Below are 115,343 nucleotides of genomic sequence, written 5' to 3' on the forward strand. Positions count from 1 at the left end.
CGTGAATGTGGCGAACCCGATCAAGGTGTCGACGAGGGAGGTTCCGGTCACGATCACGAACGATCAGGTGCTGGAGCAGGCGGATCTTGCCTATGATGTGGTAGGCAAAAAAACGGCGGTGATCAGTTTCAAGATCCGGACGAAGGATGATTATAAGGTAAAGGCGTCGGATTTCAACGCCTATGCGGATTTATCGGAAATGTATGATGTGACGGGGGCGATCCCGATCCGAGTGGAAGTGGTGAACAATGAGGAACTGCTGGAGTCCACGCCGGTTGTGAAGTCCCCGGAGGTCATCAAGATCACGACCGAGGCGCTGCAGACCAAGGCATTTACGCTGAAAGCGTATCCGCAGGGCGAGGCGGCAGACGGTTACGAGGCGGGTGAGGTGACAATGGTGCCATCTCAGGTGACGGTCAAAGGACCAACCTCCCTGATCGGACAGATCAGCAGCGTGGGTATCCGTTTTAATATTGACGGTGCTGTGGCGGATGTCGGTGGAACAGCAACACCGGAGTATTTTGACGCCAATGGAAATGTGCTGTCAGATTTGGGAGATTCTGTCAAGACGGTTGGCGGAGATGTCTCTTATACGATGCAGATCCTGAAAGTAAAAGAAGTACCGCTTGATTTTGACGTCAGCGGCGAGGTGGCGGATGGATACCGCTATACGGGTCCGAAGACGGATATCAAGTCGGTGTCTGTGGCAGGACTCAAGACCGATCTGGCTTCGGTCAGCACGATCACGATTCAGGGACCGTCCCTCAATGTGCAGGGCGCGACAAAGGATGTGGAGTGCGAGATCGATCTGGATGATTACCTGCCGTCCGGGCTTACGATCGTGGGACTGGACAGCACGACAATCAACGTGACACTGCAGGTGGAGAAGCTGACGGAGAAAACCTTTACGGTCAAACCGGAGGATGTGACTCTAAACGGAAAGAACAGCAGCTACAGCTATACCGTCGAGGATACGAAGATGGAAGTCAAGGTACAGGGACTCGAGGAGGATTTAAGCAGTCTGTCGGCGTCGAAGATGAATATCCGGGTCGATGTATCAGGCATGGGACTGGGCGAGCACACGGCAACGGCGCAGCTCCAGCTGGGGGACGCGTATAAGATGCTGTCGGCACCGGCTGTGACGGTGCGGGTCAGCGAGCATGGAAGCTCCAGCGCCCAGACGACGGAAAGCACCGAGAGTGACCATGGAGACACGGACAGCCAGAGCAGTTCCAACCGGGAGAGCGGGGCAAGCTCGGCAAAAGAAAATGTGGATGCAGAGAGCGGCAATGCGGCATAAAGCATAGTACGTCGTCCACAAATGAGGAGAAAGAAGTTAAAATAATGGTAAAAGCAAAAATCAAATTAAAAAACCCGACCGGTCTGCATTTGAGACCGGCGGGAATCCTGTGTAATGAGGCGGTAAAATTCGATTGTTCCGTCCAGTTCCAGTTCCGTGGCACCGTGTCCAATGCAAAGAGTGTCCTGAGCGTGCTTGGGGCGTGCATCAAGAGCGGTGATGAGATCGAGTTTATCTGTGATGGAAAAGACGAGGAGGAAGCTCTGTCAGCGATGCTGAAAATCGTTGATGACGGGCTGGGCGAGTAGAAAAAAAACGGTGCGGTAAAAGACTGTGTACAGACGTACGGATAGGATGGAACTATGATCGTTTATTTGGTTTGCTATGCGGCTTCGCTGCTTCTGGCGCTCAGCCGCCATTATCTTTTATCCGGCGCAGGGCTTCTGGCGGCGGCGGTGTATCTGTATGCGTCAGACTATATCCGGAGTGGAAATCTTCTGCATCTGCGGGGGATTTTCGCTCTTTCCTTTGTAGGTGGACAGGGACTGGCGTGTATGAAGCTTAGTTATTTAAGTCAGGCATGGAGTGCGGGAACGTGGCTGGGACTTCTGGCGGCGTTTGCGGGCTTTTATCTGGCTTTTTATTATCTGGAAGCATTTTCCGGCGAAGCGTCCGTCCGTGTGGGCGGTCATTCCGGCGCGGTGCAGCGCCGGGGGCTGGAATCCTATGCCGGAACTGTTTTTTTCTGCGCGGTGGCGCTGGCGGCGGTATCGGCAGGCTGCTTCGCGATTGAGGCGGTCTATATGGGCTATATTCCGCTGCTGCTCCATGGAGTTCCGCATGCCTATTCCTATTTCCATGTGACCGGGCTTCATTATCTGACGGTGTCCTGTGTGCTGGTTCCGGCGCTCTCTGTGATCTATTTTTGCATCGAGGGCGGTCGCAGCCGGGGACGGCTGGTGTGTATGCTTCTGGCAGATGCAGCGGCGGTGGCGATTCCGCTTCTGTGCGTGTCGCGCTCCCAGCTTCTGTTTGCGGTACTGCTGGCATTGATTACCTACATGCAGATGGAACACCAGCTGAATCCGATCTACGTTGTTTTTGCGCTGGCGGGGCTGATTGTGCTCTACATTCTGCTGACGATCGCGCGCAGCCATGATACTGCCTACCTGAATACGGTTTTTGAGATGAAACGGCACCTGCCGATTTTTGTGACGCAGCCGTATATTTATGTTGCAAACAATTACGATAATTTCGACTGTCTGGTCAAGGGACTTGTGAAGCACAGCTGGGGCATGAAAATGCTGGCACCGTTCTGGACGCTGACGGGACTCAAGTTTCTGGTTCCGACGTTGACGGCATTTCCATATTATGTGACGAAGGAAGAACTGACGACGCTGACGATGTTTTATGATGCGTACTACGATTTCGGCGTAATTGGCGTGTTCGTCTTTTCTGCCCTGTTAGGAGCGGCGGCGTATCTGCTGATGCGGATGATGCGCCAGGTGCAGAATCCGATTACCTATCTTCTGTACGCACAGTTTGCACTTTACATGCTGTTATCGTTTTTCACAACCTGGTTCAGCAATCCGTCCACATGGTTTTATTTCGCGGTGACAGCGGTTGTGGCGTTTTTGGTATCACATAAGATTGCAGGGCGGTAAAAATATATGGATTAAGATATAAAAATGAAATAAAATCTGCTATAATAACAAAAAGACGACAATTCAGCAAGTTAAAGTGCTGCTTGTATGCAGATTGAATTGCCGCATTGATCAATTTTATAGAAAAGAGGGCAAGCCAATGATTTCAGAAAAAATGATACCGCTTATGAAAAATAACTCCGCCATCCGTATGATGTTCGAAGAGGGCAATAAGCTGGCGGCGAAATATGGACGTGAGAATGTATTTGATTTCAGCCTTGGAAACCCGAGCGTACCGGCTCCGGCAGAGGTAAATCAGGCGATTCAGGATATCGTAAAGGAAGAAGATTCCCTGTTTGTACACGGATATATGTCCAACGCAGGCTATGAAGATGTGCGCGAGACGATCGCACAGTCGTTAAACCGCCGGTTCGGCACCTCCTTTCACGCAGGCAACATTCTGATGACGGTCGGTGCGGCAAGTGGCCTGAATGTCATTTTAAAGACCCTGTTAAATCCAGGAGAGCAGGTCATTACCTTTGCACCGTACTTTGTAGAGTATGGTTCCTATGTCCGCAACTATGACGGCGAGCTGGTGGTTGTATCTCCGAATACGGTGGATTTCCAGCCGAATCTCGTTGAATTTGAGGAAAAGATCAACGAAAAAACCAAGGCGGTCATCATCAACACCCCGAACAACCCGACCGGCGTTATTTATTCCGAGGAAACACTGCAGAAGATTGCAGCAATTCTGGAAAAGAAACAGAAGGAATTTGGTACATCGATCGTGCTTCTGTCCGATGAGCCGTATCGTGAGCTGGCTTACGACGGCGCGGTTGTACCGTATGTGACAAAATATTACCGCAATACAGTGGTTTGCTACTCTTACAGTAAGTCTCTGTCCCTTCCGGGCGAGCGTATCGGTTATCTGGTAATCCCGTCTGAGATGGATGAGAGCGCAAACGTATTCCAGGCGGCAACGATTGCGAACCGTGTTCTGGGCTGTGTCAATGCGCCATCCCTGATGCAGAGAGTCATCAAGCGCTGCGTAGATGCGAATGTGAATCTGGAAGCTTACGACCGCAACCGTAACCTGCTTTACAACGGATTGAAAGAGTGCGGATTTTCCTGCATCAAGCCGGAGGGCGCGTTCTACCTGTTTGTGAAATCTCCAGTGGAGAATGAGAAGGAATTCTGTGAGGTATGCAAACAGTACAATGTACTGGTAGTACCGGGAAGTTCATTCGCTTGCCCAGGTTATGTGCGCATTGCATACTGCGTATCATATGGACAGATCGAGAGATCGCTTCCGGCATTCAGAAAGATTGCGGAACACTATAATCTGGTATAGCGAAATTGTATCATCGTCTTGGAAAGGAAAAGGATGAGATGAAACGATGTTTTAGAATGATTCTGAATATTGTGATTCCGCTCCTTGGTTTATGTCTGGTCATCTTTTTAGGTCCCAGACTTCTGCATTTTTTCATGCCGTTTGTGGTCGGATGGATTCTGGCACTTTTAGCAAATCCGCTGGTGCGGTTTCTGGAACGGCGCGTGAAGCTGGTGCGGCGCCACGGCTCGATGCTGATCATTATTGCGGCGCTGGCGATTGTGATCGGTCTTTTTTACGGGGCGGGTCTTCTGGTTTACCGGGAAATGGGAAGTTTTCTGGCGGATGCACCGGAAATATATCAGAGTGTGATCGCTGAGATCGAGAATGCATTGCAGAATGGGCGCAAGCTTGCAGAATATTTTCCGCAGAATTTACAACCGCCGCTGCTGGCATTTTCGGATAATCTGGATGGTCTGTTTGGAAAACTGGTATCGCGGGCGGCGGAACCGACCGTGCAGATCGCCGGACATGTGGCGAAGAGTATTCCGAATCTTCTGGTAAATATGGTCATTACTATCCTGTCTTCGTATCTGTTTCTGGCGGACCGGGAGTCCATCATGCTCTGGCTGAAGGGGCATCTTCCGGCATTTATATTCCGCTATATCGAGTATATGAAACGGGACGCAAAGGGAGTGATTGGAGGATATTTTCTGGCACAATTCCGTATCATGTGTGTGGTGGCGCTGATTCTTGCGGCAGGATTTTTGGTGCTGGGTGTCCGCTACGGTGTCCTGTTGGCATTTTTGACGGCGATTCTGGATTTTCTGCCAATCTTTGGAACGGGAACGGTGCTGTTTCCATGGGCGGTTGTGAAGCTGTTCGCGGGGGAGTATGCGTATGCGACCGGGCTTATCCTGCTCTACATCCTGACGCAGGTCGTCCGCCAGATTATCCAGCCGAAGATCGTCGGGGAGTCGATGGGATTGCCGCCTCTGATGACCCTGTTTCTTTTGTATCTGGGATTTAAGCTGCGCGGGCTGACAGGCATGATTCTGGCGGTGCCGGTGGGGCTTGTCTTTATCAATTTTTATAAATATGGGGCGTTTGATTCGATGATCCGGAATTTCAGGATGCTGATGGAGGCGATTCAGAAATTCCGGAGGGAAGAATAGGGAGGTTTCCTTATTATATAGTAAAATTTTCTTTGTAATTTAATCTGGATAAATTATGCGGCGTATCGCGATATTTTTTCTTATATGCCCGGAGGAACGCAGCATAATTGCGGAATCCGGATTGATAGCAGGCTTCTGTGACGGGGGTGCCCCGGCGCAGGAGCTCGTTTGCGTTTTGGAGGCGTTTTTCGGTCAGGTATTCGGTAATGGTGTAGCCGGTTTCCTGGCGGAAGAGACGCATCATGTGGTATTTGCTTATGTAAAAGCGGGCGGCGAGCTGGTCGATCGTATGGTCTTCTTCCGGGTGTTCAGAGAGGTAGCGCATGAGTTCCAGGATTTTTTCGCCGGAAGGGGAGGTCGGAACGTATTCCCGATGGTTTTCGGAGGCGGCGCGATCAAGATGTACCATAAATTCCAGGAATAATAAACGCAGAAGAAGCTCGGATCCATAACTGCTGCCACCAAGGGATTCAAAGTTAGCATTGTCTGTGCCATTGTCATTTGTACCACCTGCCTGATAGGCATTTTCCAGTCTTGACAGCGCCTCTAAGAGCGGCGTCATGGTAAGGGAACCGAGGCGCAGAACATCGGACTGCTGTTCTCTGGCAAGCTGGAAACAGAGGTCGAGCGCACAGTCAGCACAGGAGAATGCATCCAGGCATTCCGGCGACAGGTAGAGGATGATGCGCTCATATCGGCTTTTGTATGGCACGACCGGCTTGTGCAGGCAGTGCGCGCCGACGAGGACGATGTCGAGCGGACGGAGGTGGTAGGAACGGCCTTCCACGATGTAGTCTGCTTCGCCATTTAACAGGATCAGGACTTTGTGGAAATCATGATAGTGGTAGGCAACCGGTGTATCCATCTGCCCACGCAGGTGGAAGAGGCGGAATTCGTGGTTGAGGTAGCCGCGTTTTTCGTAGGCGGGGGATTCGTGGGTGGTATTTTCTGACATAAGGGGACTCCTTTTTTGAGTGTATTGCAGGTTGATTGTTGCGGGAAATTATATCTTGTATAAATGCATTGAGTTTGTTGTTTTCCTCTGAGATAAATATGTTTTGAAACACAGATATTTCATTTCTTAGTTCATATTATATAGCATTATATGCAATATTTAAAGCATGATTCTTCTATTAAAAGCTGCTATATTTTCTTAAAATTGAAATTAAAGAAAGCATAGATGGAATATTATGAAAATGCAGACATATTCAAAATATAAATGGATATGCATGATAAAGTGATTTCGAGAACGGAAGTAGAATAGAAATCATTGATGAAAGGTAACTGTTCAGTAGGTCTGCGCATTTACTGCGCTGACCGTACGAAAACATGGGTCAGCAGGCAAAAATCCCATTGCCGTAGGCAATTTTAATGGATTTTTGCGCGTGACTGTGAAGGTACTGAACAGTTACGATGAAAGATTTTTATGGTATTGATTAAAAGGGGCAGGAGGTATCGCGATGAAACAGGTTGTGCTTGAAAAATATCACTGTATGGGAAATGATTACCTGGTGTTTGATCCAAATAAGAATGATTTGGAATTGAATGCGGAGAATATCAAGAAGATGTGCAGCCGTCATTTTGGCATCGGCGCGGATGGCATTCTGGCGGGCCCATATCTGGGGGAGAATGATTTTTATGTACGCATCTACAACGCGGACGGCAGCGAGGCGGAGAAGAGCGGCAACGGCATGGGTATTTTTGCAAAATATCTGCGGGACGCGGGATATGTGCAGAAAACGACGATCTCCTGGAAAACGCTGGGAGGCGAGGAGACAGTCTTTTATCTCAACGAGGATGCGACCCGTGTGAAAATTTCGATGGGACATCCGACGTTCTGGAGCGATGAGATTCCGGTGACCGGCGAGCGGCGGGAGATGGTAAACCAGACGATGGTATTTGGAAAGATTCCGTATGTCACGACTTGTCTTTCAATGGGAAATCCGCACTGTGTTATCTGGATGAATGAGATTTCGAAGGAAATGGTGTGCCGGATCGGCGAGCATTCGGAAACATCCGAATATTTCCCGGAAAAGGTCAATACGCAGATTTTAAATGTCCTTGACCGGACGAATATCCAGATCGAGATCTATGAGAGAGGCGTTGGATATACGCTGGCGTCCGGAAGCTGCGCCTGCGCGGCGGCGAGTGCGGCATACCGCCTGGGACTTGCCGATCCGCATATGTACGTCCATATGCCGGGTGGCACGCTGGAAGTGGAAATCAAGGAGGACGGCATGGTTTACATGGTCGGCGAGGTCGGCTATGTGGGACATATCCAGTTGGGAAATGAATTGAGCGAACAGCTGCGGATTAAATAAAAAAGTATTTGACAGAAAAATATCGGACTGCTATATTTTATTTATAAAAATTGTGAAAAGAATGACAGGGGCATTCTCACACAGCAAAACGATCATAAACGTATGCTTGAAATTTTTGGGGCTGTATAGGCAGGAAAATTTTGGGCGTATATGAAAAGAGGGCGAGGGGGCTGACTGGAAACAGAGACAGCTGCCTCGTTTTTTATAGGAGGAAATGGCGATGGGAGAGAATACGAACCGATCCGAACCTTTTTTTGATGAAGATGTTGATTTGGTAAAGCTGCAGTTTACCGATATTTTTGGACAGTGCAAAATGGTCCAGATGACGCGGAGGCAGGCGGAAAAAGCGATGAAAGAGGGGTATGCAATCAACCGGTTTGCGCTCGGCGGCTTACAGAAAGCTGGGATCGAGGGCGCGGCGGCGCCGGAGTATCTGACGGACCAGAGCGAGAGTGTGGAATTGTACTTGAAGCCGGATGCATCAACGTATCAGGTTCTTCCGTGGGATTCCGGGCAGGAAAATGTAGCGCGCGTGATCTGCCAGGTCTGCAATGCGGATGGGACGCCGTCCTGGACGGATTCGCGTCATATTTTACAGGAAACGGTAAAACGTGCCGAGAAGATGGGACTGGACTTTGATTTTGATTTCCAGTGTGAGTTTTATCTGTTTCACACGGATGATGATGGGAGACCGACGACGGTGACGCATGAGGTTGCCGGGTATTATGACGCGGGACCGATCGATTTGGCAGAGGGCGTCCGCCGGGACATGGTTCTGAGCCTGGAGGAAGCAGGATTTGCGGTCGAGAGCACGCATCATGGTCTGACTGCCGGACAGCACAGCTTCGTCCTTCCGGCGCGCCGGGGCATTGAGGCAGCAGATTATTTACAGACGTTCAAGGCGGCGGTCAAACGGATTGCGAAACGCCATGGTCTGCATGCGACTTTTATGCCGAAGCCAAACATGAGCGGCGACGGATCGGGGCTTCATGTGGGCGTGTCGATCTCTTCCAGACGGGGCGCCGAGGCGATGGCGCAGGCGAAGCAGTTTGCGGCAGGCGTGCTTAAAAATCTGAGCGATATGATGATTTTCACGAATCCGACCGTCAATTCATACAAACGTCTGGCGGCAGAGCGGAGCACGGTGTTCCAGCCGGAGTTCCCGGCGGCTGTGTGGGAAAAAGGAAGTGAAAAGGCAGTTCATGTGAAGGAAGACCGGAACGGACGTATTTCCGTGGAAGTGCAGTTCCCGGATCCGTCTGCGAATCCGTATCTGGCGCTGACGGCGATCCTGGCAGCAGGACTGGAAGGAATCGAGAAGGCGCTGGTGCTGGATGAAGAAGCGGGCGATGAGAATGCGCCGCGGTTCCCGGAGACATTGGGGATATTGCTCCAGAAGCTGGATCAGAATGAATTTGCACACCGTGTATTTGGGGAAAAGTTCTGCCGGATGTACGGCGAGGGCAAGAAAGAGGAGTGGGAACGCTTCTGTGCCTATGTGACGGATTGGGAAACAGCGGAATATCTGTATCGTTGTTAGGGGGTACGAAATCGCAGTGAGGTGAGACCACGTGGGAAACATCATAGTAGCATTTTCGAAGCCGCAGGACGGACGAAATATTAGAAATATACTCGTAAAACATGGAATACAGGTCACAGCCTCCTGCACATCGGGCGCGCAGGTTTTAGCGTTAACTGATGATTTGCGAAGCGGGATTGTGGTGAGCGGCTACCGGTTTGGTGATATGACCTGCCGGCAGCTTGCCGACCAGCTGCCGCCGGGATTTGATTTGCTTCTCATTGCTTCCCCAAGCCGGTGGAGCGGCGAAGCGATGGGAAAGATTGTCTGCCTGCCGGCGCCGTTTAAAATGGGAGATTTAGTTTCAACGGTCCGCATGATTGAGCAGACGCAGGCGGAAAAAAGACGGCGGATGCGTCGCCAGCCGCCGCAGAAGCGCAGGGAAGAGGATCAGAAAGCGATCGACACCGCAAAGGCGATTTTGATGGAGAGGAACCGGATGACGGAGCCAGAAGCGCATAAATATCTGCAGAAATGCAGCATGGACAGCCAGGTCAGCCTTATTGAGGCGGCACAAATGGTAATCAGTCTTTACAAAATGGCGTAAGATCCTTTACAATAGGATCAAAAAGGCAGAAGGAGCAGCAAAAACGATGAAATTTACAAAAATGCAGGGACTGGGCAATGATTATGTCTATGTCAACTGTTTTGAAGAAACGGTAAACGATCCGGAGAAGCTGGCGATTGCCGTCAGTGACCGCCATTTTGGAATTGGTTCCGACGGATTGATTCTGATTACCCCATCCGAGGTGGCAGACTGCCGCATGGATATGTACAATCTGGACGGTTCCCGAGGCGCGATGTGCGGCAACGGCATCCGCTGTGTGGGAAAATATGCGTATGACCACCATATTGTGGACAAGCCGCAGATTTTTGTTGAGACATTGTCCGGGATTAAATATCTGGATATGAAGGTCGAAAATGGCAAAGTAACGGCGGTCACCGTCGATATGGGCGAGCCGGAGCAGACTTCCGAGCTTCCGGAGAAGATCGAGGTAGATGGAACGGGGTACGAATTTACCGGAATTTCCATGGGAAATCCGCACGCCGTTCTGTTTATGGATGAGATTGATTCCCTGGAACTGGAGACGATCGGACCGAAATTCGAGTTCCATAAGCGTTTCCCGGATCGTACCAACACCGAGTTTGTCAAGGTCATTGACCGCACACACGTAAAAATGCGTGTCTGGGAGCGCGGATCCGGCGAAACGATGGCATGTGGAACGGGTGCCTGCGCGGTTGCCGTTGCATCTATTCTGGCAGGACATACGGAGGATGAGGTTGAGGTCGAGCTGTTGGGCGGCTGCCTGCAGATCCGCTGGGACCGCGAGAAAAACCGCGTGTTCATGACTGGACCGGCGGTGGAAGTGTTTAGCGGGGAGTATGAGGAATAATTAAACAGGAAACTTTGGGACTTCTTTCACATATGGTAGTAGTACAACGATATGTGAGAGGAGTCTTTTCTTTTGGAAGAAAAAAAGAAAGTGATGATAGATGCCGGGCACGGCGGAACGAAAGATCCGGGAGCAGTATTTGAGGATCGGATGGAAAAGGACGATACCCTGCGTCTGGCGTTGGCAGTAGGGCGGATTCTCGAGGAAAATGGGGTGAATGCCGTCTATACGCGGACGACGGACGTCTATGACACGCCTTACCAGAAAGCAGAGATGGGGAATGAGGCGGAGGCGGACTATTTTGTTTCCCTGCACCGCAATGCGGCGAGTGAGCCGGGAAAAGGTTCGGGCGTCATGACGCTGGTGTACAAGACAGGCAGGGAATCAGAACAGCTGGCGGATTCAATCCAGAGAGAGCTGGCGCGCACCGGATATGTGGATCTCGGCGTGATCGAGCGCCCGGATTTGATTGTGCTGCGGAAAACGCAGATGCCGGCGGTTCTGGTTGAAGTCGGATTTATCGACAATCCGGAGGATAACAAGCGGTTTGACGCGCAGTTTGACGAAATTGCGGCGGCGGTTGCATCTGGGATTCTAAATGTAATCGATGACGACATGGATCGCCGTCCGGTGGAAGAGAGCGACTATTATTACCAGATCCAGACGGGGGCGTACCGCATCCGATCGCTGGCAGAGCAGCAGTTAGAAGAACTGCGCCGTATGGGATTCCCTGCATTTCTGGTGTACGATGGGACGTATTTCAAGCTTCGGGTCGGTGCGTTTAAAAATCTCGACAACGCTGTGCGGATGGAACGGGAACTGCGGAAGGCGGGATTTCCGACGGTGCTTTTGTATGAGAGGGAGGTGAAGTAGGGGAGAAAAGCTGAAAAACAGGCACTATCTGAAAATAAGAATAGAATGACTTATTTGATTGATTTTTGCTGTGCTTTTTGTAAAAATGAATGGAAAAAATCCCCTCATTATGGTATGCTGAAGATAGAAAGCAATATGCATTTTCTTGTAGATAAAGGGAGGGGTTTGGTATGTCAGAGAAGAAAAAAATTATCATCACGATTGCGAGGCAGTATGGAAGCGGCGGTGCGGATACGGGCAAAAAGTTGGCGGAAGATCTGGGGATCAGTTTTTATGATAAGAACATTCTCCGTATGAACTCAGATGAGAGCGGTATCAAAGAGAGCTATTTCCATCTGGCAGACGAGAAGGCGGGCAACCGGCTTTTATACAAGATTATCAATACATTGACACCGGAAAAGGGCGCACCGTCGTTCGGTTCCGATCTCATTTCAGCCGACAATCTGTTTCGCTTCCAGTCGGAAGTGATCCGGAAGCTGGCGGCGGAGGAATCCTGCGTCATCATCGGCCGCTGCGCGGATTATGTGCTGGACGGCACCGAGGGACTGATTCGCGTGTTCCTCTACGCGGATATCAAGGTGCGCGAGGAGCGCGTGCGTGAGCGGAATCTCTACGCGGACAAAGATGTCCTCAAAAATATCCACCGGATCGACCGGGAACGCCGCGATTATAATCGTTATTATGCAGGGCGCGACTGGGAGAAGCCGGAGAATTACGATCTTTTGATCAATACGACGCAGATTGGTGTGGACGGGGCAGTTCAGTTGATTAAGGATTATTTAAAAATGAGGGGGCTTTTGTAAGGGAAAAAGAATGACTTCCACTTGCAATTCAATATAGTATCGTGTAAAATGGCACATGCAGCCGGGCGAATACGAGAGTGTTTGGACGGCTGTATGTGCTGTTTTGCTATTATTACAAGTAAGGGGAAAATATGAAATATCAAAATGATATTGACAAAATGAATACGAACCGGAATTTATTTCTGATGTCGCTGCCGATTTTCGTGGAGCTGTTATTGCAGCTTTTGGTCGGAAACGTCGATCAGATGATGGTAAGCCGGGTGTCGCAGCCCTCGGTGGCGGCGATTGTTAATGCGAACCAGATCATGAACCTGGTGATTATCGTGCTGAGCATGGCATCGACGGCGGTTACTGTGATTTTGTCCCAGTATCTGGGCGCGCAGGATGAAAAAAATGCATCCCGGACCTGCATGGTCTCGATCGTGCTGATCGGCGGCGTCAGTCTTGCGGCAACGATTCTGGTTTTTGCCGGGCACACGCCGCTTTACCGGGCGATCCATGTGCCGGAGGAGGTTTTTGATGAGGCGTCGCTGTATCTGCTGATTGTCGGTGCATTTATTCTGGTGCAGGGACTTTATCTGACTTTCTCAGCGATGATCCGCGCATTTGCCATGGTAAAGGAAGTCATGATTATATCAGTTATCATGAATGCCATGAATATTGTGGGAAATGCGATTTTAATCAACGGCTGGTTCGGAATGCCGCAGCTTGGGGCGGTCGGGGCGGCGATCTCGACAGATATCAGTAAGTTAGTTGGTTTGGCATTGATGATCGGAATGTTTTTCAAGAGCCGCCGCGTCAAAATGGGAATGAGTTATCTGCGTCCATTTCCGGTGCAGATTTTAAAAAATCTCTGCCTATTGGCAATTCCGACAGGGGTCGAAAGTTTTTCATATAATCTCTCCCAGATGATGATTCTGGGAATTGTTAATTCCTTTGGCACGCTGGTTACTGTAACTAAGGGATATTGTACGATTTTTGCCAATATTGATTATGTCTATGCGATGGCGATCGCGACGGCAACCCAGATTGTGCTGGGCTACCTGATCGGAGCGCGCCGTCTGAATGATATACAGAAACGAGTGAATGCGACACTGAAGGTTGCGATTGCGGCATGTGTCGGTATGGCGGTGCTGATGTGCCTGGGAGGCAAATACATTTTCCTGATTTTCACAGACAACCCGGAGATCATTGCGCTTGGACGGAGGATTCTGGTGATTGAGATTGTGCTGGAGATCGGGCGCGCGGTCAACATTGTTATGACCAAATGCCTGATTGCGGTCGGCGATGTCCTGACCCCGACCACGGTCGGAATCACCTTCCAGTGGGTCGTAGCTGCCGCCGGCTCCTGGTTGCTCGGCAGCAAGCTCGGCTGGGGGCTGGAAGGCGTCTGGATTGCAATGGCAGCTGATGAATGCGTGCGCGGACTCATTTACGCGGTGCATTTTAAGAAAGAACGTTGGAAGAAGAATTTTAAGGGCGTGAAGACGGAAGCAGAGTTGGGAGAGGCGTAGAAGATAAGCGAAGAAAGAAAGTGTGAGAAAAAATGAAAGAAACAGGATGGAAGAAGACGGCAGGGAATGGTTCTGATGGAAAAAGAACGGAAGGAAAGAAATCGTTTGGCCGGGGGGAGAAAACAACTGGATTTTCCAAGAATAGTGCAAAAGTGGGAGTCAATGGGGAAAAACAGGGAAAAGCTGCTCGTAAAGTGTCTGGAGTTGAGGATAAATGGGGCACACATGGGGACAGGAAACGAAATGTAGGGGAAAAAGACGGTCAGAAAACGGTTCGTGGTGGACAGCGTGGAAAAACAAAATGTCCGATTTACCGTGAGTGCGGTGGCTGTCAGTATCTCCATTTAACCTATGATCAGCAGTTAAAAGAAAAACAGAAGCGCATGGAAGAACTGCTGGGCGGTGTCTGTCCGGTTCGTCCGATCATTGGAATGGAAGAGCCGTATCATTACCGCAATAAAGTTCATGCGGTATTTGGATTGGATCGGAAAAATAATCCAATTTCTGGCATTTACAAAGAGGGGACACATCGGATTCTTCCGGTGGATTCCTGTCTGATTGAGGATCAGAAAGCAGACGAGATCATCGTGACGATCCGGAGTATGCTTCGTTCGTTCAAGATCCGTGTTTTTGATGAGGACACCGGATACGGTCTGCTGCGTCATGTATTGATTCGCCGCGGCTTCACAACCGGCGAGATTCTGGTCGTTTTGGTGACAGCATCCCCGGTATTCCCGTCGAAGAACAATTTCGTCAAGGCGCTTCGTGAAAAGCACCCGGAAATTACTACGATTGTCCAGAATATCAACGGCAGAAGCACCAGTATGGTACTGGGGGACAAAGAACATGTACTGTATGGAAAAGGATATATCGAAGATGAACTCTGCGGACTCCGGTTCCGTATTTCGTCCCGTTCCTTCTATCAGATTAACTCAGTTCAGACTGAGAAGCTGTACGGCAAGGCGATGGAACTGGCAGGACTTACAGGCAAGGAGACGGTACTGGATGCTTATTGCGGCATCGGTACCATCGGACTTATCGCCAGCAAGCACGCAGGCAAGGTGATCGGTGTAGAGTTGAATCAGGATGCAGTGCAGGATGCGGTGCAGAATGCGAAGAAGAATGGCATCAACAATGCACAGTTCTTCTGCAATGATGCAGGCCGGTTCATGTCTCATATGGCAGCCAGAGGCGAGAGTGCAGATGTGGTATTTATGGACCCGCCGAGAAGCGGAAGTACCGAGGAATTTATCGATTCGGTAGCACTTATGCAGCCGAAACGGGTGGTATACATCTCCTGCGGTCCGGATACATTGGCACGCGATTTGAAAGTATTCGCAAAGCATGGTTATCGGGCGAAAGAAGCATGGCCGGTGGATTTGTTTGGGTGGACGGGGCATGTGGAGACGGTAGTACTGCTTTCCCACAAAAAGCCAGACGGACATATCAACGTAAAAGTTGAGTTTGGCGAGGGTGAGGGAAAAGTTCCGCTTGATAATATCGCTAAAAGAGCCGAAGAATATAAGCCCAAAGAACGAGTGACCTACAAAATGATAAAGGAGTACATAGAAGCTAAATATGGCTTCAAGGTACATACCGCATATATCGCAGAGGTAAAGAGAGATTTAGGCTTGCCGATGTACGATGCTCCTAATGCGGTAGAAGAATTGAAACAGCCGAGGAAGCATCCGACAGCGGAGAAAGTGGAAGCGATAAAGGATGCGTTGAAGCATTTTGAAGTGATTTAATGAGGATAGGCGTATCATTAGAAATAGTGGTACGCTTATTTTTGTACCTTTTTGCAGATTTGTCCTTTCCCCTGCTTTCCAATATAATGAAGCTAAAGAAGTGGAGGTGTGCTTATGAGAGAGAAATTTAATCATCTGTATTTGGATAGCCACGAAAGAAAACTTTTGATACATAGCCTTGTAGAGTTAAAAAATCAACTTATTCAGCAAGGCAGATATACAGATTGTATTGACGAGCTTATTTTTAAGGTCATAAATGCACCGACCAAGAGAATGAAAATTGAATATGTCTAAGGCAGATTACAAAGCCGCTTATTCTTATTGATTTTAAGAGTAGGCGGCTTTTTTGCGTTCTCTGGTACTGTTTACATAGCCACCTTGACAAAGTGGCTAAATCTATGTGAAAGGAGGACGCATCTATGTCAAATTGCAAAGTAATTGCTCTGACTAACCAGAAAGGTGGTGTCGGAAAAACAACCACAGCGGTCAATCTGGGTGTAAGTCTGGTGCAGCAGGGTAAAAAAGTCCTGCTGATTGATGCCGATGCACAGGCAAATCTTACGATGGCTCTGGGTTATAACAGACCAGACGATATTCCCATAACGCTCTCTACTGTGATGCAGAACATCATAGACGATAAAACGCTTGATGTTTCACAGGGTATTATCCACCACAGCGAGGGCTTTGACCTGCTTCCGTCAAACATTGAGCTGTCGGGCTTTGAGGTAAGGCTAATCAATGCAATGAGCCGTGAGCGTGTGCTGAAAACCTATGTCAATGAGGTTAAAAAGAATTACGACTATGTGCTTATTGACTGTATGCCGAGCTTAGGTATGATAACCATCAATGCTCTGGCGGCGGCTGACAGCGTGATTATCCCGACACAGCCCCACTATCTCTCGGCTAAAGGTCTGGAGCTTTTACTTCGCTCCGTATCAATGGTCAAGCGGCAAATCAATCCAAAGCTGCGGATAGACGGCATCTTAATGACTATGGTAATGCCCCGTACCAACATTTCTAAGGAGATTACGGCAACGGTCAAAAGTGCATACGGTCAGAAAATCAAGGTATTTGATACCGAGATACCTCATTCTATCCGTGCGGTGGAAGCTACCGCAGAAGGCAAAAGTATTTTTGCTTACGACAAAAGCGGCAAGGTTGCCGCAGCCTATGAGCAGTTAGGAAAGGAGGTGGCAGAGATTGGCAAGAAGCAGAGAAACCAAAATCGAGCTGACCGCATACGATGACCTTTTTCAGACGGACGAAAGCCGTGAGGAAGCAAAGCTAAGCAAGATACGGGATATTCCCATATCGGAGATTGACGAGTTTCCAGACCACCCGTTCAAGGTTTTGATGGACGAAGATATGGAACAACTTGTTGAGAGTATCAAGCGAAACGGTGTAATGACCCCTGCGACAGTTCGCTTAAAAGAGGACGGACGGTATGAGCTTATCAGTGGTCACAGGCGAAAAAAGGCTTGTGAACTTGCAGGACTTGAAACGCTGAAATGCGAGGTCAAAGAGCTTACCCGTGATGAAGCCATTATTGTTATGGTGGAAAGTAATCTCCAACGCTCTGTTATTTTGCCGAGTGAGAAAGCGTTTGCGTATAAAATGCGGTTGGAAGCTATGAAACGACAGGCAGGCAGACCCCCAAAAGAAAATGCGTCGCCATTGGCGACTAATTTATCAAAAGGGCGTTCTGATGAGGAATTAGGAGAACTTGTTGGAGAAAGCAAAGACCAGATACGCCGCTATATCCGTCTAACGGAGCTTGTTCCCGAAATCCTGCAAATGGTAGATGAAAGGCAGATTGCTTTTCGTCCTGCGGTTGAGGTTTCTTATCTGACCGAGGAACAGCAATACACCCTGCTTGAAGCAATGGAGTACAACGATGCTACCCCGTCATTGGCACAGGCTATCAAAATGAAGAAGTATAACCAAGATGGCAAGCTCACTTCCGAGGTTATCCAGTCCATTATGGAGGAGGAAAAGCCCAACCAGAAGGAAAAACCTGCTTTCCGTGACGAGAGGATAACCAAGCTCATTCCAAAGACTGTTCCCAGAGGGCAGGAAACGGATTTTGTTGTCAAGGCGTTGGAGTTTTATAACCGACACTTGCAGCGGAACAAGGCTCACGAGAGATAGCCACACACCGAGGGCGAGGTCTGCCCATTTGAGTGGATAGCCATTATTTTGGATTCCCCCTCTCCACACCTCACCCCCTAACTACTGCCAGTAACTATCCGAGAAAAGAAATACTTTAAGCTGTCCATAACGGGCAGCTTTTTTCGGTCAGTAAGGCAAAATATTCAATCCAAATTACAGGAGGTAACTATGAAAATCCCTAAATTGTTCAAAAAGGCTGCGGCTTTTGTAATGGCTGCGGTCACGGCATTATCCATAATGCCTGCGACGGCGTTTGCTGCGGGTGACATCGGGACGATTTCCTTTTCCCACACCTATGACAGCAACGGTAATGCGATGAGGTACAATTCCAGTGCGAATATCGGCGGCTATACCGCAGGCGGAACGGGAAATTACAAGTACCGTATGTTTGTGGACGGAGAGAATGCGTTTTGTATTCAGCCGGGAGTACCGCTGAAAACAGGAAACACCTTGAAAAAGGCTTCCTCTGATACTTGGAACGCCCTTTCAGCCAATCAGAAAAAGGCGGTTGGGCTTGCCCTGCTCTATGGGTATCAGGGCAACCGAAATAATCTGTCGGGAAGTGATGATGAAAAATGGCTTGCCACGCAGACCCTCGTATGGGAGTTTGTCACAGGCTGCCGTGAAGCCACAGGCTCATATAACCAGACGAGCACCACTGTTTACAGCCTGCACTTCGGTTCAAATTATGCCAACAGCGGAGCAAGGGCAGTGTATGACCAGATTGTTGCAATGCTGCGTGAGCATAACACCATTCCGAGCTTTATGTCGGGCGGTAAGAATGACATCACAAAGGAGCTTGCCTACAAGGACGGAAAGTATAGCATCACATTGACAGACAGCAACGGCGTCCTTTCTGATTACAGCTTTTCAAGCTCTGACAGCAGTGTGAGTGTATCGAAGTCTGGAAATAAGCTGACAATCAGCTCCACCGTAGCTATCAGCGGTTCTGTCCGCATTACGGCAAAGAGGAACAATGTGCCGACGGTCAGCAGCAGTGCAAAGCTCATTGCCTATGGCGACCCGAACTTGCAGGACTTGGTAACAGGTGTGGAGAATGCTGATACCGTGTCTGCATATATCAATATCGAAACGCCGACAGGCACGATTGCCCTCAAAAAGACTTCGGAGGATGGAGTTGTGGAGGGCATCTCTTTTATAATTAAAGGCGATAACTTCAACAAAACAGTTAAGACTGGAAAGGACGGCTCTGTCTCCGTGGAGGGATTATTCCCTGGCACTTATACGGTCACAGAACAGTCTATTGACCGTTATGAGCCGCAGAAAACCCAGACCGTCACACTTATCGGAGGAAAAACCTCTACTGTGACCTTCAGCAATACTTTGAAGCGTGGCAGTCTGGAAATCGTCAAGACTTCCGAGGACAATCTGGTAGAGGAAATGAAATTCCACCTTTATGGCACATCTTTAAGCGGCTTGCCTGTTGACGAGTATGCCATGACTGATAAAAACGGTCTGGCTAAGTTTGAAAATGTCCTTATCAGCGGCGATACCCCATATGTGGTTGAGGAAGTGGATACCGCAGTCCGCTATGTCGTTCCTGCTTCCCAGACAGCTCCGATTGAATGGAACAAGGTCACAAAACGCAGCTTCGACAATGTGTTGAAGAAATTCCAAGTGACTGCGACAAAGACCGATGCAGAAACAGGCTCTCAACAGGGCGATGCTTCCCTTGCAGGTGCGGTTTACGGCATCTATAAGGGGGAGGAACTGATTGACACCTACACGACTGATGAAAACGGTCAGTTTACGACCAAGTATTATATCTGTGACAATGATTGGACTGTCCGTGAAATCAGTCCGTCCGAGGGGTATCTTCTGGATACCGCAATCCACAAGGTAGGTGCAGAACCAGAGCTTTACACGGTAGAGCTGAACAGTACCTCAAACGCTGTGAATGAACAGGTCATCAAAGGCAATATCGCAATCATCAAGCATACGGATAACGGGGAAACCCAGATTGAAACACCCGAAGAAGGTGCGGTATTTGAAGTGTTTCTCAAATCCGCAAGCAGCTATGAAAATGCAAAGGAAACCGAGCGTGATGTGCTGACCTGTGATGAGAACGGTTTTGCCCAGACAAAGGATATGCCGTATGGCATTTATACCGTCCGTCAGACCTCTGGTTGGGAGGGGCGTGAACTGATGAAAGACTTTGATGTGTTTATCAGCAAGGACGGTCAGACCTACCGCTACCTTATCAACAACGCTAACTTTGAGAGCTATATCAAAATCGTAAAGAAAGATGCAGAAACAGGCAATACAATCCCGTATGCAGGTGCAGGCTTCCAGATTTACGACCCGAATGGAAATCTTGTGACTATGACTTTCACTTATCCCGAAGTGACGACCATTGACACCTTCTATACTACGGCAGATGGCGACCTTATCACACCGCAGACATTGGAATACGGCAAAGGCTATTCCCTTGTGGAAGTACAAGCCCCGTATGGGTATGTCTTAAATTCCGAGCCTGTTTATTTTGATGTGGTGCAGGAAAATTCCGAGGAAGAAAGCGGCATTACCGTTATTGAGGTAGTACGCTCCAATATGGCACAGAAAGGTACAATTACAGTAGAAAAGTCTGGCGAGATATTCAGCTCCGTGGCAGGCGATAAGGGATTGTATCAGCCGATTTTCTCTGTCAGCGGTCTTGAGGGTGCAGTCTATGAGATTACCACAGCCGAGGATATTGTCACTTTGGACGGGACGGTCAGAGCAAACAAGGGCGAGGTTGTGGATACCGTTACGACAGGAAAAGACGGTACAGTAAAGTCCAAAGAACTGTATCTCGGAAAATATGAGGTTAAGGAAATCACAGCTCCGTATGGAATGGTGCTGAATGAGGAAGTCCATTCTGTTGAGCTTGTGTATGCAGGACAGAATGTTGATGTAACGGAAACGGCTACTTCTTTCTATAATGAAAGACAGCGTGTTGAAATCGACCTCATCAAGAGCCTTGCCATTGATGATGCCTACGGCATTGGCAAGAACGGGGAAATCTTTGATGTGACCTTTGGCTTGTATGCGGCGGAGGAACTCACAGCCGCAGATGGAAAGACCATTCCTGCGGACGGTCTGATTGAGGTCATTTCCCTTGATGAAAGCGGTCACGGGAAAGCTATCAGCGACCTGCCGATGGGCAGCTATTATGTGCAGGAAATCTCGACCAACTCCGCATATATTGTCAGCAATGTAAAATACCCTGTTATTTTTGAATACGCAGGACAGGATACCGAAACTGTCCGCATCACAGCCAATGAGGGCGAAGCTATCACAAATGACATTATTTACGGCTCTGTAAGCGGTAAGAAATCTGATGAGGATGGAAAGGCTCTGGGAGGTGCAGTTATCGGTATCTTTAAGACAGGAACTACCGAGTTTACAAAGGAAAATGCGATTGCAGCTACCACATCAAAAGATGATGGTAGTTTTTCTTTTGCCAAAGTGCCGTATGGAACTTGGATAATCCGTGAAATCGAAAGCCCGAAGGGATATGTACTTTCCGAGGAAGAAATCGCCGTGACTATCGGCAAGGTGGACGAAGTTGTGGAAATCGAACTTGTCAACTACTTCATTAAGGGCAATATCACTTTGACAAAGGTTGATGAGGATTATCCCGACAACAAGCTGTCTGGTGCGGCATTTGAGGTTTACTCCGATACCAATGGCGATGGGAAACTGGATAAAGACGATACGCTGCTTGGCGAAATGAAAGAACTTGACGGCGGCGTTTACCAGATGAGTGAACTCCGCTACGGCAAATATCTGGTAAAGGAAACCAAAGCCCCGACAGGCTTTGTGCTTGATGAAGATGTTTATGCCGTATCCACCGAGGAGAACGGCAAGACCTACACCGTGGAAAATAAGGCGGGTGTAGGATTTATCAATGCAGCACAGAAAGGCTCTCTTAAAATCGTAAAGACTTCCTCTGACGGTAAGGTGGAGGGCTTCTCTTTCCGTGTGACAGGCGTGGACTATGACCAGACCTTTAAGACAGATAAGAACGGAGAAATCGTGATTGAGGGCTTGCGGATTGGCGACTATACCGTATCCGAAGTAAGCGACAAGGCTTCCGCAGGATATATCCTGCCTGCCGATAAACAGGCAACGGTCAAGGTGGACGCTACGGCTATCGTGCAGATGCACAATGAGTTCAGGGATACCCCGAAAACAGGCGATGACTTCAATCTGGGCTTATGGGTAAGCCTTGCAGCTCTGTCTGTTGTCGGTGCGGGTGTTCTCGGATTTGTCAGCTATAAGAACAGAAAGAAGAAAAAGGAGGACTAATTGATGGACGCTAAAACCATTATCGCAATCGTGCTTGTCGTGTTCATTGTGGGTGCGGCGGTATGGCTGAATATCCGTAATAGAAAGGATAAGTAAGTGGGTGGGGCGGCTGAAAGATGCCGCCCTTTCCTTTATGGAGGTAAAGATGAGAAACCTAAAAACCATTGAAAAGAAAGTCAGAGCTGTTCTGGAAAAGAATGAAGATGCCAGAAATGACGATATGGTGCTGTATCTTGCACTTTGTAATGCCTGTCTGAAGGATGCAGGGGCAATGCCGCTTGCAGAGATAATGACGCAGCACAAATATCTCGGTCTGCCGAGTTTTGAGAGCGTCAGCAGGACACGCCGCAAGCTGCAGGCACAGCATCCAGAGCTTGCAGGGAGCCGCCCTGTTCAAAAAATGAGAGCCACGGGCGAAAAAGCCTATCGGCGTTATGCCAAAGAATAGAGAGGTGCTTATGGACGAAGAAAAACGCTCCAATCAGAACTATGAAATCATCGAGAGCTGTACTATCGGGAGTACAGAGCTTGTCATCGGTCACAATCCCAACGCACCCAATCCTTATGTGTGTTGGTACTGCAAGGGCAGCTCAAATTATTTCTGGGGTTATTACACGAATGAGCTTGATGCTGCACGGCAAAAGCTGAATGAACGATACCAGTCAGAGTGCCGTATGCCCTATAATCAGCCTGCCCAGAAGCAGAAAAACGGTGATGACCGTGAGCGATAAAATAAAATATGACTGCACGACCTGTCCTTATCCCCGATATAAGGACGGGTCAGTTATTTTCTGCGATGTCTGTATCCGCAAGATTTTAGACGAGCAGAAAGAAAAAAAGGAAAGAAAGGAGCAGCCGAATGAGTAAAGAAATAAAGACAAGACTTTTAACCCCGACAGAACAGAAATACACCTATGCCCAAAGTATCCAGCTTGAGGGGCAGACAGGCACTATCGGGCATCTGCGTGGTGACTTTGCCACAACGGGCTATGGCTTTTACACCACTTGGTTTGATACCAGACCCCAATGGAAATCTGACGAATTTAAGGCAGACCTTGATACGGTCATCAATGCTTTACGGGAGGATAAAGGGCTTTTGCATAACCGCTATGATATGAGTGCGTTTGCAAGGCATTTTCCCGAAAGTGCTATCAAGGGCAACTATTGTACTGAGTACGGTTTCCGTGTAGATACGGAGAAACACGCTTTTCTGCTTCGGTGCAATCCCACCAAAGGCGACTATAATTTTTACTGCTATTGTTATGTGAAGGAATGGCTTGATAAGCATATCCAGAAAGCGGAACAAGGTATCCGATTTATTGACCCTCAATATAAAGAACTGTTCCGTATCCCAGACGGCGGAAAGGTCATTGTCACGACCTCTCGGGGAGAGAAACGGGAGTATCCCTGCCGCTTTATTGATGAATACCATACCGAAGTCGGCAGCAATCTGTACCACATCTGCGAGTTTGCCGAGCGTATGCAGAAAAACGGGGCGACCTATGAGCCGAAACCTGCGGAACAAACGCCGCAGAAAACACCGAAGCACAAGGATTTAGAACGATAAGGAGGATTTAGAATATGGCTGTTAATCAGAAAGCCGTCAAGGTCTTGAATAAGGTCTTGGAAGCAGGCTTTACCGATGAAAAAGCGATTGCCGCTATGACTATGGACGATGTTCTTTCTATGCAGGGCATCACGGTTGGGGATATTACTCTCATCAATGACCTGCAAAAGAGCATTAAATCGAACAAGGTCATTTCTTTTCTTGGCGGTGGTGCGGAGTGAGCAAACAGGAATATTTGAAACAAAAATGATAAGGAGGTGTAGGTTGAATGGCTGCGAAGTATCAGCTAATCACAGAGCTGTATCGGCGTACAGGCGTTGCGGTTGCAAAAAATCCGCAGGCGTGGCAGGGCTTTCTGTCCTCTGCCTGCTGCAACTATAAATGCCGTTTTGACGAACAGCTTTTAATATACGCCCAACGCCCCGATGCTGTCGCCGTTGCGAAGCTCGAAACTTGGAACAGGCAGTTCAAGCGTTGGGTCAATAAGGACAGCAAGGGTATTGCCGTATTTGACCCGAAAGGTCGCAGGAATACGCTGAAATACTATTTTGATGTGTCCGACACCCACGAGGGCTATTATGGCAGCCGCCCTGTTCCGATATGGCAGATGGATGAGCGATACGAGCAGGCTGTTATGGAAAGGCTCTCGGACAGGTTTGGAGATGTGGAAAGCACTGACCTTGCTTCTGCCTTAATGGAAACGGCAAAGAACGCCGTGGAGGACAATCTGCAAGACTATTTTTCTCAGTTAAAGGACTGCACGAAAGACAGCTTTTTGGAAGAATTGGACGACTTTAATATAGAAGTCATTTACAGGCGGCTGGCAGCAAACAGCGTTGCTTTTATGCTGATCAGCCGTTGCGGTCTGGATGCGAATGAGTTTTTTGACCGAGATGATTTTGCGGATATTGTAAATTTCAATACACCTGCAACGATAAACGCCATCGGCATTGCCACGAGCGATATTGCGGAAATGGCGTTACGGGAAATCTCACAGTCTATCCGAAATGTGCAAATAGCGGAAAAAGACCAGAATCGCACCTTTGCACAAAGAACGCAGGCTCAGTATGATAAAGGCAGACTACAACCCGAAAGGAGCGAATACAATGAGCGAAATCACTTACAGCAAACAGGGGGATTATCTTATTCCCGACCTAACATTACCGACAGAGCCAGAGCTTCCGCTTGGCAGGTACGCCTTGATGCACAGGGATTATCTGGAGAAGCACAAGCGAGTGACCTATCTCAATCTGCTGACATCGGGCAGGCTGAACGGGCATCTGCACAAGGTAGAGCAGACAGCACTCCAGAGGTTGGAGCTTCTGACGAAGCAGCTCTCAGCCGAGCAGGGCGTGACAGAGGAACTGAAAGAGAAAGCACCGATGCAGTGGGTCGGACTGATGAACAACATCCGCAGCCAAGCGGAGGAAGTGATACTGACCGAACTGATTTACAAGTAAGCGTTGCCAAAGATGATGAGGTTAGGGTCAATCTTCCAACCGTAGATGAACAAATCGAAATGATAGCCGAAGCAGAGGACGAAAAAGCCTCTGCTTTTGCTATTTCTAAAGAAGATATTGATTCCGTGCTTCAGAAAGGCAGTGGCGTTGCGGACGGTAAATATCGCATCTACCGCCAATTCCAAAAGGGCGAGGACAGACAGAAAAATATTGAGTTCCTTAAAAATGAGTATGGAACGGGCGGTGGTACGCACATCTTCCCCGATGGTTTCAGCGGTCACTCTTGGCATGACAGCAAAGGTCTTGCCATTGACCGAAACGGCACTTATACCAATCACGACCTTGTGTTGAAATGGTCGGAGGTTGAAAAGCGTCTGCGTGAGCTGATTAAGGATAACTGCTATCTCAATCCGAAAGAAAAAGACCATTATGCCGATTATCTGGAGAGCGTGTCAGCTCCCCAATATGAGGTTGACACCCAGAGGAAAATAGCAAGGCAGCGTTTTATCGACGCCCACCGTGACCTGCCGCCTGCCGATAAACGGGATACCCTTGCTTTGCGGCTATCTGACTTTATCCGAGACTTGGACAGGTACGAAAAAGACCTGTTATCTGTTGTGGAACGAAGCGACCTTGCAGATGTTACCGCTGAGCAAATGGAACAGCACCTGTCCGACCCCTCAACCGTTCAACAGCTCATAGACTTTCTTGCACAGGTACAATGGAAAACGACCTCAGTTTTCAGCCGTAGTAATGGGTGGAAGTTTACCGAGGAATTAAGGGAGCTGCACCCACTCCGCTACCTCTACAATGAGGGCGATGTGGTTTATATCGGTGCGGATAAATATGAGATTGCAACACTTACCGAGGAAAAGGTCTATCTGCAAAATGCCGAGTTCCCTATCTTGGGGCAGGAATACAGCCGAGCCGACTTTGAAGAAAAGCTAACGGAAAATCCTGCAAATGACCATCTGAAAGTGGTCGTAACCGAGAAACAGAGGACAGAAGCACCGTCCGAGAAAAAGAAAGACGGAATACAGTTTTCTATCGGTTTTTCTGAACACCCTGCCTTTTATGACAGACAGCTTAATGACCGCTATACGGATTTGAGCTTTGCTCTTGGTAATAAGCTGCTTGGTATTTTAGACGAGAAACAGCACCGTGAGCGTGAGGGCGATAAAAATATCGGGTGGTATCACAAGACAGATTTTGTTATCAAGGCTGTTATCGGTGGCGAGAAATTCAACTATGAAGGGCGGTTCGATATTGGCGATGGTGAGGGCGATTTAATTGCCCACATTAAGAATTTCTACGATTATGCCTTATCGCCAAAGGGTGAACAGCTATATGGAGATGACCGAGAAAGCCTACTCCGTGGCAGAGATGAATTTATCCCATTCTTGGAACAGCACACCGAGCTGACCCAAGAGGACGAAAAGCTCCTTGATGAGATTATGGCTACCGAAAGTAATTGGTACAGGACAGCCGAGGAAGTCGAAGAAAAACCACAGGCGTATGCCGATAAACTGAATGGCTCAGAAGCTCCTGCCATTGAAGTGGAGCAATCCACAGACGACCTCATAGGAAGGGAAATCATCATAGATAACCGTAAATATCTCATTGAGAGCATCGGGGAAATCAGCGGCGATGTGTCCTTGCGTGACATCACATTCCAGAACAATGTGGGCTTTCCGATAAACCGAGTGGAGAAAATCGGCTATATCCAAAAGCTATTGGAACAGGAAAAAACCGAATTACCACCCGAAGAAAAAACGGAAACTCTTGCCACAGACCGTCATAATTTCCGTATTAACGATGACGCCATCGGTGTCGGCGGAGCAAAAGAAAAGTTCCGAAACAATATGGCGGCAATCAACCTGCTGCACGAGCTTGAAATCGAAAACCGCCTTGCCACACCCGAAGAACAGGAAGTCCTATCTCGGTATGTCGGTTGGGGCGGTCTTTCTATGGCATTTGATGAACACAATGCGGCGTGGGCGGAGGAATTTAAGGAGCTATATGCCAGCCTATCCCCAGAGGAATACCGTGCCGCTATGGAGTCAACGCTGACCGCTTTTTATACGCCGCCTGTTGTTATCAAGGCGATGTATGACGCACTTGACCGCCTGGGCTTTTCACAGGGCAATATCTTGGAGCCGTCCTGCGGTACAGGCAATTTCTTTGGTCTGCTTCCCGAAAGTATGCAAAACAGCAAGCTCCACGGCGTGGAAATCGACTCTCTCACAGGCAGGATTGCAAAGCAGCTCTACCAAAAAGCGAACATTGCCATTGAGGGCTTTGAGAAAACAAATCTCCCAGACGACCATTTTAATGTAGTCCTCGGTAATGTGCCTTTTGGGGAGATAAGGGTCAATGACAGCCGATACAACGCCCAGAAATTTCTCATACACGACTACTTTTTCGCAAAGGCTCTGGATAAAGTCCGTGCCGGCGGCGTTCTGATGTTCATTACCTCAAAGGGTACGATGGATAAAGCAAGTCCAGAGGTACGCAAGTATATTGCCCAGAGAGCCGAGCTTTTAGGTGCTATCCGTCTGCCAGACAACACCTTTAAGGCAAACGCAGGCACGGAGGTCACGAGCGATATTCTTATCCTGCAAAAGCGTGACCGAGTGATGGATATAGAGCCAGACTGGGTACACCTTGATACGGACGAAAACGGTGTTACGATGAACAGATATTTTGTCGAACACCCCGAAATGGTGTTGGGCGAGATAAAGATGGAAAACACACGCTTTGGTACTTTCGAGCCTGTCTGTAAAGCCCGTAAGGATATACCACTTTCCGAGCTTCTGTCCAATGCAGTTCAGAGGATAAACGGCGAAATCCCAGAGCTTGATAATAGGGTTGATGAAATCTCCGATGAGCAGGAGCTTTCCGTTCCTGCTGACCCGAATGTGCGTAACTTCTCTTTTACTCTGGTGGACGGCAGGGTTTACTTCCGAGAGAATGACCGTATGCAACCTGCTTCTGTGTCGATGACCGCAGAAAACCGTATTAAGGGACTTATCCAAATTCGTGACTGTGTGCGTAAGCTCATAGAGTATCAGACCGATGATTACCCAGAGGAAATGATACGCACCGAGCAGGAAAACCTCAACCGTCTGTATGATGTTTATACCGCAAAATACGGTCTAATCAACAGCCGAGGAAACTATCTTGCTTTTGCTTCAGATGAGAGCTACTTCCTTCTATGTTCTCTGGAGGTGCTTGATGATGAGGGCAACTTCAAACGGAAGGCAGATATGTTCACAAAGCGGACTATCAAACCCCACCGAGAAGTAACTTCGGTTGAAACTGCAAGCGAAGCCCTTGCCCTCTCTATCGGAGAGAAAGCCCGTGTTGATTTGCCTTATATGGAGCAGCTCACAGGCAAAACGCAGGCTGAGCTTGTACAGGATTTACAAGGTATTATCTTCAAAGTACCGAACTGTGAGCCTGTTTCCTATGTAGCCGCAGACGAGTATCTGTCAGGAAATGTCCGAAACAAGCTGACGGTTGCGGAGCTTGCTGCGAAGAATGACCCAGAGCTTGCAGTTAATGTGGAAGCCTTGGAAAAGGTCATTCCCAAAGACCTCTCGGCGGCGGAAATCTCTGTCCGTCTGGGTGCAACTTGGATACCGCAGGAAGATATACAGCGGTTTGTGATGGAGCTTTTAACTCCGTCAAGTTATGCCGCAGGCAGATTAAAGGTACGATACACCCCGATAAACGGAGACTGGTTCATAGAGAATAAAAGCTCCGATATGGGGAATGTAAAGGCGGACAGCACCTATGGTACGAAAAGAGCTTCCGCCTATCGCATTATTGAGGACACCTTAAATCTGCGTGACACCCGTATCTTTGATTATGTGTATGACGAACACGGCAATAAAAAAGCGGTGTTCAATGCAAAGGAAACTACGGCGGCACAGGCGAAGCAGGAAGTCATCAAGCAGGCATTTCAGGATTGGATATGGAAAGACCCAGAACGGCGAAACCGTCTTGTCCGTTATTACAACGACACTTTTAACTCTGTGCGACCACGTGAATATGACGGAAGCCATATCACTTTCGGAGGTATCAGTCCAGAAATCACACTAAGACCACATCAAGTCAACGCCATCGCCCATATCCTTTATGGCGGCAATACGCTCCTTGCCCATAAGGTGGGAGCAGGCAAAACCTTTGAAATGGTAGCCGCCGCACAGGAAAGCAAACGGCTCGGTTTATGTCAGAAATCTATGTTTGTTGTGCCGAATCATCTTGTCGGTCAGTGGGCTTCTGAGTATCTGCGGCTCTATCCGAGTGCAAATATCCTTGTTACAACAAAGCAGGATTTTGAAACAGGAAACCGCAAGAAGTTCTGCGGTAGGATTGCCACAGGCGACTATGATGCAGTCATTATTGGGCATTCTCAGTTTGAAAAAATTCCGATGAGCATAGAACGACAGCGGGAGCAGTTGGAAAAGCAGCTTGATGATATTGAGCGTGGCATTGACGATGTGCAGGCTTCCAAAGGTGAGCAGTTCACGGTCAAACAGCTAATGAAAACCCGAAAGGCAATCAAGACGAAGCTCGAAAAACTCAACGACACCAAGCGTAAGGATACGGTTATCGACTTTGAACAGCTCGGCGTTGACAGGCTTTTCATTGATGAGAGCCATTTTTACAAGAATTTGTACCTCTACACCAAGATGCGGAATGTGGGCGGTATTGCCCAGACCGAAGCCCAGAAATCAAGCGACCTCTTTATGAAATGCCGCTATCTGGACGAAATCACGGGCAACCGTGGCACGGTTTTCGCAACGGGTACGCCTGTCAGCAATTCAATGGTTGAGCTGTACTCCGTTCAGAGGTACTTGCAGTATGATACCCTTGCACAGAACGGTTTGCAGCATTTTGATAGTTGGGCTTCTACCTTTGGAGAAACGGTTACAGCTCTGGAATTAGCACCCGAAGGCACGAATTACCGAGCTAAGACGAGGTTTGCCAAGTTCTATAACCTGCCAGAGCTGATGCAGATGTTCCGTGAGGTGGCGGATATACAGACCGCCGATATGCTAAAGCTCCCTGTGCCAACGGTCAATTACCACAATATTAAGACTAAGCCGAGTGAGATACAGACCGAAATGGTAGCTTCCCTTGCGAAGCGGGCTGAGAAAGTCAGGGCAAGGCTTGTCGAGCCGAACATTGACAATATGCTCAAGATAACCAATGACGGGCGGAAACTGGCTCTTGACCAGAGAATGATTGACCCGATGCTGCCAGATGACCCAGACAGTAAAGTCAATGCCTGCGTGGATAATGTGTACCGTATCTGGGAGGAACACGCCGATACAAAAGCGACACAGCTTGTGTTCTGCGACCTGTCCACCCCGAAAAATGACGGTACTTTCAATGTCTATGACGATATGAGGGAGAAACTGATAGCCCGTGGTATCCCTGCGGAGTATTCACGAAGCGACCACCGATGCACAGAAAAAAGAGTTGTTCGGCAAGGTCAGAAGCGGCGAAGTCCGTGTGCTGTTCGGCTCTACTCCTAAGATGGGAGCAGGTACGAATGTGCAGGACAGGCTCATAGCAATCCATAACCTTGATTGTCCGTGGCGTCCTTCCGATGTAGGACGGATTTTGCGGACATTCAAAATAAAAAAGAATGTGGAGGTAACAGACAATGGCAAAATCATTATTTGAGGAACTGGGCGGCAAATACGAAAGGCAAGGGGATTATTTGATACCGTGCTTAACTGTACCCGCCGAAGAAGAACAGGCAATAGGCATCTGGGGGCAACGGCATTTAGATTATCTAAAACAGTACCGTAAAGTTACATACACCAATCTTCTTACAAGCGGCAGGCTAAACGCCTACCTTGCCGACATCAACAGACAGGCACAGGAACGCTTTGAAAGGCTCATAGAGGGTATGAAACAGGCACAGGGCATAACGGAACAGCTAAAGGCAGAAAACGCCTTAGAATGGACAGGATGCCTCAATAACATAAGGGCTTGTGCGAGGGAGATTGTGGAAAAGGAAATTATTTTTGCATAAACAGATGATTAGTGGCAGGGGGAAATCCTGCCGCTTTTTCTGCTTTAGTTTGTCAGCTTGACAAATAAAGGGTTAAGGAATATAATTAGATTCAGTATTATACAAGGAGTTAATAAATATGCGGCAAGGTATTCTTAAATAAACTGTCAATTTGATAGTGGGAACAAAAAGTAGCAGTCTCGTTTCACTTTTAATATGGGGCTTAGTTTTTTGTACCCAGTTTAAGAATACTTTTATCATGTAATTTTATATGCCCGAAAACATATAAGTGTTTTGGGGCTATTGGAGTTATTTACCCAGTGATAGGAGTATTTATCACTGGGTATTTTTATGCCCTTTTTTGGGTGTTGATAGGAGGAAAATCACATGAAAATAATTAACTTAGGCATTCTGGCTCACGTTGACGCAGGAAAGACAACATTAACGGAAAGTTTATTGTATACCAGTGGTGCAATTGCAGAACTAGGGAGCGTAGATGAAGGCACAACAAGGACAGATACAATGAATTTGGAGCGTCAAAGGGGAATCACTATCCAGACAGCAGTGACATCTTTTCAGTGGGAGGATGTAAAAGTCAACATTATAGATACGCCAGGCCATATGGATTTTTTGGCGGAAGTATACCGTTCTTTATCCGTTTTAGACGGAGCAGTATTATTAGTTTCTGCAAAGGATGGCATACAGGCACAGACCCGTATACTGTTTCATGCACTACAGACAATGAAGATTCCGACAATCTTTTTCATCAATAAAATTGACCAAGAGGGGATTGATTTGCCAATGGTATATCGGGAAATGAAAGCAAAGCTTTCTTCGGAAATTATAGTGAAGCAAAAGGTTGGGCAGCATCCCCATATAAATGTAACGGACAATGACGATATGGAACAGTGGGATGCGGTAATTATGGGAAACGATGAACTATTAGAGAAATATATGTCAGGGAAACCGTTTAAAATGTCAGAACTGGAACAGGAAGAAAACAGGAGATTCCAAAACGGAACGTTATTTCCCGTTTATCACGGAAGCGCTAAAAACAATCTGGGGATTCGGCAGCTTATAGAAGTGATTGCCAGTAAATTTTATTCATCAACGCCTGAAGGTCAATCTGAATTATGCGGGCAGGTTTTTAAGATTGAATATTCAGAGAAAAGGCGGCGTTTTGTTTATGTGCGTATATATAGCGGAACATTGCATTTGAGGGATGTTATTAGAATATCTGAAAAAGAGAAAATAAAAATCACAGAGATGTGTGTTCCGACAAACGGTGAATTATATCCATCCGATACAGCCTGCTCTGGTGATATTGTAATTTTACCAAATGATGTTTTGCAGCTAAACAGTATTTTGGGGAACGAAATGCTGTTGCCGCAGAGAAAATTTATTGAAAATCCTCTCCCTATGCTCCAAACAACGATTGCAGTAAAGAAACCTGAACAGCGGGAAATATTGCTTGGGGCACTTACAGAAATTTCAGATGGCGACCCTCTTTTAAAATATTATGTGGATACTACAACGCATGAGATTATACTTTCTTTTTTGGGGAATGTGCAGATGGAAGTCATTTGTGCCATCCTTGAGGAAAAATATCATGTGGAGGCAGAAATAAAAGAGCCTACTGTTATATATATGGAAAGACCGCTTAGAAAAGCAGAATATACCATCCACATAGAAGTCCCGCCAAATCCTTTCTGGGCTTCTGTCGGGTTGTCCATAGAGCCGCTCCCTATTGGAAGCGGAGTGCAGTATGAAAGCAGAGTTTCACTTGGATATTTAAATCAATCGTTCCAAAATGCGGTTATGGAGGGGGTTCTTTATGGCTGCGAGCAGGGGCTGTATGGATGGAAAGTGACAGACTGTAAAATCTGTTTTGAATATGGATTGTATTATAGTCCTGTAAGTACCCCCGCAGACTTTCGGCTGCTTTCCCCTATCGTATTGGAGCAGGCTTTAAAAAAAGCAGGGACAGAACTATTAGAGCCATATCTCCACTTTGAAATTTATGCACCGCAGGAATATCTCTCACGGGCGTATCATGATGCTCCAAGGTATTGTGCAGATATTGTAAGTACTCAGATAAAGAATGACGAGGTCATTCTGAAAGGAGAAATCCCTGCTAGATGTATTCAAGAATACAGGAACGATTTAACTTATTTCACAAATGGGCAGGGAGTCTGCTTGACAGAGTTAAAAGGATACCAGCCAGCTATTGGTATATTTATTTGCCAACCCCGCCGCCCGAATAGCCGTATAGATAAGGTTCGGCATATGTTCCACAAGTTAGCTTAACAGCTTGCAAAAGTCATATAAAATGAGATTTGAAAGGAGAATGTAACTTCATGTTTGCTAAAAATTCAAAGGCATATTCTGTCTACCTGCTGTTCCGATTTGTCTGTTCCCTGGCGGTTTCTATGTCCACAGTGCTTTCCATCGTGTACCACCTGGAGGTGGTGCAGCTGGATGCTTTCCAGCTTGTCCTGGTAGGGACGGTTCAGGAGACCTCCTGCTTTCTGTTCGAGATGCCCACCGGTGTGGTGGCGGATTTGTATAGCCGTCGGCGCTCGGTGCTGATTGGAATGTTCCTCTACGGCCTGGGCTTTCTGATGGAGGGTGCGCTACCGTGGTTCGCGCCGGTTCTGCTGGCCCAGGTTGTCTGGGGTTGCGGTGATACCTTCATCACCGGCGCTCTGGAGGCGTGGATTGCCTCGGAGGAAGAGGACAAACCCATAGACAAGGTGTTCCTGCGGGGCAGTCAAATGGGGCAAATCGGCGGCGTTCTGGGCGTGGTGCTGGGCACACTGCTGGGAAACATAAACCTGCAAATGCCTCTCATCTTGGGGGGCAGTTTGTGCTTGTTGTTGGGGCTGGTGATGGTTCGCATCATGCCAGAAACCAACTTCTCCCCTGCTATTGAGGAACGGCAGGGCTTGCTTAAAGACTTTGTCTGCCTGTTCAAGCTCAACCTGGGCTTTGTGAAAGGCGCACCTGTGTTGCTGGCGCTCTTAGCAATCACACTATGCGGGGGACTTGCCAGTGAAGGCTTTGACCGGCTCTCCACCGCTCATTTTCTGGATGACACGGTAATACCCGTTATCGGGCCGCTGAACAGCGTCACTTGGTTCGGTGTTATCAGTCTTATCGGCAACGGCTTAGGTATTCTGGCTTCTCAGTTGCTCATCGCCCGCATGGAGAAAAAAGGGACTGTCAGCCGAACCAGTGTGGTCATGTCCACCAGCGCCGGGTATATCCTGTTCCTGGTTCTCTTCGCGGTGGGGCGGAGCTTTTGGTTCATGTTGTTGGTGTTCCTGCTGGCGGGGCTTATGCGCACCATCAAGGAGCCTGTGCTGGCCGCCTGGATGAACGACCAAGTGGATGAGAAAATGCGCGCCACAGTCTTTTCCACCAGCGGACAGCTGGACTCTTTCGGGCAGATCATCGGCGGGCCTATTGTGGGGCTGGTAGCCCAGCAGGTGTCCATACCCTGGGGGCTGGTCTGTACCGCTTTCCTGCTGTTGCCCGCGCTGTTCTTAGTGCCGGTGGCGGGAAAGAAGCGGGATTGATATGGCATAGTTAAGTTTACTGACGAGCGGGAGATTACTTCCGCTCGTCTTCATTTAGTAGCGCAAAATTTGAGGACTCTTTATTTCCTTATTCGGTATAGCGGAGGCGGCTGTCAATTCGACATAATTTTCTTGTGATACTTTACCGTACATGAGCATTTGTTTCGTATTTGAAAGAACAAACTCACCAAATAAAAAAAACGATATTCGGGTGGGTTATTTTGTTATACCCTAAATTACCCTCTGAATTTGTTTTTAAATTTGGAGGGATTTTTTTATGTCCTTTTTTCGGGCAGTTATCTATCTGCTCATACGAAGCAAAATTTATCAATACATAGCATATCAGAGAACGGCAGGAAACCAGTTAAAAAATTTCTGCCAGTGCAACGGTACTTCTCACCTTGAAAGTAGAAGTACAATCTCCATACAATAGAATTACTATTTCCTATAACCGTAAAGGTCACAGAGCCTTTGCGGTTTTTCTTTTGTCGATTTTTGTTGGAAAGTGCCGTAGGGCTGTTTCTGATATGCGGTGTCGTTCTCCGCCTCTCCATCTGGATTTTTTACATTTCAAAAATTCAGATGGGAGGTATTTATGGTGAAATATGCACCAAGAAAGGTATATATCAGAGAAAGTGGCGGCTATGTGGAATTATCCTACACGGAGTTCTGCCGTTGCAGGGAATCCGACCAGACCTATATGGACAAGCTGTTTATCCCCATTCAAGGCTGTCTGCTTGAAGTCGTGAGGGAGCAATACACAGACTTCTACCGTGACAAGGAACGGTGGCGTTATCTGCAAAAATTAGATACAAAGAATAGACTGCTATCTCTCGACGGATTTACGGACAGCGAGGGGAATCCTCTGGACTTTATCACTGATGAAGCGGTGGACATTGCAGAAACCGTTGTCAATGCGGTCATGGTGGACAGGCTGAAAGCCGCCCTGCCTTTGCTGTCGGATAGTGAACAGGAGCTGATACAGGCAATCTTTTTTGACGGACTTTCCGAGCGTGAAGTCGGGGCGAGGTTGGGCATAACCCAGAGCGTTGTAAACAAACGCAAAGCCAGAATCCTAATAAAACTAAGAAAGATAATAGAAAATTAAAATTTAAGGCGTTCAGCCCCCTTGTTTTTTCCTTTGGGAAGATGAGGGGGCTTTTCTCTGCCCTCTCAATCAATTCTGATTGGAGGAAGTAAGAATGGCATACAACCACGGACGGGAGGACAGGAAATGGCGTATCTGGAAAGAAGCGGAGGAAAAGCTGCTGCGTGAGTGCGGCGTTGATGAAGCGACCATTGAGCAGATACGCATGGCGGACAGGGCAGACTTCAATTCCAACAGGCGGTTTTACCGATGGACGAATGACGTTGCGGAATATCTTGAGGACATGGCAGGCAGGGAGCGGCAGGCGGAAGTGGGTACGGTTGCGGAGTTACTGGAAGAGATTGAGAGCGAAAATCTCTATCAAGTATTAGTCACGGTGGACGGGCGTACCTTGAAAATCGTCCTGCTGAAAATGCAGGGGTATTCCACAAAGGAGATTGCCCCGCTTGTGCATTTGACGACTGGTGCCATCTATGCGAGGTTAGACCATCTGCGGAAGAAGCTGCGGAAAATTTTATAGCTTCTAAAACAGCCTGCCATCCTGCGGGCTACTGGGTGAGGGATGGAAATCCCCTCACTCATTTTTTGCAGGAGGACAACAGGATGGCATACAGGGTTAAGGCATACACGCTTCGGGAGGAATCCACGGAAAGCGGCACAAGGTATTTTATCAGCTTTAAGGACGGGCAGGGCAAATCCCACGAGTTGGAAGTGTCGGAACAGTTCTTTATGGAGTTTCGGCAGATGGAGCGCAGGAACAGGAATCTTTTCTAATGGGACGAGCGGCACAGGGAGTTTAACGAGGTATGGGACGAAACCCTTTACAGACGGGCGTTGCGTGTGCCTAAGAGCCTTGATGAACGCATGGTTGAGGAAGAACGGAATGAAACGCTCTATAAGGCGGTTGGGAGCCTTCCAGAGATACAAAGGCGGCGTTTCCTGCTCTACTACGAGTATGAGTTCAATTTTTACCAAATCGCCGCTATGGAGCATTGCACCGCTTCGGCAATACAGAAATCTGTTGCGATTGCAAAGGAGAAAGTAAAGGCGGAAATTGAAGAAATATCTCCAACCGTGACCGACACCGCCCGAAAAAGAAATCTGTTTTTTATTTGTGTGGGATTGGCGGCATTACATACTCTCACTTTTTTCCGTGGGAGTAAATCTATTTTTAAGGAGGTCAACGCCTATGTGCAACGAAAACAAAGACACCGCCCGAAAGGAGGAAAGCCATGCAGAAGTTACAGACAGTCAACGCCGAAACGCTCCTTTATGAACCGCTTGAGAAACCATCCTTTGTGGTGGACAGCCTTATCCCGACAGGCTTATCGCTGTTCTGCGGCTCACAGAAGATAGGCAAAAGCTGGCTCATGCTGAAGCTATGCTTATGCGTGTCGCAGGGAATCCCTTTATGGGATATGCCGACAATGGAGGGCGATGTGCTTTACCTCTGCCTTGAGGACACGTTCTGCCGCATACAGGACAGGTTATTTCGTTTGACGGACGAAGCAAGCGGGCGGCTCCACTTTGCCGTGGCAAGCTGCAAGCTGTCAGACGGTCTTATCGTGCAGCTTGAAGATTATCTGAAAGATTACCCAGACAGCAGGCTCATTGTCATTGATACCTTGCAGAAAGTCCGTACAGCTTCAAAAGACAATGCCTATGCAAGCGACTATGGGGACATCTCCCTCATCAAAGACTTTGCCGACAGGCACTCTCTGGCGGTCATTGTCGTACACCACATCCGAAAGCAGAATGACAGCGACGTGTTCAACAAGGTGTCTGGGACGACAGGATTAACGGGGAGTGCGGACGCTACCTTTGTTCTGGAAAAGGAGAAACGTGCGTCTGACACCGCCAAGCTGTATGTGACGGGCAGGGACACGCCTTATCAGGAATACACGCTGCGTTTCCGTGATTGCCGTTGGGAGCTTGTGGAGCGGAAAACGCAGGAGCAGCTTGCGAAAGAAACGATACCAGATGTCCTTTTTCGGTTGGTGGATTTTATGAGGGATAAGGAAGAATGGATAGGCACGGCAACGGAACTGTTAGCCGCTATGGGGGAAACGGAAACCATACCCACGGTGATTACGAAATGGCTGAATGAATACCGCACCACATTTTTAAGCGAGAACCGTATCTGCTACCAGTACAGCCGCAGGAAAGACGGCAGGCGGATTGCCCTTGCAAGGAGGGCGGGTGACAGCGGTGATGGTGGTGACAGCGATATTAGGATACCCCCCTGTTACTGTCATTGACGCTTAAAGCCATGTAAAGCTGGCGGCTCTGCCCTGCGGGTGACAGCAGTGACGGTGGTGACAGTGATTTTAGGATACCCTGCCGCTGTCATCCCTACGGGAGAACACCCCGTAAACGCAAAATGCAGGCGTGAGATTTACTCGCCCTTTTCGGTCGTGTAAAACCACCCCTGCGGTCAGAAAAATCATTCCGATTTTTCCGACTGCGTTTACAGGGTGTAACACACTACACTTTGCCCTGCAAAGTCGTGTGCCAGACGTTCCCTCTGGACTCCCTTAAGGCAGGGCTGTGCCCTGCTATCCTACGCCTTACGGCTTCGGATAAAAGAATGGCGGCATGACGGTGACGGCTCTTGCGAGGGGGGTATCCCAAAAACACCGTCATCATCGACATGACCGTCATGCAGGGGGTGAGGGTGACAGTTGCGGCAGTCGGCAGGGGGTATCCCAAAACTGCTGTCACCACCGTCACCGCTGTCACCCCAAAGGACGGTCACCCGCCGAAAGAAAGGAGGAATCCGCCTATGCCTTATGCAATCCTGCGTTTCCAGAAACGAAAAGCGGGCGGCGTTGCGGCTTGTGAACGCCACAACGAGCGGAAGAAAGAAGCCTACAAAAGCAACCCAGATATAGATATGGAACGCTCTAAAAACAATTACCATCTCATAGCACCACCAAAGTACACCTACAAGAAAGAGATTAACCGCATGGTAGCCGAAGCGGGGTGCAGGACAAGGAAAGACAGCGTGATGATGGTGGAAACGCTCATCACAGCTTCACCAGAATTTATGAACCAGTTACCGCCCGAAGAACAAAAAGCGTATTTCCAGACGGCTCTTGACTTCATTTCGGAGCGTGTTGGAAAGCAGAATATCCTCTCCGCTGTCGTCCATATGGACGAGAGAACGCCCCATATGCACCTCTGCTTTGTGCCGATTACGCCAGACAATAAGCTGTCAGCGAAAGCTATCTTAGGCAACCAGAAATCATTATCCGAGTGGCAGACCGCCTACCATGAGCGGATGTCCTCACGGTGGAATCAGCTTGAACGGGGGCAGTCCTCAATGGAAACCAAGCGGAAACACGTCCCCACATGGCTCTATAAATTAGGCGGCAGGCTTGATAAACAGTATGAAGAAATCGTGTCTGCCCTATCCGACATCAACGCCTTTAACGCAGGGAAGAAAAGGGATAAAGCGTTAGATTTACTCTCTGCATGGCTGCCAGACGTGGAGAAATTCTCTAAGGAAATCGGGAAACAGCAGGCGTATATCGACAGTTTGAAAGAGAGAATTGGGCAGGAATCAGACTATGCGGGGCGTATGCGTGATGAAAAGTACGAGCAGGAACTAAAGGTGCAGAAAGCGAATCAGAAGATATTTGAATTGCAGAGAACCAACGAGCAGATGGGGCGGCTGCTGTCAAAAATACCGCCCGAAGTGTTGGAAGAATTGCAGAAAAATCATAGAAGCAGAGCGAAAGAAAGGTAGATATGTGAATGAAGAAACAGGATTTTAAGGTGTTAAAGACCAAAGACTTGTACCCGTTCCCCGACAATCCGTTTCATGTGGCAGAAGATGAAACACTGTCAGAGTTAGCGGAAAGCATCAAGGAATTTGGCATTGTCACGCCGATAATCACACGCCCGAAAGAGGACGGGGACGGTTATGAAGTGATTGCAGGACAGCGGCGTGTCCGTGCTTCTGAACTTGCAGGGATAAATACCGTGCCTGCGTTTGTCCTGCCCTTAGACCGTGACCGAGCCATCATCACCCTTGTAGACAGCAATTTGCAGCGTGAGAATATCCTGCCATCGGAGCGGGCGTTTGCTTACAAGATGAAATCCGAAGCCATGAAGCGGCAGGGTTTCCGCACAGACTTAACCTCGTCACAAGTTGTGACGAAGTTGCGGACGGACGACAAGGTGGCACAGGGCTTCGGCGTGGGCAGGATGACCGTGCAGCGTTTTATCCGCCTGACGGAACTGATACCGCCGATTTTGCAGATGGTGGACGAGGGGAAAATCGCCCTCACGCCTGCGGTGGAACTGTCCTTCTTGAAGAAAGACGAGCAGGAAAACCTCTTTGCCACGATGGAGAGCGAAGAAGCAACGCCCTCACTCTCACAGGCACAGCGGATGAAACAGTTAAGCCAGAGCGGGCGGCTTGACATGGATACGATATTTGCGATTATGACGGAGGAAAAGGGCAACCAGAAAGAAACCTTGAAAATCAACACAAGCAAGCTGAAAAAATACTTTCCGAAGAACACAACGCCGAAGCAGATGGAGGAAACCATCATCAAACTTTTGGAGCGTGAGTTGCAGAGGAAACGCAACCGTGACAGCCGCTAATCTTCTTTTTTCGGGAAGTAAATACAGAGAGTTGAGGTATGGAGAATGAGAGAAATCCAGTATGAAATCGTAAAGGAAATCGCAGTATTGTCTACGGGCGACAGTGGCTACACAAAGGAAATCAATCTCATTTCATGGAATGGGAAAGAGCCGAAGTATGACATCCGCAGCTTTTCCCCGAACCGTGAAAAGTGCGGCAAGGGAATCACGCTGAACGCTGATGAAGCGGCGGCACTCCTTAAAGCATTACAGAAAGAATTAAACAGCGAGGATTAATGGTATCTGATTGGCAGGGCGGGGACATTTCCAAACTCTTCCCTGCCCTGTCTGGAAAGGAAGATTTAAGTATGGGCGAGGATAAGAAAGCAGATAAAAAGAGAAAGCGTATCGTGCCAAAAGCACCAGTGCAGATGATAATCAGCCGTGAATATGTCGGCACACAGACCGTTACAGAAGCGTTTGTCCCGATTATCTCCGAGGATATTCGGAAGAAGATTGCCGAGGGCGACACCTTCGACAATGAGGGGCTGTCCGCTTAGAATGTACGCAATGGGACATGAAAACAGATAGGACAGATACGGAGGTTTTACAGTATGGCAGGAATAAGAATGGAGAACAAGATTTATGAAGTCGGCATGTACTGCCGCTTGTCAAAAGACGATGGCACGGATAACGAGAGTGCGAGCATTGCGACACAGAAATCCATCCTCACGGATTATGTGAAAAAGCAGGGATGGCACTTAGCAAAAACGTATGTGGACGACGGTTACTCTGGTACAAATTTTGTTGAGGTAAGATAACGATACCTTTTTTGCAGAGGGTGTTATCTTACCTCTTTTTGATGTATGTTAGATAGCATAACTCTTTACGTCGGCTCCTATCTGTCTGAAATAGGAGATACTTTCGGTAGGCTTGTCACCTGTATCAACTCTGCCGACAAAGCTATAAAAGATTTCGATTTTGCGGGTGTTCGTTTCCTTATCCAGTTCGTGAATAAGAATACGGTCAATAAATTCATGGACGTTTTCGTAGGTCAGTTCTTCAATCGCTGTGTATCTGCGTACCAGTGCGACAAACCTTTTTACGTCCGCGCTGCGCTCGGTGGCGTTGTCGATTTCCTGTGACAGCTCCGCAATCCTCCGGGTCAGCGTCTTTTTTTCTTCATCATAGCCGGAAGTCAGAAAAGCAAATTGTTCATCTGAAAGTTTCCCTAAAGCGTTGTCCTCGTAGAGCTTGCGGAATAAGATGTTCAGCTCGTTAATACGGTTCTGCGCCTTGTCAAGCTCTTTCCGCTGCTGTGTCAGCGTCTTTTGTACTGCCTTTGCGCTGCACTCGTTGGCTGTTTCGATAAACTCCTGTTCATGCTCTTTCACATAAGACGTTACTCGCTGCAAGTCTGCAAGGACAAGTTCTTTCAATACGCTTTTGCGGATATAATGCGTAGTGCAGAGCATATCATTTCTTGCCCGGTTGCGGTAGTTGCCGCAAGTGTAGGCGTGTTTCCGTTCAAGCGTCCCGGCTCCGCGTACTGCATACATTTTGTAGCCGCAGTCCCCGCAAAAGAGCAGCCCGGAAAACAGGTCAATTTCATCAACCTTTGTCGGGCGTTGCCGGGTGGCAATCCGCTTCTGTGCAAGTTCAAAGGTTTCTTCATCAATCAAAGGTTCGTGAGTGTTGGGGAAGAAATACCTTTTTTCCTCCGGGTTCTTTTTCGTCTTTTTCGACTTATAAGATACCTTGTAGGTTTTCCCGGTTATGGTATGCCCTAAATATTCTTTCCTTGTCAGAATGTCGTACAGCGTCTTATCCGGCCAGTTGTACCATGCGTTGAGCTGTGGGCGGGGGTGGCGTTTGCTCCCTGTCCTGCGGTAGCGCAGTTCCCCGACGGTCAGTATTTCATTGTCCCGCAGCCAGTTCTGGATTTCACACATACGGTCGCCCCGTACATACATTGCAAAAATCTGTTTTACGACGTGCGCCGTTTCCGGGTCGGGTATCAGATGATTGCGGTTATCCGGGTCGATAAGGTAGCCGTAAGGAGCTTCGCCGTTGACGCGCTCGCCTTTCTGCGCCTTTGCCTGTTTGACAGCCCGGATTTTCTTTGAGGTGTCGCGGGCGTAAAACTCGTTGAACCAGTTCCGCAGAGGGGTAAACTCGTTATCTTCCCTTGCTGTGTCTACACCGTCGTTAATGGCAATGTAGCGCACTTCATATTCGGGAAAGACAATCTCTATCAGCTCCCCGGTTTTCAGATAATTACGTCCCAGACGGGAAAGGTCTTTTGTTATGACGGTCGCCACGTTCCCGGCTTCAACCTCATGCAGCATGGCTTGAAGCCCCTCACGCTCAAAGCTCACGCCGGAAAATCCGTCGTCTACGAAAAAGCGCGTGTTGAAAAAGTGGTGTTCGTCAGCATACTTTTGTAAAATCAGTTTTTGGTTCTGTATGCTCTCGCTTTCCCCGGCTTGCATATCTTCCTGGCTCAATCTGCAATATAAAGCGGTAATCTTGTCTGTCTGTAACATTTTGTCCTCCTTTCCGACGACAGACAAGCATGGTATTTGTACTGTCTATATTATACCACATACCGCTGCCTGTGTCATGTATAAAATGTGAAGAAACGCCCTATTTCCGGGCGTTTGCGGGGTTCAGTTCCATGTCTTTGCGAATGAGTTTTTTTATCTTTTTATCCAGTGTGTCCGTTGCGCGTTCACTTGCGGACGAACATACAAGGTAAGTAACTTTTCCTATTTTATGCTCCGTTGTGGTAACGGGCGTTTGGTTTTGCGTCAAAGAAAATCCCCCTTTCTTTCGCAAACATATAATATAGTCTATGAATAGCAGCAAGTCCACTATTCAATAAAACAAAGGCTTTAATCGGACGGTTATTAGCATAACCTCATGGGAATTTCACCCCGGCATGGTTCTCATGCCGCCCTACCCATTGCCTGCGACGCTCTTAACGCTCGGACTGTGGCTGTAAGGAAGTATCATTGTATATTCTGCGCTGTCGTCGCCCGCAAGCCGCTACACTTGCTTTCCGGCGCGGTGTTGGTCGCTCGGCTGTCCGGGCGGGGTAATCCCTCCCGGATAGTGTCATGGCGCACCCGCCGTATGGCTCGGCGCAAAAGGAACGTATCCGATTTGCCCTATGCTGCGCCGCCGTTATCTTGCGCCGCTTTCTTTGTCAAGGTTCAGAATGGCTTTGCTGCCGCGTCAGCAGCGGAACGGAAAAGGGGGAGAGAGAAAGCGTCCCGCCGCCGCTGCGGTTTATTCCTCTGCCTTAAAGGTGAGGACAGCCATCATCAGTTTTGCTTGCAGCCGTTCCCGAATGTCGTGGTCTACGCCAAAATAGACGTTCCCGCGCTCGTCGTACAGCTTCCGCATGGAGAGGCGGGCTATGTAGCCGCTGAAATGCTGCAAGACAATCTTCATGGCGTCCGGGTCGCCCTTTGTCGCTGCCACAATGACAGGATAAGGAACAAGGGCATTTTCCGGGTAGCCGGGTTCGTTACCATTCGTCCCATTCATCAGCATTTTCCTCCAGATATTTTCTTAATTTCTCAAAAGAGCTTGTCCGCCTGTACTGTATCGTGCTTCTCGACGTGTTGAACAGCTCCGCAATCTCGGTATCGTTCATTCCCTCGAAGTAATACAGCAATATGGCTTTGCGCTTTTCTTCCGGCAAAGTACGGATTGCTTCAAGAAGCAGCTTTGGCGTGATTTTCTTCCCGGCTTTCTCAAAGACGGTTTCGGCGGCTTCACGTTTGAAATATTCATCAAACGTATGAAGCTGCCGCGCTTCGTCTAAGGTCATGTCGGAAAAGGTCACTTCCTTTGCCTTGTGTCTGCGAAGTTCTCTATGGGTGTCGCAAGCTTCATTGTGCAATACCGTATTACAAAACTTCTGAAAAGCACACTGTTTGTAAAACTCCCTGCTATTAGGTTCCACATTCTCACCTCCTTTCTCGTTGGAAAGTTGGTGGTGCTTCCCCCCTTTTCGCGGGGCAATACGGCGTTTTTCAAAAACGCCGAAGATTTTTTGAAATTTCTTCAAAAATTTTTTGAACGTACAAAATGCGCCCGTCCGAAAAGCCCGGACGGGCGCATAGGCATTGTAAGCAGTATCCAGATGATTAGACAGTTCATATATATAAGCGTAGTTTCCCCCGGTGGTGGGCGGGCTTTTTTTGATAAGTCAATAACTGTCGGATTTTGTCGATATGCTTTTTGCTTCATGGCGGCTACCTCCTTTAGCCGCCGATTTCAACAGTGATACCGCGTCATTTCATTAGAAGATAAAAAGAAACGGCGGCTTTGATTTTTCAAAGCTGCTGCGGAAATCAAAGAACGACAAGCAACAGTTCTGATTTTGCTCCAATATGGTTATTAGGGGCACAAATTAAAATCAAAAAAGAGCCGATAACAGCAGTATTTCAAACTGCATATTATCGGCTCTGCGTCTGTGCGTCTGGCTCTTTTAATTAAATTATTTCTGTTGTTTTTTGGCTTTATTATATGTATTAGCTAACTGTCCACAAGCTGCTTTAATCTCTCTACCATGAGAAACTCTCATGGTAACTTCAAGTCCTGTTTGCTCTAATTGATGTTTGAACGCAACCATTTCTTGTTTTTGTGGTGCTCTAATTTTTGAATTACTCGTCGGGTTGTATTGCAGCACGTTAATCATAACATTTTTGCCCTTAAACCATTTTGCAAGTTGCCTTATATCTGAGGAACGGTCATTTATACCTGGTAAAAGCAAATACGCAAATACCACTTTTCGATTATGCCTTTGAGAATAGGACAATGCTTGCTTAACAACATCTTCAATAGCGTACATGTGCATATGAGGAATGATACAGTTTCTCGCAGCCTGTGTTGCTGCATGTAAAGATATTGTCAACTGAATTTTTAGATGTTCTTCGCGCAATTTTTTTAATTGATTAACTGGACCAACTGTTGATACGGTAATGCCGTCGGTTGGAAAGTTAAGTCCATTTCTATCTCGAAGAATATGGATTGCTGCAATCAAGTTGTCGTAATTGAATAAAGGTTCTCCCATTCCCATAAAAACGATACGATTTACTTTTTGACGTATCAATACAACCTGCTGCACAATTTCAGACGGTGTTAGATTACGAACAAAACCATTGCGTCCGGACTCACAAAAAATACAGCCAACAGAACAACCAACTTGCGTACTTACGCAAACAGTCCCACCATCTCGCCGTTTAATAAAAACCGTTTCAATATACCTGTTATCTTTCAATTCATAAACATACTTTTCAGTATCGCTACTTTTATAGACTTTTTTTGTTGATATTGATAGATTTTCTTTGTGAAATGGCTGTTTATACAATTCCGTATATAAGGCTCTTGCTTTATCCTCTCCAATTACTTCCGACATTTCTTTGTAAGTAAATCCGTATGGGTCATTCAATATTTCCGTAGGTGTACTTTTAGGTAAGTGTTTCATTTAAATATCCTTCCTTTTCAAAATTAAAAAGTTTGTTTTTCAGAGTTTTTGATTATGATTTCTAGTTTTTCAACATCAACGATATGCGTTAATTTACATTTAGGGCAGAAAAGAGGAAAATTTCTTAATACCGTATTATAAAATACTTGAACCCTCGTCTTTCCGTTACAAATTGGACATTTTATCCAATATTTTTCAAGCATAATATTTCTCCTTTTGCGCAAAAAAATGCAGGTCAATTCTCAACATGAGCATTGACCTGCATTTATACATATAATACTACAACAAAATTAAGGCATAGTTTTTATACTATGTCTATACGTCGTTAGTTTTGTTGTATAGCATACGCAAAATAAGCATGACAAAAAAGCCCATATTGAAAATGGGAAAAATCTTTTTTGATTTCAATGCTTATCGAATACGCATGCTATGTAACATAAACATTCCCCCCCTTTTATATAATATTATATACAAAAGCAGCTTGTTGTCAACATATATATATATGAATTATTTTGGCTAACTGATAGAACTACGTAGACATATCCAAGAAGAAAGGGGAACAGTAAAATGTAATAGGGTGAATAACTATGGCAAAAAGACCAGTACCACGATACGACTTTAAGGCTTTTGGGGCAGCGATAAAGGCAGCGCGTGAGGGATGCAAGGAGAGCCGCAAGAAAGTAGGCGACGAAATGTTTATCTCGCCGCGCTACCTTGCGAACATTGAGAACAAGGGGCAGCACCCAAGTTTACAGATATTCTTTGAGCTGATACAGCGTTACCATATATCCGTAGACCAATTCCTTTTAGAAACGCCGCCGGAGAAGAACACGCAGCGGCGGCAGCTTGACGCGCTTCTTGACGGTATGAGCGATACAGGCATACGGATTGTAACCGCAACGGCAAAGGAGATTTCCGAAGTCGAAAAAGAGGGCGAATAGGAATGTCCGACTTAAAACTGAACAGGATTTAGAAAGCGTTGTAATCTTTTTTGAGGTTGCAGCGTTTTTCTTTTGCGTAAGTTTGGCAAAATCGCTTTTTCTCCGTAGTAGGTGATAAGAGCCTAAAGGATAAAAACATTCGTAGCAAGCATAGGAAGCGGGTACCCACTTCCGTATTTTCCCCTCCCGCGCTGCGGCGCGTCGGTTGAAAATTGCTTGTTGGGAAGTGTCCCAAACCCTCGGAACGGAAAGGAAAGGAGCGAATACATGAACGGACGCAAAAGAACGGTGCAAATCAAATTCAGAGTGACGGAAGCGGAACGGGATTTAATACTGGAAAAAATGAAGCTCGTACCCACCCGGAACATGGCGGCATATCTGCGGAAGATTGCCATTGACGGGTATATCATTCAGATAGACCATGCCGATATAAAGGCAATGACCGCAGAGATACAGAAAATCGGTGTCAACGTCAACCAGATAGCACGCCGCGTAAACGCGACGGGGAACGCATACCAAGAGGACATAGAGGAAATAAAGGGGGTGCTTGCGGAGATATGGCGGTTACAAAGATTAAGCCTATTAAAAGCACTCTAAGCAAAGCCCTTGACTATATCGAAAACCCGGACAAGACGGACGGAAAAATGCTTGTGTCCTCTTTCGGCTGCTCCTATGAAACGGCAGATATTGAATTTGAATATACCTTGTCCCAAGCACTCCAAAAGGGGAACAATTTAGCCTTTCATCTGATACAGTCCTTTGAGCCGGGGGAAGTCGATTATCAGAAAGCCCATGAAATCGGAAAGCAGCTTGCCGACGCGGTAACAAAGGGGCAGCATGAATATGTACTCACGACGCACATTGACAAAGGACACGTCCACAATCACATTATTTTCTGCGCCGTAAATTTCGTAGACCACCGCAAATATAATTCCAACAAAAGGAGCTATTACGGCATACGGAACATGAGCGACAAGCTGTGTCGGGAAAATGGCTTGTCCGTCGTCGTTCCCGGCAAGGGCAGCAAGGGAAAGAGCTATGCGGAGTACCAGGCAGAAAAGACGGGTACAAGTTGGAAAGGCAAGCTAAAGATTGCCGTTGACGCGCTTATCCCCCAAGTTTCCAGTTTTGAGGAATTGTTGCAGCGGTTACAGGCGGCGGGCTATGAGATAAAGCCGGGGAAATATGTGTCATGCCGCGCCCCCGGACAGGAACGCTTCACCCGTCTTAAAACCCTCGGCGCGGATTATACAGAGGAAGCCATAAGGGAACGGATAGCGGGCAGACGGGCAAAGGCGGCGAAAGCCCCCAGAGAGCAGCGCGGCGTTTCGCTGCTTATCGACATTGAGAACAGTATCAAGGCGGCGCAGAGTAAGGGCTATGAACAGTGGGCGAAAATCCACAATCTGAAACAGGCAGCAAAGACCATGAATTTCTTGACGGAACATAAGATTGAACAGTACGCGGATTTAGTCAGCCGGATTGAAGAAATGGCAGCGGAAAGCGGACAGGCGGCAGACGCATTGAAGGACGCGGAAAAGCGGCTTGCGGACATGGCGGTGCTTATCAAGAATGTTTCCACCTACCAAAAGACAAAGCCCGTCTATGACGCATACCGCAAGGCAAGGAACAGGGAGAAGTACCGCGCCGGACAGGAACAGGCGATTATCCTACATGAAGCCGCCGCAAGGTCGCTGAAAGCGGCGGGCATTGCAAAGCTCCCGAACCTTGCCGCGCTGCAATCGGAATATGAAGCCCTCCAAGCGCAGAAAGAAGCCCTTTATGCCGACTATGGGAAGCTGAAAAAGAAAGTCCGGGAATACGATATTATCAAGCAGAACATTGACAGCATTTTACAGGCAGACAGGCAGCCGGAACGGGAAAAGGGAACAGAGCGCGGATAAGGATAGCAAAATCCCCGCCGCTGTGCTATGATAGGGCTATCAAAAAGCAGAGGAGCGTTGAGCATGGAAAACCAGAAAATGCCGGAATATGAAACCATACGCGCCGCCGTTGCCGGGGAAAAATGGGCGGTGGAGAAAGTCGTGGAGTGCTACAAGGACGAAATCGACAGGCTATCGACGGTAGCGGTCAGACAGCCGGACGGAAGCACGAAACAGGAAATCAACGAAGATATGCGCCAGTCCATCACAAAGAAGCTGATAGAAGCCCTCCCGCAGTTCCCGCTTGAAGAAATGGAAAAGGGAAATGTCAGATAGGCAAAAAAAGAACAGGGCGCGGAAGCCAGTATATGACTTCCGCGCCCTGTCTTTTTATGGGTGCTGTTTTCGTGAATGTTACGCAGTAGAACGCCATTTTTGGGGGTAAAGGTATAAAGTATCGCCTATCCGATTTTCACGCCCGGAAAGCCCTGTAAATCAAGGGATTTTCCGCGCCTACTGCGTAACAGGGGCGCGTCTTTTCCTCATGCGCTCGGCGGCTTGTCTGCGGGTGATACGTTTCCGGCAGACGGGGCAGTATTTGACACTGTTAGAGGTTGACGCAAAGAACGCGCCGCACTCGGTACATTTCTTCTTATCCCCTGTCTGGTAAAGCTCCGCATAAAGCAGCCTGTCGGCGGGAAGCACCGCAACCCGGAACCACTTGCAGAGAAGCGAATAGGAAATGAGCTGCGGACATACGCACTCGTCCCCGTCGTCCAGTAAGATACAGTTCCCGTTATCATAATTGCAGCACGTCCGGCGCACAAGGGCGTTGACTTTCCGGCTCTGGGGCGGCGTCAGCCGCTTAACCCCGTTCATACTTCATCAGCGGCGTAAATGGGAAGCTCTGCAAATTCCGCTTCGGTCAAAGCGTCCACTTTGGAAAGGGTGCGCTTTGCAAGCTCCCGCATATCCGCGTCCATGTAGGGCAGCGCGGCGTTGACATTCTCAATCAAAGCCCGCTTGCCGCCCTCGTTGTAAATGCTCAAAAGGTTTGTTTCTTCAACAGTCAGTCTAATCATGCTCATACCTCCATATCGTGATTTTTTGTTTTTGCCGCCGCCTTTTTCGGGGCGGTCTTTGCCTTGTCTGCTTTAAGCTGCGCCCGGATAGAGGGGCGGGGCTTCCTTATCTCCCTGTCCCGGTTCTCCCCCTTGTCAATCAGCGCATACGTCCCATGTCTGCCCTCGATTTTGGAAAAGGAAAGGGTCTTGTAGGGCAGCATGGAGAAAAGGCGGTCAGTGTCCTTTGTGGCTGCAAGCCGCATGAACGCCGGGGAAAGCTCTGCCATGAAATGGGTCTTGTTCGGGCTGTTCGGCTCGTAATGCCGCTTCATTTCCCGCACAATGCGCCGCGCTTCCGTTTCAATCAGCCCGTCCCGCAAAGCTGCGATATGCATTTTGAAATCCCCCGGCGAAAGCTGCTCCCGGCTGCGCCGTTCTTCCTGTAAGAGCGATTGCAGCGCGTCCGGGTCGTTGGGTACGGCTTCAAAGCGTTCAAATTTCCCAAGCTGCGGGTCTGGGGTTCCGTCAAAATATCTCCCGGCTTCCTGTACCCTTTCCCCATGCTCATAAATCAGCTTCACCGTATCGGCGGGCAGCTCCTTTTCCTTGACGCGCTCATAATGTTTAGAGTAGTCCAGTTCGTACAGATTGCCCTTGATTTTCCCGCGCTCCTTTCCCGTCAGCTCGATTGCATAGGCAAGAACGCGGTCGCTTGTCTGCTCCATGTAGAAACGCCATGTGTTGTGGGGCGCGGTGTCTTTGAGGAAAACGTCGCGCTCCCGGAAACAGTGCGTCCCGGACGGGCGGCAGAACCACAAAAGTGTTTTGTCCTCCCTGTGGGGGCTTGCCGCCGCCTTTGCGATAATCTCTTTGTCAATGTCTAAGTCGCTCTGGTAAAAGCCTGTGTTCTGCTTCATAATCGCTTCAAGGGAAGCAAACAAATCCATGTTTTCAAATTTGCTCTGTTCCGGCATGGGTCAGCTCCTTTCCAAGTCCTGTGACTTCTGCTTTGCGTTTTTCTTCTGTGCCTTTTCCTTGTCGGCTCTAAGCTGCGCCCGGATAGAGGGTTTCTTTTCCGGCTTCGCTCCCTTGCCGCGCTCCTTGTCGGCTTTGACAGCGTTAGCCAGGTCAACAAGGGAAATCTGCTCGCCCGCCTTTACCTTTGCTTCCAGTTCGTCAACGGTGGGGGTGTTGTTGATGATACCGTCAATCATGTTCCCGTTCTGCTCTGTGGTCTGCTCGGCGGTTTTCAAGGGATTGTCCCGCTGCGCCTGTTCTGCGGCAACGGCAAACGCCCGCGTCCCATTCCCCATAATCAGATACTTTCCGTCGTCCGACTGGTGGTGAAAGCCATATCCGGCGGCTTCTATCTGCTCCCGGCTCATGGCGGTCACATGGAAAGTCCCCCTCGGTGTCTTGACAGTTTCGCCCGTTTCCAAGTCGTCCGGGGTAAGCTGCTTTTGCTCCTGTAAAAACTCCGGCACTTCCCGAAAACCTACACTGTCAACGAAATGCGCCGCGTCCTGTCCGTCCTGATGAAGCACTACCACGTCGGAAACGGAAAGGCTGTGTCCCTTAAAATCTTTGGGGTGGTCGATATTGAAACAGGTGTAAATATCTTCAAGGGAAGTTTCCGGCGCAAGGGGCGCGGAATAGACAAGCTCATAGTTCGCCCTGTCAACCACATTTCCCGCCGCCTGCAGGCGGTCGTAAGGCTCAAAGCGGAAATCCCTTGTTTCGTCCCCGCCCTTTATCTGGTAAATGGAAAAGGTGTCTTTGTCCTGTCCGGCGGTCTGCGCCGTTTCCTGTGCCTTTGCGTAAAGCTGCTTCACGTCGCCCTCGGTCAGCTCGCCGCTTTTGAGCTGCCCCATAAGCTCGCGGCATTTCTCCGGCGTTCCCGTATAAAGCACGTCGCCCATTTTCGCCCGCCCGTTCTCCTGTGTCACATAGGCTTGCAAGAGGTAGCTGTTTTCCCGGCTGTCGCTGTAAAGGTTCCGGCGCACTCTGTAAATCGTTTCCGGGGTAAAGGCTTCTTTCGGGGCTGCGCCCGCTTTTTCCTGTGCGCCGGATTTTCCCGGTGCGGCTGCTTCCGGCTCCGGCTTCTCCGGCGCGGCTTCCTGTCCCTCTCTGGTGGGCTGCTCCTGTCCGGCGGTCTGCTCCTTGTCCTGTGCCTTTTGCAGCTCCGCTAAGTTCTCGTCTATGGAATTGATAATCTCGGCGGCTGCGCTGCGTATCGTTTCAAGGGAGCTTTTCAGCTCGGACAGCTCCCGCCCGCTGCTCCACCCGGCGACATAGCCGAAAGAGTAGTCCGACGTGTCAAGCCCGTAATGTTGGCAGACAGTATAGGCGACGCTTTCCGCTTCGACTTCGCGGGTGCGGCGGTCAACGTGGGGCTGCTGCTCGTCCTTTGGCGCGTTGAGGTCAATGTCGTGCAGCTTCGCATGGGCGATTTCGTGAATAGCGGTCTTTAAGGTCTGTAATTCGCTCATGCCCTCGTTGATAGCAATGCGCTTGTCCTCCAAGTGGTAGTAGCCATGAGAGCCGCCCTCGATATTCTCAAAGGCGATAGGAACGGGGGAAGTCTTTTCAAGGGCTGCGAAAAAATCCTTGTAGCGGTCAACGTCGCCTGTCAGCTCGTCAACCGCAATGTCCGGCAGCTCCTTTCCCTCGGTCTGGGAAACGTCAAAGACGGATACCACCTTGTAGGCGGGTATGGTGACTTCCTTTTCCTCGGTGACGGGCTTCCCGTCCTTGCCGATAACGGGCTTCTGCGTGTGCGGGTCGATTTTCTGCATTTCCTGTTTGATTTTATAGGGTGACGGAGCAATGATTTTAATTCCCTTTTGCCCTTTCATCACGTTTCGTTCAAAGTTGTTCTTCCAAGCGGAAAAGCCCGCCACAAGGGAAGCGTCCGGCTTCTGCATGGCGATAAGGACGGTGTTTCGGAAGCTGTAATTATGGAATTTTGACATGACTTTCAGATATTCCCGGTAACGCTCGCTGTCAAAGAGTTCCGCAATACCCTGTTCCAGACGGTCGGTAATCTCTTTGAGCTTTTCGGCGGGCTTCTCGCTCGTCAGCACGATAGGGATAACCGGGCGCGGCTCCTGTGGCTGCTCTGCGGTCTGCGCCGTTCTCTGCCCCGGCGCGGCTGCGTCCATTTCTACCTTTGACGGGTCGGGTCTTTCCGGCTGCGGGGGCTGCGGCGTTACCCGGTATTCCTCCGGCACGTCGCGCCCGTCGTACCATTCTGTAAAGGTGTTGCGGTTGTTGTAGATATAGCCCTTTTCGGTAAACATACCGTCGTCGTTAATGGAAGCGTCCCGCCCGTATTCCTCATACATGAAATACTTTTTCGCTTCTTCGGGAAGTTCCGGTTCTTCCAGTTCATCAACCAGATAACGCCCGTATTCTTCTTCATTGTGGACGGACGGATAAATCCAGTAGCAGTCAAGGTTCTGTGCAAGGTTGATAATGTCCTGTAAGCTGTCGGCATGGTCGCCGTATTCAATGGCTGCAATGAATTTCTCCCGGTCGTCGTCAAACTGCATTTCCAAGAGCTTCCCTAAATAGTTCAGCTCGTCGGGGTGGGAATACTCGCTTAAATGCTCCGTCAAGCCGGGGATAGTGGATTGAAATTCTGTGAAATGCCATTCCTCATAGTGCTTGAAGTCAATCCCGATACGGTCAAAGACTTCTTTCAGATGTTCGGCAGTCGTGGGGAATGTCACCCATTCGCCCGCGGGTCTGCCCTCGGTGTACTTCCCAAGATTGGAAAGATAGCCGCTTAAAATCGGTTCTGCCATTTGTTCGCTCCTTTCTTTTTCAATCATGCGGTGCATAAGCTCAAAATCCTCAATGCTCATGCTCCCGTCAAATACATAGGGGTTAAAATCCTCCCCGTCCCGGTAGGGCTTTTCGGAAAAGGGAAGCCCCGCTTCATGGGCGGCTGCCCTCGCTTCCTCGATAACCTCCGGGGGAAGCCTGTCGTCATGCGCTCCGATAAAACCGTCAATGTCGTTCATGCTGTTTTCGTAGTGGTAACGCACTCCGGCGGTCAGCTCGTCAAGGCTCATGTCCTCGCCTAAATGCCCGCAATAGTAGCCGTTTAAGATAACGGCGGCGGGGTCAATGCTTTTTATTTCCTCTAACCGGCTCCTGTCCTCCGGGTAGAGCGTATCGTCCATATCAAGATGAAAATATTCCGCGTTCCATGAACGCCCCTGTTTCCAGAACGCCACCCATGCGATACCGTCCCTAAGCTCGTCTTGATAGTCCTTTACGGTGTCCCGTAAACTTGCCATAGTGAAAAACCTCCTTTCTCTGCGGCAGCGTCATAAGCTGCATTTTTTGGCTGCATGGTCTACTACGGGTACGCCCGCATTTCTGCCAAATATTTTTGAAAATTTTTAGAGGGTGAAGCCCTCCGCAAAAGAGGGTTTGGGAAACTTCCCAACAAGCAAAATCCCCGTCCGGCGCGTCAGCGTCGCAACGGGGATTTACGGAAGTGGGTACCCGCTTCCTATGCTTGCTATTCAAGTTTTTAGTTCTTCTGTACTTCGATACGGTAGTTGACGTATTTTCCGCCAGTGTCAGCCAGAACGATAGTTCCGTCGTAGGTCTTGCCTGTTTTCGGGGAGTAGAGCTTCTTTACATTTGCCTTGCCGGATTTAAGGAGCGCGGCGGCAATCTTCGCGGAAAAAGCGGTCTTGCGTTCCTCGAAAAAGCGGTCGTTCTTCCACATGACAAAGGCACATTCTTTGTTGCTGCAATAATAGTTTTTCTTCCCCTCATGGACGGGGGAACCGCAACGGGGGCATTTGCCGACAGAGGGCTTTTCCTCCCGGAACAAATCCTTTTTCCCGTCAAGTGCTGCGGCGTGTGTCCGCACAAGCTCCCGCGCCATAGCTTCAATGCCGGACAGAAATTCGCCGGGGTCTGCGGCTCCCTTTGCTATCTGCGTCAGATTGTTTTCCCATTCTGCGGTAAGCTGCGGGGAAGTGAGCATATCCGGCAAGATTGATACAAGGGCGGCTCCATTCTGCGTGGGGATAAGCTGCTTGCCTTTGCGCTCTGCAAAGCCGCCCTTTACCAGTTTTTCAATGACGGCGGCGCGGGTGGCGGGAGTGCCAAGCCCCCGGCGTTCCGCGTCCGGGTCGGTGTCCCCGTTCCCGGCGCGTTCCATAGCCGACAAAAGGCTTGCTTCGCTGTGGGGCTTCGGCGGCGTTGTGATATGCTCCGTTACTTTTGCGGCGGGGTTAGGAAAGCCCTGTCCCTCGGAAAGCTCCGGCAGCGTCACGTCTGCATTTTCCCCGTCCTCCGCTTCGGGCTTATCTTTCAGCGTCGCCCGGTATCTGCGTTCCATCTCTTTCCAACCGTCAGAAATAACAGTCTTTCCCCGCACCGTAAACTCCGTATCGGCGCATGAGAAAACCGCCGTAACCGCTTCAAAGATATGCGGCTCGGCGGTGGCAAGGAGCAGACGCGCCCCCGCAAGGGTGAGGATATTTCTCTCGCTTTCCGGCAGCGCGTCCGGGTCAGCCTTTGCAAGCTCCATAGTGGGAATGATTGCGTGGTGGTCTGATACTTTTTTACTGTCTGTTACCTTTGCAACCTCCGGCGTGAAGTCCGCGCCCGCCATAAAGGGGAGCTTTTCGCAAAGCAGCGCGATAATGCCCGCTGCGGTGCCGCCCATGTCGTCAGTAAGAAAGCTGCTGTCCGTCCTCGGATAGGTAAGCAGTCTTTTTTCATAAAGGGCTTGTGCAAGGTCAAGGGTCTGTTTCGCGGTGTAGCCGAAAATGCGGTTCGCTTCCCGCTGCAAAGAGGTAAGGTCAAAGAGCTTCGGCGGGGCTGCGGTTTTCTTCTCTCTGGTAAGGGAAACGCATACCGCCGTTTCTGTTTCGCAAGCCCCTTTCAGCGCGTCGGCTTCTGCCTTGTCTGAAATCCTTTCGCTTGCCGCTTCCGCGCCGGATAAATCAAGGCGAACATGATAATATTTTTCTTTCTGGAAATGGGAGATAGCCGCGTCCCGGTCGGTGAGCATTTTTAAGGTCGGGGTCTGGACGCGCCCCACGTTCAAGGTCTTTCCATACAGGCAGGAGAAAAGCCGGGTGGCGTTAATGCCGATAAGCCAGTCAGCCTTTGCGCGGCAGAGGGCAGACGCAAAGAGCGCGTCGTAGTCCCGCCCGTCTTTGAGGGAAGCAAAGCCCGCCTTAATCGCCCCGTCCTCCATTGAGGAAATCCACAAGCGGCGCATGGGCTTCTTGCAGCCCGCCGCTTCGTAGACAAAGCGGAAAATCAATTCTCCCTCGCGCCCCGCGTCGCAGGCGTTCACCACTTCGGAAACGTCGGCGCGGTGCATAAGCTCTTTTAAGGTCTTGAATTGCTTCCCCTTGTCCGGGTCAACGGCGTACTGCCATTCCTCCGGCAGAATGGGTAAGCTGTCAAAACTCCATTTTTTATATTGCTCCCCGTAGGCGGCAGCTTCCGCAAGCTGTACCAAATGCCCGACGCACCATGAAATGAGGTAGCCGACGCCCTCGATATATCCGTCTTTCTTTTCCTTAACGCCAAGCGCGGCGGCGATAGTCTGCGCCACGCTCGGCTTTTCTGCAATCACAAGTCTAAGTGCCATGAAAAAATCCTCCTTTCAGCGTTCCGGCGCGGTGTGCTTCTTCTCCTGTGCCTGTTTCAGACAATAGCCGATACAGGGGGATTGCGCCTTATAAGGGCAGCGCACACACGCCGGGGATTTTGGAACGGGCGGCGCACTGTCACGCCGCCCGGTGGGTCTTTGTACCATCATTTTTTCCAAAGGATTTTCGGTGAAAAGCCTCATGCTTCCTCGTCCTCCTGTTCTTCATCAGAAAGCCCGTCCCCCTCGTCCTCGTCGTAATCGTCAAAATCGAAATCTTCAAGGTCGGTGTCGCCCTTGACGTTCTGCTTTGGCTTCATAAACTTAAAATAATAGAACGCGCCCCCGCCGCCAAGAAGTGCCACGACAAGGAAAAGCACAAGCCCGCCTGTATTGCCTTTCTCTTTGGGCTGCTCTGTTGGTTTCTCGGTTTCCGGCTCCGCTTCCTTGCCACTGCAAGCGGTCATGTTGTCCTTGCAGACAGGGCAGCTCACATTTACCTTTCCGGCTTCGCATTTATCGGTGCAACTGCAAACGGCGGGCGGGGCTGCTTCGGTGCTTCCGTCCTCCATAAGTGCTAAGAGGTCGGCTTCGTCCACTTGATTAAGGAAATGTACGGTGTCCTCGCCCTCGTCGTCCCGGTCAATGAGGATATAAAAGTAATTGCCGTTTTTGGTCGTTACGGTGATAAGCTGCTTGTTGCCGCCGAAATCGTCTACAAGGGTCGCGTTCCCGTCCGGGGTAAGGGGTTCTTCCTTTTGGGGTTCCTCGTAGACAACGCCGCTGTCGTTGGTGTCGTCCTCTCCCTCCGGGGTCTGTGCAAAAGCGGTGACGGAAAAGCCGCCCATAAGTACAAGGGCGGCGCAAAGTGCGGTCAAGGTTCTAAGGATTTTCTTATTCATTCTCGGTGTCCTCCATTTCTTCGGTGTCATGGTCTGCGGGTTCTGCGGGGTAGCCCGGCGCGGCTTCCATGCCCGGAATACCGCCCCCGGAAAGCATAGCGGAAAGCTCATGCGGGGAAAGGCGCATGGAGCGCACAAGCTGTACGATTTGCAGGTTTTCCGCTTCGGTTTTCTGCGCTTCAAGCCCCCTTAATTTGTTCTGGTACTCGGTGATTTTCTCGCGGGTCTTTGCAATCTCCCTGTCGATACGTTCAATTTTGTTCATAGCCATAAATAAATTTCTCCTTTCTTTGCTCAAAAATATGTTAATTCCAGTTCATCAGCCCATAGCCTTTGATACAGGAGTAATTGACGGGGTAGCTCTTTATCTTGCAGGCGTCGCCGGAATTGCCCTCGACGGTATAGACGCGCTCCCCGTCCGTTCCGATAACAAGCCCCACATGGTCTGCGCTCCCGTCCCCGTCCCAGTCGAAAAAGATAGCGTCGCCGGGGGCGATATTCTCATAGCCCCTCGCGCCCCATTGCCCGCGTGACTGGAACCAGGGTACGCCCTGTGACTGGCACCCGGCAAAGCGCGGCTCGCTCTTTCCGGCTTGATTGTAGCACCATGAAACGAAACAGGCGCACCATTCCACGCGGCTGTTAAATCCGTACCAGCTCCAAAAGGGTCGCCCGCCCACGTTGCCGACTTGCCGCTTTGCAAGGTCTACAACGGCGGTGTTGCCGGGGCGTGTGCCGTTTACAAGCTGTACGCCGCTTAAATCCTCGGACGCGCCCATATCGGGGGAGCCGCCGCCGAAAATCAGCGGTTTGTTTCCGCTTGTTTCCAGATAGACGCGGTACATTTCAAGCTGCTGTGGCGTTAGAAGTTCCTCCGCAATCTCGGAAATGGGCTTGTTCGTCAGCTTCACATTAAGGATATGGTACTCGTAGGGTACTTCCTCGGTGGTCGTTTCCCCTGTTTCCGGGTCGGTGCTTGTTTCTGTGCGGTAGCGGATTTCCGTTTCTTCCGTCAGCGTCAAGGTGTACTGCATGGCAAAGACGCGGTTTAGTTCTGCCTGTGCGCTCTGCGGGGTGTAGGTCTGTAAAAGGGCGGTGAGGTAGGACGCTAACTCATGGGGGTTATGCCCGATACTGTCAAGGTCATAGCGGTATTCGTCATAGCCGGGGTGGGTGCTTTCGATATTGTCAATCTGCTGCTGAAGCTCGTTTTCCTTTGCGGCGTAATTGTTCTCCGTCGCCACAAGGTCGCTGTCCTCCGACGTGTAGGAAGTCCCAAGTATGCCGTTCATCAAGCCGGAGAACATGGAGCCGCAAGAGGAAAGCCCCGCCGATACCATGATGAATAAGAGCAGCGCGGCAACGGCGATACATACGCCCGCCGGGTGCCGCCCTACAAAAGCGATTGCCCGTTTGGTTTCCTCGGCGGTTTTCTTTGCCGCTTTCCTTGTATTCTCCGCTGCCTTTTTTGCTGTGGCTGCGCCCCCTTTTTTCGCTGCCTTTGCATACTGCCGCTTGATTTGCTGCTTCTGCATGAAGCGGGAAAGGGGATTGCTCGCAATCTGCGGATTGTCATGTAAGGCTTTGTGGTACTGGAAATCCACATTTGCCTTGAACGCCGCTTTCTCTGCCTTTGCCGCCGCCCGGTAGGGTTTCAGCTTGTGGCTGCGGTAGCCCTCCTTGACTTTCCTCGCCCCGTACTTTGCGCCGCGCTCTGCCAGTTCTTCGGATTTGTGCGCCCCCTCAACGCCGGAATTGTCCTTTTCAACGGAATGTATCTTGTTGTGGACGAAAATACCCGCTTCCTGTGCGGGGCGGGATAGCGGGTTATTGTGGGGCTTATTCTTTCCTATGGGCTTTTCCCGTTCCTCAAAGCGTAGGCGGGTCTTGCCTTTCCCGGTAGCTTCGTCAAAGGTGCGCTCCCGTACAAGTTTCTTTTCTTTGGGGATAGCCGCCTTTGCCGCGTCCAGACGGTCGGCTGCTTTGTCCGATTTTCGGATATACTTTTCAAGCTCCGGCGTTGCCCGTTCCTCGTCGGTAAACTGCAAGCGGGAAGATTTTTCTTTTGCTGTGGCTTCTGCCTGTGCTTTCCTCGCCGCCTTTTTGCTCGCCTTTCTGGTACGCGCCCCGTCGATACGCTCCAAGACGCGCTCGGCTGCGGCGGTGTCCTGTTCCCGTTCTGCCCCCGGCGCATGGGGAAGTGGCGGCGTGTCGGTTAAGGGCGGGGAAGTTGCGCCGCCCGGTAGGGGCTGCGCTGCCTGTTCCGGCGGCTGCGGTGCTTCGGTCTTTGCAAAGTCCGCGTCCCTTATCCGCTTGCTGATACGTTTCTTTTTCCCGGTGGCGGCGTTTACCTCGACAGCCCCCTCGCGGGTCATTTTCTGCGTGACTTTCTCACGCGCTCGATACTGTTTTATTTTTCTGTCCCTCCAATCCGCGCCCTTGCAAGGGCGCAATACTCGGCGTTTATCTCAATGCCTATATAATGCCTGTCAAGCTGCCTTGCGGCTGCCCCCGTCGTGCCGCTGCCGAAAAAGGGGTCAAGCACAACGCCGCCTTTCGGACAGCCCGCCTTGATACAGGTTTCGGCAAGTTTTGGCGGGAACGCGGCGAAATGCCCGCCCTTGTAGGGAACGGTATTGATAAGCCACACGTCCCGCCTGTTCCGCATGGTCGGCATGAGGGCTTCGTCGTAGTAGCTGCCGCTTCGCGCCCGGTTAAGCCCCTGTACTTTCCCCTGTCCGGGTATTTCGTCCGCATATTTCTGTCCCGCGCTGCGCCCGGTGCGGTACCGCGCCGCCGTTGTGGGGGCTAACGGCTCGGCTATGGCGGCTGCGTCATAGAAATATTTCTTTGACTTCGTAAGCAGAAAGATATGTTCATAGCAGCGGGTAGGGCGGTCTTTCACGCTCTCCGGCATGGGGTTTTCTTTCTGCCAGATAATGTCGCTCCGTAAATACCACCCGTCAGCGCGTAGGGCAAAGGCTAAAAGCCAAGGGATACCGATTAAGTCCTTTTGTTTGCAGCCGGAAACGCGGTTGTTTCTTGCAATCTGCTGTCCGTTTCTGCCTTTCGGGTTCTTCGGGTCTGCATGGTAGCCTTTATTTCCTGTGCCGCAGTAAGTGTCCGCGATATTCAGCCAGAGCGTACCGTCAGAACGCAGTACCCGGCGCAGCTCGCGGAAAACCTCGGTCAGCCTGTCAATGTACTGCTCCGGCGTGTCCTCCCGCCCAATCTGCATATCAAGCCCATAATCTCTAAGCGCATAGTAGGGCGGGCTTGTGACGCAACAGTGTACGCTTTCCTCTGGAAGCTCCCGCAAGGCATAGAGCGCGTCGCGGTTGATGATGGTGTCAGTTTTCAGCCCGTTCATGCTTCGCCTACTTCCTCCGGCTTCGTCGTCATTACCCGGTAAAGCTCGGTGTCTTTCGGGAAGCGGTCTACAAAGGGCAGCACCACGTTCCCGTAGAAGATAAGCCCCTCGCCCGCTTCGGTGTGGGTGACATATTTCATCTGCTGCGGGGAGATGTTGAGCTGCTTTGCAAGGATAGCCCGGTCGCCCGCCGCCTGATTGAGCATGAGGACAAAATCAGAGTTTTCAAAGATATTCTCCACTTCGCGGGAAGCAAGCAAATCCTTGACATTCTGCGTAATGGCTGTGGGTATGCCGCCCCATTTTCTGAAACGCTTCCAGATTTCAACGGAATAGGCGGCGGTCTGTTCCTCTTTCAAGAGAAGATGAAATTCGTCCATAAAATACCGGGTGGATTTCCTTTCTGCCCGGTTGACGGTGACGCGGTTCCATACCTGGTCCTGCACAATGAGCATACCTAACTTTTTGAGCTGCTTCCCAAGCTGCTTGATGTCAAAGCAGACAAGGCGGTTGTTCAGCTCCACGTTGGTACGGTGGTTGAATACGTTAAGGCTCCCGGAAACGTAAAGCTCCAATGCCGCCGCGATACGCGCCGCTTCCGGCTCCGGCTGCTTCAAAAGCTCGTCGTAGAGGTCGCCCAAGATAGGCATTTTCTCCGGGTCGGGGTCTGCAAGGAAAGGGCGGTACACGTTCCTAACAGCGCGGTCAATGACGGTCTTATCGACAGGCTGCAAGCCCTCCTTACCGCCTATGACAAGCTCGCAGAGGGAGAGGATAAAGTCGGATTTCAGCGCAAGGGGGCTGTCGTCCTCGGAATAGTTGAGGTTAATATCCATAGGGTTCACATACTGGGGCTTCCCGTCAATGCCCTTGCCCGTAGGCGATAACCGTATCACTTGCCCGTCAAGCCGCTGCACAAGGGAAAAATACTCTGCTTCTGGGTCGCAGATAATAATGTCGTCGTCTGTAATGAGGAAAGCGTTTGTCATTTCCCGTTTGGCGGCAAAGGATTTCCCGCTTCCCGGCGTACCCAAGATTAAGCCGTTGGGGTTCTTTAGCTGCTTGCGGTCGCAGAGTATCATGTTGTTAGACAGGGCGTTCAAGCCGTAGTACAAAGCCGCGCCCGTCTGGAAAAGCTCCTGTGTGATAAAGGGGATAAAGATAGCGGTGCTTGACGTGGTAAGCCCTCTTTGAATGGGGATAAGGTTCTCCCCAAGCGGTACAGAGGACATAAGCCCCGCTTCCTGTTGGTAGTCAAGGCGGGTTAAGGCGCAGTTGTTCTTCTGTGCTATGCCCGCCGCCGCGAATACGTCATTTTCCAGTTTCCGCTTCGTGTCCGCCATGTTCACCACAAGGAACGTCAAGAGGAACATTCTTTCATTCCGGCTCTGCAAGTCCTGTAAGAGGTTCTTCGCTTCGCTGCCGAACGTGGCAAGGTCGGACGGGATTATATCCATGTCATAGCCGCTGCGTACCGCTTTTTTCTGTTCCTCGATTTTCATTTTGTCAAGGTCGGTGATTTTCCGCTTGATTGTCTTTATGGCTTCGGTCTGGTCGATACTGTGGATATGCAGATTGACGATAACGCCCGTTTCCAAGTCCAGAATATCCGATAAGATACGGTCGTTTAACTCCGGGGCAAGGATTTCAAGGAATGAAACCGCGCCGATTTTGCGCCCCATGCGGAAATAACGCCCCTCGCCAAAACGGAAAGAGGACGGGGCGATAAAGTCCTTTGTGGAAAGCCCGGACGGGGCAAGCCAAGAAAAATCAAAGGAAAACTGCCCGCCCTCCGGGTGGAAAATGCCATGCAGCATTTTAAGGCGTTCATAGCCTGTCATGGGGCGGGCAGCTACGCCCAAGAGCTTAAAGTTGTTCAGCACGTCCGTTTCGATACGGGCAAGGCGGGATTTCGCCGCGCCCAGACTGTCGGCTTCAATGGCAAAGGTGATATACTTTGCCTTGACAAGCCCGTTGTTGCCCTTTGCAAGCTGGTTTTTCAGCATATCCCGGTATTCTGTGCGGATAGAATTGAAAGCGTCCTCCTGTGCCGGGATATTGACCGCCTTTTCCGCTTCGCCCCGCTGCGTCCCCTGATTGATGAAAGAAAGCTGCACCGAAACGGAAGCGTCAAAGTAGTTTAGGAAGTCGCACCAGTTCTCAAAAATGGCGGTCTTGTCGTCTGCCTGTGCAAGCTGATAGTTAATATCTTCAAAGGCGACGGTCTTTGAGTATTTGCGCTGCGTAACCTTGCAGATACCGTCCGGGTACATCTGGATATAGGGGATTGTCTGCTGCGCGGTGTGCGCTTTCCCGTCGCCCTTTGCCTGTCTGATGATTTCCGCAATCTGCTTTTTCTCGGCGCGGGTGAGCTTGCGGGGCGGGTTAGGCTTTGCGCTTCCCGCCGCGCTGTTTCTTCGTGTTTCCTTTTGCAATCGCTGATACCTCCTTTTCAAGTTTTCTCTGCCGTTCTAAGACGGAATAAAAGTTGTCTGTCCTGTATGGTCGTTCTTTGGGGGCTATGAATTTTGTCTGAATGATGTTCTTCACCACCACTTCAAGGGGCTGTCCATGCTTCTCATACATGGCAAAGAGGAAACAGGGCAGCATGACGGCAATCATAGCCATAGACGCAAGGCTGGTGCCTGTGCTGTCTTTGAGCAGAAAGAAAAGCGGCAAGCCGAACAGGAGAGCCGCCGCAAAACATACAATCTGCCGTTTGGTAAGGTTGAACGCTACTTTTGTCTTGACTTTGGATAAGTCTTTGGGTACGGGTACATACGCCAAGTGAAAACCTCCTTTCTCTGGGTTTGGTGTTGCTGTAATTTTCCATAAGGGTAATCAAGGCAAAGGTCAATCTATGCCCTTTGCCCGCCCGTATTATATGGGGGTTATCCGCGTCAAGGTCGGGTCGTATTTTCGCCGCTTCGCTCTGAAAATCTCCACCCTGCCCTTGACACGCCGCTAATGCGCGGAAAAAATCGACTTCGCCAGTGCGCCGGATTTGAACAGGGAGAAACAGAGGATAACGGTGTAGGCTGCAAGGGAGAATATCGCGCTGTGCAGATTGTCCGCTATTATCATGTTGTTTACCAGAACCGCGTAAATGCCGACGCATATCATAATGAGGAAGCCTTGAAAACCGATAGCGAACAGGGATTTTAGGTAGTTGTTTCCTATCTGCCCCCATTCCCGGTTAGTCATAGTTGCAAACGGGATAGGCGATACCGAACAGTAAAGGTAAATTTCTATCATACGCCCGTAGAGGATAACGGTTATCAGTACGGACATGATTTTCATGCACAAGCTCACAAGGCTTGTTTCCATGACAAGTAAGAGCAGTTCGGGGATTTCCATAGCGTCAAGCCCGCTTTGCATGGAAGCAAGGGCGGCGGCAACATCAATCTCTGTGCTGCCGCCGATTACCCCCGCCGCGCCGGAAACAACGTGCTGCGCCATATCGAACACCGCCATAGTGATGTCAAAGGTGTGCGTCACAAGGTAGACTGCCACAAACGCCTTGAACACCCACTTGAAGAACATGGAAGTGTCAACGTCGTGCATATTGTTCTTTTCCGTTACCATGCTGATAAGCTCATAGCATAGGACGTAGGTAATGACAAGCCCCGCAATGGGTACGATTACATTCTCACTAAGGGTCTGTATCATGGAGAATATATTTGCGTTCCACCCTTGCGGGGTCTGCCCTACCTCTGCGGCGATAGTGCCGACTTTTTCGTTTACGTCCCCGAACATAGTTGACAGATTACCGTTTATGGCTCCTATGAGGATTTCCTTTATCCATTCGTTAATCGCGTCAAGTATGCTCTGCATAAGCCTTTACCCGCGCTTCTTAACCGAACAGCCCGGAAAGCAGCGGTACAAGGGTCATGCCGATAAGGGCAACGCCGCCGCCCGCCATAAGCTGCTTCATGCCCTGGCTTTTTGCTGATGTGTGATAAAGAAGTAATAGAAGTGTAAAAAATTTTGCCGTTCCTATCCGGCACTTGCGCATTGTGTCGGATAGGTCGGGCGGTTATTCGGGCAAGTCCACCTTGCCAACAAAAGAATAATAAATCTCAATGTCCTGTCTGCGGGTCTTGTTCTCGTCATAGCTGCACTCATGCACAACGATTTTCTCTACAAACTCCCGCAGCAGAGTAGGGGTAAGTTCTTCAAAGCTGGTATGCCGCCGGACAACATTCATAAACTTTTCTGCGTTCACGGTGGCTTCCTGTGCTTTGGAAAGCTCCGCTTGGATAGCGGCGGCTCTTTCTTTCAGCTCCCGTTGTTCTGCTTCATAGTCTGCCGACAGTTCTGTGAAACGCTCGTCTGATATGCGCCCGGTCACGCTGTCCTCATACAGCCGCTTGAAGATAGCGGATAACTCGGCTATGCGTTTCTCGGCGGCTTCCAGTTCCTTTTTCTTGGCGGCGTTCCTGCGCTTGCCCCCGTCCTCGTTCTGCTCAATCAAGAGCTTCATAAACCGGGCTTCATGCTTTGCCGCATAGCTTGTCACTTTCCGCAGATTGGAGAGTACACCAGCGGTCAAGAGGTCGGTGCGGATAAAGTGCGCCGTACAGTCATGGGTGCGCTTCTTGTAGTTGCCGCAGATATAACAGTCCTGCTTGCGCTTGTCCGTCTGGTATCGCTGCTGATACATGACACTGCCGCAGTCCGCACAGAACAGTATGCCGGAGAACAAGCCCACTTCATCATAGCGGTTGGGGCGTTTACGCTGCTTGCGAAGCTCCTGCACCCGTTCCCATGTCTGGGTGTCTATGATAGGTTCGTGGTGGTTCTCAAAGATTGCCTGCTTATCCTCGTCATTGTAAATGATTTTACTGCACTTATAGGATTGCGTGGTAGTCTTGAAGTTTACCAAACAGCCCGTGTATTCCCGGTTTTCAAGGATATGCACAACGGTATTGGTCGCCCACTTGCACTCATAGCCGGGGTGGTAACGGTGGGTGTGTCCCGTCCTGCGGTATTCCAGCGTCCCCGGCGTGGGGATTTGCTGCTCTGTGAGCATACGGGCTATCTTGGTCGGACCGTTTCCGGCAAGGCAGAGGTTGTATATCTGCTTGACTACGGGTGCAGCTTCCTCGTCAATAATAAAATTTTCGTCCTCGTCCATGAGGTAGCCATACACAGGCTTGCTTGTGATGGGCTTGCCACTCATGCCTTTTGAGCGTTTTACCGCCCGTATTTTCTTGCTCGTATCTCTCACCAGCCATTCGTTAAAGATATTCCGCAGCGGGGCAAAGTCATTGTCGCCCTGTGCGCTGTCCACTCCGTCATTGATAGCGATGAAGCGGACACCTTTCTGTGGGAAAATCATTTCCGTGTACATTCCCACTTGCAGGTAGTTTCGCCCTAACCTCGACATATCCTTTACAATAACTGTCCCGACTTTTCCGGCTTCAATGTCCGCAAGCATGGCTTGAAAACCGGGGCTTTGAAAGTTCGCACCAGAATAACCGTCGTCCGTGTACCAGCGCAGATTGGAAAAGCCGTTCTGCTTTGCATAGGTTTCAAGGATACGCTTCTGGTTGGAAATGGAATTGCTCTCGCCTTGCAGCTCGTCCTCATGGGAAAGTCTTGGGTAAAGGGCGGTAATTGGTTGTTGGTTGGTCTGTCTTAACATAAAATCCTCCGTTTCCGACAGCCAGCCCCACTATTCCGTACCTTGATTGTACCACATGGGGCGGCTGTCTGTATAGCGGCAAAAGCGTCAAATCTGCTTCTTTATGGTCGGTCAAATCGCCGTTTTTTGTGTAGCAGCTTCCGCTTCCAGCACTTTCATCATCTTGTCGGCTGCGGTGTCGGTTGCGCCCTGCTTGAAGAAGCCGGAAACGGTAAGGACGGAGTTGCCCATGCGGATTTCCGTTACACAGTCCGGGCGGCGGTCTGTTTTGGTGGTGCTTGTCTGTTTGGTTTCTGTCATAGGCTCTCCTTTCGCTGCTTCATCAGTTGCTTTAAGCGTTCCAGCTTTTCCTGTGCGGTTTCCTTTCGGAAGTTGCTGCCCGTGAAGCGGACGGGGGCGCACATGGAAGTCAGCCTGTCATAGATACGGGCGTGGGGCGTGTCCTGCGGGTGCTGCAATTCCTCCAGCGTGAGGTTGGTCGTGGCGATCAGCGGCTTGCCGCTTCGGTAACGGCTGTCAATCACGCTGTAAACCTGTTCCAGCCCGTATTCTGTCCCTCGCTCCATACCGAAATCATCAAGTATCAGCAGAGGGTAGCTGCAAAGGCGGGAAATATATTCGTTCCTGCCCTCAAAGCTGGCGGAAAGGTCATTGAGTATCGTTGCAAAGTTTGTCATGCGAACGGCAACCTCTTTTTCCATAAGGGCGTTGGCGATACAGGCGGCAAGGTAGCTTTTTCCTGTCCCCACACCGCCCCAAAACAGGTAGCCGATATTTTCAGCCTGCATGGTTTCCCAGCTCTCCACATAAAAGCGGGCGGTTTCGGTCTGTGGGTTTCTGCCATTGTCATGCTCAAATGTCCAGTTCCGCATAGCGGGGTCGGTAAAGCCCCGGCGTTTCAAGTCCTCCACTTCTTCAAGGTGCTTCTGTCGGCTTTCAGCGGCTTGCTGCTTTTCACGGGCTGCCCGCTGGCAGTCGCAGTCTGTTGGGTGGCGGTCACGCCCGAAACAAGTCTTTCCCTCTGCAAAGTAGGCTTCTTTGGGCGTATGGCACTTTCCGCAGTATAAAAGCCCGTCCTCGCCTGTGTAGTCCTCCGCTTCGGCGGTAGTGGTTGTAATATCCATAATCATAGCTTCAATCTCGTTTTTCATAAGCTCTCGCCCTCCTTGCATGAATAATCGGGTATGCCCTGTTTCGGGGCAGCCTTGCCTTTGGCAGCGTCCTCCTGCGCCCACTTGTAAATGGTGGCTGCATGGCTATGGTACTGCTTCCCGGTGGAAGCGATATGGCAGGAAAGCCGGTCAATATAATACTCCCACTTGTCGGGCAGCTCTGTTTTCAGCCCAGAAAGCTCTGTATCGGTCAGTATCACATTGTTGTATCTGCCATAAGCGGCGGGGGCGGGGTGTCCCGTTTCTCCCTCTCTCTCTTTTTCTAACTCTATCTCTTTCTCTAACTCTAACTCTATCTCTGGTGGACGAATGTCGGACAAATGTCCGCCTTTTGTCCGGGACGGTAAAAGTGCCTTGTTTTCCAGCCTTGCAGCCCGTTTTCTCTCGGCTTCGGTAGAGGACTGTCCTATCATCAGCTCAATGTCGGTCATATAGAAAGCCCCGCTGTCAAGCTGCTCCACAAGCCCCAACTGCCGGAAAATCTCTAAAGCCCTTTCAACCGTCCCTATCTGGTGGCGGGTCAGTGTCGCTATCATCTGCGCTGTGTAGGGGATATGCTCGTCAAGCTGCAATTTCCCGCCGTTTTTCAGCGATTTTAAGTACAGCTTCAAGAGGATATTGGAGTATAAAATCCCGTCTTTCATATCTTCCAGCAGCACAATGGAGTCGCTGTCAAAAAAGTTCTCTTTCAGCTTGAGGTAGTAATATTTGCGGTTATCTGCCATTGTCCCTGTCCTCCTTTTTCCGGCGTTTGGAGTAGTAGCGGGGGCAGAGTATGATAACCGCCCGGAAGCTCTGCTTGCAGCTATGGGTACAGCCCCGGCAGAGGTCGTTGTATGTGATACGGTCGCAGGTGGTATTCCCGACTTTTACTTGCCGCAGGAAAAAAGACCATTCCAGCCGCCGTTTCTTGCTCATTCTTGGCATGGGTGCGCTCCTTTCTGCCGTTTCCGCTGGTGTGGCGGTATCGGCGGTAATTCTGTATCATCTCGGTATCATTTTCGGGGTTTTTCTGCCCTGTAAGCCCGTTAAAAAATCCTTTGGTATTGCGGGTAGGGTACGGGGCAGCCTCCTTGTTCTGTATGGGTTCGGGTACATTTTGGGGTGGTTTTTATCGTTCCTGTTCCTGCCTTTTCACAGGCTTGCGTTCCCGGCGTAAAATCTGGTCGATATTGCCCTTGACAGTCTGTAAGCGGCGGTATTCCTCCCGTTTTGCCCGGTAATCGTTGTAGCCGCTGTTTTTCTCTTTGATAAGGCTTTCAATCTCTGCTTGCAGGGCTTTATAGCTCGGCAGCTTGGAAATGCCGTTCTCCCTGAAATAACGGGCGGCTGCGTCTGCTATGATAAAGTCGCTTTCGTGCTTCTGACGGTAGGCTGCTTTTGCTTTGGCGTTTTTCTGCTGTTTCAGCCCGTCCCGGACAGGGCGGGTCTTGGAATAGGCAAGCACCTGCCGTTGCAGCTCCTTTTTCCCGTTCAGCGTCTTTTCCACCTGCTTCAACTCTGTAAGGCTTTCCTGCATGGCGGCATAAGCGGCAGAACAGGCTTCGTCCAGTTCCTCCGGGGAAGAAAAGCCATACTGCTGATAGGCGGTAACGGTAGCCGCCATCTGCTTTAGGTTGTGCTTTGCCGCCCAGCGGTCATAGCCCACGCCCTTGCCCTCGGCTCGCTTGGCTTCCCGGTCAACCATGCGCTGCAAGGTGTTGTCTGCCGGGGTGGTTTTTGCGGCTTTTTCCTCCCGCAAGCGTTCCTTTTGGGTGTAGGGGTATTCGGGTATGGCTGTGGTCTGTTCGGCGGCTCTGCGGGCGTTCTGCGTGAGCAGGGTAAGGACAGCAGCCTTGTCAAAATCGTCCCCCAGCTTCCGGGCTGTGATAGGCTTCGTCCTGTCCGGCGTGAGGTAGGAAAGTCGCCCCCGGCTCTCCTTGACGGTCACGCCCTCCCGCAGCAAAAGGGAAGAAAACTCGTCAAAGCTGCCAGCTTGGGAAAGTGCCTGCCGTATCGTCCGGCGCAGCTTCGCCTTGTCCGTTTCAAACTTGGTGGGCTTGGTCGGCTGTCCTGCGGCTTCTCTGACAGCGTTCTCTTTATCAAGGGCAAGCTGCCCTTTCTTTGCCGCCCAGTATTCCCGTTCCGTTATCCGTTCCTTGCTGCCGTTCAAGAGGTCGATTTGGTAAAGCCCCTCCCGGTGGCACATTTCCATGACTTCACTCTTGAAATATTCCATAGCGGCGTTGGTGCAGCGGTGCTTGCAGCCCTCCCTTGTGTCGGCTGGTCTGTCCATGTAGGGCAGAAGCGGGACTTCGTAAATCCGCAGGGAGTTGATGACGATATGCACATGGATATTGCCGCTGTGGTTATGCCCGTCCGGGTGGGTGCATACAAGGGCTTGGTGTCCGGGGAAATGCTCTTTACAGAACTGCTCGCCCAGCTCCTGCGCCCGGTCTACGGTCAAACCGTTGTCTGTCTCGTCCCGTGGGTCAAAGCTGATGATATAATGGTGGCTTTTCACATCTTCCCGTTTTTGGTTTTTCTCATAGCGGAGATTGGCTCGCATACAGGCAACGGCGAAATCCTCGCCCCCGCAGTTGAGGGAAGAAATGCGGTAATCCTCCCTCGGTATCAGCCGCCCGTTTTCATCAAGGGTGGGCTTCATGGTAAACTCGTCATGCTCAAATGTGAGGTAGGCTTCCGCTGCGCCATAGTCCGCATTTTTAGAGCTGATATGTTTGAATGTTGCCAACAGCGTCACCCACTTTCTGCAAGACTTCAAACTTTAGGGCGGCAAGGTCGGAAACCGCCGCCCGTACCTCCCCGGCAAGCTGCGGGTAGGGGCTGTGCCACTCGTTCAGTGTCCGGGCTATCTGGTTTAAGTTGCCGCCGATCCTGCCGTATTCGGCGGTCAGCTTCCCGACAGCGGCAAGCAGCTCGTCGTTGACGGGGGAAACGGTTATGATGGGGCGTATGGCTGCCCCGGTTATGGCTTGCCGGATAAACTCGGCTTGGCTCATGTTGTAAGCAGAAAGCCGCTGGGCAAACTCGGCGTATTCTTCCTCGGTCATGCGTGTCTTGACTACCCGGCTGCGGTGCGGTGTGTTGTATCGTTTTCGCATGGTAAAAACCTCCTTTCGGCTGCCGCATGGCTGCGGCGGGATAAGCGGCGTAAGCCGCATAAGCAGGGTTTGGGGAAGGCACTCCCCAACAAGATTCCCGCAGGGGCAAAATGAGCGAAAAGCGAATTTTGGTACTGCGGTAGAATCTTGCTCTCCGTAACTGCAAACCCCGGCGCATATGGGGGCTTCTCATTTTCCGCTAATATAACGCTCGAAAAGGGCTTTGCTGCCCGCTGTAGGCGGTCTTTTTTCCTTTCCGCTAAAGATACATTTCAAAGACCGTCATCTACCCGCTGGACGGGGATTTTCTCAAATTTCCTTTTGCTCCTGTAATCCGGGCAACAGCTTTTTGGCAACTGGCGGGGTAGAGAATTTTTCTTTTCACTCACTACTGCAACCGGCAAGGGGCAAAATGGCCGGAAATAGAATAGAAAAAAGCAGTAAATCTTTTTCAAGACTTACTGCTTTCGATGGCCGCCGGTGGGCGGCAAGTATTCAGTTTTTATGGCTCGTCCGGCGGGTAGTCAAATTGGAATTTGAGCAGACAGGCAATCAACCGTTCTTTCACATAGTCCTCAACTTCGGCATTGACTTGCCCGTTCATTTTGGAAAAGTATCGGATATATCCGGCATAGTGGGAAAGAACTGCGTCCACGGCTTCCGGGTCGCCTTCATGGGCTTTGACAATGGTTTCATAGGGAAGTAGCCTACTCATGGCGGCTCACCTCCATTTCCTCCCGTAACCGCTGCAAGGCAAGTTGGATATGCCGCCCCGCTGTGCTGCGTGTTTGACCAAAGTACGCACCGATCACGCGCTGCGGCTGGTGCAGGAAATAGTAGCGGAAGATTTCTTCCTGCGCTTGTTCCGGCAAAGTCGAGAGTGCAGCGGCAAGGGTGACGTTGCAGAGCAGGACGGTCTGGCCGCAGACGATAAAGGGGTGTTCTTCGTCCGGCTCCGGCTCGGCAAACTGGACAAACTTCTCATTTGTCAGATAGTTAAGGGAAATTTCCCGTTCCCATTTCTGCCGCAGCCGTATGATTTTCCCGATGGCGGCATACCGAATAACGGCTTTACAAAAGGCGTTGTGCTTGCACCGGATATACTCTTGATAGGCTTCAATCTCGGTCATGGAAATTCCCCCTCTCTGAATAATAGTACGGGGCGGGCAGCACTCCTTGCTGTCCACCCCTTGATTGCCTGCCAGCAAAGGCGGGCGGGGCTGTCAACGGCGGCGCGTATGCGCCGTTCATCTTAACCGTTGACTGGCTCGACTGGCTTTGCTATTTCGTTATGTTCATTCAGTTGTTGACAAAAGAAATGTAGATACCGAAACTGTCTGGAACATAGCTGATGCTTATCCACTTTTCTTCATTTGACAAAAGTGTTCCGATAGAAACATAGTTTTCTCCCTCGATTTCCTCTGACACATTTTCAATTACGGAAAAGCCTTCTTGGTTCAAAATCTCCATGTACTCGTTATAGTCGTTTTCGCTAACGCCGGTAAGGTTGATACTGCAATTCCCATGTTCTGTATCAAGTGTAGCCCATGCAACCGTACCAGGCGGAACAGGAAGCCCCTCCGTGTACTCATTCGCAGGCCAAACGCCCTCTTCCAATTTTGTAACACTGTTAGATTGTGTATTGCTCTCATTGCTGGTTGGTGCAGATGAGATATTTTGATTAGAACACGCAGCCAAAAAAATCATAAGCATGATTGCGAATACAGAAATATACTTCTTCATTGGTTACCTCCTGTTTTTGTGTATGGTTCTAATAATTAACAAAACAGCAATAGCCGTTGCTACAAACCCAATAGTCAAAAGGATTTGTGAAACATCAAAGGCAAATGCGCCCTCAATCTGTATATTTGTTGTCGCGTCTGCCTGTCCGATTGCTCCTTCTGGTACTTTTCCTGATTGTGCAACAGCATATACCGAAAAGGCAGCAACCGCGATAACAAGCGCAACAAGAGTAGAAATGATACCGTTCCTTTTTTTCAATGTGGTGTTATCAATGCCAAACTGTTCTGCGGTGCTGTCTGCAAATTCTTTTGGTGTGCCCAAACGTTGGATAACCTGTTGCTCTGTTTCTCCATGCTCCATAGCAGACGCAAAAACTTCATTCAAGTCACGCACAACCTCTTTTTTCATTTTGCGTGGTAAAGATAGTTCCTTTTCAACCTGTTTGATATATTGTTCTTTCATTTGGACACCCTCGCTTGTTGATAACTTTCTATAAAGCCGTTTACGCAGTTTTCATAGCTTGACCAAAATAAGATTAGTTCATCAAGTACATTCCTGCCTTTATCAGTTAAAGAATAATACTTTTTTGAGCCGCCATTTGCCGCAGCCGGAGCCAATCGGCATTTGATTAGTTCTGCTTCCTGTAAACGATACAGAATAGGGTAAATGGTTCCCTCTTTCGCATATCCCAAAACAGACGCACTATTGTTCAATTCGGTTATAATTTCATATCCATAAGTTTCCTTGCGTCCGATTAGGCATAAGAGTATCATTTCCAGAGAGCCTTTTTTGAATTGCTGGACATATTTGTTATTCATATCGTCGCCTCTCTTTAGTTTCGCTACTTAGGCTTGCTAAGTAGCAACTATATTATATCTCTTTCGAGGTATCAGAGTCAATAGTCTTAACGAAAAAGTTACAAGATGCGTGCGTAAGGCAATATCGGAATAATGGGCTGCTGTCTATCAAATTCTTGTGTGTTACTTTATGGCACATGAGCATTCGCGCCCGGATTGTCGTTGCCGTAGCCCTCCATCAGATTGATTACGCCCCAGATACCAAGCCCGGCTCCAAGTGCTACAACAAGGGTCTGCAAAACGTCTACTGCGCTATTGAAAAATGCCATAAATATATCCTTTCTGCCGCGTCTGCGGCTGTCCGGCAAGCGGACAAAAGGCGGTCAGCATATGCCGCCGCACAAAAAAACCGCCCTCTGGTAAAGGCGGCTGTCCCCGCGCTGCGTAAGTTCTGCGGCGCGGCGGTATTCAGTTGTAGGGGGTGCGGCTCCTGCCGCTGTGTACTGCGCCGGAAAGTGGGGGCGCGTATCATGTAGCCGGTATGGATAGATGTGATTGCTTCAATCGCTCCTTTCTGTGTCCCGCTGTGCTGCCGGACGTTTTTTTCAGACTTGCGGGAAGTGAATAGCTTGCGTAGCAAGGTGTTCGCTTCCCGCAAGTTCACAAAGGGGTAGCTGCCGCAAGGCAGCGTAGGGGAAGTGTAGCTTCCCCTGTCCCCCGGCGGTCTGCCATGCTGTCACTGTTGCGGGATAAGCCCCCCGGCGCGTGACATACTCCGTTGCAAAACGGCGGTGTTCCGCTTCCTTTTCCCGCCAATACTCCCATAATGCAGCGTCGGCGGCTTCCGCAACATTCATTAAAAACCGTTCAAGCTGCTTTTGTTTTTCCTCTGCGCTACGTTTCCTCATGGTCTGCGTCCTCCTGTAAGTCTGCCGCGTCAATCTCGTAATAGTCAAAAACCTCGTCGGGCTTGACAATGGCGGGGCGGCGTTTAAGGTGCTTTTCCATGTCAAAGGCGTTCTTCGGGTCTGCGTCGGACAGGTACTTGTATTTCGGGTGCTTCGTTATGTCGAATTTGTCCGAAAAGAACGGGCGCACCCCGCGTAGCTGCAAGATACATTTCCCTCCGTCCATGACTGCGATTTCATCTTCCGTCATAAGCTGCTTTCCCAATTTCTGATAGTTCAGCCCATGCGAAAGCTCCCGCCCCCTTGTTTCGGACGTGTTGAAGCTGTCTATCGTTTCCTTGCCTAAAATCTCCGATATTTCTTTGAGCGTCGTTTTTTCCTTGCCACCCAAGAAAAGCGTGGTGTCGCAGTTGCCGACTATGGTATCGGCGTTGTCCTTGTAGATTGCCTTTAGCTGTGACTGGCTCTGCAAGATGATTGACGCGGATATTTCCCGGCTCCGTATCGTTGCAATGAGCTTTTCAAACTTCGGTATCTGCCCGATATTCGCAAATTCATCAAGTAAGCACCTTACATGGACGGGAAGCCGCCCGCCGTATTCATCATCTGCTTTGTCGCACAAGAGGTTGAATAGCTGTGTGTAGAGAATACTCACGACAAAGTTAAAGGTGTCGTCGGTGTCGCTGATAATCACGAAAAGGGCGGTCTTTCTGTCGCCTATGGTGTCAAGCTCCATTTCGTCGGTTTCCATAAGCTCCCGCAGCTCCTTAATGTCGAATGGGGCTAACCTCGCGCCGCATGAGATAAGTATGCTTTTTGCGGTCTTGCCAGAGACGAAAAGTCAAGGACTTTTTCATCAAATTCAAAAAGAAGTCACATTTTGCGGACTTCTTCACGGAGCATACGCTTGATTTTGTCCTCCATCGTCTCCTTGGCGGTCTCGCTGAAATGGACACGGACGATATAGGTGGTCTTGCCAATCTGCTTTCTGACAGTCGGGCAAGTGGCGGTGTTGGTTGCGGTATTGTTCATTCAAAATCCTCCTGTAAATGAAAAAGTGCCCGGTAACTATTCATCATCGGGCGGTGTCGGTATGAGGGAACAAGGCAAGGCGGCAACATTAAGGTATCTATAAAAACCTTGCCGTCTTTGCCACGCTTGCCGTGTTCCTGTTGTCAGTCTCGGAGATAGCAGACCCATGCTGTGCTGTCTTTCTCGGTCACAAGCCTGTCTCCGATACGGCTCTTTGCCGTTCTCATGGTGCGTGAGGAAATCCCACGCTCATTGACTGCCTTTTCCAGCTCTGCACTCGGCATACGCTTTCCGTTTGCAAGCAATTCCAGAATGAGCATTTGCGCCTGTGCGGTCTTGCTCTCGGTCTTTGCGGTGTCTGTCCCGGCAAGAAGCTCGTCAGCGGTAATGTCATAAGCCCCTATCCACTCAAAGCCTTTCTCGTCTCCCAGAGAAAAGGCAAGGGACTGTCCGGGCGGCGCAAGGGAGCTTTTCTCATGGATAAGCACCCTCGTTGTGGGGCTGTCCTTCAGCTTGCCAATAAACAGCAGACTGCGGACTGCCGCCGTAATGTCGATAGACCCCAATCCCCGGTAGGTGCTTTGCGTTCCTGCGGCTTTGTTGAGGTGTCCAATCAGCACGATAGCGCACCCTGTAGCCTGTGCAATGTCTCCCAGACTGCGGAAGATGGGACGGACTTCATTTGCCCGGTTCATATCCACATCTGCGCCCATAAACGCCTGCACCGGGTCAATGATAACCAGCCTTGCGTTGTTCTCACGGATTGCTCTTGCTATGCGCTCATCGGCAAGGGTCAGCGGTGTGTCCCTATCGTCAATGACAAGCACTCTTTCAAGGTCTGCTTCCGCTTCCATCAGTCGGGGCTTGACGGTATCGCCCAGACCGTCCTCTGCGGTCTGGTAGATGATGTTGAAAGGCTCAAGGGTCTCCATACCGGGTAAAGGCTTTCGGTTGGTGCAAGCCGCCGCAAGACGCATGGCAAAGTAGGTCTTGCCCTCGCCGGGGTTGCCCTGTATAATCGTCAGCTTTCCAAAGGGGATATAGGGAAACCATAGCCAATCCACGCTCGTCAGCTCCACATCTGCCATGCGGAGCATTGGGACAGGCTGGGCGGTGGGCAGCTCTCGCAGCGTGATTGTCTCGGCTATGAATTTGCGGCTGGGAATGTCCCCTTGCTGACGGAGAACATCGTTCCAGTCTTTCCTTGCCGGGACAAGGCGAATGACGGCGATCTCGCCGGGAATGTCCTGTGCCAGCCTGGTGCAGGCTTCACTTCCTGCGGTGTCGCTGTCAAGGCAGAGGAACACTTTTCGGGTGTCCTTGCGTTCAGAAAGGAAACGGTCAAGGGCTTTGCCTGAAACGCCGCTCAGGGCAAGATAGCTCCTTGTCTGCCAATCCTGCGGATAAAGGCAGATAAAGGACAAAAGGTCTATCGGCGCTTCAAAGACAAAGAGCTGATTGCCATTACCCTCGTGTCGGAACGGATAGGATTTGTCAGACCCGGCAATGTCCTGTCTGAATGGGTCTGCCGTTCCTCGCACATGGGCGTATCTCGGTGTACCGCTTCGGTCTCTGCCGACAAACACAACATTGTGCCGCTTTGCGTCCTCGTAAATATCCCCGGAAAGAAGAAAAGCCTCAACAAGCGTTTTGTTGAGACCTCGGCTTTCTGTGAGATATTGGATTGCTCTGTCGGCTGTCCTGTTGTGCAAGGGCAAGTGAAACGCTGTGGGCGGTGCTGTGGTGGCTTCGGTCTGTCCCTCGCCGTTTTCGCCTGTCAACATCTGAACAGCTTCGGGAAAGGACTTGCCGTAAAACTCCATGACGAAATCAATGGGATAGCCGCCCTTGCTCTGGCTGTGGCGAAACCACTTGTTTCCCCGGACGGTCAGGCTGTCATGTTCTTTCCAACGGTATTCCCGTCCGCTTTTGATAAGTGTCTCTCCCTGTGTGCGGAGAAAATCTTCCAGACTGACGGCGTTTGCCCGGTCAATCTGTGCTTGGGTGTAATTCATCGGGATAGTTCCTCCTTTTTCTGTCGTGTTTGGGGTCGATTTTGGAGCTTTTGTTCCTCTGTACGCTCGTTAAATCGGGCGGCAGTATCTACACATGACTTGACCTTCCAAAGGCGGTGTAAATCGTCTCTGACGGTCTTAAACTCGCCATAGGTGGTGTTGTGCGCCTGTTCCAGCTCGTCATACTCGTCGGACAGCTTTTTCATATCCACCTTGCCGTCTGGGAACTCCCCGGTCAGCTTTCGTCTGGCGGCGTAGAACTGTTTCAGTTCCGCTTCATGCTCTGCCTTGTACTTGGCTCTGGGCTTCTCAAACTTGATTTTCTGCAAGCCGTCATAGACAGGCTTCAAGCTCTGGAAAGCAGCGGAGCTGTCATAGAGCTGCTTAATTGCTTTCATTCGGGCAGTCTGTTCGTCCAGCGTTTTCTTCAAGCTCTCTGTGGCAGCACTGTGTTCGCTGACACGGCTTTCCAAATCTTCAAGGGAGTAAATGCCGTTTGCCCGGAGATAATTGAAAGTCTCGTTCATCTCCTTTAGATTGCTGACCTTGCCTTTCTGCGAATACGCCCCGGCTCTGCGCTGGGTGTAATAGGCGTTCAGCAGAGAAACAAGGTCGGGTGCCTGCGGCTTGGCAAGCTCTGCTTTTGCTTCGGCAATCCAATCGAACAGGAGAGCGATTTTCTTCTTGATGTCCCGGATAACGGCATTGGTTGCCTTGATCCAGCGGTTGAACTCGCCCTTCTCGGTGCGTATGCCTTTCTTCTCCATTGCCCGGACGGTTGCGCCCTCGTGGACGGTGGGAAGAAGCTCCACGCCCTGACGCTCATAGCTTCGGTGGTCGATACGAACGTCAAGCCCCTTTTCCGCAAACTTGGCGTTGCATAGCTCCGCCCATGTCTGCCGCCAGTATTCCAGCGTTTCGGGACTGCCCCAGTCGGTAGTGGGAACGGCGTTGAACACAAACTTTCCGTTTGCGTCTCGAATACGGTTGCCGTCCTCGTCCAGCTCGTACACCCGGCGTTGCTTTAGTCCCCATTTGCCGTTCTGCTCGATGGGGCGGATGGGGCAAAGCACATGAAAATGCGGATTGGGTATGCCGCCGTCCTCCCGGTCTGGCTGGTGTACGGCGAAGTCAACCACCATGCCCCGGCTCACAAAGTTCTCCAATAAAAATTGCCTTGCAAGAGCGATGTTTTCCTCAAGGGAAAATTCATTCTGCAAGGCAATGTCAAAGCTGTATGCAAGCTGGGCGTTCTTTCCACGCTCGGCTTTTTCCACGGCGTTCCATAGGGTTTGGCGGTCTGCGTATTCTGGCGGTGCATGGGACGGCAAGAGAATGTCAGAGCAGATCACGCCGCTCTTGCGGGTGTAGTCGCTGTATTCGCCGTAATACTCGCTATACAATCGCTCCCCGGCTCGGTAGGCAGCAGAAGCGATAGCGGACTGTCCTGCGCTTCGCTTAGTCTGCGTGACGCTCAGATGAAATAGTGCCATCGGCTCTCAACTCCTTTTCTCTGTTTGCTTGGCTGATGTGGGTAATCGTCATGTGACGGACGGCTCGCTGGACTTCGGACAAAGAAAAGATTTGTTCCATCAGCTCTGTCATTTCGGTGCGTGTGAGATCTTTGACCTCCGGGGCAAGGCTCTCAATCGTGCCGCCCAGATTGCAAAGACGGTGGGTGCGCTTTTGTCTCTCGCCTTTCTCCAGATACTTCTTTCTGTTCTCCAGACGCTCCAGCTTGTGCTGTTCCTGTGCAAGCTGTGTCTCGACCTGTTCCTTTTCGGCTCGGAGCTGTTCAAGGTTTTTCGGTTTTGCCATTTTTCGTGACCTCCTTTTTTGAAAATGGGGATAAAAAAAGACCGTCAACTTTTCGCACATTGCGACCAGTCAACGGTCAGTTTTTCGGTATTCAGTTGTTGTGTTCAGTTCGGTAAATTGAAGTTGGTCAAAGTTGTTGGCGAAGATATTCCACAACATTTCCATTCGTATCATAGAAACAGATGTTTCCTACATTGAGGGGCAGGACAATGGCGAAAGGCTTGCCACTATCAATATCAATCACCTGAATGCCGTTGCCATCATCTACTTCAAGTCGAACAATATTTTGGGTATTCATTGAGATAAATGCCCTTTCGTTATTTCCCTCAACAACAAACTCTGCAATGTAATCATCAACCTCAACTATATCTCCACCACCACGGAAGAAATATCCAAAAGACAAGCCAGGGCGATTTACATAGACAGAAAAAGTGTGGTCTGTCTTGTCCTGTGGGTAAGAAATAAATGCAGCCATTGTGTCGGAAATGCTTCCATCAACAATCCAATCATCCAAAATTTTTTGAGATTGGCGAATGTCTGCTTCTAAACTGTTTGCGGTTTTACCAATGTCATTGTTTGCATAAAGGAAACCGAAAACCAACACACAAGCCAAAATAACACCCAAGAGGATTATGGGTAATTTCTTTTTCATAGAATCACACTCCTTTATCAAATTAAGATTCTTGATTTTCAAACTTGCTGGCGGCGAACGGTTTGTCAAAACCGTTTGCGGACGGCAAGTCCACAGGGGATAGCCGCTTTAGCGGCGCAAGGGGGTGTAGCCACCTTGACGGAACGAAGTGACGCAACATTCTCGGTCATGCAGTTTTCTTCTGCTGACGGAGAATGAAGCTCCGCAGGACGCACTACTCTCGACAGAGAGTATAGAAGTGCGCCCTTAGAGTTCTAAGGGTATTTTTAGATAATTGGGAATGTTTCTTTGTCAAACTGCGTAACATTGAACACGATACGCCACTCGACATCATCACCAACCGGTTCAAAGTGCAGAGCAGAACAAGCAGCATGAAGTTTTTCTTGTGAATTTGTTCCATATATAACTGCTGTCGGACCATCTGCACCACCAATAACACCAACAACAAAACAGGAACTACTGCCAACTGGACGGAACGAATGATCGTCTGGTGTAACTTCTATCGGTCTATCGCCTTCATCACAGTCAAAAACCGAAATGTTCTCCATCGGTTCAGGGGTAAGTGTATAACTCATGGCAATATAATGTGTCGGATAAATCCAGCGATCAGAACCAAAACTATTTTGAGGAACTGTCTGCTGTTCTATTTCCTGCACGGTCAGTGTATGGGTTATTCCGCTAACAGGATGGGAAAACATAAATGAATCTCCGGGTGCGTGAACTTTGAAATGTGAGCCTGGAACTTGTCCTGGTTGCTGCTCCATTGTAAGAAAAAGTTTATTGATTTCAGGGTGATGCTTGGTTCCCCAAGGAAATACGTCTCTGCATATGACCCAGCCATAAGTACTATCCAGCCCATAATGGTCGATTGCCCATTTTGCTTCCAACTCATTGATAACGCCATCTGGCAGACAAGGATTAAAGCTCACAGCGCAGCCATGGGTTGTCTGTAATATTTTCTCGTTTAACTTCAAGCAAGGTTTGAAGTTAAAACAAAGTGGGTTTTCCCATTCCATCTGCATCTGTTGCTCACGGGTAAAATTTTCACATGAGTCATTTTCCCAGTCCAGATTCCATTTTTTCATGAAGTCACGGATGCTTTCTGAATCAACTCGCATACAAAAATCAACGACAAGTCCTTTGCTACATGAATAAGCTGCCGGAATTACCCAATGATATCCAGCCCAATCGAATTGTTTATCCAGCTTGATCTCTTTTCCGGCACGGTCTTTACCTCGATGTCCCCAGAAATCTCCATCAAAGTAGACCTTCCATTCAGGGGCAACCAATTCTGCTTCTGAAGTCATATCATTATCGTAATAATCTTCTGTGTATTTAATCTGACTGTAATCAAAGGAAGATTGCAGGTTTTTGATATATGTCCACGGTTGTTCCATAGGCAACAAATTCATCTTCTCTGAAATTTCCGATAAAGTTTGCTGTTGTTCCTGGGTTGTAGGGTTTTCATTGAGAAAGGCTTCAAACTGTGCTTCGTTCCACATCCACGCTTGTTCCACTGCCGCCACATCACCACAAGCCAGTATAAGCCGCAGAAAGTCGGTAAAATTTTCAGCTACTGGATGAACATAATCAGGAGAAGTATTCATGGGGCTGACAGAGAAAACCATCTCTCCAAATCCACGAATGAAACAGAAGTGGATACCATCTATCCCTGCCCATCCAAAAACCGATGCCCCTTTTGGGGTACAAAAATAATTTGTATTATCCTCACGGAGTTCAACTCCCACAGGACTTAAATCGACACCCCGCTGTAAAAATTTTTTCAAAATTCTATTCATTAAGCATCCCCCCATAAAATTAGTGCTATCACGCTCTTGATTGTAGTAAATTTTATCACAAGAGTGTGAATAAATCTACTGGCGAATGCTGAAACCGCCCGAACAGTTTCTTTCTGCTCAGGCGGCTTTCTTCATCCATTTTTCTTTCTTCTGCTGCACTTGTTCATGGGCTTCCTGCTGAACATCAGCCCAGCGGAAAAGCCATACTTGAAGTGACTTTCACTTTCTTCACATTGGGCGATTGCTGTCTGCGCCCGGAGTTCCTGCACCAGCTCATAGTCCTCTTTGCTGAGCCGCTGGGACAACTGCTCCATGAGCTTTTCACAGGCTATGACTGCCTTTCGGTATTCCGGTGATGTAGGTACAACTGTCTCGCAGGGATAAAACTCCCCATTATACATGGCTTCCAAAATCATAGCTTTACCTCTCTCAACAGTAGATTAGTTCCGTCTTGATGATTTCCTCTGCCCGGCAGCGGATGGAGTTCATTGACTGCACCCATAACATCTGATTTTCCGCTTTCATGGCTTCGGTCACGCCCTCGGCTTTCATCATCTGCCGGATAATCAAGTCCAGCCTGTCTGCCGCCTGCTCGTTCAGATCGGCAACGACGGTGTGGAGGCTGCCGGACAAAATTAGCTCGTTGTAAAGCATGGGACGGTGCAATTTCAGATAGGACTGGTGCAAGCGTCCCCAATGCCCAATAGGTCGGCGTTCCTCCGGCAGCTTCAAGTCCGGCACATAGTAGTCGCCCACCAACACATAGTCCATACCGTTCTCATGGATTCTCGGTTTCAACTCTTTCATAAAATCACGCTCCCTTTCTCGGTCCCAGCTGCGGCAAACTGCTCACCGGGATAAATACCCCTCTGGCAATATCCTCGGTGCGGATTGCCTGTTTTCTGGCTTCAATCTCCGCTTTTTTCTTGGCTTTCGTGCGCTCCTCATACTCTTTCTGTTTACCATTGGCTTTCCGCTTCAAGTAGTTCTGGTGGAGCCTGTCCTTGCGTTCCTCACGCTTGCGGATTTCCTCTAATTCCTCCGGGGTAAGCTCCACTTCGCCAAACGCAGGGGGAACGAAACGACCCACGAAATTGAAGTAAATCTCGACCTCCTGTGTGGTCTGAATACTGCCCTTGCGGTCACGCTCATGCACAAGGATTTTCTCAATAAACTCATTGAGCATGGCAATCGTCAGCTTGTCGAAATTCTCATACTTGTCAATCAGAGCGATAAAACGGTCAGCGTCCTTTTCGTGCTTCTCGTAGCTCTTGATAGCCTTTTCCAGATCGGAGATTTCAACGGTAAGCTCGGACTGTTCCTTTTCGTATTGAGCGTCCAGAGTGGCGTATCTGCTGTCGGACAGCTTTCCTAAAATGTTGTCCTCATAGATTTTGCAGAGCAGGACTTCCAGCTCGGAAACTCTCTGCTTTGCGGTGGCAAGGCGTGTCCGCTGTTTCTTGACCTCTGCCGTCTGCTGGCTGGACTGCGCTTCCTGCACCACACGGACAAACTCGGCTCGATCATGCTTCGCATACTCGGCAATGGCTTTCAGCATTTCAGAGACAAGGGACAGTACCACATCTTCATTGATACGGTGCTGTGTCGTGCAGAGCTTTCCAACTGGGACTTTGCTGTATTGGGAACAGGTATATTGAGAAATACGCTTGCCGTTGTTGGTGCGGTGGACATACATCTTGCCACCGCAATCGGCGCAATAGAGCAAGCCCGTGAGGGGAGCTGCTTCGCCCCAGCCGTCTGGGTAGCGTCTGACATTCCCACGGATTTTCTGCACAAGGTCAAAGGTCTGCTGGTCAATGATAGGCTCATGGGTATTCTCGAAAATTGTCCATTCGTCCTCCGGGACATAATGGCTTTTCTTGTCCTTGAAGTGCTTTCGGGTCTTGAAGTTGATGGTGTGTCCCAGATATTCACGCTTTTCAAGAATGTTGCAGATGGTGGAAGAACCCCAGCCGTACACATCTTTGAAGGCCTTATTTTTGTTCACGCCCTCGCCGTGCCGGGCAAGGTAAGCGGACGGAATGAGGACTTTTTCTTCTTTCAGCTTGCTGGCGATCTGATACGGACCGTAGCCGTCAATCGTCATGGCAAAGATGCGCTTGACCACCTCGGCGGCTTCGGGGTCAACCAACCATTGGTCTCTGGCTTCGTTCCAAAGATAGCCGTAAATGACCGTGCCTGTGAGGTGCTTGCCGGACTTGCCTTTGGACTGGAAAGTGGAACGGATTTTACGGCTGGTGTCTCTGGCGTAGTATTCGTTCATAATGTTGCGGAAAGGGGTAAAATCATCGTCCCCTCTGGCACTGTCCACGCCGTCATTGATGGCGATAAGGCGAACGCCACGCTGACGCAGGATTTCCATAATCTGACCGACTTTCAGATAGTCACGACCCATGCGGCTCATGTCCTTGATGCACAAATACTCCACATTCCCGGCTTCCACTTCTTTCATCATTGCTAAAAATCCGGGACGGTCAAAGCAAGTACCACTAATGCCATCGTCCGTGAAATGGACAATGTTTGTAAAGCCCTGCCGTGCGGCGAACTCCTCCAACATTGCCTTTTGATTGGATATGGAATTGCTCTCACGCTGTTGGTCATCATCTTTGCCAAAGTCATCACGGCTCAGTCGTTCGTACAGAGCTGTGATTTTCTCATTTTTTCTCATAACTTGCGCTCCTTTCTTCGGTTTTAGGTTGTGTGTTCTAAGAGACTTCCCAACCGCTTGATTAAGAAGTCTTTTAGAGCATACAACACCCGCCGCAAGTTTGTATTTTTTGTACTGCTTGACTGCAAAATGTTCCGGGTCTTTTTCTTCCAGACGTTCAAACATGAGGTCAACCGGGTTCTGGAAGTCCTCGTCGTCCTCGCGGGCTTCCGACGCATTTATCATTTCAAGCAGCGTCGTGAAGTTCTTCTCGTCCTCCGGGGCTTCATACCAGATATAGCCGATTAGTGCGGTATAGTAGAGCTTTTCCGCTTTCACCCAGAAATCCTCGCCGGATTTTTCCCCGTCGCCTTTGGTGTTGGCGATAATGGTATTGACTAACTTCAAAATGTCCTTTTCGCTCCGCAGATAGGCAAAGGGGTTGTATTTCATGGATTTTTTGAAGTTAATCGTATTTAGCACTTTGATACGGTATTTGTACCGCTGCAACATTTTTCCGGTTTCCAAAATCAGTGTTCCTTTCGGGTCAGTGACGATATACGACGTTGGAAAATCCTTTGACGTACATTGCATGAGCGACGGTTTCACAAAGAACCGGGTCTTGCCGCTGCCGGAACCGCCGATTACAAGGATATTTTTGTTTCTTGCGTATTTCGGCTGCTTCGGGCGGCTGTTCATGGTGAGCCGTTCCGTCTGCGTTAAGGGGATATTATTCTCAAATACCGGGTCTGTGTATGGCTTTATATCGTCAGCCCCGCCCCAACGCGCCGAACCGTATTCTGTCCCGCGGCGGTATTTCTTCGCGTTCTTGCCTTTGGTGTAGATAATCAGCCGAACAATGACCGCCCCCGCAATGCCTAAAGCTAAGTCTGCCGGGTGGAAGCTCGGCGCGATACTGGAAAAGGCGGCGGTAAAACCGTCCCCAAGATGTAGCAGCTTTGCGCTTGCGTCCGCGCCGGGGGAGAGCCGGACAGCCGCGCCCGCTTTATCAAAGAGCCAGACAAAGAGCAGATACGGGAGATTTAAGATAAGCAGCTTCTTGATTTCCGGCTTCATAGCGATACCTCCCTGTCCTTGTTCTTGACCTTTGCCCGTTCCGCGTTTCTGCCCTGTGCAGCTTCTTTGAGGGTAGAGAGCAGCTTTCGGATTGAGGGCTTTTTCTCCTGTGTCAGCTTTTTTGCGGAAAATTCCTTAAAGGCTGCGGTCAGCACGTCCGCGTCCCGCCCCTTGAAGAAAACCAGATAGCGGGGCGGGCTTTCCGTCGCGTCCTTTTTCAGCGCAAAGTCGATACCGTACTTTTTCGCCGTACTCTCAAAGGCTTTGATATTGCCCTCGGTAATCTCAATGTTGGAAACGCCCGCGTTCTGCTTCATAAGCTGCTTTAAGCTCTGCTTGCCCTGTGGCGGTTTGGAAAGCTGCTTTTTTCCCTTTGACAGTATGGCTTTCATTGCCTTTTGGAGCGTCTGGGCGGTCAGCTTCCCGGTCTTGATGTAAAGGGCTATGGTCTTTTCGTTTACTTCGTCCTGCAATTTGTCGCGTCCTCCTTTCGCGTTTCTTTATGGGGCGGCGGTCAGATACGCACCCGCAGCCCGTTCAAGTCCTCGGCTCTGATACCCACAAGATACCAGTTGTCGCCGTACTCAATCCGGGTCGGCTTCCACTTGCCCCGCACGAATACGTCAAAACATTCTCCACAATGCAGCCCGCCATAGTAGCTGTTTAAGTCAAAGCGAATGTCGTAACGGTCGGTGCGCTCGTCAAATACCAATGCTCCTGTCATTTTCTGTGCCATAATAAAATCCTCCTTTTGTTGTTTTACAGGCTTTCGCCCGGTTTGCATGAATAATAGTCCGGGTCGCCGTACTGCGGCTTCTTCGGTGACAGTGCGCCGCTTGCCATGTCATGGGCGACAAGGGAAGTGTAATAATTGCCGATAGTGGACGGGGCGTTGAAAAGGGCTGCTTTCAGATATTGCTTGATGTTGCGGATTTTCGTTGTGTTCTCCCGCATACAGTCAAGCACAAAGCGGATATGCTCGCCGTCCAGTTTCATAAACTTTGACTTCACAAGCTCTGCCGGGTAGTCGTCCCCCGCAATCCGTACCCGCTTTCTGGCGGTGCATACGGTTTCAAGCATGAGGTCTACAATCTCGTCAAGCCTGTCACTGTCAAACTTCATGTCCTGTTTGAGAATGTGGTAGTCGATATTGTCCTTGATGATTTCCCGGTATATATCAACTGCGCTCTGTGCTGCCGCTTCCGTTCCTTTCCGTTCCGGCGGCGTAGCCGCTTCTCTGCAAGGAGAGGGGTTAGGGGAAAGGATAGGAATGGAATGGGTACTTTGTTCATCAGTAATTATTTTTTCTTTTTTTGGTAAGTCAGTTCTTTGTATATCTTTATTTAATTGCGTTGGATTTTCCAACGTAGGTTTTTCCAATGTAGGTTTTTCCTGTGTTGGATTATCCAATGTTGGATTTTCCAATGTAGGTAAATCCGGCGTAGGCGGCTGCGGCTGCTCGAATATCACATAGTCCGCGCCCCGCAAGCGTCCTTTCTCGTCGCGCTCCCTTGAACGGACGATATACCCGGCGCGTTCAAGCTCCTTAATGGCTTCGCGGATAGCGTCTATCTTCTCCCGGTTGATAAGGGATAAGCCTTTCAAGGTGTAGTCCCAATCTTCGGGGAGTGACAGCATTTGCGACAACAGCCCCTTTGCCTTTAGGGAAAGCTCCTTGTTGCGTAGGTGGTGGTTGCTCATTACGGTGTAGCCCTTGTTCCGTTCCACTCTGAAAACTGCCATAGTTCATAACTCCTTTGCTTTGGATTTGTTACGCAGTAGAAGCGCGGTTTCGGGGGATAAGGTATAAATCCCTTTCCGCACCAGATACGCGCCCGGAAAACCGCTTGTAGCAAGGCTTTTTCTGCCCCTACTGCGTAACAAAGGGCATGAAAAAAGCGGCGTTCCTGTTCTCCCATGTAGAGAGTAAGAAACGCCGCTTCTGCGTCGTATTCAGTTTTTAGTACAATACCCTGCTTGTCCGTCGCTCGAAAAACCTTGATTTTCCAGTGTTTTCAAAAGTATCGTTATCTAACGTCAGCTTTCCAAAGACCAAGTTTCCAGAACATGATTAAGGACATTGAAAGCGGTCTGATAAACTGCGTTATCACGAAAGATTTATCTCGTCTGGGGAGGAACTATCTTGATTGCGGACTGTATCTGGAAGTGTTTTTCCCAGAGCATAATGTGAGGTATATAGCGGTCAATGACGGCGTGGACACGCTCAATAAATCCGCTATGGACATCACGCCTTTCCGCAACATCCTAAACGAAATGTATTCCGCCGATGTGTCGGTCAAGATAAAATCGGCGTACCGAGCGAGGTTTCAGCAGGGGAAATTCATGGGGACGACAGCACCATACGGTTACGTCAAAGACCCCGCCGACCACAACCATCTGCTGATAGATGACAAAGTTGCCCATGTGGTAAGGGAAATATTTGACCTTGCGTTAGCGGGCAACGGAATCGCCAAAATCCGCAAGCACATCAACAAACAGCATATCTTACGCCCCGCCGCTTATGCGGCGGAGCAGGGGGCAACAGGCTATGAGAGGTATTTTGAGGAGAATGAGGAGAACCGTTATATTTGGAGCGAGAACAGCGTAAGGGGCATTTTAAGAAGCCCGATATATGCGGGAAACCTTGCAGGCTACAAGCGGATTGCCGCCAACATGAAAAGCAAGAAACGCCCCTCTAAGCTGCCCGAAGAATGGGAAGTGATACCAGACACCCATGAGGGGATAGTCACGCAGGAGGAATTTGATACCGTACAGCAGCTTATTACAAGCCGCAGATTACCAGAAAACAAGGGCGGCTTTGAGAACATCTTTGCAGGCGTTATTAAGTGTGCGGACTGCGGCTATGCGATGCGGGCTATGAGTGCCAACAGGAGGAAACGCCCCGACATCATCGACTGCGTACAATATTCCTGCAATAATTATGGCAGATACGGTAATATCATGTGTACCGCACACAGCATTGAAGCGAGGGACTTGTTCAACGCTGTCCTCACCGACATCAACCGATTTGCGGATATGGCAGTCAATGATGAAAAGGCAGTGAGGGCGATTGAAAAGCGGCTCACGGAAACAGACCAGAGCAAGGCAAAGGCACTGGAAAAGGAGCAAAGAAAACTGAACAAACGCCTTGCAGAACTGGACAGGCTGTTTTCCTCACTCTATGAAGATAAGGTGATGGAGCGTATTACCGAGCGGAATTTTGAGATGATGTCGGGAAAATACCAGAAAGAACAGCTTGAAATTGAAGCAAGGCTGAAAGAGGTAACGGAAACGCTCAGCGACAGCTATGAGAAGACGCAGGGTGTCCGTGATTTCCTCTCCCTAATCCGCAACTATCAAGGCATTAAGGAACTGGACGCAACCATCATAAACGCACTTATAGACAAGATACTTGTTTCGGAACGTGAGAAACTTACAGACGGAATGGTGCGGCAGGAAATCAAGATTTATTATAAATTCATCGGCTTTGTCGGTGAATTACATATCACACCGACAAAGCGGTGGACTGCGTTAAAGCCTAAGAATTGTACGGTGTGCGGTGTTGAATATGTTCCCCGCTCTGGCATATCGAAGTATTGTCCTGCTTGTGCCAAGAAGATACAGAGGGAGAAATCAAACGAGAGCAAACGCAGGAGCAGGGAGCGAAACAGACAGGCATGTATTGAACTGTCCGCAAAAAATGACCGACTGACCTTGAACAAAGGCAGGGGCGTATTGAAAGGCAGGGCAATATGTTCCCAGAGGTGGAGGTTTACCGTTATGTGACAGAGCAAACTTTTGATGCCTACCTCTATCAGTTGGTGGAGAGCAAGCAGAAATTTATCAGCCAGATAATGACGAGCAAAAGCCCTGTCCGTTCTGCTGAAGATGTGGACGAGGTTGCCCTGTTCTTTGCGGAGGTTAAAATGCTTGCCACAGGCGATGCCCGTTTTAAGGAAAAGATGGATTTGGATATACAGGTATCAAAGCTTCGAGTGTTAAAGCAGAGTTATCTTTCCGAACATTACGACCTTGAGGACAGGGTGCTGAAATACTATCCCCAGACCATTAAGGAGTATGAGGAACGCATTGCAGGCTATGAAAATGATGCAGCTCTTGCCGAACAGCACAAGCCGCAGGGCGAGGATAAGTTCTGCCCGATGACCCTAAAAGGCGTGACCTACACCGAAAAGGCAGACGCAGGCGAAATGCTTCTTGCAATCTGCAAGGATTATCCGATGTCCGCACCTACCGAAATCGGCAGCTACCGAGGTTTCCGAATGGAGATTTATTATGATACCGTCAACGCCCATTACTGTATGAACCTTTGCGGAAAAGCAAAGCATAAGGTTGATTTAGGTGCTGATGCCCTCGGAAATCTGACCCGAATCGAGAACGAGCTGTCAAAGCTCCCCGTCAGACTGGAAGCAGCTAAGACCAAAAAGGCGGAAACTATCGCACAGCTTGAAACCGCAAAGGAGGAAATCAAGAAGCCTTTTGCCTTTGAAGATGAGCTGAAAGAAAAAACAGAACGGCTGAACGCTCTTAACATTGAGCTGAATCTGAATGAAAAAGATACTTCCGTTATGGATACCGAGCCAGAGCAGGCAGAAGAACAGCCCGAAAGAAAATGTGCAAGTCGGGAGAGATAATGCGGTTTGCATATTTGTATTGCTGATTTCTGGGAAGTATAATAGGTGTTGATTAGTAAATGTCGGAGGTGAAAGGTGTGCTTGATAATTTCAGATTTGAAACTTTTGTTGATGTGCATAGCAACATTTTTGCTGAATATCTAAGCTCCGTTATCGCAAAGCTGCCCAAAGAAAATCCAGAATATCGTTCCATAGAGGAAAGGATAGAGGAACGCTACAAGGAGTATCCAAAAGTGATGGAGGCTTTGGATACGGAAAAGCCGAGCGATTTATCCGAGCAGGAGTGCAAGGCTTTGATAGAAGTTTTGGAGCTTCGGAACAGGCTCAGTGATATGCAGCAGGAAGCAATCTATTTCAGAGGGTGCTATGACAGCGTTGGGTATCTCAAAAAAGCAGGAATTTTATAACCGAGAATGGGCGGCATTGGCGTGGAGCTGATGCCGCTTTTACATAGCCGCAGAGATGGAAAAACTTACATCTATGTGGTATAATAAAAAAAATTCAAATGATAAGGTGATAGTATGAAATATTCTTTGCCAAGTAATTGGAGTGGAGATTTTGAAAATGATGGCGTTCTTTTCTTTGCACAACGATTGGAAGAAATGCTGTTTGACTATTCTATTGATTTATATCGTATGCCATTGTTAAATACACATGGATTAGCAGAAGAATATTGTGATGTTGCTAATAAGGTTAAATCGGGTGAAGTGAAAGAATATCAAAGAGATATAATTTTCGATGAGTTAATTGAATCATTGAAAAATGATATAGTATTAAAAGAATGTTGGAGTTATGAAAATATAGAAAAGGTTATAAAAACCTTTGGCTCAAGCTCTCAGCAAGAAAAGTACAATACTATTTCTTATATAAGTGCAACATTGAGCAATGGGAGATATTATGATTGGTGCGTTAAAACAATCATTAAATATACAAATCATCCGAAACAAAAAAAGAAATTAGAATCAGCTTTAAGATGTTTTCTCCCAGAACTAATATCCATGGGTTATGATGCACACTATGTTTATAGCGAATTGCGGAAATGTTTTTTTGAAAAAAATGTCGTTGATAAAGACAGCGTCAAGAAATTTTTGGATGTTTTCAATTTCGAAATACACAAATATACCGTTTATTTTTCTGTGTCAGCTCTTGCAATTAGATTTAAAGACATTTTAGTAAGTCCTTGTTGATAAAATGGCTGTTTGGGACGACTACGAAACAGATTATACAATCTTTTCAGTATGTGGCATTGATATTCGTGTCCTTGATGATGAATTGGCAGAAGCCTTGAAGAAACTTCCAGAAAGAAAACGCAATACTCTGTTGATGTATTACTTCTTGGAAATGACAGAAAGTGAAATTGCCAACTTGCAGAAAATCACGCAAAGCGGTGTATTTAGAAACCGACATCACGCTTTGGAAACTATGAAAAAAATACTCAAGGAGGAACATTAGAAAATGAAACAGTTATTTAAGAAACCGTCTTATTACTTGATTTCATCAGCTATGAATGGCTTTGAAATGTGTCCGTTCATTCCAGAATCCAAGGATGCCTGTACATCTTCCTTGAAAGCATTTGCAGATTGTGCGATGATTGGAATTTTCGCAGCGTCTGGGCGCTCCTTGCTCATTGCACGAATTGCCCTTGCCGCCTGATGCCCATTCATTTTAGGCATCAGGACATCCATTAGAATCACATCATATGTGTCTGCTGGATTGTTGGCAAAACAAGCAACTGCGTCCTGTCCGTCTACTGCACGAGTTACATGCATACCTGCTTCTTCGAGCAGCGTGATTGCCAATTCCGCATTCAGCTCATTATCTTCTGCGAGAAGAACCTTTACTCCATTAAGGCTGACATCCTGTATCAGATTCAGCTCAGGTATCTGTTTTGGGTCTGCAAGTTCCATAGGAATTTCTACTGTAAAAGACGAACCACACCCTTTCTTGCTGTGAACCGTAATTGTACCGCCCATCAGTTCTACATATTGCTTGGAAATTGCCATTCCAAGCCCCGTTCCGGCATAATGTGTTCGTGCGCCGTTATCCTCCTGTGAAAAGGGTTCAAACAGCCTTTTCTGAAATTCTTCACTCATACCAATGCCATTGTCTTTTACCGCATAACTGCTTACAATATGCCGTTCGTCTATGCCCGGTTTGATACTAATTTCAAAAGTAATCGTTCCGCCATCTTTTGTAAACTTGACCGAATTGCTCAGAAGATTCGTCAATATCTCACGAATTTTTGTTGCATCCGTCAGAACATAAAGTTCTTTGGGGATGTTGCGATGTATCTCAAATGTTAAATCACGATTCAGTAGGAGTCCATCCACGATAGCAATCACATTATCTATTAGGACAGGCAAATTCTCCGGCTCAGGTGAGAAGCTTACCTTTCCGTTCTCGATACGGCTAAGATCCAGTACATTATTCAATAAAAACAGCAGATGCTCTGAACTTATTTTTACCTTTTGCAGACTATCGTGAATTTCAGATACATTTGTCTGGTTCAGTGCAATGTCCGTAAATCCGATAATAGCATTCATAGGTGATCGAATATCATGTGACATGTTAAGTAAGAAGGATGATTTTGCTCTGTTTGCGGTCTCTGCTTTTTCCGCAGCCTCGCGCAACAAAATCGTCTGTTCAATTTCATCTTCTCTTTTTCTTTTGTAGCCGATAAAGCAGACAGCACAAAGCAAAAACAGCACACATCCTGCCATAGCTCCAACATAAACGGATGCTCTTCTTGTTCGCTCTACAAGCCCATTCACAGACTGCATATCCATTTCAATGCATAAAGCACCAACTATTTCATCCGAATCGCCTGTTATAGGATAACAGGCTGTGAAAATAGGACCCCATGTCGTATCAACAATGTTCTGCGAATACACCGTTTCTCCTGAAAGAGCCTTGTTAATATACGGAATCATTTCATCCTCAATATAGTCTCCCGGATGTCTGACATCTCCTGCGTTGGGATCCAGACCGTCCACCACATAGATCAGCCTGTTTTCTTCATTTCGGGTGGCGGTGTATAAATATCTGGTTGAATTCAGCGTTCGAATTTCATTTAGAAACGAGGAAACCTTGTGATACATTTCTGTATTTTCATCAGATTGATGGCGGAGCGTGGCAAATTCTTCTCTTCCGATTTTTTTATTTGCCAATTTATGGATTGCATCTGCATTTTCTATATCACGTTTGAGTTCCGTTTCAAGGGCGATATCTGTATACGATTTTTGCAGAATATATGTATATGCTGATGCCAACAATGTGATTGAAAGCGTCAAAATTGCAAATAAACCTATGGAAAACTTGGTAAATCTCTGCTTTAACTCTTGGATGTCTTTGACTGACTTCTTGTCTGCTTGTGTTTTCATTCAATTTGACTCCACTTTTTATTTCATAGAAATATGTGGAAGGGGCTGATGTAAATACCGCATCTGCAGAGCGTGCATTTTTCCATCAGCTGATTCGCTTTTCAGATTTATCCTTTAATTGTTTCCTTATCCGTTCGGATGTTCAGATTTGTTGCTGACATACGCACAACCTCCACATGGCTTACAGTATACTCACATACTCGTGCCACGTCAATATAGTGTCATTATATGAGCTGTGAACTTTCTGTGAAAAGGCATCCATGTCAGATTGCGTAGCCATCTGCGAATAGCCTTTATATTCATCAGAAGGGTGATCCCTCTGGGATGGGGATTTATCCGTGGATATGCGGCTTTGCGGTATGAGAAGGCTTATTTTTTTGTTTGGGGTTTCAAACTTTTATGTGACAAACATAACTGTCTGTGTTATTATAAAAATGATATAAGCGAAAATGACTTTTGCGGAAACGAAAGTATCTTTATATTTTTTTATCCGTATACTTCCCATGATGGGGATAAATACTTGCAAAGTTGATTACTAATATTTTTTCATTATTACAGGTACAATAAGAACATGTAATAGCGGAAATGAGGTATAGTTACTTGCAGGTAGAGAAGTATATTGCGGATAAAATAACATCTTTATGTGAAAAGCGTGATATCAGTAAATACAGATTATCGCAGCTGTCGGGAATTTCCCAGTCGTCACTGGGAAGGATCATGGCGCAGGAAAACCTGCCGTCGCTGATCACACTTGAAAAAATATGTGCAGCTTTGGGCGTGACATTATCGCAGTTTTTTCAGGAAGGTAATTCAGAGAATCTGACAGAAAAACAGAAAGAAGTTCTAGGGATATGGAACGATCTGAATGCAAATGAGCAGGAAACAGTAATGTCAATGCTTCGTGGACTTCGGAAGTAGAAGAACAGTTCGAGTATATATATCGACTGTTCTTTTTTTGTTTTCAGGCGTTAAAACGGTAATGTTTTTCTTGTGTACAGTAGAGCGCTATAGTATAATAAAACCAGTTTTTTGCATAAGTTTAAAAGCTATAATAAGGAAATCGGCAAACCAGATGAAAGTCTGGGACGCAAAACTACAGGGCCTGTAAAATGGCAGCCAGTTGCATAAAATGAGGTGCACTGTCTGTCTGACAGTGCTTTTTTGTGGTGTTATTTCATAGACGTAACAATAATGACTTTATATAGGAAAGAATGAGGAAAATGAAAGTATGAAAAAGGCAAAACGTTGTCTGATAGCGGTGGTGTCAGGTGTACTTGCAGCAGCTGCTGTCTTGTCTGGATGTGGACAGTCAAAGAAAGAAGTATCTAAAAATGATGATCATCTTACCGTTTATCTGTGGGAAAATCGTTTGATGAAAAATATTGCACCCTATATCCATGAACAGTTTCCTGATCAGGATATCGAATTTATTATTGGTAACAATGATACCGATTTATACAGTTATTTTAAAGAACATGATGAATTACCGGATATCATAACAGTACGTCGATTTTCTGGAACAGATGCACAGGACTTACAGCCTTATCTTATGGATTTTGCTTCTTATGATGTTGTTTCTAAGTATTATTCCTATGCGGTGCAATATTATAAGAATGAGGAGGATGAAATCCAGTGGCTGCCAATCTGTGGTATTCCGCAGACGATCATTGCCAACAAAACACTGTTTGATCAGTATGGCATAAAGATTCCAGAAAATTATGAGGAATATGTACAGGCCTGTCAGCAGTTTTATGATAATGGCATAAAACCGTATTCCATGGATCTTGGTGAAGACTGGTCTAATAATGAAATCATCCAGGCAGCGGCAATCGGTGAGTTTACAAGCCTGGATGGTATTGAATGGCGAAACGGTGCAGAGACTGCAGCGGATGAAGTAAAGTTTGATGATACATTATGGAAACGTATTTTTTCAGAAACCAGTCAGTTTCTTAAGGACTCGCATTTTGGCAAAGAAGATATCAATATTGACATCAATACAGGAACCCAGATGTTTGTCGAGGGAAAATCAGCAATGTTTCATGGACATCCGACGGTTATGCAGCAGCTGCAGAAACAGATGGATGCGGAGCTGATCCGTATTCCTTACTTTTCACAGACATCGGATGAATCCTATGTGTATATGACTCCGTCATTAAACATTGCATTTAACAAAAACCTGGAAAAAGACCGGGAGAAACTGGATACTGCACTGGATGTGCTGGATTGTATGATTTCAGAAGAGGGGCAAAAGCTGATTGCGGATGGAAGCGGTGTTATTTCATTGAATACAGATGTTCCAACCATGATGCAGGATGTACCTGGACTGGAAGAGGAAATTAAAAATAATGCTGTTTATATCCGATATTCCGCTCAAAAATCATTTGATGCAAGTCTTGAGGCTGTTCACGGATTACTGTCAGGGGAAATGGATGAAACACAGGCTTATGATACTTTGCGCAGTGTAATGAATCGTAAAGTTCCGGAAGAAAAAGCAACGGTGAATTTTGAAAATGAATATTCCATTTCACTGAACGATAGAAATGGCCGTGATTCAGCATCTTCCATTTTAACTACGATCAGAGAAGAAAATGATGCACAGCTGGCTCTGGCACCATATTATTATTTCACTTCTTCTATGTATAAAGGAGAATGCACCAATAGCCGGGTTGGCATGATGACAGCAAAGAGTTCAGATACAGCATTATATTTTACAAAAATTAGTGGTAAACAGGTTTGTGAACTCGTGGAAAATTATTTCGCCGATGCGGATGAGAATTTTTATGTAACCAATAAATACGAATTACCAATTGCATCCGGTATGAAAATTATCGTCAATCAAGCGGAAAGTGGATTTTCATTAAAGGACTTGACAGTTAATGATAAGAAAATAGACAAAGAAAAGGAATACTCGATTCTTCTTACAGACACCACAATGTCTGTTTTGAAAAAAATAAATCCGAAATGTGAGATTGAGCAGCTTAAAGATACAACATTATCAAGTGCATGGATCGAAGCAATGTCAAAAGGACAGCAGCCGTCAGCACCGGAAGATTATATAGAGGTTGAACAGTAAAAGTGGAGATAGAACAAACGGTAAATAAAAGAAAAAAAATAACAAGGCTGTTGCTTATACTACTTATTATTCTTTTAAGCGTAGTTTGTATAAAGTATCTTATAAGTAAGTCTAGCAAGTATATCAGTGAAAATGGAAAAAGCAGTATGGGAGCTGTTGTTGAGCAGATGCAGCAGACCTATGATCTTCAAGTGAGTGGGTACTACAGCCAGCTGCAGTTGGTTAAGGAATTTTTACTTCATGAGAGGGAGCTGTCTCTTGAAACGGATATGAACAAAAGTTTCTTTGAAGCATGGGAAAAAGAATCGGAAAGTACACTTATATTCCTTCGGGAAAATGGTCAGGCAATATCAGCAGGTGGAACAAAAATGCGGATTGATATGCCAAGTAAATTTCTGCTGGACTTAAAGAATGGATACAATATTGGAAAACTGGTGCGTGTTGATTATGATCAGAAGAAAAAAGACGGTTATCTGGTTGCGATTCCATGTCAGGAATATACTATCAATGGGGAAACTTATACGGCAATTGGAAGCGTGTATGATCATTCGAAACTGGATTCCATGTTAAAACTGAAAGGTTATGACGGGAAAGCATATTTGTTCATTCTGGATAATGACGGAAATATTACGTATACGAACCAGAGTGGTGATAAATACCTGCGTAATTATTCCCTGTTAAAACATTTAAAAGGAGAACAGGCTATTACAGAAGAAGAGGCTGATTTGTTCAAAAAGAAGTTTAATAACAGAGAATCCGGAGTTGCACTTTTGGGAAAACAGAACCCCTATTATCTGGGGTATTGCCCGATAGAAAGCAACAACACCATTTTGGTATGTATTGTGGAAAGGGGAGTTGTTGACAATGTGCTGAGGGATTACCAGAAAACGGTGTTGTTTACAACAATACTCATGGCAGGTTATATATTTTTACTTTTTGCCGGATTATTCTACAGTATTTCCAGACTTAGTCTTGCAGATCAAAAAGCAGAATATGAAAAAAGAAATAATGAACTTCATTTACAAACAATGAAGGAAATGGAAGTAGTCAATCAAAAACTGAAAAAGGCAAAGAACGTTGCAACAGAGGCTTTGCAGACAGCTGAAAATGCAAATAAGGCGAAAACGGATTTCCTGTCTAATATGTCACATGATATTCGTACACCTATGAATGCAATCATTGGTATCACATCTTTGATCAGACATGATGCAGGTAATAAAGCAAAAGTTATAGAGTATGCAGAAAAAATAGACATTTCATCACAGCACCTGTTAGGAATTATCAATGATGTTCTGGATATGAGCAAGATTGAGGCAGGAAAAACAGTCTTCAAGTATTCTGACTTTTCTATTCTGGATCTTGTACAGGAACTTGACACTATATTTCATACTCAAATATATGAAAAGCAGCAGACCCTTACAATCATAAAAGAAAATATTCAGCATGAGTGGGTGAATGCGGATCAGGTTCACCTGATGCAGATTTTCAGCAACCTGCTTTCCAATGCAGTGAAGTATACCCAGGAAGGTGGGGAAATTCAGTTCTTTGTAGAAGAATGTGAGACAAAGTCATCTGTCTATGCAAAGTACCGTTTCTTAGTTAGCGATAATGGTATGGGAATGTCGGCAGATTTCAAGGATACAATTTTTGATGCGTTTACCCGTGCGGAAAGTTCCCTTACAAATAAAATACAGGGAACCGGACTTGGAATGGCGATTACTAAGAATCTGGTTGAGGCAATGGGAGGTACCATTGATGTGGAGAGTGAACCAGGACAGGGAAGCTGTTTTGAGGTTCTCTTGGATCTGAAAATTGCAGAGGATAGAACGGTTGCTCTGGCGGCACAAGAAGAAACAGATGAGCAGGATGGAAATATTCTGCAGGGAATGAAATTCCTGTGTGCAGAGGATAATGAGTTGAACGCGGAGATCCTGATAGAACTGTTAAAAATTGAAGGTGCGGAATGTACCATTTGTGAAAATGGCGAAGAGATTTTGGAAGCATTTGAACAGTCTGCTCCAGGTGATTATGACATGATTCTGATGGATGTGCAGATGCCTGTTATGAATGGTTATGATGCAACGAAGGCAATCCGCAGAAGCTCCCATGAAGCGGCAAAGAAGATTCCAATTATTGCAATGTCTGCCAATGCGTTCTCGGAGGACGTTCAGCATTCTCTGGCAGCCGGTATGAATGCACATATTTCAAAACCGGTTGAGATGAAGGTGCTGGAAAAGACGATCAGAAGCATAAAATCTGGTGGGGGGGGGTACCGAACCGCAGGTCACTGAACAGTGACAAATGGATTTGATGCGACAGTGCAATTTTATTAAACCAGAAGGTTGACAAGGAGATTTAATATGATTTCGAGAGCAAAGAAATATGTGGCAGTGTTACTGTTTTTTGTATGCGTGTGTATGCTGTTTTCTCCCCAGACTGCATATGCAGCCGAGGGCAGTTCACAGCATGAAACTGTCAAAGTCGGTTTCTTTGCCATGGATGGTTATCATGTGATGGATGAAGAAGGCAACCGCAGTGGGTATGGCTATGATTTTCTTCGGCTGATGGCCCGTTATTGGGATGTGGATTACGAATATGTCGGATATGATAAGAGCTGGGATGATATGCAGCAGATGCTTGAAGATGGCGAGATTGATATGGTAACATCTGCCCGCAAAACACCGGACAGAGAAGAAAAGTTTGATTTTTCACGTCCAATCGGAACCAATTATGGGATGCTGACCGTCCGCAGTGACAACAGCACGATTGTGGACGGCAATTACAGCACTTACAACGGTATGCGTGTGGCGCTTTTGAACGGAAACACCCGGAATGAAGAGTTTGCGGATTTTGCAGACAACAAAGGATTTACATATGTTCCATCTTATTTTGATACGACCACAGAAATGGATGAAGCCCTTCAGAGCGAAAAAGTTGATGCGATTGTTACCAGTTCTCTGAGAAAAACAAACAATGAGCGAATCGTGGAGAAATTTGGCAGCAGCGATTTCTATGTCATTGTTAAAAAGGGCAATACAGAATTGCTGAATGAGATCAATTATGCGATCGATCAGATGAATGCGGTTGAGGGTGACTGGAAAACGACGCTTTACAATAAAAATTATGAAAGCATCGAAACTAAGAATCTGGAATATACGGAGAAAGAAAAAAGTATTATTTCACAGTATTCCAAGGACAACCCGCTTCATGTTCTGTGTGATCCGACCCGTTATCCATATTCTTATAATGAAAATGGTGAGATGAAGGGTATTATCCCGGATTACTTCCGGAAAATTGCAGACTATGCCGGGATTTCCTATGAGTTTCTTACACCTGTCACCAGAGATGAGTATATTGCTTATCAGAAAAATAAGGAAACCACAGATATGAGCATCGATGCACGCCTGGAAACAGATAACTATGCTGAGACGAAAAAATGGGGGATTACTGCACCTTTCATTACGATGCAGCTGGCAAGGGTGACACGGCGTGACTTTGATGGGAAAATTAATGTTGTTACTACTGTTGACCAGACAGTATCAAATTCAATTGAAGATGCAATGGCACCCGGTGCAGAAAAACTGATGTGCAGTACCCGACAGGAAATGATGGAAGCTGTCCGTAAGGGTAAAGCAGATGCTGCCTTCGTCTACTATTACATGGCACAGGCGTTTGTGAACAGTGACACTACAGGCACCATGACATATACTCTGCTGGAACAGCCTACATTCACCTACCGCATGGTAATTTCATCAACTGAGAACCATGCGCTGGCTGGTATTCTGACGAAAGCAATGTATGCCATGCCCCAAAATCTTGTTGAAGATCTTGCAGCACAGTATACCACATACAAAGCAACAGAGCTGACATTTGTTGACTGGATCCGTCTGCATCCTGTTGTTACTGTTTTGGCTCTTCTTATTTTTGGAGGGCTGCTGACTACTATGGCTGTGATAATGGTGCGTCTCAGTGCAAGAAAAAAAGCTCAGAAGACGGCTCAGGAGAAAGCTGAGGAAATGGCGGAATTGGCAGAGCATGCACAGGCTGCAACCAAGGCAAAAACAGCATTTCTGTCACATATGTCCCATGATATGAGGACACCGATGAATGCAATCATAGGATTTACCGGTATTGCAATGAAAAACAATCCGTCAGACGAGGTGAAAAATTGTCTGGAAAAGATTGACGAAAGCTCAGAGCATTTACTGTCGCTGCTCAATGATGTATTAGATCTGACCCGCATCGAAAGTGGAAAAGTGAAATACAATCCGGTACCGGCGGATGTGAAAAACATTACAGATTCTGCATTGGATATTACAAAAGGCTTTCTTACGAACAGGGATATCAACTTTAAGATTCAGCGTGAAGGAGCAAAGATTCCAAATGTACTTGCGGATCCTGCACGCCTGCGTGATGTGCTGGTCAATATTCTGAGCAATGCCGTAAAATACACTCCGGATGGAGGGACGATTACATTTGAAGCCCGGTGTCTGGAAAAGGGCGGGGATGGATATATAAATATGCGTTACCGTATTTCGGATACTGGTATTGGCATGAGTGAGGAATTTACAAAAGAAGTTTTTGAGGAATTTGCACAGGAAGATTCCGATGTGAGAACGCAGTACCATGGAGTTGGACTGGGGATGGCTATCGTAAAGAAGTATGTAGATATGATGGGTGGAACCATTTCCGTGCAGAGTAAAAAGCATGAGGGAACCACATTTACTGTGGATATTCCTTTGGAAATTACAGATAAGGAATGTAGTAAGTCAGACACAGGTATTTCTGAAAAGGTGAATCTTACAGGTGTGAATGTCCTTCTTGCAGAGGATAATGAACTGAATGCAGAGATTGCTGCCGTGCAGTTGGAAGAGTTCGGGATGAATGTAGAAAGAGTTGTGGATGGAAAGAATGCTGTTGAGATTTTCAGAAATCATCCGGAAGGCACATTTGATGTAATCCTGATGGATATCATGATGCCTGAAATGAATGGTTATGAAGCAGCAAAAGCAATCAGGGCAATGAATGACAGACCGGATGGAAAAAACATTCCTATTATAGCAATGACAGCTAATTCATTTGCAGAAGATGTTCAGGCATCACTGGATGCAGGAATGAACGCACATTTGTCAAAGCCGATTGTGATTGATGAAGTTATAAAAACGATTTTAAGGTATGTATATAATTGATTCGCAGAGGTTCATGAATTAGTGGAATACAATTGACAGGAGGACTAAAATATGACAATGCAAGAGTGTTACGAAGCTATTGGAGGAAACTATGAAGCTGTCTTGGGACGCCTTCACAGCGAAGCACTGATTCGGAGATTTGCATTAAAGTTCCTTGAAGATCAGAGTTATATACAGTTAAAACAGGCATTGGAAAATAAAAATTATGAAGATGCTTTTCGCGGTGCACACACACTGAAAGGGGTGTGTCAGAATCTTTCTTTTGACCGTCTGTATGAGGTTAGTCATGAGTTGACAGAACTTTTGAGAGATAGAACCGGAGAGCAGCCGGGGATACCGGAAGCAATGGAAAAAGTAACAGAAGTATATGAGATGACAATTGAAGAAATAAAGAAGGGGCTGTAGTATTAAGTAATGCGACATGACTTTCTGCCTTGAATCAAGTGCTTGGAACATCATAAAAATGAGTGGATAAAGGAAACAAAATGTCGATTCACCAATAATTGGCCAAAGCGAACGTGGGAAAACTCCACCGCTCCCAGCGCATGACCGATTCGCTTCGGTGCTTCCGGCTCTGCTTCCATCTCCGGCTCATCCAGCAGCTCATATACCCGCTCCATGGAGGCCAGCGCCGATTGCAGAGAGTTTGTCATATAGGAAAGCTCTGTGATCGGTTCGCTGGACATGTTCATGTACTGGAAAAAGGCCTGGAACGTGCCGGGGGTCAGGCTGCCTTTTATAAGCATCCCACCGCCGAGGATCGCAATCCATGTGTCTGCCCTCCACGGCAATGTTGATCTTGTCGGCGGTGATGGTAGGGATCAGCAAAGCGCCTGCCGCATTCGCCAGCGTGACAAGTAGGATGAATACACACTTGCCGCGATAGGGGTTGAGAAATAGCAACAGATTTTTGAAAGATGAATCACGCTTTCCACAGACTATGGAGGTTGCAATAAGCGTAGACCGCTTCGACTTCATCGCCCTCGCAGAGAGCGAAGCAGACCTCCGGCTTTTCGCCGGGATGCAGTTCCTTGCGCTGATTGCCTTGCTTGGTCTGGAGAGATACCCATTCGATGTAGTGCTCCGGCAGCATAGGATGCTCCAAGGAGCCGACCTTGACATGGACGATGCCGTTTTCTACCGTCCAGACGGGAACATGCTTCTCCACGGCGGCGTCGGTGGTGCCGGGAACGATCTCGCTCATCGGCTCGCCGCAGCAGATGACGGGAACGCCCGTGTCCTTGACCTTGGCAATGATGTTACCGCAATGCTTGCAAATGTAAAACTTCTGCTCCATGATGATTCTCCTTTTCTTTCTTTAATAATTTTCCGCGTGGATCTCAAAATAGCTCTGGGGATGATTGCAGGCAGGGCAGACTTCCGGCGCTTTCTCACCGATCACAATGTGGCCGCAGTTGCGGCACTCCCATACCTTGACCTCACTCTTTGCAAAGACCTCCGCCATCTCCACATTGTGCAGCAGGGCACGGTAGCGCTCCTCATGGTGCTTTTCAATAGCGGCAACCAGACGGAAGCGCTGCGCCAGTTCATGAAAGCCTTCTTCATCGGCGGTTTTGGCAAAGCCGTCGTACATATCCGTCCACTCGTAGTTCTCGCCCTCAGCGGCAGAGAGAAGATTTTCAGAGGTATCGCCAATGCCGTTCAGTTCTTTGAACCACAGCTTAGCATGTTCCTTTTCGTTGTCAGCGGTTTTAAGGAACAACGCCGCGATCTGCTCATAGCCTTCCTTCTTGGCCTTGGATGCAAAATAGGTGTACTTGTTGCGTGCCTCGGACTCACCGGCAAAGGCAGCCATCAGATTTTTTTCGGTTTGAGTACCTGCGTATTTCGTTTCTTTCATGATCGATTCTCCTTTCGGTTTTCTGCTTTCATTATATTAGAATTATGATTTCACTCTGTGACAAAGTCACATCTATTTCAAACGATTTAGTCTGTTCTTATCCCGCAACGTGATCGCGCCTCGTCTTAGTTCTACGAGCCCGTCCTCCGAGAAGCTTTTGAGCATCCGCGCCACCGCCTCCCGCGCCGAGCTGATGTGCTGGGCGATCTGCTCATGGGTCATGCGTATCGTGTCGGAGTCAGTACGTTCCGCTTCGGCAAGGAGAAACTCTGCCAGCCGCCGATCCAATCCCTTGAACATGATCTGCTGCATCGCCCACATCACATCAGAAAAGCGTTTCCATTTCGTGTTCGGTCAAGGATGACCAGAACGGAAGCTGTGTCAGTGTTCGTTCCATATCAATGGCAGCTATGCTTGCCGCAGCCGTGGTTACCGCAGGTGTGACCTTTCTCGCCGTGCTCATGGTCATGGTGATCACAATGAACATTGGGGTCATAGCCCAGATTTCCGCTGAGCAATGCGCTCACCGCTGCATCAGCGTCCCCGCTGACACCGCCGTAGAGCTTGATGCCCGCTTCGGCCAGAGCTGCCTGGGCACCGCCGCCGATGCCCCCGCAAATCAAAGTGTCCACGCCGTTCTGCATCAGGAAGCCTGCCAGTGCGCCGTGACCGCTGCCGTTGGTATCAACAACTTCCGCATGAGTGATTTTGCCGTCTGTAGCTTCATAAAGCTTGAACTGTTCGGTATGGCCGAAATGCTGAAAAATTTGACCGTTTTCATAGGTAACTGCAATTTTCATAATGGAATCTCCTTTGCATTTTTTGTTGGATTTTTCTGTGTTGGCTCTCTGCATCCGGCACCAACGGCCGCAGTGGGCTGCCTCCTGCCCTCCGCAGATGCGGTAGTTTCCTCCGGTGATGTGCAGCGGTTTTCCGTGGACAAGACACGCTGCGATCTTGCGCCGTGCGACTTCGTAAATCTCCTGCACGGTAGAGCGTGAAATGTCCATTTGCACGGCACACTGTTCGTGGGTTTGCTGCTCCAAGTCAACCAGACGAATGACCTCGTATTCGTCCAGCGTCAGCAGGATCGGCTCGGTATTCTCGCACCCATTGGGGCAGAAGGTATCAACTTGTGGTGCGCCACAAATCCGACGGCACCGTGACGGTCTTGGCATGGACGCGTTCCTCCTTTTGTTTTCGGTATATACCGATTATAACACCTCGCACAGAAAAATCAATACAGATTTTTTAAAAGCCGCTGTAATGCTTATCAGAATCTCAAATATAAATATGGAAATCGACATTTTTGGTGCAGAGGATATTCAAATCTCCAAGCTGTGTGTCGGATGCATGAGTTTCGGCAAGGCATTGACCAGAATCCCGCGGATGGCAGCCGGAAATGCAGCGCCGTCCCAATCAGCGGCTTTTCTGTTTCCGGTATTCCGTTGGGGTTAATTGGTAGCGTTTTTTGAATAATCTGCAAAAATAGTCAACGTTATGAAAACCTGTCTCAGAAGAAATGAGACTGACTTTTTTCTCGGTTTTTGAAAGCAACTGACCGGCCTGTTTTAAACGGTAGTTAATGAGATAGTTAACCGGCGTTATATGTAAATATTTCCGAAACAGATTCAAAGCGGTACTTTTACTGACCATTGCCTGTTCTGCAATGTCATCCAATGAGATACTCCGTGAGTAATTTAGATGGATAAATTGCAGCATGAGCTGTAACCGGGCTTGAGAAGCGGTTGAATGATCCTTGTGTTCTTCCTGATATGAAATGTCTGTGTTTTCAAATATTTCCAGCCAGAGATTCTGAAGGAGAGAACTGGTAAGGAGTTCTTTGGATAAAACGGAATCCTGTGCAGAAATAATTTGCCGCATGATAGATAAAACCTTTGCTTGCCAGCATACTTTTTTATGAAATACGAGAAATGGCAATGAGGAAGAAATGATCGGCAGAATATATTTCTGATAAATCAGGCTGTCGCAAGGGGCAATAAAAGAAGGCATAAATACAAAATTGGGAATGAGGGCTTTTGAGGGAGAATAAAGGCGATGGAGTACCTTTGTATTAATGAATATGCCATTTCCTTCGGTTAAATGAAATTGGTCTTCTCCAATCCACAAAGTAACGGTTCCGGATTCAATATAAATAAACTCCAATTCAGTATGCCAGTGCCATTCGATACAGTTGAAATCAAAAACGGACAGATCTTCATAGTAAAACTGGAAAGGATAGAGAGTGCTTCCGTGCTGAGCTGTCTCCATCAAATCTTCACCTGTAATGATTTTGGTATAGGTTGTATTTATATTCATAGAAACCCCACTCTTTGAAACATACTTTACGATATTATACAATAAATTTCGGAAATAAATCAATGAAAATAAAGATGTTATGTTATATAATTCAATAAAAAACGAGGAGTGATGACCATGCCAAATTACCGGAAAACAAAAATAGCCTGTTATATGGGATTTATTACACAGGCAATTGCAGCTAATTTTGCCCCATTGTTATTTTTGAAATTTCATAATGATTATCAGATTGCACTTGGAAAAATCGCGTTGATTTCTACCTGCTTTTTCCTTACACAGTTGTTGGTAGACCTGTTTTGTGCAAAGTTTGTGGACAAAATAGGGTATCGCATCTGTATTGTTACTTCTGAGGTATGTTCCGCAGCAGGATTGGTTGGTCTGGCTTTTTTGCCGGAGCTTTTGCCGGAACCGCTTGTTGGAATTATCCTGAGTGTGATTGTATATGCAGTCGGAAGTGGTCTGATTGAAGTGCTTTGCAGCCCGATCGTGGAGGCGTGTCCATTTGATAACAAAGAGGCAACGATGAGTCTGCTTCACTCTTTTTATTGTTGGGGAGCAGTGGGAACGATTGTGATCTCTACACTGTTTTTTGCGGTGTTTGGCATGGACAGCTGGAAATGGCTGGCTGTCTTATGGGCGCTTGTTCCGGCCATAAATATCTATAATTTTGCAACCTGTCCGATCGAGCATTTGGTAGATGAGGGGGAAGGAATGGGAATAAAAGAACTGTTTCGAAAACCTCTTTTCTGGCTTTCCATATGCTTGATGATTTGCTCCGGTGCATCAGAACTGGCTATGGCACAATGGGCATCTGCTTATGCGGAAGCTGCTCTGGGGCTGTCAAAGACAGTTGGTGACCTGGCCGGTCCCTGCATGTTTGCTGTTACAATGGGGATCAGTCGTATAATTTTCGGAAAATATGGTGATAAAATGGATCTGATGAAATTTATGATCGGATCTGGAATTTTATGTGTGATATGCTACCTGCTTGTTTCTGTATCGTTGAATCCGATATCAGGTTTGATTGGATGTATTATCTGTGGCTTTTCTGTTGGGATTATGTGGCCCGGCACAATCAGTATTTCATCAGAAAGATTTCCGGCAGGTGGAACGGCTATGTTTGCTTTGCTTGCTATGGCGGGGGACCTGGGTGGAAGCATAGGTCCGGGGATTGTTGGACGTGTTACACAAAGTGCAGGAGACAATATTCGTGCAGGTATGGGAGTTGGGCTATTGTTCCCGGTTATTTTATTAATCGTGCTTTTTATTTTTGCAAGGCAAAAAAATAATAAATGAAAGCTTTTTTACAATCAATTCAAAGCCAAGAAGTATAAAGCCAAAGCTCATGAAAAGTCAGTACAAAAGGTAGTAAGAAAATGGAATGACCAAAGGCAAGCGGGAAGTGCCAGAAGATGATGCCCTTGACTTTTCTCCAAAAAAGTTTTACTATCAAACTACTGTTAGATAGTATTAAAAACTAGATATCGGGGTAATGTAAAAAAGAAGTGGTTTGAAAGTTGAAGAAAGGCAGGGGCGATCAGGACATGAATAAGAAAGCATGGAAAGCGGGTGCGGTATCGGCACTGGCAGTTGGAGCGGGGCTGGCGGCAGCGGCGTCGAAGCGGAAAAAGGCAGGAAAAGTGGTTAAGTCGGCTTCGGATTACCGGAATACGGAACGCGGCAGCCAGGAGAAAAACAGCAAGGGAATTTATTATTCGAAGGGAAATTATGAGGCATTTGCGCGCCCGGAGAAACCGGCGGGAATCGAGGGCAAATCGGCTTATATCGTCGGAAGTGGATTGGCTTCTCTGGCGGCGGCGTGTTTTCTTGTGAGAGACGCACAGATGCCGGGAGAAAATATCCATATTCTGGAGGCGATGGAGGTAGCAGGCGGTGCATGTGACGGTATTCAGGATCCGACCCGTGGATATGTGATGCGCGGCGGCCGCGAGATGGAGGATCATTTTGAGTGCTTGTGGGATCTGTTCCGCAGCATCCCGTCCCTGGAGGTGCCGGGGGCATCAGTTCTCGATGAATATTACTGGCTGAATAAACATGATCCGAACTACTCGCTCTGCCGTGCGACGGTCAACCGAGGCGAGGATGCACACACGGACGGCAAATTCCGCTTGAGCCAGAAAGGCAGCATGGAGATCATGAAGCTGTTCTTCACGAAGGATGAGGATCTGTATGACAAATCCATTGAGGATGTGTTTGATAATGAGGTGTTTGATTCGGATTTCTGGCTGTACTGGAGAACAATGTTTGCGTTTGAAAATTGGCACAGTGCATTAGAGATGAAACGCTATTTTCAGCGTTTTATCCACCACATTGGCGGACTTCCGGATTTCTCGGCACTTAAATTTACGCGTTACAACCAGTATGAGTCGCTGATTCTGCCGATGCAGAAATATCTGGAGACGGCAGGCGTCCAGATCCAGTTTGGCACCGAGGTTACGAATGTGCGGTTTGACATCCAGGGTGAGAAAAAGGTTGCGAAGGCGATCGAGTACGTGAAGGGCGGCGAGAAGAAGGAAATCGCGTTGACTGAGGATGATTTTGTCTTTATTACGAACGGAAGCTGTACTGAGGGAACGATCTACGGCGACCAGAATCAGGCACCGGTAGAAGGTGCGGAAGTGCGTACCAGCGGCTGCTGGAGTCTGTGGCGTCAGATTGCTGCGCAGGATCCGGCATTTGGACATCCGGAGAAATTCTGCTCGGATATCCAGAAGACGAACTGGGAGTCTGCGACGGTCACGACTTCGGATGAGACAATCATTTCCCAGATCCGCAAGATTTGCCGCAGGGATCCGAGAAGTGGACGCGTCGTAACAGGCGGTATCGTGAGCTGCCGTGATTCAAGCTGGCTGCTCAGCTGGACGATCAACCGTCAGGGACAGTTCAAAGCGCAGGATAAGGACGAGATCTGCGTCTGGGTATACAGTTTATTTACGGATGTACCGGGCGATTATGTGAAGAAGCCGATGCGCGCCTGCACGGGCAAGGAGATCACCGAAGAATGGCTGTACCATCTCGGAATCCCGGAGGATCAGATCGAGGAACTGGCTGAGAACCATGCGAACTGTACGCCGACGATGATGCCGTATATTACAGCATTCTTTATGCCGCGGCGTGCCGGAGACCGCCCGGACGTTATCCCGGATGGATGTGTCAATGCGGCATTTCTGGGGCAGTTTGCGGAGACCCCGCGTGATACTATTTTCACGACCGAGTATTCCGTCCGCACCGCGATGGAAGCGGTGTATGGCTTGTGCGGCGTAGACCGCGGCGTACCGGAGGTATGGGGAAGTGTCTACGATATCCGCGAGCTTCTGGACAGCACGGTCAAGCTGATGGATGGCAGATCGCCGCTGGAAATGAAGCTGCCGATGCCGCTTGAAGCACTCAAAAAGCCGGTTCTCCGGAAGATTGACAAGACGGTGGTTGGAAAGCTGCTGCGCGATCACGGCGTGCTGAAAGACTGGATGGTGTAAGAGACTGAGGAACGCAGGTGTTACTGGACACGTATGCATGAACAGTAACACGCAGGTAAATATGGCTGCGTTAGATAAAGGAAGACAGGCTGTCACAAACAGAAGGCCCCGGACGGAAATCGTTCGTTTGGCATTCGTGTGGCAGCCTTTTTTTGTGTAACAGGAAATTGTCGTGAGGCACATTCTTTTTCACTTGCCCGTTTTTCTCTGACATGATACAATAAAGATTGGCGTAAATGTAGAAAATTTGAGAAGAAAACGATTTTGAAAAGGATCGTTTGATAGATGTGAGGGAAAATAGATGGATTATTTACTTTGTATCCCGGCGCGGGAGACAAATACGAGAGAGAATTGTGAGAAAATACATAATGTTCTGGCGCGCATGTCCGATACCTACAAACTGCGGATTGTACCGGAACCGGTTAAGAATAAGCAGTTTCCATGTCCACCGTATTACAAGAAATACCGGATCTACAAGCCGGTAAAGGAACGCGATACGAACGGAGAGGCATATCTGGAAAAAGAAGAGGAAGAGATGCTCTTGAGTTCCTGCAAGACGGAGGAAGAGCAGGAACTGATGAAAAGCTGTATCTATGCGTACCAGTATTCGGCGGCGATCGTACTTAAAAGCTTCCGGGAGAAGGAAAAGAAAAATAAGATGCAGGTTCGACCTCTTTCGGAGCGGACACAGGCGCCAAGAGGCGTAAGTGGTCCGAATAGGGGAACACGTCTGGAAACACCGGAAAAAGCCGAAAAGCCGGAACAGGAGCGCAGCGCACAAGAACGTCCGTCTGGCAGTGACAGACCGGAACGATCGGAGAGAAGCTATCGGAACCGTACAGCGGATCGTGCTGCTGAGGGGAATACTGAGCGCACGCAGGGCAGAGAAAGAGCTTGCTCAGAGAGAGAGAGGGCAGCGCGTGTTTCGGGAGCCGAGAGAGCAGCGGACAGACGTAGCGGAAACCGCGCGGTGCCGGAAAATGAGAAACGGGAAGACCGCCCGGCTTCTGGAAGACGGGAGCGGTTTGAGCGCCGTCCACCGCGCAGAGGAGAACGACCAGAAGTGGAGAAAAATGAGGTCGTGAGAGATCCGGCGCAGGGCGAAATTCCGTTCCGCGCTTACATGGAGACAGGCAGCCTCCCGGCGTTCCGGGATACGGCAGCAACGGTGCCTGTACAGCCGATACAGCGGAAGAAAGAAGGTTATATGCCGATGGAGCGCAAACCGGCCGCGCAGACGCAGGAGCCGGAACCACAGGTGTAAGGTATGTGACCGAAACAGAACGATAAAATTAAATCATAGAATTTATAGAATGGCATCGAAACAATAAGAGTTCCGATGCCATTTGAGCATCAAACAGGACTATGCTTTCCATTTCTTTATTCCAACCATTCAGTTCTAATCCCCCCTATTTTCCGCATATGAATAAATGCAGTCTGTGAAAAGTACAGAACAGGGACAGAAAAAGGGGGAAATGCGCATGTATGAGAACCGGACGGTGGAAGAGGTGTGCAGGGAGTTTTCGGTCGATTTGCGGACAGGCTTATCGGCAGCGGAAGTGGAGGTGCGGCAGCGCCATTATGGGGAAAATGAGCTGCGGGAAGCACCACCGCGGAGTCTGATTGTGCGCATCGGGGCACAGCTTTGCGACTCCCTGATTTTTGTGTTGTTTGCGGCAGCCGGGATCTCCCTGCTTTTGGGCGAGTACGGCGATGCGGGGGTAATTCTGGCGGTTGTCGTATTAAATGCCACGGTGGGCGTGATTCAGGAGGGGAAGGCGGAGAAAGCGCTCGAATCCTTAAAACGGATGACGCAGCTGGAGGCGGTTGTGATCCGGGAAGGAAAAGAGCGGGAGATTGCCGCGCGGGAGCTGGTGCCGGGGGATCTGGTCGTGCTCGATGCCGGGCGGCAGGTTCCAGCCGACCTGCGTCTTACCGAGACAGCTGAAATGCGGGCAGAAGAATCAGCGCTGACCGGCGAATCGCGGGCGGTTGAGAAAAACAGCCATTTTTTAGCCGCCGGTGCGCTTCCGGTGGCAGAGCGTAAAAATGAGACATTTATGACTTCTTACGTGACGGCAGGGCGGGGAAAGGGAATTGTCATCGCCACCGGCATGAATACGGAGGTAGGGCGGATTGCTTCTCTGATCCGCGAGGCGCCGGAGGAGGAGACACCGTTGCAAAAAAGGCTGTCGGATCTGGGGAAACTATTGAGTATTCTTACGATCGGGCTGTGCGTTTTATTATTTGCCCTCGCCGTCTGGCAGAAGCGCGACGTGATGGAAATGCTGCTCACTGCGATTTCCCTGGCGGTAGCTGCCGTGCCGGAGGGGCTTCCGACGACGGTGACGATTGTGCTGGCGCTGGGAGTGACGAAAATGGCGCGGGCTGGCACGATCGTGCGCCGTCTTCCGTCCGTGGAAACACTGGGGGCAGTCAGCGTGGTCTGCTCAGATAAAACGGGGACGCTGACGAAAAATGAGATGACGGTGACGACATGTTATGTAAATCGACAGGAGTATACGGAACAGGAATTGGCGCGCTCTAAGGAAAGAGAAGTGGGAAAACGGCTTCTGGAGGTATTTGCGCTGTGCAGCGATGCCGGGGAGACGGTGGGGGATGCCACCGAGCGGGCGCTGTACGGATTTTGTGAAAATTGTGGTGTTTCTCCGGAGCATCTGCGTCGGAGATATCCGCGGAAAGGGGAGATTCCCTTTGATTCGGATCGGAAGAGAATGACGACGGTGCATGAGCAGGGAGAAAACTGGATTTCTTGTGTAAAAGGGGCGCCGGATGTGATTCTTAAAAGGTGTCGTTATGAGATGGAAGAGGACAAAATTGTGCCGCTGACCAGGGAGAGGCGGACAGAGATTGAGGCGGAGATCACGCGTATGTCCGCGCGTGCCCTGCGAGTACTCGCGGGGGCGTATAGGGAGCTTCAAACAGGAAAAATGCCGGATGGAAAGTGGGAGAAACAGGTGGGACAGCTGGAGCAGAACCTGGTATTTCTGGGTCTGGCAGGCATGATGGATCCGCCGAGGGAGGCAGCAGCCGGGGCAGTTGAGGCATTTCGCAGGGCATCTGTGCGGACGGTCATGATCACTGGAGATCATGCAGACACGGCGCTTGCGATCGCCAGGCAGCTGGGGATTGCCAAACGGCGGGAAGAATGCATGACGGGGGCGCAGCTGGAAACGCTGGATGAGGGAGCTCTGGAGGAACGAATCGGTTCTGTATCAGTCTTTGCACGGGTGTCGCCGGAACATAAAGTCCGGATTGTGCGGGCTTTAAAACGCGCCGGGTGCGTGACGGCGATGACCGGGGACGGCGTAAATGATGCGCCGGCGCTTAAATCAGCCGATATCGGGATCGCGATGGGAAAAGGCGGAACCGATGTGGCGCGGCAGGCGGCGGATATGATTTTGACGGATGATAATTTTGCGACGATCGAGAGGGCAATTGAGGAAGGGCGCGGCATCTATGAAAATATACGAAAATCTATACTGTTTCTGCTTTCCTCCAATCTGGGGGAGATTTTAACCATGTTTGCCGCCGTTGCTATCGGAATACCGGCGCCGCTGGGAGCCGGGCACATCCTTTGGATCAATCTGATTACGGACTCGCTTCCGGCGCTGGCACTCGGCATGGATGGAAACGACCGGGAGAACTTGATGCGTCAGCCGCCGCGCCGGACGGGCGAGTCGCTGTTTGCCGGAGGCGGGTGGTTCTGCATGGTATTTTACGGGTCTCTGATTGCAGCAGTCACGCTGGGGGCATTTTTCAGCAGACAGGAGCTTTTGCGGGCACAGACGTATGCATTTACCGTTCTGGGGCTGTCGGAGCTCTTTCATGCGGTCGGCATGCGCTCGCTTACGGGCTCGGCATTTTCACGCAGTCTTGGGAAAAATCCGCTGATGCTTGCGGCAGTCCTTGTGGGGATTCTGATGCAGGTTGCGGTGACGGAGATTCCTTTTTTGATGAAACTCCTTCACACGGTGCGGCTGCGCCCGGCAGAGTGGCTGGCGCTTCTCCTGTTATCCGCCACGCCGCTGTTAGTGCATGAACTTCTAGCATTTCTTTTTCGGAAACGGCATTGATATAGCGAAAATGCAGTTTACAGATAGGCATTTTTGAAGCCACGGAAAAATCCGTTACTGGGCATGTGTGCGTGAACAGTAACACGCGGTAGGAGATTGGGCAGATTTCGAAAACAGGCTTGTTCTTTTGGACAAAAAAACTTATAATAAAATGGAGTCCAAGCTGATTTTGTCAGAAAAGTATAAAAAGTTGCTGTCCGCAGACTGGCATTATTGAAGCCTGAGGTGCCGCATGAAATTAGAATGGCAGCAATCATAGATACATAGGAAGATGAGGGAAGAGATGAGGGAGAAACAGACGAGAGAGGACGCCTCCGGCGTTCGAAAGAAACCGGCAGCTTCATCCGCACGATCTTCGGGCAGGCGGGGCACCGCAAAGAAAAGCGGGAAAATCGATGTCGGCAAGCGAAAGAAAGCGGGCAAAAATAACAGCTGGAGCGGTGGGCGGATCGTGTTCCATGCGATGGCAAGGATCTTTGGAACCATGTTCAAGACGCTTCTGGTGTGTCTGGTACTGCTGGTGATTGGCGGTGCCGGATTTGGAGCATATAAGCTGATTCCGCTCTATGAGGACTATAAAAGCCAGATAGAGGGAGTGGTGGAAAACAGTACGCTGGATACATTCCGTTTGCAGGAGGCAAGTTATATTTATGATTCCAACGGTAATGTGCTGGCGAAGCTGACGGGAGACGAGGATTCCAGTTATTTGAAGTATGACCAGATACCGCAGAATGCAGTCAACGCATTTGTGGCGATCGAGGATCGGACGTTCTGGGAAAATCCAGGCATTGATATAAAAGGTATTTTCCGTGTCGCAGTCAATTACTTTTTGACTGAGGGAGCAGAAAAGCACGGCGCGAGTACGATCACCCAGCAGTTAGCGAGAAACCGTTTTCTGACCCGCGAGGTGTCGATGGAGCGGAAGATCAAGGAGATGCTGATTTCCTTAGATCTGACGAAGAAATACACCAAAGAGCAGATTATGGAGTTCTATATCAATGATATCAGCTTCGCGAACACGTACTACGGGCTTCAGGCGGCTGCAAGAGGTTATTTTGGCAAGGATGCGGATGAACTGTCCTTGAGCCAGACGGCATATTTGTGTGCGATTCCGAACTCGCCGACGTATTACAACCCGTACCGTCATCCGGAAAATGCGCTGACACGCCGCGATAAGATTCTGGAAGATATGCTGAGTATGGGATTTATTACGGAGAAAGCGTGCAAAGAGGCAAAGGCGGAGGAGATCACGGTCAACCGCCAGAGAGTGCCGCTGCACAACTATGAGACGACGTATGCGATCGACTGTGCGATTCGCTATCTGATGCGCCGTGACGGCTTTGAATTCCAGTATGGATTCCGCAGCGACGAGGCTTACAAAGAGTACAATGCCAATTACAACGAGGTGTACAACCAGGAGCGCGATGCGCTCTACACGGGCGGCTATAACCTTTATACCTCGTTGGATCCGGACAAGCAGACGATCCTGCAGGATGCATTAGATGGAGTTTTGTCCTTTGATGGCAATACATCCGAAAACGGCGTTTACAAGCTGCAAGGCGCGTCCACCGTTATTGACAACAAGACGAACCGCGTCGTGGCGATTGTGGGTGGACGTAGTCAGGAGACGGATACCTACACATTAAACCGTGCGTTCCAGAGCCCGAGACAGCCGGGAAGTTCTATCAAACCGTTGATCGTGTATACACCGGCACTGGAAAATGGTTACACATCGGAAACAAAGATTCCGAATATCGATATTGACGCGGCGAAGCAGAAGGGCGTGGATGTGAAGTCCCTTTCCGGCGAGAGGCTGGAGCTTCGAAATGCGGTCGAGCGAAGTAAAAATGGTGTGGCATGGTATATCTATGATGATATCACACCGGATGTCGGCATGGCATATTTAACCCAGATGCGCTTCGCGAGCGTGCAGGCGGCGGACTATTATCCGGCGACCTCCCTGGGCGGCTTTACCACCGGTATGACGACCGAGGAGATGGCGGGCGCTTATGCAGCGCTGTCAGACCGGGGACAGTACCGCGAACCGACCTGTAT

Annotated in this window: 104 protein-coding genes, 8 pseudogenes and 1 riboswitch (2 of these 113 cut by a window edge); of the genes and pseudogenes, 56 read left to right on the top strand and 56 right to left on the bottom strand. The window is 48.7% G+C overall.

Features of this window, described 5'->3' with window-relative positions:
* The 5 genes from DWZ76_RS03330 to ytvI form a co-directional block, all read left to right on the top strand.
* On the top strand, positions 1-1,300 hold the 3' portion of the coding sequence (locus DWZ76_RS03330; RefSeq protein ID WP_118471866.1) for a CdaR family protein. Its footprint begins 77 nt before the window's first position; 1,300 of the gene's 1,377 nt are visible here — the last part of the coding sequence; the start codon falls outside the window, past its left edge; the stop codon is at positions 1,298-1,300.
* Positions 1,301-1,344: 44 nt separating this feature from the next.
* Positions 1,345-1,608 carry an HPr family phosphocarrier protein gene (locus tag DWZ76_RS03335; RefSeq protein ID WP_107001249.1) on the top strand — a complete coding sequence of 88 codons (264 nt, stop codon included), beginning with the start codon at positions 1,345-1,347 and terminating at the stop codon, positions 1,606-1,608.
* 54 nt (positions 1,609-1,662) lie between these two features.
* Positions 1,663-2,964 carry an O-antigen polymerase gene (locus DWZ76_RS03340; protein WP_118471868.1) on the top strand — a complete coding sequence of 434 codons (1,302 nt, stop codon included), beginning with the start codon at positions 1,663-1,665 and terminating at the stop codon, positions 2,962-2,964.
* Positions 2,965-3,103: 139 nt separating this feature from the next.
* Entirely contained in the window at positions 3,104-4,294 is a 1,191-nt protein-coding gene (locus DWZ76_RS03345) for a pyridoxal phosphate-dependent aminotransferase (protein ID WP_107001247.1), read from the top strand.
* Between the two features lie 38 nt (positions 4,295-4,332).
* Complete coding sequence (ytvI, locus tag DWZ76_RS03350) at positions 4,333-5,448, top strand: sporulation integral membrane protein YtvI (protein ID WP_118471870.1); 1,116 nt, start codon at positions 4,333-4,335, stop codon at positions 5,446-5,448.
* A 13-nt stretch (positions 5,449-5,461) separates the two neighbouring features.
* Here the strand turns inward: ytvI and DWZ76_RS03355 are convergent, their stop codons facing one another.
* Positions 5,462-6,403 carry an AraC family transcriptional regulator gene (locus DWZ76_RS03355; RefSeq protein ID WP_118471872.1) on the bottom strand — a complete coding sequence of 314 codons (942 nt, stop codon included), beginning with the start codon at positions 6,401-6,403 and terminating at the stop codon, positions 5,462-5,464.
* A gap of 505 nt (positions 6,404-6,908) precedes the next feature.
* Between DWZ76_RS03355 and dapF (DWZ76_RS03360) the strand changes: the two genes are divergently transcribed.
* The 32 genes and pseudogenes from dapF (DWZ76_RS03360) to DWZ76_RS03510 all read left to right on the top strand — a co-directional run.
* Entirely contained in the window at positions 6,909-7,769 is an 861-nt protein-coding gene (gene dapF / locus DWZ76_RS03360) for a diaminopimelate epimerase (RefSeq protein ID WP_022358537.1), read from the top strand.
* A 220-nt stretch (positions 7,770-7,989) separates the two neighbouring features.
* Positions 7,990-9,309: a glutamine synthetase family protein gene (locus DWZ76_RS03365; protein ID WP_118471874.1), complete on the top strand. Its 1,320-nt coding sequence runs from the start codon at positions 7,990-7,992 to the stop codon at positions 9,307-9,309.
* Positions 9,310-9,340: 31 nt separating this feature from the next.
* Positions 9,341-9,895 carry an ANTAR domain-containing protein gene (locus DWZ76_RS03370; protein WP_118471876.1) on the top strand — a complete coding sequence of 185 codons (555 nt, stop codon included), beginning with the start codon at positions 9,341-9,343 and terminating at the stop codon, positions 9,893-9,895.
* 46 nt (positions 9,896-9,941) lie between these two features.
* On the top strand, positions 9,942-10,742 hold the full coding sequence (gene dapF / locus DWZ76_RS03375) for a diaminopimelate epimerase (protein WP_118467090.1): 801 nt from the start codon (positions 9,942-9,944) through the stop codon (positions 10,740-10,742).
* Positions 10,743-10,814: 72 nt separating this feature from the next.
* Positions 10,815-11,615 (top strand): N-acetylmuramoyl-L-alanine amidase, encoded by an 801-nt coding sequence (locus tag DWZ76_RS03380; protein WP_118467092.1) that lies wholly within the window; start codon positions 10,815-10,817, stop codon positions 11,613-11,615.
* Positions 11,616-11,785: 170 nt separating this feature from the next.
* Entirely contained in the window at positions 11,786-12,418 is a 633-nt protein-coding gene (locus tag DWZ76_RS03385) for a cytidylate kinase-like family protein (protein ID WP_022358543.1), read from the top strand.
* A gap of 131 nt (positions 12,419-12,549) precedes the next feature.
* Positions 12,550-13,932: an MATE family efflux transporter gene (locus DWZ76_RS03390; RefSeq protein WP_118471878.1), complete on the top strand. Its 1,383-nt coding sequence runs from the start codon at positions 12,550-12,552 to the stop codon at positions 13,930-13,932.
* 32 nt (positions 13,933-13,964) lie between these two features.
* Positions 13,965-15,680, top strand: coding sequence for a 23S rRNA (uracil(1939)-C(5))-methyltransferase RlmD (rlmD, locus tag DWZ76_RS03395; RefSeq protein ID WP_118471880.1), 1,716 nt, complete (start codon positions 13,965-13,967; stop codon positions 15,678-15,680).
* Between the two features lie 114 nt (positions 15,681-15,794).
* Positions 15,795-15,974 carry a hypothetical protein gene (locus DWZ76_RS03400; protein ID WP_006857231.1) on the top strand — a complete coding sequence of 60 codons (180 nt, stop codon included), beginning with the start codon at positions 15,795-15,797 and terminating at the stop codon, positions 15,972-15,974.
* 125 nt (positions 15,975-16,099) lie between these two features.
* Positions 16,100-16,927 (top strand): ParA family protein, encoded by an 828-nt coding sequence (locus tag DWZ76_RS03405; RefSeq protein WP_118471882.1) that lies wholly within the window; start codon positions 16,100-16,102, stop codon positions 16,925-16,927.
* Entirely contained in the window at positions 16,881-17,828 is a 948-nt protein-coding gene (locus DWZ76_RS03410) for a ParB/RepB/Spo0J family partition protein (protein WP_038671851.1), read from the top strand. Before DWZ76_RS03405 ends, DWZ76_RS03410 begins: the two co-directional genes overlap by 47 nt.
* A 189-nt stretch (positions 17,829-18,017) precedes the next feature.
* Complete coding sequence (locus tag DWZ76_RS03415; protein ID WP_118471884.1) at positions 18,018-22,160, top strand: SpaA isopeptide-forming pilin-related protein; 4,143 nt, start codon at positions 18,018-18,020, stop codon at positions 22,158-22,160.
* Positions 22,161-22,305: 145 nt separating this feature from the next.
* Positions 22,306-22,608, top strand: coding sequence for a hypothetical protein (locus DWZ76_RS03420; RefSeq protein WP_055232873.1), 303 nt, complete (start codon positions 22,306-22,308; stop codon positions 22,606-22,608).
* Positions 22,595-22,891, top strand: coding sequence for a hypothetical protein (locus tag DWZ76_RS03425; protein WP_347561272.1), 297 nt, complete (start codon positions 22,595-22,597; stop codon positions 22,889-22,891). The genes DWZ76_RS03420 and DWZ76_RS03425 overlap by 14 nt, the downstream gene beginning before the upstream one ends.
* Positions 22,881-23,027, top strand: a complete 147-nt coding sequence (locus DWZ76_RS03430; RefSeq protein ID WP_226840188.1) for a hypothetical protein — start codon at positions 22,881-22,883, stop codon at positions 23,025-23,027. Before DWZ76_RS03425 ends, DWZ76_RS03430 begins: the two co-directional genes overlap by 11 nt.
* Positions 23,020-23,727 carry a hypothetical protein gene (locus tag DWZ76_RS03435; RefSeq protein WP_118471888.1) on the top strand — a complete coding sequence of 236 codons (708 nt, stop codon included), beginning with the start codon at positions 23,020-23,022 and terminating at the stop codon, positions 23,725-23,727. The genes DWZ76_RS03430 and DWZ76_RS03435 overlap by 8 nt, the downstream gene beginning before the upstream one ends.
* A gap of 14 nt (positions 23,728-23,741) precedes the next feature.
* On the top strand, positions 23,742-23,948 hold the full coding sequence (locus DWZ76_RS03440; RefSeq protein ID WP_118471890.1) for a hypothetical protein: 207 nt from the start codon (positions 23,742-23,744) through the stop codon (positions 23,946-23,948).
* Positions 23,949-24,833: 885 nt separating this feature from the next.
* A complete protein-coding gene (locus tag DWZ76_RS15235; protein WP_238050964.1) occupies positions 24,834-25,187 on the top strand; it encodes a TnpV protein in 354 nt (117 codons plus the stop codon).
* A 656-nt stretch (positions 25,188-25,843) separates the two neighbouring features.
* Positions 25,844-26,452: pseudogene (locus DWZ76_RS15240) on the top strand (LPD25 domain-containing protein); the annotation flags it as partial.
* 534 nt (positions 26,453-26,986) lie between these two features.
* Positions 26,987-30,884: pseudogene (locus DWZ76_RS15245) on the top strand (DEAD/DEAH box helicase family protein); the annotation flags it as partial.
* Positions 30,865-31,239 (top strand): TnpV protein, encoded by a 375-nt coding sequence (locus DWZ76_RS03450; protein WP_001129922.1) that lies wholly within the window; start codon positions 30,865-30,867, stop codon positions 31,237-31,239. The pseudogene DWZ76_RS15245 and the gene DWZ76_RS03450, both read left to right, overlap by 20 nt.
* 366 nt (positions 31,240-31,605) lie before the next feature.
* Positions 31,606-33,525 (top strand): tetracycline resistance ribosomal protection protein Tet(O), encoded by a 1,920-nt coding sequence (gene tet(O) / locus DWZ76_RS03455; protein ID WP_118471892.1) that lies wholly within the window; start codon positions 31,606-31,608, stop codon positions 33,523-33,525.
* 50 nt (positions 33,526-33,575) lie between these two features.
* Positions 33,576-34,796: a tetracycline efflux MFS transporter Tet(40) gene (gene tet(40) / locus DWZ76_RS03460; protein ID WP_109215034.1), complete on the top strand. Its 1,221-nt coding sequence runs from the start codon at positions 33,576-33,578 to the stop codon at positions 34,794-34,796.
* Positions 34,797-35,394: 598 nt separating this feature from the next.
* Complete coding sequence (locus DWZ76_RS03470) at positions 35,395-35,904, top strand: sigma-70 family RNA polymerase sigma factor (protein WP_105116765.1); 510 nt, start codon at positions 35,395-35,397, stop codon at positions 35,902-35,904.
* Positions 35,905-35,998: 94 nt separating this feature from the next.
* Complete coding sequence (locus DWZ76_RS03475) at positions 35,999-36,424, top strand: sigma-70 family RNA polymerase sigma factor (RefSeq protein WP_000323895.1); 426 nt, start codon at positions 35,999-36,001, stop codon at positions 36,422-36,424.
* Positions 36,425-36,507: 83 nt separating this feature from the next.
* Positions 36,508-36,982 (top strand): annotated as a pseudogene (locus tag DWZ76_RS03480) (sigma-70 family RNA polymerase sigma factor).
* A 154-nt stretch (positions 36,983-37,136) separates the two neighbouring features.
* Positions 37,137-38,162, top strand: a complete 1,026-nt coding sequence (locus DWZ76_RS03485; protein WP_001170964.1) for an AAA family ATPase — start codon at positions 37,137-37,139, stop codon at positions 38,160-38,162.
* Between the two features lie 524 nt (positions 38,163-38,686).
* The gene (mobV, locus tag DWZ76_RS03490; RefSeq protein ID WP_001820668.1) at positions 38,687-39,652 is read left to right on the top strand and encodes a MobV family relaxase; all 966 of its coding nucleotides are present in this window, start codon (positions 38,687-38,689) and stop codon (positions 39,650-39,652) included.
* A gap of 8 nt (positions 39,653-39,660) precedes the next feature.
* Positions 39,661-40,515: a ParB/RepB/Spo0J family partition protein gene (locus tag DWZ76_RS03495; RefSeq protein ID WP_000743700.1), complete on the top strand. Its 855-nt coding sequence runs from the start codon at positions 39,661-39,663 to the stop codon at positions 40,513-40,515.
* 45 nt (positions 40,516-40,560) lie between these two features.
* Positions 40,561-40,791 (top strand): PC4/YdbC family ssDNA-binding protein, encoded by a 231-nt coding sequence (locus tag DWZ76_RS03500; protein ID WP_001206986.1) that lies wholly within the window; start codon positions 40,561-40,563, stop codon positions 40,789-40,791.
* Complete coding sequence (locus DWZ76_RS03505) at positions 40,791-41,054, top strand: hypothetical protein (protein WP_000253176.1); 264 nt, start codon at positions 40,791-40,793, stop codon at positions 41,052-41,054. Before DWZ76_RS03500 ends, DWZ76_RS03505 begins: the two co-directional genes overlap by 1 nt.
* Before the next feature lie 54 nt (positions 41,055-41,108).
* A pseudogene (locus DWZ76_RS03510) lies at positions 41,109-41,300 on the top strand (recombinase family protein); the annotation flags it as partial.
* Positions 41,301-41,363: 63 nt separating this feature from the next.
* Here DWZ76_RS03510 and DWZ76_RS03515 read toward each other — a convergent pair.
* From DWZ76_RS03515 to DWZ76_RS03550, 7 genes are all read right to left on the bottom strand, one after another.
* Positions 41,364-43,040, bottom strand: coding sequence for a recombinase family protein (locus DWZ76_RS03515; RefSeq protein WP_002569190.1), 1,677 nt, complete (start codon positions 43,038-43,040; stop codon positions 41,364-41,366).
* Positions 43,041-43,140: 100 nt separating this feature from the next.
* Positions 43,141-43,368 (bottom strand): transposon-encoded TnpW family protein, encoded by a 228-nt coding sequence (locus DWZ76_RS15395; protein WP_004613661.1) that lies wholly within the window; start codon positions 43,366-43,368, stop codon positions 43,141-43,143.
* 417 nt (positions 43,369-43,785) lie between these two features.
* Positions 43,786-44,046 carry a helix-turn-helix domain-containing protein gene (locus DWZ76_RS03530; RefSeq protein WP_002569189.1) on the bottom strand — a complete coding sequence of 87 codons (261 nt, stop codon included), beginning with the start codon at positions 44,044-44,046 and terminating at the stop codon, positions 43,786-43,788.
* The gene (locus DWZ76_RS03535; protein ID WP_002569188.1) at positions 44,027-44,467 is read right to left on the bottom strand and encodes a sigma-70 family RNA polymerase sigma factor; all 441 of its coding nucleotides are present in this window, start codon (positions 44,465-44,467) and stop codon (positions 44,027-44,029) included. The genes DWZ76_RS03530 and DWZ76_RS03535 overlap by 20 nt, the downstream gene beginning before the upstream one ends.
* A gap of 101 nt (positions 44,468-44,568) precedes the next feature.
* Positions 44,569-44,754 (bottom strand): hypothetical protein, encoded by a 186-nt coding sequence (locus DWZ76_RS03540; protein ID WP_009243795.1) that lies wholly within the window; start codon positions 44,752-44,754, stop codon positions 44,569-44,571.
* Positions 44,755-45,004: 250 nt separating this feature from the next.
* The gene (gene rlmN, locus DWZ76_RS03545; protein WP_002569187.1) at positions 45,005-45,994 is read right to left on the bottom strand and encodes a 23S rRNA (adenine(2503)-C(2))-methyltransferase RlmN; all 990 of its coding nucleotides are present in this window, start codon (positions 45,992-45,994) and stop codon (positions 45,005-45,007) included.
* A 23-nt stretch (positions 45,995-46,017) separates the two neighbouring features.
* Complete coding sequence (locus tag DWZ76_RS03550) at positions 46,018-46,197, bottom strand: cysteine-rich KTR domain-containing protein (RefSeq protein WP_002588768.1); 180 nt, start codon at positions 46,195-46,197, stop codon at positions 46,018-46,020.
* 384 nt (positions 46,198-46,581) lie between these two features.
* On the opposite strand from DWZ76_RS03550, the gene DWZ76_RS03555 reads away from it, so the two are divergent.
* From DWZ76_RS03555 to DWZ76_RS03570, 4 genes are all read left to right on the top strand, one after another.
* Positions 46,582-46,935, top strand: a complete 354-nt coding sequence (locus tag DWZ76_RS03555; protein WP_002569186.1) for a helix-turn-helix transcriptional regulator — start codon at positions 46,582-46,584, stop codon at positions 46,933-46,935.
* A gap of 267 nt (positions 46,936-47,202) precedes the next feature.
* Positions 47,203-47,532, top strand: coding sequence for a plasmid mobilization relaxosome protein MobC (mobC, locus tag DWZ76_RS03560; protein WP_002585086.1), 330 nt, complete (start codon positions 47,203-47,205; stop codon positions 47,530-47,532).
* Entirely contained in the window at positions 47,493-48,839 is a 1,347-nt protein-coding gene (locus tag DWZ76_RS03565; protein WP_002585087.1) for a relaxase/mobilization nuclease domain-containing protein, read from the top strand. The genes mobC and DWZ76_RS03565 overlap by 40 nt, the downstream gene beginning before the upstream one ends.
* 63 nt (positions 48,840-48,902) lie before the next feature.
* Positions 48,903-49,154, top strand: a complete 252-nt coding sequence (locus tag DWZ76_RS03570) for a helix-turn-helix domain-containing protein (RefSeq protein WP_002585088.1) — start codon at positions 48,903-48,905, stop codon at positions 49,152-49,154.
* Between the two features lie 177 nt (positions 49,155-49,331).
* On the opposite strand, the gene DWZ76_RS03575 is transcribed toward DWZ76_RS03570, so the two are convergent.
* The 41 genes and pseudogenes from DWZ76_RS03575 to DWZ76_RS03780 form a co-directional block, all read right to left on the bottom strand.
* Positions 49,332-49,697 (bottom strand): cysteine-rich VLP domain-containing protein, encoded by a 366-nt coding sequence (locus DWZ76_RS03575; protein WP_002585089.1) that lies wholly within the window; start codon positions 49,695-49,697, stop codon positions 49,332-49,334.
* Positions 49,694-49,900 carry a transposon-transfer assisting family protein gene (locus tag DWZ76_RS03580; protein ID WP_002569181.1) on the bottom strand — a complete coding sequence of 69 codons (207 nt, stop codon included), beginning with the start codon at positions 49,898-49,900 and terminating at the stop codon, positions 49,694-49,696. The genes DWZ76_RS03575 and DWZ76_RS03580 overlap by 4 nt, the downstream gene beginning before the upstream one ends.
* Positions 49,901-49,902: 2 nt before the next feature.
* Positions 49,903-50,856, bottom strand: coding sequence for a hypothetical protein (locus tag DWZ76_RS03585; protein WP_004607964.1), 954 nt, complete (start codon positions 50,854-50,856; stop codon positions 49,903-49,905).
* A gap of 3 nt (positions 50,857-50,859) precedes the next feature.
* Positions 50,860-54,186, bottom strand: coding sequence for an antirestriction protein ArdA (locus DWZ76_RS03590; RefSeq protein ID WP_002585091.1), 3,327 nt, complete (start codon positions 54,184-54,186; stop codon positions 50,860-50,862).
* 239 nt (positions 54,187-54,425) lie between these two features.
* Positions 54,426-56,516 (bottom strand): DNA topoisomerase 3, encoded by a 2,091-nt coding sequence (locus tag DWZ76_RS03595; protein ID WP_074033657.1) that lies wholly within the window; start codon positions 56,514-56,516, stop codon positions 54,426-54,428.
* 15 nt (positions 56,517-56,531) lie between these two features.
* Positions 56,532-56,720: a hypothetical protein gene (locus tag DWZ76_RS03600; RefSeq protein ID WP_002585093.1), complete on the bottom strand. Its 189-nt coding sequence runs from the start codon at positions 56,718-56,720 to the stop codon at positions 56,532-56,534.
* Complete coding sequence (locus tag DWZ76_RS03605) at positions 56,717-57,418, bottom strand: DUF4366 domain-containing protein (RefSeq protein WP_002585094.1); 702 nt, start codon at positions 57,416-57,418, stop codon at positions 56,717-56,719. The genes DWZ76_RS03600 and DWZ76_RS03605 overlap by 4 nt, the downstream gene beginning before the upstream one ends.
* On the bottom strand, positions 57,411-57,689 hold the full coding sequence (locus tag DWZ76_RS03610) for a DUF4315 family protein (protein WP_002585095.1): 279 nt from the start codon (positions 57,687-57,689) through the stop codon (positions 57,411-57,413). Before DWZ76_RS03610 ends, DWZ76_RS03605 begins: the two co-directional genes overlap by 8 nt.
* Before the next feature lie 34 nt (positions 57,690-57,723).
* Entirely contained in the window at positions 57,724-59,793 is a 2,070-nt protein-coding gene (locus tag DWZ76_RS03615; protein ID WP_002585096.1) for a CHAP domain-containing protein, read from the bottom strand.
* 35 nt (positions 59,794-59,828) lie between these two features.
* Positions 59,829-60,788 carry a site-specific DNA-methyltransferase gene (locus DWZ76_RS03620; protein WP_002585097.1) on the bottom strand — a complete coding sequence of 320 codons (960 nt, stop codon included), beginning with the start codon at positions 60,786-60,788 and terminating at the stop codon, positions 59,829-59,831.
* Positions 60,785-63,223 (bottom strand): VirB4-like conjugal transfer ATPase, CD1110 family, encoded by a 2,439-nt coding sequence (locus DWZ76_RS03625; protein ID WP_117534033.1) that lies wholly within the window; start codon positions 63,221-63,223, stop codon positions 60,785-60,787. The genes DWZ76_RS03620 and DWZ76_RS03625 overlap by 4 nt, the downstream gene beginning before the upstream one ends.
* Positions 63,174-63,575 (bottom strand): PrgI family protein, encoded by a 402-nt coding sequence (locus DWZ76_RS03630; RefSeq protein ID WP_002569171.1) that lies wholly within the window; start codon positions 63,573-63,575, stop codon positions 63,174-63,176. Before DWZ76_RS03630 ends, DWZ76_RS03625 begins: the two co-directional genes overlap by 50 nt.
* A 177-nt stretch (positions 63,576-63,752) precedes the next feature.
* Positions 63,753-64,622, bottom strand: a complete 870-nt coding sequence (locus tag DWZ76_RS03635; protein ID WP_002584320.1) for a VirB6/TrbL-like conjugal transfer protein, CD1112 family — start codon at positions 64,620-64,622, stop codon at positions 63,753-63,755.
* Entirely contained in the window at positions 64,586-64,795 is a 210-nt protein-coding gene (locus DWZ76_RS03640; RefSeq protein ID WP_243017765.1) for a hypothetical protein, read from the bottom strand. Before DWZ76_RS03640 ends, DWZ76_RS03635 begins: the two co-directional genes overlap by 37 nt.
* 29 nt (positions 64,796-64,824) lie before the next feature.
* Complete coding sequence (locus DWZ76_RS03645) at positions 64,825-66,435, bottom strand: recombinase family protein (protein ID WP_118471896.1); 1,611 nt, start codon at positions 66,433-66,435, stop codon at positions 64,825-64,827.
* Positions 66,436-66,546: 111 nt separating this feature from the next.
* Positions 66,547-66,735, bottom strand: a complete 189-nt coding sequence (locus DWZ76_RS03650) for a transposon-encoded TnpW family protein (RefSeq protein WP_002569233.1) — start codon at positions 66,733-66,735, stop codon at positions 66,547-66,549.
* On the bottom strand, positions 66,732-67,586 hold the full coding sequence (locus tag DWZ76_RS03655; protein ID WP_117946829.1) for an ATP-binding protein: 855 nt from the start codon (positions 67,584-67,586) through the stop codon (positions 66,732-66,734). The genes DWZ76_RS03650 and DWZ76_RS03655 overlap by 4 nt, the downstream gene beginning before the upstream one ends.
* A complete protein-coding gene (locus DWZ76_RS03660; RefSeq protein WP_118471898.1) occupies positions 67,583-68,332 on the bottom strand; it encodes a phage replisome organizer N-terminal domain-containing protein in 750 nt (249 codons plus the stop codon). The genes DWZ76_RS03655 and DWZ76_RS03660 overlap by 4 nt, the downstream gene beginning before the upstream one ends.
* Positions 68,322-68,534: a hypothetical protein gene (locus DWZ76_RS03665; protein ID WP_005927784.1), complete on the bottom strand. Its 213-nt coding sequence runs from the start codon at positions 68,532-68,534 to the stop codon at positions 68,322-68,324. The genes DWZ76_RS03660 and DWZ76_RS03665 overlap by 11 nt, the downstream gene beginning before the upstream one ends.
* Before the next feature lie 184 nt (positions 68,535-68,718).
* Positions 68,719-70,341, bottom strand: a complete 1,623-nt coding sequence (locus DWZ76_RS03675; RefSeq protein ID WP_118471900.1) for a relaxase/mobilization nuclease domain-containing protein — start codon at positions 70,339-70,341, stop codon at positions 68,719-68,721.
* Complete coding sequence (locus DWZ76_RS03680; protein WP_025486349.1) at positions 70,313-70,711, bottom strand: plasmid mobilization relaxosome protein MobC; 399 nt, start codon at positions 70,709-70,711, stop codon at positions 70,313-70,315. The genes DWZ76_RS03675 and DWZ76_RS03680 overlap by 29 nt, the downstream gene beginning before the upstream one ends.
* 502 nt (positions 70,712-71,213) lie before the next feature.
* The gene (locus DWZ76_RS03685; RefSeq protein WP_117946832.1) at positions 71,214-71,426 is read right to left on the bottom strand and encodes a helix-turn-helix domain-containing protein; all 213 of its coding nucleotides are present in this window, start codon (positions 71,424-71,426) and stop codon (positions 71,214-71,216) included.
* Positions 71,419-71,841, bottom strand: a complete 423-nt coding sequence (locus DWZ76_RS03690; protein WP_118471902.1) for a sigma-70 family RNA polymerase sigma factor — start codon at positions 71,839-71,841, stop codon at positions 71,419-71,421. Before DWZ76_RS03690 ends, DWZ76_RS03685 begins: the two co-directional genes overlap by 8 nt.
* A gap of 169 nt (positions 71,842-72,010) precedes the next feature.
* Positions 72,011-72,454: a DUF6591 domain-containing protein gene (locus tag DWZ76_RS03695; protein WP_117946834.1), complete on the bottom strand. Its 444-nt coding sequence runs from the start codon at positions 72,452-72,454 to the stop codon at positions 72,011-72,013.
* 3 nt (positions 72,455-72,457) lie between these two features.
* Entirely contained in the window at positions 72,458-72,916 is a 459-nt protein-coding gene (locus DWZ76_RS03700; protein ID WP_117946835.1) for a DUF1700 domain-containing protein, read from the bottom strand.
* Positions 72,913-73,272, bottom strand: a complete 360-nt coding sequence (locus DWZ76_RS03705; protein WP_015534245.1) for a PadR family transcriptional regulator — start codon at positions 73,270-73,272, stop codon at positions 72,913-72,915. The genes DWZ76_RS03700 and DWZ76_RS03705 overlap by 4 nt, the downstream gene beginning before the upstream one ends.
* 179 nt (positions 73,273-73,451) lie before the next feature.
* Positions 73,452-73,580 (bottom strand): annotated as a pseudogene (locus DWZ76_RS03710) (Maff2 family protein); the annotation flags it as partial.
* 276 nt (positions 73,581-73,856) lie between these two features.
* Positions 73,857-74,159, bottom strand: a complete 303-nt coding sequence (locus DWZ76_RS03715) for a hypothetical protein (RefSeq protein ID WP_002586629.1) — start codon at positions 74,157-74,159, stop codon at positions 73,857-73,859.
* A pseudogene (locus DWZ76_RS03720) lies at positions 74,146-74,991 on the bottom strand (TraG/TraD/VirD4 family protein); the annotation flags it as partial. The gene DWZ76_RS03715 and the pseudogene DWZ76_RS03720, both read right to left, overlap by 14 nt.
* Positions 74,992-75,032: 41 nt before the next feature.
* Positions 75,033-75,191, bottom strand: a complete 159-nt coding sequence (locus tag DWZ76_RS03725) for a transposon-encoded TnpW family protein (protein ID WP_002596227.1) — start codon at positions 75,189-75,191, stop codon at positions 75,033-75,035.
* Positions 75,192-75,334: 143 nt separating this feature from the next.
* Positions 75,335-77,206: an AAA family ATPase gene (locus DWZ76_RS03730; protein ID WP_118296911.1), complete on the bottom strand. Its 1,872-nt coding sequence runs from the start codon at positions 77,204-77,206 to the stop codon at positions 75,335-75,337.
* The gene (mobQ, locus tag DWZ76_RS03735) at positions 77,203-78,699 is read right to left on the bottom strand and encodes a MobQ family relaxase (RefSeq protein WP_118471904.1); all 1,497 of its coding nucleotides are present in this window, start codon (positions 78,697-78,699) and stop codon (positions 77,203-77,205) included. Before mobQ ends, DWZ76_RS03730 begins: the two co-directional genes overlap by 4 nt.
* Positions 78,665-79,024: a DUF3847 domain-containing protein gene (locus DWZ76_RS03740; protein ID WP_118296913.1), complete on the bottom strand. Its 360-nt coding sequence runs from the start codon at positions 79,022-79,024 to the stop codon at positions 78,665-78,667. The genes mobQ and DWZ76_RS03740 overlap by 35 nt, the downstream gene beginning before the upstream one ends.
* A 127-nt stretch (positions 79,025-79,151) precedes the next feature.
* Positions 79,152-79,676, bottom strand: coding sequence for a hypothetical protein (locus tag DWZ76_RS03745; protein ID WP_015516227.1), 525 nt, complete (start codon positions 79,674-79,676; stop codon positions 79,152-79,154).
* A gap of 266 nt (positions 79,677-79,942) precedes the next feature.
* Positions 79,943-81,475, bottom strand: a complete 1,533-nt coding sequence (locus DWZ76_RS03750) for a hypothetical protein (RefSeq protein ID WP_015573038.1) — start codon at positions 81,473-81,475, stop codon at positions 79,943-79,945.
* A 131-nt stretch (positions 81,476-81,606) separates the two neighbouring features.
* The gene (locus DWZ76_RS03755; RefSeq protein WP_021630766.1) at positions 81,607-81,891 is read right to left on the bottom strand and encodes a DUF6809 family protein; all 285 of its coding nucleotides are present in this window, start codon (positions 81,889-81,891) and stop codon (positions 81,607-81,609) included.
* A 13-nt stretch (positions 81,892-81,904) separates the two neighbouring features.
* Positions 81,905-82,282 carry a TnpV protein gene (locus DWZ76_RS03760; RefSeq protein ID WP_021630767.1) on the bottom strand — a complete coding sequence of 126 codons (378 nt, stop codon included), beginning with the start codon at positions 82,280-82,282 and terminating at the stop codon, positions 81,905-81,907.
* A gap of 4 nt (positions 82,283-82,286) precedes the next feature.
* Positions 82,287-85,220, bottom strand: a complete 2,934-nt coding sequence (locus DWZ76_RS03765) for a DUF4368 domain-containing protein (protein ID WP_118471906.1) — start codon at positions 85,218-85,220, stop codon at positions 82,287-82,289.
* A complete protein-coding gene (locus DWZ76_RS03770; RefSeq protein WP_002586631.1) occupies positions 85,217-85,693 on the bottom strand; it encodes a PcfB family protein in 477 nt (158 codons plus the stop codon). The genes DWZ76_RS03765 and DWZ76_RS03770 overlap by 4 nt, the downstream gene beginning before the upstream one ends.
* Positions 85,694-85,734: 41 nt before the next feature.
* Complete coding sequence (locus tag DWZ76_RS03775) at positions 85,735-85,956, bottom strand: DUF5348 domain-containing protein (protein WP_002569164.1); 222 nt, start codon at positions 85,954-85,956, stop codon at positions 85,735-85,737.
* A gap of 23 nt (positions 85,957-85,979) precedes the next feature.
* Positions 85,980-86,963 (bottom strand): DUF6017 domain-containing protein, encoded by a 984-nt coding sequence (locus DWZ76_RS03780; protein WP_002586632.1) that lies wholly within the window; start codon positions 86,961-86,963, stop codon positions 85,980-85,982.
* Positions 86,964-87,287: 324 nt separating this feature from the next.
* On the opposite strand from DWZ76_RS03780, the pseudogene DWZ76_RS03785 reads away from it, so the two are divergent.
* From DWZ76_RS03785 to DWZ76_RS03805, 5 genes and pseudogenes are all read left to right on the top strand, one after another.
* Positions 87,288-88,932 (top strand): annotated as a pseudogene (locus DWZ76_RS03785) (recombinase family protein).
* A 70-nt stretch (positions 88,933-89,002) separates the two neighbouring features.
* The gene (locus DWZ76_RS03790; RefSeq protein ID WP_243017766.1) at positions 89,003-89,872 is read left to right on the top strand and encodes a helicase; all 870 of its coding nucleotides are present in this window, start codon (positions 89,003-89,005) and stop codon (positions 89,870-89,872) included.
* Between the two features lie 59 nt (positions 89,873-89,931).
* A complete protein-coding gene (locus tag DWZ76_RS03795) occupies positions 89,932-90,279 on the top strand; it encodes a DUF6664 family protein (protein WP_118471910.1) in 348 nt (115 codons plus the stop codon).
* Positions 90,280-90,393: 114 nt separating this feature from the next.
* Positions 90,394-91,059 (top strand): hypothetical protein, encoded by a 666-nt coding sequence (locus DWZ76_RS03800; protein ID WP_118471912.1) that lies wholly within the window; start codon positions 90,394-90,396, stop codon positions 91,057-91,059.
* Positions 91,049-91,324: pseudogene (locus tag DWZ76_RS03805) on the top strand (sigma factor-like helix-turn-helix DNA-binding protein); the annotation flags it as partial. The gene DWZ76_RS03800 and the pseudogene DWZ76_RS03805, both read left to right, overlap by 11 nt.
* A 32-nt stretch (positions 91,325-91,356) precedes the next feature.
* Here DWZ76_RS03805 and DWZ76_RS03810 read toward each other — a convergent pair.
* Positions 91,357-93,252 (bottom strand): ATP-binding protein, encoded by a 1,896-nt coding sequence (locus DWZ76_RS03810; RefSeq protein WP_118471914.1) that lies wholly within the window; start codon positions 93,250-93,252, stop codon positions 91,357-91,359.
* Between the two features lie 585 nt (positions 93,253-93,837).
* On the opposite strand from DWZ76_RS03810, the gene DWZ76_RS03815 reads away from it, so the two are divergent.
* The 5 genes from DWZ76_RS03815 (at position 93,838) to DWZ76_RS03835 (ending at position 101,919) form a co-directional block, all read left to right on the top strand.
* On the top strand, positions 93,838-94,170 hold the full coding sequence (locus DWZ76_RS03815; protein WP_181986209.1) for a helix-turn-helix transcriptional regulator: 333 nt from the start codon (positions 93,838-93,840) through the stop codon (positions 94,168-94,170).
* A 134-nt stretch (positions 94,171-94,304) separates the two neighbouring features.
* Positions 94,305-94,380: riboswitch (cyclic di-GMP riboswitch) on the top strand.
* Positions 94,381-94,480: 100 nt separating this feature from the next.
* Positions 94,481-96,325 (top strand): ABC transporter substrate-binding protein, encoded by a 1,845-nt coding sequence (locus DWZ76_RS03820; protein ID WP_118471916.1) that lies wholly within the window; start codon positions 94,481-94,483, stop codon positions 96,323-96,325.
* 2 nt (positions 96,326-96,327) lie between these two features.
* The gene (locus tag DWZ76_RS03825; RefSeq protein WP_243017767.1) at positions 96,328-98,616 is read left to right on the top strand and encodes an ATP-binding protein; all 2,289 of its coding nucleotides are present in this window, start codon (positions 96,328-96,330) and stop codon (positions 98,614-98,616) included.
* A gap of 69 nt (positions 98,617-98,685) precedes the next feature.
* Positions 98,686-101,514, top strand: coding sequence for a transporter substrate-binding domain-containing protein (locus DWZ76_RS03830; RefSeq protein ID WP_118471920.1), 2,829 nt, complete (start codon positions 98,686-98,688; stop codon positions 101,512-101,514).
* Positions 101,515-101,565: 51 nt separating this feature from the next.
* On the top strand, positions 101,566-101,919 hold the full coding sequence (locus DWZ76_RS03835; RefSeq protein WP_107001123.1) for an Hpt domain-containing protein: 354 nt from the start codon (positions 101,566-101,568) through the stop codon (positions 101,917-101,919).
* Positions 101,920-101,969: 50 nt separating this feature from the next.
* Here the strand turns inward: DWZ76_RS03835 and DWZ76_RS03840 are convergent, their stop codons facing one another.
* The 6 genes from DWZ76_RS03840 to DWZ76_RS03870 all read right to left on the bottom strand — a co-directional run bounded on the left by DWZ76_RS03840 (position 101,970) and on the right by DWZ76_RS03870 (position 105,694).
* Positions 101,970-102,305, bottom strand: a complete 336-nt coding sequence (locus tag DWZ76_RS03840) for an ABC transporter ATP-binding protein (RefSeq protein WP_147352115.1) — start codon at positions 102,303-102,305, stop codon at positions 101,970-101,972.
* Between the two features lie 131 nt (positions 102,306-102,436).
* Positions 102,437-102,811, bottom strand: coding sequence for a desulfoferrodoxin family protein (locus DWZ76_RS03845; RefSeq protein ID WP_107001121.1), 375 nt, complete (start codon positions 102,809-102,811; stop codon positions 102,437-102,439).
* A 21-nt stretch (positions 102,812-102,832) separates the two neighbouring features.
* Positions 102,833-103,375 (bottom strand): rubrerythrin, encoded by a 543-nt coding sequence (rbr, locus tag DWZ76_RS03850; RefSeq protein WP_107001120.1) that lies wholly within the window; start codon positions 103,373-103,375, stop codon positions 102,833-102,835.
* A gap of 72 nt (positions 103,376-103,447) precedes the next feature.
* The gene (locus DWZ76_RS03855; protein WP_242995740.1) at positions 103,448-103,687 is read right to left on the bottom strand and encodes a helix-turn-helix domain-containing protein; all 240 of its coding nucleotides are present in this window, start codon (positions 103,685-103,687) and stop codon (positions 103,448-103,450) included.
* A gap of 86 nt (positions 103,688-103,773) precedes the next feature.
* Complete coding sequence (locus tag DWZ76_RS03860) at positions 103,774-104,553, bottom strand: DUF134 domain-containing protein (protein WP_107001119.1); 780 nt, start codon at positions 104,551-104,553, stop codon at positions 103,774-103,776.
* Positions 104,554-104,794: 241 nt separating this feature from the next.
* Positions 104,795-105,694: an AraC family transcriptional regulator gene (locus DWZ76_RS03870; RefSeq protein WP_107001117.1), complete on the bottom strand. Its 900-nt coding sequence runs from the start codon at positions 105,692-105,694 to the stop codon at positions 104,795-104,797.
* A gap of 117 nt (positions 105,695-105,811) precedes the next feature.
* Here DWZ76_RS03870 and DWZ76_RS03875 point away from each other — a divergent pair, with 117 nt between their 5' ends.
* The 5 genes from DWZ76_RS03875 to DWZ76_RS03895 all read left to right on the top strand — a co-directional run.
* Positions 105,812-106,990 carry an MFS transporter gene (locus DWZ76_RS03875; protein ID WP_107001116.1) on the top strand — a complete coding sequence of 393 codons (1,179 nt, stop codon included), beginning with the start codon at positions 105,812-105,814 and terminating at the stop codon, positions 106,988-106,990.
* Positions 106,991-107,238: 248 nt separating this feature from the next.
* Positions 107,239-109,191 (top strand): oleate hydratase, encoded by a 1,953-nt coding sequence (locus tag DWZ76_RS03880; RefSeq protein WP_107001294.1) that lies wholly within the window; start codon positions 107,239-107,241, stop codon positions 109,189-109,191.
* 301 nt (positions 109,192-109,492) lie between these two features.
* The gene (locus DWZ76_RS15250; RefSeq protein ID WP_233430245.1) at positions 109,493-110,455 is read left to right on the top strand and encodes a hypothetical protein; all 963 of its coding nucleotides are present in this window, start codon (positions 109,493-109,495) and stop codon (positions 110,453-110,455) included.
* A 217-nt stretch (positions 110,456-110,672) separates the two neighbouring features.
* Positions 110,673-113,288, top strand: coding sequence for a cation-translocating P-type ATPase (locus DWZ76_RS03890; RefSeq protein ID WP_118293924.1), 2,616 nt, complete (start codon positions 110,673-110,675; stop codon positions 113,286-113,288).
* Between the two features lie 283 nt (positions 113,289-113,571).
* Positions 113,572-115,343, top strand: partial view of a transglycosylase domain-containing protein gene (locus DWZ76_RS03895; RefSeq protein ID WP_233430244.1) — the 5' portion only. 805 nt of this gene lie beyond the right edge of the window; the window shows 1,772 of its 2,577 coding nt (coding positions 1-1,772); it begins with the start codon at positions 113,572-113,574; its stop codon lies beyond the right edge, outside the window.

Origin of the sequence: Clostridium sp. AF35-15 (genome assembly GCF_003477745.1) — a bacterium.
Taxonomy (GTDB): Bacteria; Bacillota; Clostridia; order Lachnospirales; family Lachnospiraceae; genus Otoolea; species Otoolea fessa.

Coding starts and splice junctions, on each gene's coding strand:
- DWZ76_RS03595 (WP_074033657.1), bottom strand. CDS start 56,516: ATGGCACTTAGACTTGTGATTGCAGAAAAGCCGAGCGTGGCGCAGACT.
- DWZ76_RS03400 (WP_006857231.1), top strand. CDS start 15,795: ATGAGAGAGAAATTTAATCATCTGTATTTGGATAGCCACGAAAGAAAA.
- DWZ76_RS03565 (WP_002585087.1), top strand. CDS start 47,493: ATGGCGGTTACAAAGATTAAGCCTATTAAAAGCACTCTAAGCAAAGCC.
- DWZ76_RS03665 (WP_005927784.1), bottom strand. CDS start 68,534: ATGCCAAGAATGAGCAAGAAACGGCGGCTGGAATGGTCTTTTTTCCTG.
- DWZ76_RS03650 (WP_002569233.1), bottom strand. CDS start 66,735: ATGACAGAAACCAAACAGACAAGCACCACCAAAACAGACCGCCGCCCG.
- ytvI (WP_118471870.1), top strand. CDS start 4,333: ATGAAACGATGTTTTAGAATGATTCTGAATATTGTGATTCCGCTCCTT.
- DWZ76_RS03635 (WP_002584320.1), bottom strand. CDS start 64,622: ATGCAGAGCATACTTGACGCGATTAACGAATGGATAAAGGAAATCCTC.
- DWZ76_RS03695 (WP_117946834.1), bottom strand. CDS start 72,454: ATGAAGAAGTATATTTCTGTATTCGCAATCATGCTTATGATTTTTTTG.
- dapF (WP_118467090.1), top strand. CDS start 9,942: ATGAAATTTACAAAAATGCAGGGACTGGGCAATGATTATGTCTATGTC.
- DWZ76_RS03780 (WP_002586632.1), bottom strand. CDS start 86,963: ATGGCAGTTTTCAGAGTGGAACGGAACAAGGGCTACACCGTAATGAGC.
- DWZ76_RS03800 (WP_118471912.1), top strand. CDS start 90,394: ATGAAATATTCTTTGCCAAGTAATTGGAGTGGAGATTTTGAAAATGAT.
- DWZ76_RS03435 (WP_118471888.1), top strand. CDS start 23,020: ATGAGTAAAGAAATAAAGACAAGACTTTTAACCCCGACAGAACAGAAA.
- DWZ76_RS03605 (WP_002585094.1), bottom strand. CDS start 57,418: ATGAATAAGAAAATCCTTAGAACCTTGACCGCACTTTGCGCCGCCCTT.
- DWZ76_RS03860 (WP_107001119.1), bottom strand. CDS start 104,553: ATGCCAAGACCGTCACGGTGCCGTCGGATTTGTGGCGCACCACAAGTT.
- DWZ76_RS03425 (WP_347561272.1), top strand. CDS start 22,595: ATGCCAAAGAATAGAGAGGTGCTTATGGACGAAGAAAAACGCTCCAAT.
- dapF (WP_022358537.1), top strand. CDS start 6,909: ATGAAACAGGTTGTGCTTGAAAAATATCACTGTATGGGAAATGATTAC.
- DWZ76_RS03685 (WP_117946832.1), bottom strand. CDS start 71,426: ATGAGTAGGCTACTTCCCTATGAAACCATTGTCAAAGCCCATGAAGGC.
- DWZ76_RS03845 (WP_107001121.1), bottom strand. CDS start 102,811: ATGGAGCAGAAGTTTTACATTTGCAAGCATTGCGGTAACATCATTGCC.
- DWZ76_RS03335 (WP_107001249.1), top strand. CDS start 1,345: ATGGTAAAAGCAAAAATCAAATTAAAAAACCCGACCGGTCTGCATTTG.
- DWZ76_RS03725 (WP_002596227.1), bottom strand. CDS start 75,191: ATGAACAATACCGCAACCAACACCGCCACTTGCCCGACTGTCAGAAAG.
- DWZ76_RS15250 (WP_233430245.1), top strand. CDS start 109,493: ATGGATTATTTACTTTGTATCCCGGCGCGGGAGACAAATACGAGAGAG.
- DWZ76_RS03420 (WP_055232873.1), top strand. CDS start 22,306: ATGAGAAACCTAAAAACCATTGAAAAGAAAGTCAGAGCTGTTCTGGAA.
- DWZ76_RS03505 (WP_000253176.1), top strand. CDS start 40,791: ATGGTATCTGATTGGCAGGGCGGGGACATTTCCAAACTCTTCCCTGCC.
- DWZ76_RS03495 (WP_000743700.1), top strand. CDS start 39,661: ATGAAGAAACAGGATTTTAAGGTGTTAAAGACCAAAGACTTGTACCCG.
- DWZ76_RS03580 (WP_002569181.1), bottom strand. CDS start 49,900: ATGATTAGACTGACTGTTGAAGAAACAAACCTTTTGAGCATTTACAAC.
- DWZ76_RS03795 (WP_118471910.1), top strand. CDS start 89,932: ATGTCGGAGGTGAAAGGTGTGCTTGATAATTTCAGATTTGAAACTTTT.
- DWZ76_RS03585 (WP_004607964.1), bottom strand. CDS start 50,856: ATGCCGGAACAGAGCAAATTTGAAAACATGGATTTGTTTGCTTCCCTT.
- DWZ76_RS03815 (WP_181986209.1), top strand. CDS start 93,838: ATGAGGTATAGTTACTTGCAGGTAGAGAAGTATATTGCGGATAAAATA.
- DWZ76_RS03555 (WP_002569186.1), top strand. CDS start 46,582: ATGGCAAAAAGACCAGTACCACGATACGACTTTAAGGCTTTTGGGGCA.
- DWZ76_RS03440 (WP_118471890.1), top strand. CDS start 23,742: ATGGCTGTTAATCAGAAAGCCGTCAAGGTCTTGAATAAGGTCTTGGAA.
- DWZ76_RS03620 (WP_002585097.1), bottom strand. CDS start 60,788: ATGAACGGGCTGAAAACTGACACCATCATCAACCGCGACGCGCTCTAT.
- DWZ76_RS03550 (WP_002588768.1), bottom strand. CDS start 46,197: ATGCTTGAAAAATATTGGATAAAATGTCCAATTTGTAACGGAAAGACG.
- DWZ76_RS03590 (WP_002585091.1), bottom strand. CDS start 54,186: ATGGCAAGTTTACGGGACACCGTAAAGGACTATCAAGACGAGCTTAGG.
- DWZ76_RS03405 (WP_118471882.1), top strand. CDS start 16,100: ATGTCAAATTGCAAAGTAATTGCTCTGACTAACCAGAAAGGTGGTGTC.
- DWZ76_RS03740 (WP_118296913.1), bottom strand. CDS start 79,024: ATGGCAAAACCGAAAAACCTTGAACAGCTCCGAGCCGAAAAGGAACAG.
- DWZ76_RS03500 (WP_001206986.1), top strand. CDS start 40,561: ATGAGAGAAATCCAGTATGAAATCGTAAAGGAAATCGCAGTATTGTCT.
- DWZ76_RS03880 (WP_107001294.1), top strand. CDS start 107,239: ATGAATAAGAAAGCATGGAAAGCGGGTGCGGTATCGGCACTGGCAGTT.
- DWZ76_RS03655 (WP_117946829.1), bottom strand. CDS start 67,586: ATGAAAAACGAGATTGAAGCTATGATTATGGATATTACAACCACTACC.
- rlmN (WP_002569187.1), bottom strand. CDS start 45,994: ATGAAACACTTACCTAAAAGTACACCTACGGAAATATTGAATGACCCA.
- rbr (WP_107001120.1), bottom strand. CDS start 103,375: ATGAAAGAAACGAAATACGCAGGTACTCAAACCGAAAAAAATCTGATG.
- DWZ76_RS03690 (WP_118471902.1), bottom strand. CDS start 71,841: ATGACCGAGATTGAAGCCTATCAAGAGTATATCCGGTGCAAGCACAAC.
- DWZ76_RS03745 (WP_015516227.1), bottom strand. CDS start 79,676: ATGAAAAAGAAATTACCCATAATCCTCTTGGGTGTTATTTTGGCTTGT.
- DWZ76_RS03355 (WP_118471872.1), bottom strand. CDS start 6,403: ATGTCAGAAAATACCACCCACGAATCCCCCGCCTACGAAAAACGCGGC.
- DWZ76_RS03530 (WP_002569189.1), bottom strand. CDS start 44,046: ATGAATGGGACGAATGGTAACGAACCCGGCTACCCGGAAAATGCCCTT.
- mobQ (WP_118471904.1), bottom strand. CDS start 78,699: ATGGCACTATTTCATCTGAGCGTCACGCAGACTAAGCGAAGCGCAGGA.
- DWZ76_RS03385 (WP_022358543.1), top strand. CDS start 11,786: ATGTCAGAGAAGAAAAAAATTATCATCACGATTGCGAGGCAGTATGGA.
- DWZ76_RS03765 (WP_118471906.1), bottom strand. CDS start 85,220: ATGAAGCCGGAAATCAAGAAGCTGCTTATCTTAAATCTCCCGTATCTG.
- DWZ76_RS03515 (WP_002569190.1), bottom strand. CDS start 43,040: ATGTTACAGACAGACAAGATTACCGCTTTATATTGCAGATTGAGCCAG.
- DWZ76_RS03610 (WP_002585095.1), bottom strand. CDS start 57,689: ATGGCTATGAACAAAATTGAACGTATCGACAGGGAGATTGCAAAGACC.
- DWZ76_RS03705 (WP_015534245.1), bottom strand. CDS start 73,272: ATGAATAACAAATATGTCCAGCAATTCAAAAAAGGCTCTCTGGAAATG.
- mobC (WP_002585086.1), top strand. CDS start 47,203: ATGAACGGACGCAAAAGAACGGTGCAAATCAAATTCAGAGTGACGGAA.
- DWZ76_RS03715 (WP_002586629.1), bottom strand. CDS start 74,159: ATGAGGAAACGTAGCGCAGAGGAAAAACAAAAGCAGCTTGAACGGTTT.
- DWZ76_RS03810 (WP_118471914.1), bottom strand. CDS start 93,252: ATGAAAACACAAGCAGACAAGAAGTCAGTCAAAGACATCCAAGAGTTA.
- DWZ76_RS03890 (WP_118293924.1), top strand. CDS start 110,673: ATGTATGAGAACCGGACGGTGGAAGAGGTGTGCAGGGAGTTTTCGGTC.
- DWZ76_RS03570 (WP_002585088.1), top strand. CDS start 48,903: ATGGAAAACCAGAAAATGCCGGAATATGAAACCATACGCGCCGCCGTT.
- DWZ76_RS03365 (WP_118471874.1), top strand. CDS start 7,990: ATGGGAGAGAATACGAACCGATCCGAACCTTTTTTTGATGAAGATGTT.
- DWZ76_RS03855 (WP_242995740.1), bottom strand. CDS start 103,687: ATGCAGCAGATCATGTTCAAGGGATTGGATCGGCGGCTGGCAGAGTTT.
- DWZ76_RS03730 (WP_118296911.1), bottom strand. CDS start 77,206: ATGAATTACACCCAAGCACAGATTGACCGGGCAAACGCCGTCAGTCTG.
- DWZ76_RS03540 (WP_009243795.1), bottom strand. CDS start 44,754: ATGAAGCAAAAAGCATATCGACAAAATCCGACAGTTATTGACTTATCA.
- DWZ76_RS03755 (WP_021630766.1), bottom strand. CDS start 81,891: ATGATTTTGGAAGCCATGTATAATGGGGAGTTTTATCCCTGCGAGACA.
- DWZ76_RS03820 (WP_118471916.1), top strand. CDS start 94,481: ATGAAAAAGGCAAAACGTTGTCTGATAGCGGTGGTGTCAGGTGTACTT.
- rlmD (WP_118471880.1), top strand. CDS start 13,965: ATGAAAGAAACAGGATGGAAGAAGACGGCAGGGAATGGTTCTGATGGA.
- DWZ76_RS03615 (WP_002585096.1), bottom strand. CDS start 59,793: ATGACCCGCGAGGGGGCTGTCGAGGTAAACGCCGCCACCGGGAAAAAG.
- DWZ76_RS03645 (WP_118471896.1), bottom strand. CDS start 66,435: ATGTTAAGACAGACCAACCAACAACCAATTACCGCCCTTTACCCAAGA.
- DWZ76_RS03875 (WP_107001116.1), top strand. CDS start 105,812: ATGCCAAATTACCGGAAAACAAAAATAGCCTGTTATATGGGATTTATT.
- DWZ76_RS03760 (WP_021630767.1), bottom strand. CDS start 82,282: ATGAAAGAGTTGAAACCGAGAATCCATGAGAACGGTATGGACTATGTG.
- DWZ76_RS03830 (WP_118471920.1), top strand. CDS start 98,686: ATGATTTCGAGAGCAAAGAAATATGTGGCAGTGTTACTGTTTTTTGTA.
- DWZ76_RS03450 (WP_001129922.1), top strand. CDS start 30,865: ATGGCAAAATCATTATTTGAGGAACTGGGCGGCAAATACGAAAGGCAA.
- DWZ76_RS03870 (WP_107001117.1), bottom strand. CDS start 105,694: ATGAATATAAATACAACCTATACCAAAATCATTACAGGTGAAGATTTG.
- DWZ76_RS03475 (WP_000323895.1), top strand. CDS start 35,999: ATGGCATACAACCACGGACGGGAGGACAGGAAATGGCGTATCTGGAAA.
- DWZ76_RS15235 (WP_238050964.1), top strand. CDS start 24,834: ATGAGCGAAATCACTTACAGCAAACAGGGGGATTATCTTATTCCCGAC.
- DWZ76_RS03600 (WP_002585093.1), bottom strand. CDS start 56,720: ATGAGGCTTTTCACCGAAAATCCTTTGGAAAAAATGATGGTACAAAGA.
- DWZ76_RS03415 (WP_118471884.1), top strand. CDS start 18,018: ATGAAAATCCCTAAATTGTTCAAAAAGGCTGCGGCTTTTGTAATGGCT.
- DWZ76_RS03345 (WP_107001247.1), top strand. CDS start 3,104: ATGATTTCAGAAAAAATGATACCGCTTATGAAAAATAACTCCGCCATC.
- DWZ76_RS03660 (WP_118471898.1), bottom strand. CDS start 68,332: ATGGCAGATAACCGCAAATATTACTACCTCAAGCTGAAAGAGAACTTT.
- DWZ76_RS03750 (WP_015573038.1), bottom strand. CDS start 81,475: ATGAATAGAATTTTGAAAAAATTTTTACAGCGGGGTGTCGATTTAAGT.
- DWZ76_RS03700 (WP_117946835.1), bottom strand. CDS start 72,916: ATGAAAGAACAATATATCAAACAGGTTGAAAAGGAACTATCTTTACCA.
- DWZ76_RS03575 (WP_002585089.1), bottom strand. CDS start 49,697: ATGAACGGGGTTAAGCGGCTGACGCCGCCCCAGAGCCGGAAAGTCAAC.
- DWZ76_RS03835 (WP_107001123.1), top strand. CDS start 101,566: ATGACAATGCAAGAGTGTTACGAAGCTATTGGAGGAAACTATGAAGCT.
- DWZ76_RS03680 (WP_025486349.1), bottom strand. CDS start 70,711: ATGCGAAAACGATACAACACACCGCACCGCAGCCGGGTAGTCAAGACA.
- mobV (WP_001820668.1), top strand. CDS start 38,687: ATGCCTTATGCAATCCTGCGTTTCCAGAAACGAAAAGCGGGCGGCGTT.
- DWZ76_RS03390 (WP_118471878.1), top strand. CDS start 12,550: ATGAAATATCAAAATGATATTGACAAAATGAATACGAACCGGAATTTA.
- DWZ76_RS03340 (WP_118471868.1), top strand. CDS start 1,663: ATGATCGTTTATTTGGTTTGCTATGCGGCTTCGCTGCTTCTGGCGCTC.
- DWZ76_RS03775 (WP_002569164.1), bottom strand. CDS start 85,956: ATGGCACAGAAAATGACAGGAGCATTGGTATTTGACGAGCGCACCGAC.
- DWZ76_RS03485 (WP_001170964.1), top strand. CDS start 37,137: ATGCAGAAGTTACAGACAGTCAACGCCGAAACGCTCCTTTATGAACCG.